Here is a 97,946-nt window from a genome sequence, read left to right on the forward strand (position 1 = left end):
TACCGAATATTCTGTAGCAAGCTCATTAATGGTTTTGAACCCTTTAAATGCTTCTAATGCAACTTTTGCTTTGAACTCCGACGAGTGTCTTTTTCTTTTTGTGGACATAACTTTTCCTCTTTAATATTAAGTTCTTATTTTAAACTGAGGGAAAGTTTTTTACTTAAATTTTGTCCAAAAAAGCGGAGCCACTATAGATTGATGCCATAGAATTTGACGTTATATGATGTAAAATCAATTCCTTCTTTTAAGAAAAAGGTAACAATGACAATAAAAAGGACTACTGGTAAAACTTTGCTGAGTTACAAGAAGGAATTAATTTAAAGAAAGCATAAAATCTAACTTAGCAGATATTAGACCCTCAAAGAGGTAAGCGATGCGTCTATCCTTTTATGGCATTTATTTTTTTGATTATACTTTTTGGAGAGGTAGTAGGAGGCAACATTACGGCTGCTATTGCTTATTTTATAGAAATAAGATCATGTGGGCTTGCTGATTTAAGAAGACAAAAGGTAGTTGCGCTCTTTGATGATACCTTTCGGGAATTTTTTTGCTAGGGTCACTCCCTAGCCTTTTAAGGAATTAATTAATCGCTTACCGTAAGGCTTACCCCAAGAGATGAAAAATAAGCTATGAGTTGGTGGTGGAAATTGGCTGAAGAGAATCAGCTTGGAAACGGGGTTAATTGCTTTTTTGGTTATACAGACATAATTTCTTTAGAAGGTAGAATATATTGGACATGGTAATCTTTATATATTCTAGCTACTCTTACGAAAAATTATTACAATCCCCTTCCCTTATTTTTCATCTCCCACGTTTAAAGCTTTTTTGCAAAATACTTTTAGCCATGTGACGATCTTTTTTCAGCTATTTCCTTATCCTCTAACTTGCGTTATTTTAGACAGTAATCCGCTGCGAGGTTTTTTTTAAAGCATAAGCCAGCTTATCAATCTTTCTGCCGAGATAAGATAAGTAGAGTAAGTTAAATTATATTTTCCTAAGCAGCATTACAGAAGCAAGTATACATAGATCCTTGTTTAAGAGCTTTTTGTTAAGCGAGCCTTAAGTTTACAAAGTTTCTTAAAAAGCTGGCTTGTCTTTCCAGGTAGCTCCTCGGCAATCAAATAAGCAATGGGCACAATAATCAGGGTGAGTAGCATAGAGGTTGAAAGGCCTCCGATAATAGCCATAGCCATAGGGGCTTGGGATTCAGAGCCAGGCCCATGGCCTAGGGCAATAGGTAGCATTCCAAAAATCATGGCTAATGTGGTCATTAGAATAGGACGTAGCCGGGTAGGACCTGCTAGCATTATAGCCTCTTTTCTATCCATTCCCTCTTGTGTTCTTAAGGTGTTGATGTAGTCAACAAGTAAAATGGCATTTTTTGTTACCAATCCTAGCAACATAATAATGCCTATAATTGTAAAAATGCTTAGTGTCATATCCGTTATGATCAGTATTCCTAAGGCTCCTATGATAGAGAAGGGAAGCGATAGCATAATAACTAAAGGTTGTACAAAACTCTCAAATTGAGAAGCGAGAACCATATAGATAATGACTACGGCCAGCAGTAAAGCAAAAATTAAATGCTGAAAAGATTCTTTCATCGATTCTGCAGCGCCTGAAAAACTTGTACGGTAACCTAGAGGCATTTTTATTTGGGATATAAAGCTATTTATTTCGTTAATAGCGTCGCCAAGAACTTTTTTTCCTTCTTGTAGATTACTGAAAACAGAAATAAATCTTGCCCGATTATAGCGATCAATTTGAACAGGTCCCTGCTTTTCTTTAATATTGACTAGGTTACTTAGTTTGATTAATTTTCCTTTATTATTTTTTACAGAAAGTTGAAGAATATCTTGGGGCTTGTTACGAAATTCTTCACTTAGTCGCAGGCTGATATTATAACGTTCTCCATTGCTACGGAATTTACTGACATCTAAGCCGCCCACGAGAGCTTTAATTTCCTGGGCGATAAAGATAGGTAAGACCCCTAAAGCAGTTGCTTCATCACGTTTAATAGAAATTTCGATTTCAGGTTTACCTTTTTCATAGGATGTGTCTACATCTACATAACCAGAAGTTTCTTCTAAATGATTTTTGATCTGATTAGCAATCTGGTCAATCTTTTCAAGGTTTGCACCCTTGATATCTAGTTGAATGGCAGCATTTCTTCGCCCACCGCCCCCTATAGCAGGAACTGGCTCTATACTTGTTATAATATGGGGTAAAGAAGATAATTTTTCACGAGCAAACTTCATCGCTTCTGCTTGACTTAAAGAGCGGCTTTCTTTATCGGTCATTTTGACATATACAGTGCCTTCATTTACTCTATTGAAACTATCGCTTCCTATAGTAGTGAAAGTATACTTAACCCAGGGTTGGGGAGAAATATCTTGAAGGATTTTTCGTATGGCCTCATCAGTCACAACTAATGAGGAACCTAAAGGGACTTTAACTTTGATAAAAAACTCGCTGCGATCTTCTAAAGGAATAAATTCAGAGCGAATGTATTTTCCTAAAAATAAAGTGCCTATAAGTAAGCTAATGGCTAGCAGGAGAGTGGTCTTGCTGTAGTTAAGAGCTTTTGATAAAAGTTTTGTGTAAACTCTGTCTAAGCTATCGAGTATTCTTTCCATGCTTAATGCTAGCTTGCCTGTGGACATGTGCAAGGTAAGGAAACGAGAAGCAAGCATGGGGGTGAGTGTGAAGGCAACGAAAAGACTAATTAAAACAGCAAAGGTTACTGTAATACCGAACTGGTAGAAAAAGCGGCCAATAATACCTTTCATAAAGGCGACAGGCAAAAACACAGCAACGATAGACATTGTAATAGCAAAAGCAGCTAATCCAATCTCTTGAGTACCTATCGCTGCAGCTTCTTTAGCAGATTTACCCCTTTTTAAATGGCGATAGATGTTTTCTACGACTACGATAGCATCATCTATTAAAATTCCAATAGATAAAGATAGGGCTAGCATGGTCATATTGTTTAGTGTGAAGCCTACTATACGTAAAAGAATAAAAGTTGAAATAACGCTTATAGGAATTGCTAAAGCGCTAATCATTGTAATCTTTAAGTCTCCTAAGAATAAGAAAACGATGATGACCGCTAATAGGCCCCCAAACATTAGGTGAAAATTAATGTCTTTCATAGAATGTTCAATGAAGAGGGACAGATCTTGCGCAATCTCTATATTAATGCCTTGGGGTCTTAGCTCTTGCTGAATCTCTCCAATAGTTTTTTTAAGAGCTTGAGCTACATTCACTGTATTTGTGCCAGACTGCCTTGTAATAAGAAGAGCAATAGCTTGTTGATGATTTAATCTAGCTAAAGTTCTTGGCTCTTCCCACCCATCTTCAATATGTCCTATATCAGTAAGTGTCACAGGATAACCATGGCGGTAAGCGACAACAATATCCTTCAAATTTTTTATCTCTTCCCACTCAGCTTTTGTCTTAACGGCCAATTCGTGCGTAGAAGAAGATATACGCCCGCCTGGCAGCTCAATATGTTGGGCTTTAAGAGCAGTGGAAATATCTTGCACGGTGACAGAAAATCCTTCCATTTTATAAGGGTCTAAGGAGATCCAAATGGTACGTTCTTGTTTACCAATTAGTTTAATTTGGCCTACTCCTGAGACTTGTTGAAGTTTATCTTTTATGCTCTTATCTGCAAGGTAAGATAATTGCTGAATAGGTAAATCTCCAGAAATAAGGAGAGCCATAATAGGAGCTGAGTCAATATCAAATTTTCCTATCACTATCTCTTGAAGATCGCTTGGTAGCTCTTTTCTAATTGTCCCTAACTTAGCTTGTATTTCTTGATAGGCAATATCAATGTTTTTTTCTAAATCGAATTCTACCACTACTTGAGATATCCCTTCCGCGCTAGTCGAGCGAAGATGCTTAATAGAGTTAAGGGTAGCAACGGCTTCTTCGATAACCTCGGTAACTGTTTTTTCTATGCTTTCGGGGTCAGCACCGGGAAGAGATGAAATAATGGTGATGATGGGAAAGTCGATTTTAGGGTAAAGATCTACGCCAAGCTCTTTATAGGCAAGTAACCCAAAAATTGCTAAGCCAAAGGTAATCATAGAAATAAAAGTCGGTCGCTTGATCGATAGGTCAGACAAAATCACGGTTTGTTTTCCTCAAATTAAGGGTTATTAGCTACTTGACCTGCTTTAATGATTACTCGGGCAAGAGATCCGGGACGAATTTTATAATCGCTGTTATCAAGGATGGCTCGACACCGCAATGAGTGTGTAGTTTCATCTAGAGTTGGATAAAAAAGGTCTATTTGAGCGTGATTGCAATCTAAATGGGTTCCATCAATTTCGAAGCTAAGAGGAGTACCCAATCTTAGGGTAGATGCATACACTTGTGGAATAGAAAATTCAAGATAAAGAGGATTCAAAGCTTGGATTTCAACCATGCTGGTGACAGGTTGCACGGTAATGTATTCCCCCACATCTACCAGTTTTTTTGTAATAATTCCCTCAAAAGGAGCCTTAATAGTAGTTTCTTCCCAATATAACTGAGCACGCTTTAAGTCTTCTTGAAATTGTTTTACATGAATAAGAGAATGATCGTATTTGCTTTTGGCTTCTTCATATTTTTTTAAAGGAATAGAAGGTAATTGTCCATCTGGCCTTTCCCATAGCTTTTGCATGCGGAGAAAATTTTTCTCGGCATCAGACAGCTCCACCCTAGCTCCTTCCAATGCCGCTGTTTTTAGCGCTAATTCTATCTCGTAATAATTTTTATCTAGTTGAACTAGAGGCTGGTTTTTTACTACTTTGTCTCCCACTTCGACTAAAACTTTTTCAACCCTTCCTGATACCTGGGCTCCCATTAAGCTTTTAGAAGAAGGCTGTATATGTCCTATTGCGCAAATTTCTTCTCCTCTTAATGAGCCTTGAATGATTAAGGTCATAAAAAGAAAATGAACAAATTTATTTCTCGTCATGTTTACTTCCTTGCTTATAAAAAATTGAGGCCGGCAGCATAAGCCAGATCGGCTTTAGCTTTATAATATTGGCAGAGCGTTTGATAATAATTATGGCGCGCGTGTAGCAGTTTTTCTTCGTCTATCATAAGATCTTCATTAGTGATAAGACCTTCTGCAAAGTGATTTTTTACCAGAGTCAGATTGTGTTCAGCAACCTGGATAGCTTTTAAAGCAAGAGGAATCTTCTGAATGGTATTTTCAACAGTAGAAAAAGCTGTACGTATATATAGCTCCATATCTTTTTCTGCGGCAATATATTGCTGTTCTAGTTCACACATCTCTTTTCTTAAGCGTCTAAGCTTTGCCCATGTGGAGCCCCCATCGTAGAGAGATAATTGGATGCCTATGCCCGCATCTAGACCATGCCGATAGGGTAGAGCATAGTTATCAGAGGTACTATAATTCGTATAGCCATAAATTGAAGGGTAGAGCTTTCCTTTCTCGGCTGTACGGGTAGAGCGAGCGGCTTTAATATCTGCTTGTAGGGCTTTTAAATGAGGGTGATTGCTTCGTGCTTCTTCTAATAGCTGGTTAAGATTTGCATGATAAGGTATTGGCTCAAGCAGATCTATAACTACAGTCTGCCGATCTAAAGGGTATCCAATTAAGCGATTTAGTTGGGTAGCTGCTATGGATACATTACTCTGAGCTTGCAATAAATCTTGCTGCCTGAGAGCTAATTCTAATTCTACTACTAAAATTTCATTTTCATGAATAAGACCTTGTTCTGCAAAATCTTTGCTGATTCGTAATTGCCCTTTTAAAGAGCGGATGGATTCTTTAATGATTAAGATAATTTTTTGTGCTTCTGCTAAAGTAAAATAAGCATGATTGGTAGCATGTAGAATCTTTTGGCGAGCTGTAGTCATTTTAATAAAAGATGACTCTTCTCTACTTTTTTGGGCGTTAATTGTGTGGGTTGAATGCCCAAAGTTGTAAAGAGGAATAACAAGAGAAACACGAGCATTTTTCGTACGCTCTTGATGCCGCACCCGCTTCAAATTTCCCTTTGTAAGAAAGTCTATTTGTGCGGTTATCTGGGGAAGGTGTAGGCCGTAAACTTCACGCGTACGGTCTTGCTCAATTAGAGCTCTAAGCTCGGCAACCGTTAGCGTCTCGCTATAGTTTAGAGCTAGATCATAACAGCTTTCAAGTGTTAGAGTCCCATATAAAAAAGAAGATGCTGCGAGTAAATAGCATACAAGTATCTTAAAGATAAGCATCATAATATTCCATGTAATTAGAAACGACCTTAAAATATTAGGAAATATTAGAAATAAACTTACATTATTCACAAGAAAAATAATTAAAAAAAGATGAACAGACGAACGTGGGTGAGATTTTTCATGATAATGAGTGAATGATTTTCTAATACATCCATAAAAGATTAAGGACTTTATCGAGTTTACTTTTTCCAATGAGAAGGCTTAAAGGGGTAGATGAGGGTATTAATTTTTAAAGGAAATGACCTATTAGATCGCTTGCTTATCTATAAAATAAATAAGCTATTCCTTTTCTTCTGTTCCAGGCTACTAGAAAATCTTTGAGACTATAACTTACAAGCGTGCTTTGATCAGTAGGAAAAGCTGGATCCATGCATAGTACTTGCTGCTTTTCTGCTTCATACCCTTTGACAACAATTAAATGACCTGAGCTATAGGGGGAGGCACTACCTGTTAAAGGGCCTTTTATACTCACTACTACGGGAAAGCCTCTCCTAAGACTCTCCATAATTTGATTAAAATTATTTAGCCTGGCTACATAGCTATGCCATGAGGGGCCGAGAAGATTAGATGCCTCAGCAGTATTCAACAACCAATTTCCATAAATATCAAACGCTGAATCTTTAACATGATCGGCGAAAGTTAGAGCGGATAGATGGATACCAGGTGATAAATAATTAATCACAGCCGTTGTTGAGGTAGGAGAACAAAGTCGCATGTGGCGTTCATCAGGTAATGTAACTTGAGACAATCCCTTAACATTTAAATTAATAGAATAATGGGGGGCTAAATCAAAGCTAACCTTGTGCTCTTGAATATTAGTGAAGCTGGCATGCAGCGTACGTATGTTTTTCATTAGAGAGCTTTCGCTACAGTCTACTCTAATTTTAAAGCCCGTAGCTTTTTTCCTACCTAATGGCCCAGCCACATCCTGATAGGTTTTACATGAAGAGTTTCTAGGATGACAGTTAAAAGTGTATTGATGGGAGGACCCCCAATAAGCATAGTTGAGCCAGAGAGACCATTTATTATCTGTTAATAAGCTAACCTTAATTAGATAATAGCCATGTTTAGGCCGTTGAGCGTCCCAGGACACGATGAGTTCATTAAAGGGAGTAAGACCTGTTTGTTCCCATTCAATGCTTTTACCATGCAATTCTTTTTGATCAATCTCCTTATGGAGAGTTTGACTAGCTTGCAAAGGCAAAAACAGCAAACTTCCAATAAATAATAAAAGCATGGTAATCATAGAAAAACTAATGTTTTAAAAAAAAATTAATAAAGAATAAGTTTATACGACCTTAAAAAATTATTTGCAAGGGGTTTGCAATCGTAGAGATTACTTTGTTTGAATAAAAAGGGGCATCGCAGCTTTAATGATAAGAAGTGTAGGCAAGAATTGCTTTTAAACCCTTAAGAGCTATAAAGCTTGGTTTGGTTAAATAGAAATTAAAGTAGATGAGGGGAAAAAGCTTTTTAAAAAAGAAAGGGTTACTCTAGGGAACCCTCGCTTTTGGCTTCTTTTAATAGCGCTGAGCACGCTTAAAATGAGGTTTAAAAGGCCTTTTTTGCTTAAAGGATGAAGAAGGCTTGCTAGGCTTTGATTTAGGCTCCATGCCAGCTATCACTGAAGGGGTAATGGTATAGCCAGTAAATTGTTCAATTTGACGAACAAGACGCATGTCCTTAGAGGCTGCAAATGAAAGTGCAATACCTTTGGCCCCTGCTCTTCCTGTCCTCCCTATGCGATGAACATAATCTTCTGCATTTGTAGGAAGATCAAAATTAATGACATGGCTAATTGTTTGTACATCGATACCACGTGCTGCTACATCGGTAGCCACCAACACTCTTATCTCGCCATCACGTAAACGCATGATTGTCTTTGAACGCTGCCTTTGATTCATGTCTCCATGCAAGGCTGCAGCAGGGTGTCCATTCTCATACAGAATATCAACAAGTTGGTCTGCAAAACGCTTAGTTGCCGTAAAAATGATAGCCTGGTTAACGGATGGATCATTTAATAAGTGATCCAAAAGGCGGCTTTTATGATGCATATCGTCTACGAAATGTAGTCTTTGCTCAATGTTTTCGTGTCGGGAATTTTCAGAAATCACGCTGATTTCTATAGGATTATTCATTAAACGATTGGAAAGATTTAATACATTTCCTTTAAGAGTAGCAGAGAAAAGAAGCGTTTGCCTTTGTTTAGGAATAGCTGCCGATATTTTTTCCACAGGTTCGATAAATCCCATATCAAGCATACGATCTGCTTCATCAAGCACAAGCATTTCTATACGATTAAAATTAATACGGCCACGGCTCATATGGTCAATAAGCCTTCCAGGCGTTGCCACTAAAATTTCAAAAGGACGTGAGAGCTCACGGTTTTGTAGAGGATAAGGAGCTCCTCCGTAAATGCATACTGTTTTTACTCTTGATAAATTTGCACTAAAGCGCCTAGCTTCCTCGGCTACTTGCATTGCAAGTTCGCGCGTAGGAACTAAAATTAATATACGCGGTCCTAGCCCAGGAACAGCAGAGGGGGTGGTTAAGCGGTTTAGAGCAGGTAAAAGGAAAGCTGCGGTTTTACCGGTGCCTGTTTGCGCGGATGCGCGCAAGTCGTAGCCCGCTAATACTTTCGGGATAGCTTCTAATTGGATAGGGGTGGGAGTTGTAAGCCCTTCATTTTCAAGAGTTTTTAAAATCCCAGCATGTAAATTTAATTCGCTAAATGTCATGTACTTCAACTTTTGGTTAGGTTTAAACAGATATCGTAGCAGAAGCCTTAAATAATTGATATCTATTTTAACAAAATTTTTAGAAAATTCTTATCTGTTTTCGTTAATAGTATTTTTTTATTTTGGAATATATTTAAGCTGAAATTCAATTATTTGCAGCCGATAGGAGATTAACGAGGAGGATAAAAGAGCCCAAGCCATCTAGGCATTGATAATCTAGTTAGCAATTGTTAAGCAGGCCTATGAAAAAAATGAATATAGTCTAGCGGAAGAAAAAGGATAAAAAAGAATGATTTTAAAATTAAAGGGCATTTTTAAATTTCGGAATTAATGGCCCGAAAACCTTGTTAGATAGGGTCATTAGCTGCATGGTTGCCTACTCACAAGGTTTCATCTGGCTCGAACGGCTGAAGGCTAAATTACCCTAATTCTTCACTGCTACTTTAATAGAAATTTATCTTTCTCTTTTAAATAGTCTCCTTGGCTAGAGCTTTATCTTCAAATGACTAGGGCTTACAAGCTTTTCTTAATTATTAATAAAAATTTGATAATCAAACATTTACTTAATCACGACAAGGGTATCAAGACTAATTGTCTACCGGCAGTAATGTTGCAACTTCTAATAAATTCTATTCTGCGACTATAGCCTGCTTAGCTGCTTATTAAGATTTCCAAAAGTGCTAGATCTCTTACTCCCAATGCCCCTAACGCTATTTTAATTTTTAAAAGATAGATAAAGGGAGTGAAAATAAAAAACTGCTAAATCTCTCCTGGTCAAAGCCAATCATTCAATAGATTATGTTTGAATTAAAATTTAGCTCATCAGCAGCGCTTAATTAGCTGTTGTTACTAAATGGTCCAATCCTTTCCCTGAATTGCTGAAGCTATACAAGTTATCTATTTTCTAAAAAACGTTAACGTTACGTAATCTTCTGAGAATGATACGGCCGCGGAATCAATTGTGTTCTTCAAGCAGCATAAAGGCAACCACATAAATAACTTTTTTTAAATTGTTAAAAAAATATTTACACAAAACTTAAAAAAATGAAAGTGAGGTTTGATAAAACTTTAGCCGCAAAAAGCTGCAAAGTGCAGCCAAAGCGAAAAGATTATTATTCGTTCACAGAAAGGATAAATTCTGTAGACGTAAACATTCAAAAATGTTCGGAGGATTATAATATGAAGAAACTTTTGCTCACAGGCCTGGTAATGTGTGGTCTCTTTGTTGCTTCGCATAGCTATGCACAAGAGACGTCCGGAGCTGCTTCTGCTGGCGCAGCCTTTGCTCAGAGCCAAGCTTCTAGCTCTCAAAAAGGGCAAGAATGGAATCAGAACAATCAGAATACCACCGAAGAGCATTATTGGAGCCATGATGGCCGCCGTTGGCATCCAGGTTCCTGCTCTATTGAGGGAGAGGATCATCCTTGTGCAGATAGAGCAGCAGATGCCCCTACTGGCGAATGCTGGTGTAAATATGTTCATTACGAGCCTTGTTATTATTATACCAAACGTTGTGTAACAGAGAATAAATACCGTACAAAAAAATGTACTCGCCAAGTACCAAAATACACCGAAGTGCAGAAATGTAGAATGGTTCCTCAGTATTATACCGAGACTGTTTGTAAATATGAAACCGAATGCTATGATGTTCAAGAATGTATACCAAGCAAAAAATGGGTTTCCGATCGTCATGTTAAATATGTTCCCAAATATTATTATAAGCATATATGCGGAAAATCAGGCTGCCCCACTCCCTGTCCTCGTTAATTAAGCTTGCTGTTTGATTCTTTTCGTAGCTGTCATTAGATTAATCTGATGACAGCTTTTTAAATATTCTATATGTTAATCGACTAAGTATGATGCTAATGAAATTATAAATGGTAATGGATATGTCTAAAAAACCTAGAATTTTAGCTTTCGCGGGCAGTTTGCGCAAAGACTCTCTAAATAAGAAACTGATTAAAATTGCAGCAGCTGGCGCTCAGCAGGCTGAAGCCGAAGTCACCCTTATAGATTTAAAAGATTACCCCTTACCTCTCTATGACCAGGATATTGAAGATCTACAAGGTCTGCCAGAAAATGCTTTAAAACTTAAAAAGCTAATGGTTCAACATGATGGATTCCTGATTGCTTCCCCGGAATATAATAGCTCAATACCGGCGGTTTTGAAAAATGTCATCGATTGGACTTCCAGAAAAGCGGAAGAAAACGAGCCTTTCCTATCTTGTTTTTTTGAAAAGCCAGTTGCTCTTTTGAGTGCCTCGCCAGGGCAGCTTGGCGGTATGCGAGGACTTGTGCATGTACGTTCCATGTTTTGCAATATTTTTTGTTATATAATTCCTCAGCAGAAATCCATCTCACAAGCACATCTAGCATTTAGTGAAGAAGGAAATTTAAAAAATCTCAAAGATCAAGAAGATGTGCTAAATGTAGGTAGAAAATTAGCACAATTTATTATCAAATTTAATGCAAAATAAACCTTAAAGCAGCTCCTATTGCATGTAAAAAATAACTTAAAAAATGTAAATTAGGTAATACCTAATCTCTCATAAGAAGTTCTAAATCATGTAGTTGAAATTTCTAAGAGCCTATATAACAAAAAAGATAAGCGGCCACGGGGCAAGCCCAGCTTTAGATGCGATTCTGCGGGCATCTGCAAAGCCAAAAATGCTTGTAAATAGCTGGTTTTCCTATTTGCACGACTTTCTGATTTACATTATCTTCTGCAAATCAAAAGATTAAACAGTTTTATCCCTGTGACCGCTTACCAAAAAAGGTCTTGTTGAGCTAAATTTGAGAGCGTGATGATTTTATAATAACTTTTACTTGGCAGAAATCTATAGTCAAATTGAGAAAAATTAAAGCTTGTTTGATTATATGCGGCCTGGAAAATAAAAGCTGTTGCCATGCTAGGTAGTGCATAATAAAGTTGTATGCTTTCTGCAAATCAAGAAAAGCCTTTAAAAAAATGTTTTCAAGCCTCTTTAATCTAAGCTATAAATTCTAATAACCTTTTACTTAAAAATTCTAGGATAGAAAGTTCTCCTTTTACGCTTTTATTCATCATATAAAGTGATTCTTAAGCTAGAGGAGGGGCTGTATTGTGTTAAAATAATAATTTTTAACATGCTTATGATAAAAAAGGCTTCCTAACACCTTTTAAAGAAACTACCTCTGCATATCCCCAAAAGATATTAACCCTTTTCCAAGCTGACTCTCACCATAAAAACAAGCTTTTGATTAAGTATGTGGCTACATAAAGAGCGGTTCAAAAGCGTATAATTATAAATATTTAGGTAAACGTTTTGTTAAGTTTGTTTTGAAAAAGCAAGAGGGCTTACTTGCTTTTAGGTTTTGTAGGCAGAGAGCAGCTGTTTTTTCCTATCAAATGATAAAGTATGCACCAGCTTGCTAATGCTTCATAAAGGGTAAACAGAGCCATGACGCCTAAAAGCCAGCTTTTAAATTGAAAGGCTAATCCGCCCAATAAAAAGGCTAAAGTAAATCTTAAAATTCGATCAGCAGTGCCTATGTTCTTTTTCATAATTCCTTTTAAAACTTAGCCAATGGATTTAGGTTACGCGTTAGAGACCAATTTAGATCTAAAGGATCTCAATTCTCTCCCTATTTTATATCCTCAATTTTATTGATAGCTAGAGAAAGTTTCATAAGCAATAAACTTTTATCCCTGCCAGGAAAAAAAATTATGAGGAGAGAGAGTAGCCAAATAGAGATATTTTATCTCTTTGATTATTAATAAGATTTAAGCCATTTAAAAAAATATTAAATGATATTTACTTTATAAAAAATTAGGTTTTTTTTAAGAAAAGATTGTACTGCAGGAAAAAAAACTAATTTTCTCTATTGAAAAATTTAATAACATAGGGTATGTTCACCAGTTGTTGAGACATCCTTAAAACAACGTAACCAAGGAACTCGTTATGAAAAAATTTGTTCTATTAACAATATTGTTTGCCGCTTTTCTCGTGCCGCAGTGCGTGAAAGCAGTAGACATGGAAGGCTTTTATGTAGGTGCAACTGGAGCAGCAAACTTTCTCCAAAATGCTAAAAAACATAGAGGCAAATTTGATACAGGCTATTTCGGCACTGTAGATCTGGGATACCGCTGGTGCAATCGCTTCCATTTAGAAGCTGAAGTTGCTTACAGATATAACAAGGGCAAAAAACGCCATCATTATCACAATGGTGACCTAGTAACTAACCATCGTCATCGTGGACACCGCGATACATGGGCAGCAATGGTTAATGTCCTCTACGATTTCGACATGCAATGGACTATGGCTCCTTATGTTGGCGTTGGTATTGGTTATGCTCACATTAAAAATGAGCGTCATTATAACTATGCTGGTAATACACACCATAGATACCATAAAAACGATAATCAGTTTGCATGGCAAGCAGTCGCTGGCGTTGCATACCCAATCTACTACAATGTGGATTTAGCTGTTGAATATCGTTTCTTTGATACGACAACTCGTCGTCATGAAAGAAGCAATTACAACCATGACGTTGGTGTAAACTTAAAATATTACTTCTAAGTTTAAACCTCTTAGAGTATTGTGTCTTTAATGTGTCTTAGGTTTTAGCCTAAGACACATTTTTTTTACTTATTAATTAATCTTAATTTGTTATGAGCTAAAGTATGCTGGCAGATAATGTGCCCTCTTCAAATCCTAGGGATGCATAAGAGAGCTATTCATAATAAAATTTACATTTAAATGGCTAGCGGTAGCTTATCTACATCCTCTTTATTATAGGTAATCCTAGCTAACCTTTTTCTCTTTGCATTCGGCCAAGGAAAGAAACGTCCTCTTTTCATATCAGTTGCTCACTCCTAAGCTCTCTGACAGATTGCTTCGAATCGTCCTTCAGATCCTATTATTCTATTTCTTTAAGAAAGACAAATTATCTCTTACCCTGTTAATACCAACCGCTCGTGATCTTAAGTTTTTTGCTGTGCACTTTGTTAACTCTAATTATTATACCCCGCTTTTTTAGGCTAACATATCGATCTCTTTCAAGCGTTTCTTTTTGAGATCCATTTGCTTATCAGATCTTTATTGAAGGCCCTGCCTAATCGATAGGTTTCCATTCTTTACGTTTAAAGATTTAAAAAATATAATTGTGTTCTTTTAAATTTAAATAGCTATTAGTTACTTTATCGTTTTTTTAGCTAGGAGGGTTAATGAATAATATATTTCCAAACTACATCATAGACCGAGAGCCTATGAGATATGGCGGCTATCAAGAAGATTATCAGCTTAAAAGCAAAGAGATAATCCACGAAGGAATAAGAAAAATTAAAATTTCTCCCCAAGATAATAATTCCTTAACTACTCTTTTCTTCAATTTGTTAGAACAGTTTGGCACCCAACGGCGTAAAATAGCAGAGGCCCATGAGACTTTGGAAGCCGCTAAATTCGGGCTCCGAAGAGATACTGATGGATTAAATGATTGGTACCACACAATCTTAGATGGGGTCTATCAAGATTATAATGCTAAAATTTTGAAGGTATTAGCAAATCATTTGCAAGATATGGCTCTTGAAACTAAATCATCTCAAAGACACAAGAAGTTAACCGAGACATGTTTAAATCAAAATTTTTCTTTTGAAATTAAACTACTAGAAAGTGAAGATTACACTGCTTTGAAATGGAACCGGGCAACAAGCTTGGAAGAGCTTAAGCATTATTTTAACGAGTCCCAAATTAGTTTAATGAAAATAAATGAAGAAGATCTATCTTTAAACGAAATTCGAGAACGTAGACAAGCAATGAAAAAATTGAAAGAAAGTAATATCGAGTTATATATTCGTAACAAGATGGTTTCATTTTTTTCTATGATGAACAAACAATTTCCTTCTCCTAAACTTGTTTCCCAAGATGGACAACAGTATTATGAAGGCCATACCAAAAACTTCAAATCATTCTTTCTACTAGGTACAGCTCGTTTGCAAGTAAACAAAAAGTTATTTGCTAGTACCCAATATTTTACTTGGCTTTATCGTGATGCAGAAAATCGTCCTGTCGAACGTATGTTGAAATGCTCCACGGTGATTTTAATCCATCAGGATAATTTGCTTATCAATGAAACCCTTCAGGAGATCGCTTCTATTTTTGCCAAGGCTGTATTAGTGCCTCAAGAAAATCTTAATGAATTAAAAAGCACGATGGCTTTACTAAGATATTATTTGGCCCATGCTATGCCTTTTGAGAGGGGAAGCGCTGCTATTGGTGAGTGGATCGAAGGAGCTGTGTATGGCTCGCATGGTTTGAAAGTAACCTATCAAAAGGAAAAACAGGTGGATTTAGAAGCATTGGCGTCGCCCTTGTTCTCGCAATTTTTAAACGAATATAGCGATATGATTTGTTTGACAGATGCTCATGAAGATTTAAGAGAATAAATGCTTTTAAGAAAAAAAAGTAAAGAAGGCTTAAGCATAAGGTGTTTTTAAACCTCGCTGGGCTTAGGGGATATTCTCAAAGCCTCCGAGCTATTTTAAAGATAAGTAATATTACTAAAATTTTTATACCTCCCTAGATGCAGGATGGTGGGTAGTTGGTATAAATTTTTCTAGGGAAGAAAACCCAGTTTTTACCTTGGAATGGTATATATTAAGACTTTTAAGCAAGGATTGGATAAGAACGGAAGTTTAATTAGTTGAAAGCTTTTTTATTTTATCATGGCTGGGGAGTAAGACGCAAAAGGCTTTGGTATAGGATAGCTTTTAACAAAGCTGGATTCATTTCTTTAAAAAAGAGATGCTTTTTACAAGTTAAATAAAAATTTTTTTCTAGGAATTTCTCTCATCACTTTACCAAGAGATAAAAATTTCATCTTTGAATTTTACGAGAATTTAGATAACCCATCGCTATAAATATTTTTAAAACTTCACTAAATAGAAAAGGATATAATCCCAGGTAAATTGCATTTTTTCCTCCTACAAAAATTGCTAAAATACTAGCCCCTAGGGCTAAAACAAGTAAACATGCAAGAGTAAGAATTACTAAATTATCTTGCATAGATTTTTGTGAAGAGGCTTTGCCTGCTAGATAAGCTTGCAAAGGCATGGCCAAAAGGTAGCCCGCTTTAGGGCCTATCAAAATAAGAGGTTGAGCAATTAAGGGACTAAAAACTGGTAATCCGCATGTGCCTTCTAGTAAGTAAAGAAGAGTGGCAGCAGCAGCTTGCCTAGAGCCTAAAGTTATGCCTAGAAAAAGAACGGCTAAAGTTTGACAGGTAAATGGAACGGGGGAAAAGGGGAGGGTAAGACTAACCTTAGCACCTAGCGCTATTAAAAAAGAGCCTGCTAAACTTATCAAAACCCTGCAGGGCCAGGAGTCTGTAAGTGTAAAACTAGAGGGTATGGCTAGCTGCATCAGTAATTTCTCCTTCACAAAGATAAGAATGCAGTTTATTTATACTTTTTCTCTTTTGCAAGAAAAAAATGTAGGAAATAGGTAGGATAGAGGGAATAAATTTTTTAACTTAATATTTTTTATATATTGATGATGCCCTTAGGCTAGAAGGGGTAAATCAGAATGCTTCTTAATGGTTGATTAATTTTTATGCAAATTAGCATGCGAGGGATGAAATTTACTATTACTAATTTTTTTAGATAGCCTGTTGACTTTTTATTGATGAACTTTTCCTCATGCCTATTGGGAAAAAAAGAAGCTTATCTCTTAATCTGAGCATGTATGGGCTTTTCCTTTATAAAATTAGTGCGGTTTAATCAATAACGAAGAATTAAGCTAGGAGAAGGCTGGTCTATTAGTAGAGCGTGGAAGGAGCTAGAATTCTTCTTGTAAATTTTAATCCATTAAATGAAAATGCTCGGCTATAAAAGCTTATAAGGAATTTCCACATGATGAAAAAATTTTTGTTTATTATTACCTATTATTTATTGAAGTGCATGCTATGGTTTAGATATCGCATCAAAATAGAAGGGCTCGAAAACATCGATTCCCAAACACTAAAAAGGCCAGGAGGAGTTTTATTTCTTCCCAGCCATCCTGCCATTTTTGTTGATCCAATAGCTGTTTCTATGGCTGTAATAAAAAAATTTCCCATTCGCCCCATGATTACAGACTATATGTATTATCATCCGGCGATTAATAGGTTTGCTCGTCTTATAGACGCTTTGCCAGTGCCCAATTTTCATACTACTACTAACAGCTTAAAGCGCAAGAAAAATGAAGAGGTTTTCCAGGCTGTGATAGACGGCCTTAATAACAAGCAAAATTTTCTTGTTTACCCGGCGGGTAAGACCAAGGACACTAATCTCGAGATTATTGGAGGGGCTTCAGGGGCTCATAAAATCATACAAGGAGCTCCTACTCTAAATGTCGTGTTGGTTAGAACAAAAGGATTATGGGGTAGTAGCTTTTCAAGAGCTTTTACACCCGGTTCATCTCCTCTTATGTTTCCTACAATTATAAAGGGAATCAAGCATGTCCTCAAAAATTTAATTTTATTTACACCTCGACGAGAGATAATCATTTCTTTTGAGGTGGCACCTGAAGATTTCCCTTATAAAGGTACACGTATCGAAATAAATAAATATTTAGAATCTTGGTATAATCAGCCGGATGGCCTTTCTAAAGAAAATAATAAAGCTCCTGGTGATACACTAGTGCTTGTTCCTTATAGTATATGGAACAATAAAATTCCTAAAATTGAGGATCTAAAAGCTCCTGCTGAAGACGTTATCTCTTTAGACACTATTCCTAAAGAAGTGCAGGAGCTAATCATCAATAAGTTATCAGAAGTGGCTGATATAGAGGGGAAAGAGATAAAATCTTCCATGATCTTGTCCTCAGATTTAGGATTGGATTCTTTGGATATGGCTGAGTTGGTGGTTTATCTAGATGAAAAGTTTGACGTTAAAGGAGTAACTGTTACGGATTTAACCACTGTCAATAAACTCATGGGATATGCCGCAAAAAAAATCACTACTCGGCTTATAACAGAGACCCATGCAAAAGCCTCTGCTAAATGGGAGGTAAATGGATTTCGTACACGTTGTTACATTGCGCCAGGTCACACTATCCCTGAAGCTTTTTTTAATGTATGTTCAAAAAGGGGTAAGCAACCCGCTTGCAGCGACGACCGTACAGGCATTCTAACATATTCTCAAATGAAGTTACGTGCTATCCTCCTTGCTGAATACATCCGAAAACTACCAGGCGAATATATTGGAATCCTTCTTCCCTCCTCTGCAGGTACGGCTATCCTTATACTGGCTGTACAGCTAGCCGGGAAAGTTCCTTTAATGATTAATTGGACAGTAGGTTCTCGTCATTTGGAATCCGTAGTTTCTCTTTCTAAGATTGAGGTGGTCCTAACTTCATGGACTTTTCTAGATCGTTTAGAGAATGTAGAGTTGAATGGTATTGAAGAAAAACTTTTAATGCTTGAAGACGTACGCCCGCATTTAGGAATTAAGCAAAAGCTCAAGGCCTTATGGCGTTCAAAACAAAGCAATAATAAGATATTTAAAAAGCTAGGTTTTAGTAATAATCCCGAAAATGTAGCCGTTCTCCTATTTACGAGTGGTACGGAAAGCATGCCTAAAGGGGTTCCTTTAAAGCATGCCAATATTCTTTCTAATTTAAGAGCTTCTCTAAATGATGTAGAAATTTTTAGTGATGATGTATTTCTCGCCATGCTCCCTCCTTTTCATTCCTTTGGATTTACTGTGAGTAGTTTATTAGGAGTTCTTTCGGGCTTTAGAACCACCTTTTATCCCAATCCGACCGATGGAAAGGGGCTTACCTCTGCTTTTGAAAGATGGGGAGCTACCCTTATTTGTGGGGCGCCTACTTTTATAAAAGGCATGCTAAAAGTGGCTAAAGCTGAAAACTTGAAGAAAATGCGTTTATGTGTAACGGGGGCAGAGAAAGCTCCTCTTGACTTATTTCAGCAAATAGAAAAAATAGGAAAAAAAAATCATCTTCTGGAAGGTTATGGAATTACGGAATGCTCCCCCGTACTAACTATTAATAGACCTAACCAACCCCATAAAGGCGTAGGCCAGCCCCTAAGTAATGTAGAGCTAATGATTGTTCATCCTGAAACTCTCGAAATTCTTCCTCCCGATACCCAAGGATTAATTCTAGCACGGGGGCCAAATGTTTTTTCTGGGTATCTCAATCCAGGGACGTCTAATCCTTTTGTAATGGTAGATGGTAAAGAGTGGTATAAGACTGGGGATTTAGGGTTTCTGGACGCTAACAATGCTTTAACGATTTCTGGGCGTATGAAGCGTTTTGTGAAGATAGGAGGCGAAATGATAAGCTTAGCTTCAGTTGAAAACGTGCTTTTACATGTGAAAGAGGAAAAGGGCTGGGATGCCGTAGAAAACGAGGGACCCTTACTAGCCATGTGCGCCAACGAAGTGGATGGAGAAAAAACCAAGCTTTATCTATTTACCCGTTTTGAGACTACAGTCGATGAAGTGAACAAGACTTTAAAAGAAGGAGGATTTAGCAATTTAGTCAAAGTAAATGCTGTCTATAAGCTTGATTCTATTCCTATCATGGGTACAGGTAAGGTCAATTATCGGCTGTTAGAGAACCAATATTTGAATAAAGCATAAGGATGTTAATAGTTTGCTAGGATAAAACTTGCAAAAATGATTAGAAACAAGATTTTGAAAAATAGATACTTAAATGAGTATAGCAAATAATGATAGAGCAAGCCGAGAAAAGCAAAAATTCACTCAAATTCTTTAATACTGAAAAACGAACTAAAGAAATATTTAAACCTTTTGACGATCGAATGGTCCGTATGTATACATGCGGCCCGACAGTTTATAATTTTGCTCATATTGGCAATTTTAGAACCTATATTTTTGAGGACGTGTTAAGACGTACTTTAAAATTTTTCGGCTATAAAGTGATGCAAGTCATGAATCTCACAGATGTAGACGATAAAACTATCAAAGGTGCTATTGCTCATAATATAACCTTACAAGAGTACACAAAGCCTTATATTCAAGCATTTTTTGAAGATTTAAAAAGCCTTAATATTGAACCTGCTGAACACTATCCTGCGGCTACCGATTATTTGGAAGACATGATCCAAATGATACAAACTTTATTAGATAAAGGAGTTGCTTATAGAGGAGGCGATGGAAGTATTTATTATGCTATCGGCAAGTTTCCTCGCTATGGATGTTTATCCCATCTCAAATTAGAGGAATTGCAAACAGGAGCTTCAGAGCGCCTCACAGCAGATGAATATGACAAGGAAAGCGCCTCAGATTTTGTTCTCTGGAAGCATTATAATGCCGAGCGAGATGGAAAAATTTTTTGGGAAAGTCCTTTTGGGCCTGGACGTCCAGGTTGGCATCTAGAGTGTTCTGCTATGGCAATAAAAATTTTAGGAGAAAGTATCGATATTCACTGTGGAGGGGTAGACAATATATTTCCTCATCATGAAAATGAAATAGCTCAATCCGAAGCTTATAGCGATAAAATATTTGTTAAATACTGGATGCATGCAGAACATTTAGTGGTAGAGAATAAAAAGATGTCAAAAAGCCTAGGGAATTTTTATACCTTACGAGATCTTTTAGAAAAAGGCTTCACAGGACCACAAGTGCGTTACATGCTTCTGCAAACGCATTATAAGACTCAACTTAATTTTACTTTTTCTGGTTTAGAAAGTGTTAAAGCTGCTTTGCAAAGACTTAATGATTTTATTCAAAGGCTTCTAACTTATAATAAAGGTAACGAAAAGGGTTTAGTTGGACCTCTTGTGCAGAAAGCCTACCATGCATTTAACCATGCTTTAGCCGATGACTTAAATATCTCTGTAGCTTTAGCTGCTGTTTTTGAATTGGTCAGAGAGGTAAATGCCATTAGCGATACCCAAAATATGAGCGTTACCGAAGCTCAGGAGGTCTTACAGGCTATGCGCGAATTTGACTCTGTTTTAGGGGTGCTTAACTTCGAAAAAGTTAATGAAGACATTCCGGATGAGTTACAGCAGGCCCTGCTTAATCGCACAAAAGCGCGAGAAAACAAAGACTGGGCACAAGCAGATGCTTTAAGGGATTTTATTGTAAGCAAAGGTTATCTCATTGAAGATACCCCCGAGGGTGCCCGTTTAAAAAAAACTGAAAATATATGAGGAATACATGCCCCATAAAGCTCACACAGCCGATGAAAGATTTATTATATGCGCCTATCAAGCTCTTGAAGCTTTAAATGATAAAGAAGCCCCTTTAAATTTCTATGAAGTGGGTGAAAAAGCAGGAATTACGCATAAAGGAGTTAAAGCTATTTGCAAATTGCTTATACAAGCAAACTTTATAAAAAAAATCTCTGATGAAGAAATTTATCTTACCCAAAATGGAGAGCAGCTTGCTTTACGGTTGTTAGATGAATAATTTTTTGAGGCCTATATGCCGCTTGCACCAGGCAACCTCTACCTAATGTTTTTTGAAGAACCTTTATATTATGAGAGGGAGAAAGAAAATCTATCGAGCCTATGGCACAAAGGCTTCCTGGGGAAATGAACAAGCTTTCCAACAATTTGTCAATCCAAGTCCCTGAGATTAGGCAGCGCTGCAACAATAATTGGCAGAGCATATGGCTAAAAGCGTGGGTATTAAAAAATGAGTACTTGTTTTAGACGATACTTTTATATTCAAGAAGGGAAATTTCTCAGCAAGTATAGGCCGGCAGTATTGTGGAGCTTTAGGAGAAATTGCCGATTGTCAGTTAATAGGGGCGTGACATCACGTTGAAAAGCGTAAAGAGTGTTTTCGTATTATAGGTGAATTATTTCTTCCCAAGTCGTGAACAAAAAGTAAAAAAAGAATGCAGATAACCAAATTTTCACAAGCAAAGTACATGTTTTTAGCAAAATGAAAGCTTGCTTTATATCTTTTAGATGGCATCCTTAAAAAAATTTATGAAGCGCTTGTTTCTGATGCCAGGTTACGGAGAAATACGAGAGCTATTGAGAGAATTAGATAAAAGACATCTAATCTATGTGGCTCAAATTCCTGAAAATCATAGCTTCTGGCCTATAGATACCCCTTTAAATTTCACCCTAAACATTAGAGGCCAATCGGGAAAACACCCTAGAAGTTGCCGATAGAAACTTTAAGCTTTTGCGTGCAAAAAATGGTTAAAAAAGCCGACACAGCAAGGAAATTAGTAGCTAAAAATAATTTTAAGCTTTAAATCAAAAATAGTATAGAGAAGGGATGGCTATAAGGGTTAAAGAAACGATCACAGAGAGATTTTATCGACCCAGTGCTGATAGAATGGCTAGTGATACTTTTTAAAGAGTCTATGTCTGTATAAACAAAAAGAAATTAACCTTTTTCCAAGCTGACTCTCTTCGTAAAAACAAGCTTTTAATAAAGCATATGATTGCACGAAGAGCTGTTCAAAAGCGCGTGATGGAAAAGTTAGGAAACGATTAATACAAATATTATGTTTCTAATGCCTCAAAAGATGCTCCCCCTCCCACGCATGGTGGAATGGATTCATGAAATATGGGAAATCGAACAAGGCTATCAATAGATGAAAGATAGCCTAGGATTAGATTACTTTGAAGGGCGATCGTGGGTAGGACCCTATCATCGCCTCGGCATTATGCTTTATGGCGCACGGGTTTTTAACCTTATTAAAATATTAAACGAATAGGAAAAAATTCCAACGACTTTGCTTCAAATAAGAAGGTTAATCCACGGCTTATTTTGCATTACCATTAGCACTTTTTGCCAAGCTATAGATGGCACATTTAAAAATGTGTATTTGATTTCTCTTAAGCTTAACGAAGTAGGGCTAGTTAATCCTCTTTTTTTCTCTTTTTCTTTGAAGAAGGTTGATAGTATCCTATTTCGGCTGAAACGTTGTTATCTTCCTCGTTTTTAGCATCTCGTAATTTTCTTTTTTTTAATTCTTCAGTTATCGTTTTTTCTGCTAAATTGTCTATTTCCTCTTCACTTCCTCGATTTTCTGAGATTTCCTCGATTCGAGAATCGTCTTTTCTAGCAGGGGAAAAATCGAAAACTTTTATGCCGATCAATAAATGTCTTTCACTGGGGGAAAAGGATATTCTTTGGAATTCTACAGGGGTGTCCAAAATATGAAGGCATTCTCCTGTTTTAGCATCCCAAAGTTGAGCCATATTTGGGCTGGAGATCGCTATCCATTGGCTGCTTGGAGAAAAGCTTGCCTGGAAGATACCTTGGGGCCCTTCAAAGCTTTTTAGACATTCTCCTGTTTGGGCATCCCAAAGACGAACGCCTTGTTTGCTAGTGATAACTATCCGCTTGCTATCTGGGGAAAAGGTGAATGGTGAGTAGGAGAAGACGTTTTCCTCCAAAGTCGCCAGGCATTCACCCTTATTGGCATTCCACAGGTAAAGCCCTCGGCGGTTCTTAATAACTACCCGCTCGCTACATGGAGAAAAGGTGGCTGCTGAGGAGGAGGCGTTTCCCTCCAAAATCGCTAGGCATTCACCTTTATTGGCGTCCCACAAGCGAATAGCTTGGTAGCTACAGATGGCTATCCATTTGCTATTTGGAGAAAAGATGGCTTTTGAATCGGAGGTGTTTTCTTCCAAAGTCGCTAGGCATTCACCTTTATTGGTGTCCCAAAGACGAACGCTTTCGTCCTTCTTAATAATAACTATTCGCTCACTATTGGGAGAAAAAGATGCTTGTGAGCCTGAAAAAATGCTTTTTTCCAAGATGTGTAGGTCTCCTGTTTGGGCATTCCATAGTTGAACGAAAAACATGTCATAGGTAGCTATCCACTTACTATTTGGAGAAAAGGATACTGCTGTGCACACTGTGCATTCTTTCAAAGTCTGTAGGCATTTACCTGTTTTGGCATCCCAAAGGCGAACAGATTCATCGCTACGGGTAACTATCCTCTCACTGTTCGGAGAAAAGAATACAGCTGCGACTTGAGAGGGGTTTTCCCCAAAAATTTTTAAGCATTTTCCTGTTTTGGCATCCCTCAAGCGAATGTCTTGGCAACTAATGACGGTTATGAACTGGCTGTTGGGAGAAAAAGATGATTGACACCGTTCTCTCAAAGTAAATAGGTATTCACCTGTTTTGGCATTCATAAGGCGAGTACCTTGGCTGCTCATGGTAACTATCCGCTCGCTATCTGGAGAAAAGGACACTTGTGGGTACCATCCTCCCTCTACCGTACCTAGGCATTCACCTGTTTGGGCATCCCAGCGGCTTATAATGTGATCACTAGAAATAATTATCTGCTCCTCATTAGGGGAAAATGACACGTCGATATTTCCCGTATGCCCTTTTTTCAAAGCGTGAGAAGTTAAATCAATAATTTTTGCCTGGTTAGCTTTTATATTGGCTTGAGCTGCTAATAAGTCTTTAGGGTGAATATCCAACTTTGTTGACATAGAGAATAATAAAGGAAGTTTTCTTTCTAAAAGAGGCTTCCAAAGCAATTTATCAGAAGCTGCTAAATTACATCTTTTACTTAGCTGATTAACGCTAGCTAAGTCTGGGATAGGTAGGTAAGTAAAAATATTGATATAAAGCTCAGGAGACAAATTGTCAAACAATCGTTGGCTTTCAGTAAGCTGCTTCCATTCTTTGCATACTAATTCGGTTCGTTTTAAATCTTGCGGTTCCAGTCTTGCAAATATCTTAGCTCCAATCTCTGTGTACACAGACGTATTAGGAAGGTTCCTCTTTTTCTCTATTACTTCAAATATAGGGAATATATAAAGATGAATGCGTGAATTCTCTAGATTCATTTACTTATCCATTTGTTATCACATTATAGTTCTACTTAAATTTCAACCTATCACCAATATTATTTATCGATTTCTTTGGAACGTTTCTAACTTTATGCAAGGTAAGCAGAATACTATTCTTCCATTTAGAATAAATCAACATTTAGGAGTACTTTTTCAAAAGACCTCTAAAAAAGCGGCATTGTTGCGTAAATGATAAGAAGCGTCTGTGATAAGAGGTCTCTTTAACGCTTAAGAGCTATAAACTCAGTTTGCAAAAGCAAAAATATAAGCAAGCTATGGAAAAGAAGCCCACTTATCGCATACAGAATGGGTTCGAGTATAATAAAGATTAAGTGTAAAGAGGAAGCATAACTTTACGGTTTTTAGGTGAGGTCATTAAAGAAGGGAGGGAAAATAAAAGTACAGGGAAGAAGGGGCGCCCAAGAATTTATTATGCTGGCGCTATCCTGTGCATGTTGATGATTAAAGCCGTTTATCATTTGCCCCTAAGAGCCGCGCGAGGATTTCTTTTGTCGCTGATTGTTTTGCTGACCTTCAAAGGCTGCCTGTTTTTTGTTATGCCCGCACTTGCAGGCGCGCTAAAGAGCTTGGACAGGAACTTGAAGAAGTTAAGTCGTAAGCATCCGACAGACATAGCTTTTGATTCCTCCTAGGGCGAAGGAGAGTGAAAAGCGCGCCAGCATAGCAAAGCAAAGCGGAGGATTTGGAGAAAGATTTGCTTAAGCATTTGCCAGACTCGCATGAGATTATTTTAAGTGATTTAACGAAAAGCAATAAAGCCGATTGCGGAATGTAAAAGGGGAAGAAGAAAGTCGCATAATTTTTATTTCTTGAAAGAGAAGTTTTAAACCCCAAACGATTTTATTGAAAAATAAATTTAAGCTTTTAAATGAGTTTTCTCTATTTTGTCAAGAAAATATTTGTTTTTCTAAAGGTTATAGCAAAGTTTATTTTTTACTTTGGTAACATAAATCCTCAAATGCTTAAAGAAGGAGATTTTCTAATTTTTTTGATCAATCGTTGTGCCGGCTTTAAAGGTGCTAGGCAGTAGGAGGGTGGCTTAGAGTTAGGGTTTTTTACGAATAGGGATGCATAGGTTTAGTAGGCAGAAATATAAATAAATGTTTGGAGAAATATTAATATTCTAATGAATTAGGTGAAGTGAGTCTACAACCTATTAAGTAGCTCACTTCTAGAAAGCAAAGGAATTATTCTTGGGGTTTCATCCAGGGGAAAAATAATACATCCCTTATGGAATGAGAATGGGTCATCAGCATGACGAGACGATCTATGCCAATGCCTACACCCCCTGTAGGAGGCATTCCTTGGCAAATAGCTTCAATGAATTCTTCATCTAAAGGAGAAGCTTCTTCATCACCAGCTTCACGACGCTGGGATTGCTGTTCAAGTAAGCTTCTTTGTAATTCTGGATCATTAAGTTCGCTGTAGGCATTGCAAATTTCTTGCCCCAGCACAAAACTTTCAAAACGCTCGACCATACCATTTGCCCGCTCTGTAGCCTCACGATGTAATTTACATAAGGGGGTGGTTTCAATAGGGTGGTCGATGATGTGATGGGGCTGGATCAGATGAGGTTCAACATGTACAGCAAATAGTGCGGCGATAAGCAAACCTTTAGACATATTAGCAAGTTTTTTTGGATCTACATGTCCACTCTCAAGTAGCATGCTCCTCATTTCATTCTCTGAAAGCTTTTCAACATCTATCTGCGCATAATGAGAAAGGCTTTCTTTCATTTTCATTCTCGGCCATGGGGCTTTAAAATCAATCGTTATCTGTTCTTTTGAATCTGGCAGAGTAGCTAGGACTTTTGTAGTTCCATGTAATTCTATAGCTAGTTTTTCAAATAGGTTTTCAACAAGACTCATCATATCTTTATAGTCCCAATAAGTCGCATAAGCTTCTAGTAAAGTAAATTCAGGGTTGTGATTGCGATCAATCCCTTCATTGCGAAAAACTTTTCCTATTTCAAATACACGATCCATTCCCCCGATGATTAATTTCTTAAGAGGGATTTCTAAAGAGATGCGTAAAAACATCTCCTGCTCTAAGGCATTTAAAGTGGTAGTAAAGGGACGAGCTTCTGCCCCACCATATATACTCTGCAATATAGGAGTTTCGACTTCCATAAATTTATGATTTTCAAAATAGTTACGAATAAAACGTAAGATTTTGCTGCGTATGCGAAAGGTTTCTTGCACTTCCATGTTGCTGATCAAATCCAGCCAACGTTTGCGATAGCGAAGCTCTTTGTCGGCAAGCCCTGCATACTTATCAGCTAAGGGTAAAAGGGTTTTACATAGTAAAGTGGCTTTATGGACAAAGATAGTCAATTCACCTTTATTTGTATGGAAAAGAAATCCTTCGATGCCGAGGATATCACCTAAATCTATTTTTTTTTCAATAAGTTTATAGGCAGAAAGATGTTCAGCGCCATCCTCACTTTGTTCGGGATGATAGCCGGACAATTCAGTAAGGTCACGATTAAACATGACTTGTAGACGCCCAGTTTCGTCTTGAATATGAGCAAAGGCATTTTTCCCCATTGCACGAAAAAGTACCAATCTTCCTGCTATACGCACAGAAGGTGTCTTAGCTGCCATCGCATCGTCACTATGTCCAATATTTGCATGCTGATATTGTTCAATAACAGCTTGAGTGGAGTGAGTGGGAGCATAATGATGGGGGTAGGGATCGATTCCAAGGCTTCTAAGCTCGGCAAGCTTGCGCGAACGATTTTTAAATTCTTCGTGATGTTGATAAGCTGGAAGAGAAGGGGTGGTCATGTTATCTTGAGTAGGATTCATATTTTTTCAACGTTAGTTTATATTTTTATTGCTTAGTTATAAAAAAAGAAAGCTGGGCTTTTTATTTCATTGCTTTGTCTTTAAAGAGAAACTCGTACATTTGGGACTGACAAGTAAGCAATATATCTCTTACCTAATTAAAGATAAAGAGGCGAGTAAGATAAGCTAATTTAAGTGGTTTTTGCAGGCTGCAAAGGTTAATTATTAAAGGCATTCTTCTTCTCTTGCACTTAAAGATTTCCCTTTAGCTTAACGATAACAAGGCTGTTTTTTTGCTAATAGCTTGATTACCTATAATAATAGGTCAAACCCGCCTTAGCTGAATAAAGAAAAGCCTGGATCAATCTTACTATTATTGCTTAAAGCTTTTCCTAATCTTTGCTTACTTAATCTTTATCCTCTGAGTTCTTGTAATGTAGTGTCTTATCGTGCTTGATACCGGCTAAAATTTATAATGGCAAGCCTTGCGAATTAAGCTTAATAGCTTTTAAATACCTATAGTACTCTTCCTATTAGATCATAACCGGCAGCTTCCGTGATCTCCACTAAATATAATTCTCCGAATGCTTTAACTTTACGGCTGTCATTGATAATTATTTGGCCATCAATTTCAGGACACTGACCATAGAAGCGACCGACCATTAATAGATTGGTTTCTGGATGATAGCCTTCTACGATGACCATCAATTTTTTTCCTACATACTTGCTATTAGCTTTTTTTAGTACTTTTTGTTGGATTTTCATTAATTTACGATAACGTTTCTCTTTTACCTCTTCCTCTATCTGATTAGGTAGATTAAAAGAGTAAGATCCTGGCTCACGGGAATATTTGAAAATCCCAATATTATCTAGAGGATAATCTTGGATAAACTGAGCCAGCTCTTCAAATTGGTCTGCCGTTTCCCCCGGAAAGCCTACAATTAAGCTTGTACGGATGACGATATGAGGAATTTCATGGCGCAGCTTGGTAATAGTCTTAATAACATCTTCTCTTGAAGTGGCGCGGTGCATAGATTTTAACACCTCGTTATTAATGTGCTGGATAGGCATGTCTAAATAAGGGCAGATGCGAGCATCACTCTTGATAAGGGCAATCAGTTCATCAGTGATTTCATCGGGGTAAAGGTAAAGTAAACGCAGCCAGAACTTTTTATCTATGGCTAGCATGGATTGTAATAAATCGATCAAGGCTGCTTGATTTCTCGACCCCATATCCTTACCATAATCTCCAAGATCTTGAGCAATAAGAATAATTTCATGTACACCCTCGTTAAGCAAATAATTAAATTCTTTTAAAATCTGCTCTTTGCTTTTACTTTTAAGAGGTCCTTTGATAGTAGGGATGACACAATAGGCGCAACGCTTTCGGCAGCCTTCCGCAATTTTAAGATAAGCGTAGTGCTTAGGAGTGGATAATTGGCGAGGAATCTCCCCATTTTCCAAAAAACTGCGTCCATTGGAAACCAGCTTACCTTTTTGTGTAGACTGAACAGCTTGCAATATACCTTGTACGTCTCCTGATCCTAGAAGATAATCAATACCAGGGAATTGCTTTTCCATTTCCTCGTGATGAGTTTGTACCATGCAACCTGTGACCACCAGCTTGGCAGTTTTTTTGCGCTGTTGTAGAGTATGCTTAACTGTATCCATAGATTCTTTACGAGAAGCTTCCAAAAAACCGCAAGTATTGATGACCAAATAATCTGCTTGAGATAATTCCTGGGTAACTTCATAGCCTGCTTTCAACAAAATACCTAACATCACTTCACTATCCACCAAATTTCGAGGGCATCCAAGGCTGATAAAATGAATTTTATTTCCATCGTAATCAAAATGAAAAGTTCCTTCTTGAAGAGCTAAATTATCAATTTTATCATTAGCTAAGAGGGTGTCGGAGGAAGAAGAGGTGGTACAGCATGCCGCTGTATCTGAGCAACAGGATTTGAGGGCTAATGGTTTTTTGTCTTTGGGGATCATCGGTAGCATGAATAAAATTCTCCAGGAATAAATAAGGTTATAAAAACTATAAAGGTTAATTGAATATTTTTAAATCAAAATTTGATAAATGTAAAATTTATCTTTAAAAAAGTAGAGGATTATGTGAGCTAATAATAAGCCGAACCCTTATTATTCATCTCCTCAATTGAAACTAAAGATTGCCTTTTTAATTTATTCTCTATTATATTGCGACTAAGCACCTACTAGGATCGGATTGGTCTATCTGCCTTAATTATAAACGTTTAAGTTGCAAACTTCTATCTACCTGACATAAAAAGAATGGGGCGTTTGATGGCAATACAAATAGATAAGCCACTTAAAATAGGCTATTTCGCTTTTTTTATCCGGGAGTAAAATTTTTATGAATATATTTACTATAGCAACGGTAGAAGATCATTACTCGATTAGCCACCTTCATTTCCCTCCTTTAAGCAGTAAAACACATCGGTTCAGTCAAAAGTTAATGAGTTTTTATCTAAAGTCTCGCAGCTTAAATCTTATTGCTTTAGGATCAATTACTTGTAGTGTGGCAACTAGCCTTTTAGCTGTAGCTGAAACTGTAGCTGCGTTGGCTTATACTGTTTTTCTCACCTCTTTAAATTTCCTATCATTTTGCCGCTCAGAACTGTTGCAAAATCATACCGTGCAGGCTTGGGGATTTTGTATCCAGAGTTTTCTAATGGTCCAAAGTCCTTGGTTACTCATCTCTCAACTTAATCATTTAAGCAAATATGATAGGATAAGGCATGAGCATTTTCATAAAATTAAGAGCGCACAGATAGCGCAGTCACTAAGAGTGGCTTTTGATTTTATAGGCGAAGATTTCAAAATGAGTGAAGATTTTTCACCTTCCGAAGCTTATGGTTTTGCAGTAGCTGTAGAAGCTATGCCAGACTTAATCAATGAGGCTAAAAAATATATGCCTATTCTCCGAGATGCTGATCAAAACGAATTTGATCCTCAAAAGCTTGCTGATATAGATCGTTTCGAATTTATAGAATTTTTGGAAGACAAGAAGGGTCTTATAAACTCTCTGCAGCATTTAAAACTGCTGGCTAACATACCGGAAGACAAGAATGAGCAAAAAGAGCTCTTAGAATTAATTACTTTACAGTTGTGCAAGCATCAGCAATATGCTTCCCTTTTATTAGCTAATCCTATCGCTAAACTAGAACACATGCAAGGGCTAACGTCGCACCTTCCTACTCGACTAAAAGAAAGAGAGATTTTTTTTAAACTTAAAAGTTTTGAAAAAGCAAGCTATAGCCCTGCTTATCAAATGCAGCCCTTGGAAGATGCTAACGATGAAATTTATCAAATTTTTAATTTTAATGAGGTCCCTTTACCCTCTACAGAGAAAAGCGAGGCAGCTTACGAAAAAAACCTAGAAATATATATAAAATACTCTATTAAGTACGTGATGTCTTCTGAAAGATATATAAACATCTTCGGTGTTGAGCAGGAAGATAGCTATTCTAAAAAAGAAGCAGTCAAAGCTTGCATTCAAGATTTAGAGGCGGTTATTCAAATTAATTTACTAGCTATATTGCTAGAGTTGATAACTTTACAAAAGTGTAGATATAAATGTCCTAGCCCAGGACGCCAGCAAATAATTGAGCTGGCATTGATTGCCTATGAGTCTATTAAAGATAATAATAAGGCCAAAAATTTATTAATACGCATGATTTTGCAAGATAAGGAATTTGAGATCGAGAAAGGTTCATTTATTGATAAGTACACGGGCATTAAATATGAAATCGATAGTACCACCAGGCAACAGGTACAAAAAGTTTTTCGCTACATTACAGTGCTTGCAGATCATCTCCAGTATCGAAAAGATTTAAATGAGGTTACTCTAAAAGCTTTAGAAGAAGTGGAAGGTTGTAGCAAAACTTAAGCCTAAGGGGAGTATTTTTTATCATTCTGAGGTCTAGCTCTTTTATTCTAAAGGACGCTACCACTAAAAAATTTTTTTTGAAGAGTACTACCAAGGTTTTAAAAAAATGTAGAGACAGGATTTACATCTACTCGCATTTTTACCGTTTGCAAAGAGTGATGGGTATGACGGAAACTTTCTAAAACGCGATTCAAAGCATACACATTAGCACAACAGATAAGAAATTGATACCGATACTGACCTTTAACTTTTGCGTATCCTGCAGGAATAATTTCATGCCATTTACAAATTTCATTTGAATGATCCATAAGCCACGAGCGCGTATAATGAGCATAATCCGAGGTCTTTTTTTGGTCTGGGCCCGAAAAGGTAATTTTGATTAGATTAGAAAAAGGAGGATAATTAAAAGCTTGCCTTACATTTAGTTCTTCTTCAAAAAAAATTTCATAATTGTTAGCTGCCGCTAAGCAAATCGTTGAATTATCAGGTAAACTTGTTTGTAGAATCACTTCACCTGCTATTTGGCCACGTCCTGCTCGCCCAGAAACTTGTGTAATTAATTGGAAAACTGTCTCTGAAGCACGAAAATCGGGGAGATTAAGAGTAGAATCACAATTTAATATTCCAACAAGGGTAACCGAAGGAAAGTGAAGACCTTTAGCGATCATTTGGGTGCCAATCAATACATCCGCTTTGCCACTGCTGAAAGTTTTTAAAAGCTTCTGATGGCTGCCTTTATGCTTCGTAGTATCTGCATCCATGCGTACTGTACGAATGCCAGGGAATAAAGCATGTATATTTTTTTCAATCAATTCAGTTCCTACCCCTTTATATTTCATGGGATGGTCATGATGACAATTAGGGCACTGCTTTGGGGGAGGAGTGAGTGTGTAGCCACATAGATGGCAAGCTAAAGCGTTGTCGCCTAAATGAAAAGTCATGGTGACATCACAATGTTCACATTTGACTGCTTGCCGACATTGCTGGCAGAGTAGAGTAGTATGGTAGCCACGGCGGTTAAGAAATAAGATGGTTTGCTCCCCTTGTTCAAAACGCTGCTTTATTCCTGCGATAAGCTTTTCTGAAAAATTCGTATATCCTTTAGCTTTTTCAAATTCTTTTGCCATGTCAACAATATGCATGCGAGGCATGTTAGCTGTAGCGGCCCGCATGGTAAGTTTGCTTAAAGTATATTTGCTAATCGAAGCATTATAATAGCTTTCTAAGCTTGGCGTTGCACTCCCAAGAATGACTGTGCTATTACTCATTTTTCCTCGCATGACCGCTACATCGCGGGCATTGTAGCAAGGCTGTTCCTCAGATTGCTTATAGGATTGCTCATGTTCTTCATCTACGATAATGAGCCCTAAATTAGGAACAGGACTAAAGATTGCTGAGCGAGCTCCAATCACAATAGGGGACTCTCCACGGCGAATTTTGTGCCATTCATCAAAGCGTTCTCCCTGGCTTAATTGATGATGAAGAATGGCAATTTTATGATCAAAACGGCTGCGAAAACGTTCGATAGTTTGAGCTGTTAAAGAGATTTCCGGAACTAACATAATTGTTCCTTTATTCTGCATTAAAGCTTGCTCTATAGCCTGTAAATAAATTTCAGTTTTACCACTTCCTGTGACCCCGAAAATCAGGTGGGTTTCAAATTGATTTTCGCTAAGGCTGTGCTTTACTTTTTCAAAAGCTTGAAGTTGTTCTGCATTAAGCTGTTTAGCTTTGGTCTTAAAATATTCTTCATCGATAAGGGGCGAACGATCAATACGCACAATATCCATCTGTAAATAATCTTTATTAATAAGCGTATCTACAGAGCTGCGAGAACATTTGGATATTTCTAGCAATTCACTGAGTAAAATCCCTTTTTTTACTTGAAGCATGATATCGATGACTTCAGCTTGCGCTGGAAATCTGTTACGTATTTTTTCGCAATAAATTTTTAATTCCTCACGCGTTTTTTTACGCAGGACATAAAATTGCTGTTTGTGCTGTATATCTTTGCGTACACTGGCGGGTAGCAAGATTTTGAAAACTTGGTGGAGAGGTGTGCAATAATATTTGGCTAGCCATAAAGCTAGTTCAAATAAGGGAGGAGTGATAAGCTCTCCGTCTGATAAAATTTTAGCGATGGGCTTTACGGAAGGAAAAGTAGCCTGGTTTTGTACCTTCAGGATATATCCTCGTTGAAATTGACGGCGTAAGGGTACTTCAACACGCACACCGGGTTTAGCGTGCAAAGTAAACTCAGGGGGAATGCTGTATTCCAAAGGCTTATCCAGGGCACTATCAAGGATAACAGAGGCATACAGCGACATTTTAACCTACCTGGAAAGTTGAGAAGAAATAAAATTCCAAAGCTCTACTTTGCGGTGTGGCTCTTGGAAATATATATCCAAAGGGGCAAGCTCAATTATAAAATTTTTTTGGCTGGAGTCTAAGCAATTCTTCTCTATAATTTCTGTATGTACATGATAGACTATCTGAATAGCTTTACGTAGGTTAGCTAAAAATAAAGCGTGGCGCGGATCAGAAGATGCACTTATTAAAACTAATAATAGACAATCTCGCTGGTTATCATTTTTCCACATTTGTTTAACATTTTTCGCAGCTTCATCGTTTGGAATCTCAGCTAGAATCATTTGATCAGGGAAGCGCTCGGCAAAAATTTTATGAAAATCTGAAAAATCTGGAGAGGTGAGAGCAGGTGCTGAAAATTCCAAATTAATAGCTTTAGGTACAAATTCTGTGCTGTTTGGCGAGGAGGAAGAAGAAAGAGGTTGTTCGCTTATCAAGTTGCTTTTACTATCAGCAGGTAACACTTCAAGCGTATCTTTCGTATCTTTTGGATGCTTTTCATGGGTAATTACCGTAGAAGAGAGAGGAGCTGCAACTACAGGTGAAGGTTCAACCTTAGACGCTTCCGGAAATTGAGGTGGCAATGCCTTTTTAATGGCTTGGGGTAAGCAAGAAGCTGCAAATAGGCGATAATCCGCGTAGCTAGATCGGCTAACTTCTAAGAATGTTTTTGAAGAAAATTCTTGGATAAGGTAGCTTTGCACCTGAGCGATTAGGGATAAATATTCACTTTTTAAAGACGACATTTTATTTTTTTTGTTGAAGTTCTTTCGCAGCTTCTAAAACTTGAGGCAAAAGATGATAATAGCCTCGCTTACTGTACTGTTTAATTATATATTTTTCTGCTGTTTTCAATCCTTGGGGGAACATTTTAGCAAAAACTTTTTTCACAAATGGTGCTTTATAGACTTCATCCACAGTTTGATGATTCTCTAATAGAAAAAACAGTATGGTTTCATCATCTTCAAATTGCAAGAATAATTTAGCAATTAAACGCCCTATCTTGTTGAGAAAATTTTGAATTTTTGGAATGTAGGGAGACGCTAGCTCAAATAAGGGAGAAGAGGGCGATAAAGGTCTGTTTTCAACTGTCTTCCAAACTTGATAGCAGAGAGAATAAGCTTTTTGAGCATGTAAGTTTAATTTTTGCGCAGGCTGCTTTTTGTCCTCATCATTAAGGTTAAAAGATTGGCAGCTACTTTGCAATTGCTGGAGTAGGCCTTTATCCGCATATCCAAAAAAGGCGGGAAAAAGATTTTTATCTTGATAGCCTAGTAATCTAATGAGTGCCATGTTAGCGGCTTCATAATTGTTATTTTGGACCGCTATCTCAAAGCTTTTAAATGCTTGGCAAATGGCTAAGTATTCACTGACCATGAATTGAAATACAAGGCTATTGTTATTTTGAAGGTGATAAGGAGATCGCATACCTGACTTGCTCTTTAAAGATCTGAGCTTATCAAAAAACTCACAAAAGGCAATAAGAAAATGTGCAAAAATATATTGAAATGCTAGAATTGCACTTATTAATTTCTAACCCATCAGATCTTATGAAAAATAATTTTCTTTGTTTCGTTATTGTTTGCACAGCTTGCATGCTTTGTAAGCAAGGGTATAGTGAACAAGCTTTCGATCATCCACAGACTTTGGCCCACTTTTCTCCTGCCTTGGAGGAAGACCACTCTGATACCCTGGAGAAAAATCAATCTGAAAATTTTGAAACTCCTATTCACTCTGCCCACCCTACTTCAAAAGTCGAATTCTCCCCAAAAATTGACGACAATGAAGGAGCTCGATTTTTTCATGAACTTATCAATATGCTAACCACTTTAGGATTAATTGTGGCAGTAGTTTTGATAGCTTCCTGGATGATTAAAAGACTGCTTAGAGGAAAAATTCATCAATTGAACGCTACCAGTTTAATTAAAGTCATCGAATATCGCTCGTTAACCCCAAAAACGGCAGTTTATCTTTTAGAAATAAAAGGAAAAGGAATTATTATAGCTGAATCTGTTAATGGAGTTACACACCTAGGTGCATTCGAAAATAATGAATCGGAGGAAAGTCTACCTTTATCGTTTAAAGAGAGGATAGAGAACAAAGATATTTCATTATGAGTAATACAAGCTTTAACTTAAACTTTTTTCTTTGAAAATGATCAAAGAACAAGAAATAAACGCTTACATTTTTTAATTTAAACAATTCTACTTTGCCTTTGTATTATTGAAAACTTATTTTCTTTTACACTAAACATTAAGCTTGCCTTTTACCTTATGGAGAGAGGTTTGAACAAAAGGCAGAGGTAAAATGCAAAAAAAATAAGGCTTTAGATTTCCAAAATATTAGCGAATAGGATAGTATCATTGATTTTATCACTGCCTGAAGAAGAGGGGATATGCAAAACAAACAAATTTTTATTTATTCGATGTTTTATTTAATTTGTATTTGCTTCCTTTTTGCTTGTTATCGCTTGCCAAGAGAGGATGAATACTCTGTTGTTCCTTCTACTAACAATCCTGAGGTCATTCGAGAAAAGCAACCAAATAATTTTGCGCCAAATGTAGGTTTTTAAAAGTTTTAGAGAAAAAAATATGATTCCCCTCACTATTGATAGTCTTTACGAATACCTAATCAATAAATCTGTAGATGTAAAACATCAACCAGAGACTAAGCAGATATATACTCTTTTTAAAGTGCAAAATGAAGCTTTTCCTCTTTTTATTGGCTTATTAAATGATGAAGAACTTCTTCAATTATTTGCTCCTATTCCTATTGCTCTTGAGAGCCAAACGATCAGTGAAGTAGCACGCGTTTTACATTTATTCAATAAAGAAATCGATATTCCTGGTTTCGGTTTAGATGAACGGGCTAAAATTGTTTTTTACCGTACCATCTTGCCAGCTAGCGATAAGAAGGTTGCAGGGGAAATTCTTTGTAATTATATCCATACTATTCCTCTTTTGATAGAAACATTCTTCCCTATTATCGCCGCTGTGGTAGCAGGTAAAGCTCGCTTTATAGATGTAGTAAAACAAGGGGAAGCGGCTAAAATAAGAAAATAAAAAAATGTATAAAAGTAGTTAAAGATGGACATAAGTACTTGTGCTCGGTCCAAACAAGCACTTAGCTTTATTTGCTCAAATCTTCTTTTATTTAAGTTATGCTAAGTCCGGCCCTTTAAAAGGGAGTCAAATGTTCTATTCTCTTTCTCTTAAGGCATGTTAAGCTAATTACCATGATCAGCTGATATAGTATCTTTAAATTTTTCATGATATAAAGTAGCTAAGAACAATGTTGAAAGACTTTAATGTAAAATAATAACGTTAAAAGGATGCTGCCTCACTATGCCAAGACGTGCTATTTTTTATGACACTGAAACGACGGGTATTAAAGCTGATAGGGATCGTATTATCGAGATTGCAGCTTTTGATCCAGTAAATAATACTTCTTTTGAGAAGTTGATCAATCCAGGATGTCCTATTCCTGCTGAAGCTACTGCTGTTCACAATATTACCGATGAGATGGTTGCCAAATGCGCCAGCTTTGCGCAGGTGGGACAAGAGTTTATAGACTTTTGTGAAGGCGATGTGATTCTGATTGCCCATAATAATGATGCTTTTGATCTTCATTTTCTTCGTCAAGAGTTTGGGCGTCATCAAATTCAAATGCCCTCATGGTCATTTCTAGATTCTTTAAAATGGGCAAGACGTTATCGTCCCGATCTTCCTAAACATACTTTACAATTTTTAAGAGAGATCTATCAAATAGAAGCAAACAAGGCCCACCGAGCCCTTGATGATGTTATTGTCTTGCATCAAGTCTTCTCTTTAATGACCGATGATTTAGATATGGAAACAATCTTTAAATTGATTAATAAACCTCGCGAACTTCACCATATGCCTTTTGGTAAGCATCAAGGGGTCCCCTTAAAAGATGTGCCGCGTGATTATATCAAATGGCTGGCTAGCTCAGGAGCTTTTGATAAAGCCGAAAATACAGAACTAAAAAATTGCTTTGAAAAGCTTGGCTACCTTTAACCATTCGTTTATGCATGAAGATTTGTATCATAGGATGTGGCTATGTAGGAAGATCGGCAGCTATAAAATGGAAGAATGAGGGGCATGAGGTTACTGTCACAACGCGTTGCTTAAAAAAGGCGTCAGAATTAAGACAGTGGACAGATCAAGTGTATATTTTGGGCGGGGATTGGCAAAAGTTGTTAGAAAAACAAGATGTTGTTATTTTGGCTGTAGCTCCTGACAGCCCGGCAGATTATAGGCCAACTTATTTAGGTACAGCTGAGAAGCTAGTCAAGGCTCTTAAGAATACGCATGTCTCCCAGGTGATCTATACAGGTAGCTCTTCGGTTTACGGTGAGCAGGGAGGGTTATGGGTAGATGAAGAGACTAAACCCCACCCTACTCAAACGAATAGCAAAATTTTGTTGTCTACCGAAGAAATACTATTTCAAGCTGCTACTTCCTATCGCCAAATATGTGTATTCCGCTTAGGGGAGATTTATGGACCAGGACGTTCAATCGTAGAGCGCGTTAAGCGTATGCTAGGCACTGTCTGCGCAGGCACAGGGGATAATTATACCAACCTCATCTATCTTGATGAGATTGTTTCTGCCATGGCTTATGCCCAGCAAAATAAGCTAGCAGGGATCTATAACCTTTGTGATGATTTTCATATTCCTCGTAAAGAGCTGTATAAGAAGATTAGTAAATTCTATGGCTGGCCCGATGTACAATGGAATCCTTCATTGCAAAGTTCTTTCCATGGGAGTAAAAAAGTTTCTAATGAAAAAATAAAGGCTGCAGGCTGGCAAATCAACAAGGAAAATAGCGGTTTGCGCAGCATTCTTTTTTAAGAGTACGTTTTTGAGCCATTCTTTACCCAATTTCATCCTTTGTTTTGTAAACCTTCCCTTAAAATACCGGAAGCAGCTTCTAGAGGATCGGCTATGTAGGCGTAGTTTTTTAAAGAATAAAATTTAAGGCAAAGGCTTAAAAAACTTGAAACATATGTTTGATCCTTAAAAAGACTTCTTGCTTAATTAGATTTTTGCTATATTCTTATCCTTTAAACTAAGGAGAAAGATATGAGGAAATATGAGGAACTTAAAGTGCTGTCTGCCGAACAATTTAAAAGGCTGACGGGAGTAAAGCGTGAAACATTTGAAAGAATGGTCGAGGTTTTAGTAGAAGCACAAAACAGAAGATACAGAAGAGCAGGAAGAAAAGGTGGGCTAACTATCCAAAACAAGCTTTTGATGGCGTTGGAGTATTTAAGAGGGCATCGAACTTATTTTCATTTGGGTAGAAGTTATAGATTGAGCGAAAGTGGTTGTTATCGAGCATGTAGATGGGTGGAAGGCACATTAATTAAAAGTGGAGAATTTTCGCTTCCTGGAAAGAAAGCTCTTCTGGAAAAGGAGAGTGAATACGAAGTAGTGCTTATAGATGCATCAGAATCATCTGTAGAGCGACCTAAGAGGAGAAGAGCTAAGGAAAAAAAAGATAAGAAATCGCAACGACAAGCAGAAGCATCTCTATTCAGGAAAAAAGAAAAGGCATACCCTAAAAAGTCAGGTGGTAGTCGATAAGAAGAGTAGGAAAGTTATTTGTACGGCCTTTAGCAATGGTAAAAAGCATGATTATAAGTGGTTTAAAGAAAGCAAGGTGCGCGTGTGCCACGAGCACATTGTAGATGTGCGTAACTATATGAAAGATGAGGGAAAATGGCTCCTCGAAGTCGCTTTGTAGGAAGAGATTTCAAACCACCTTAAGCTGCTTTGGTCAAAAGCCAAGGTAGTGAGCGTTAAGGAAAAGGTATGATAAACATATCAGGTGAGGACTAAGGAGACGAACGAAAGTGAACTATTGGCTCAAGTGTCGAAAGCTGGCTCAAATGACGTCAAAACTGGGGGCTGCAAACCCTTCCAAGATAAATTTAGGGGAAACCTGTTTACTGCCTAAATGGCGTCCGGCATAAAGATAGCGTGAACTTAGTCCAGGCTTTTATATAGAACGTGGGAACCTCATAGATGATGTTAAGAGAAAACCATATAAATGAAGAACACAAAGTGGGAAATATCGAAGCATGTATGAGGGGCAGATCAAACTCGTAGTAGTGAGGAAGTCTTTGTAATGAAGAGGGAGCGAAGGGGTTGGAATTGTTCAATTCAACTCAATAAGTCAAGTAGAAATACGAGGAACTTATGGGGGTGGAGAAAAGGCTGGAAAGCTTGAAGAACAATAAGAACCGTATGAAGCGAGAGTTTCACGTACGTGTCTGTGGGAGCCTAAGGGAGAAGTCCCCTTGGGCGACCCGATTGGACTGATAGCCGCTGCGCGATAAGCGATAGTGGATATACAGGTATAAAAAAACTTTAAAGAAACTCCAGGCTACCAAAAAAATATAGAAAGAGAAAACTGTTAACTCAGGAAGAAAAAAAGCAAAACCAAGCAATATCTTTGGAAAGAGTGGTAAACGAAAATGTGATTGGGAGTTTGAAAAGATTTAAAATCATAAGCGATAGATACAGAAATCGAAGAAGAAGAAGGCTTGGCTTGCGCTTTAATCTTATGGCGATGATCTACAACTATGAAATTGAAATTTAATTACTCAACAAGTCTAAAGTAAACCCTCAATTCTTTAAGGTAATTAAGAATTATAGAAGACCTAGCAACGATTCTACTTAGCACTCCAATAGCCTTAAAAGCTTAGAGCAGCCACGGGGCAGTAAGTTTTTCTTAATAATTGCGGAGGCCACATCTATTTCTGAGGACATTCACTTGGCTATTTAAGCGATAAATGAACAGAGAGGAAAAAGAGCTAATCAAAAGTAACTAGGCGTTTTTAAAGCTGAAAATAAAATTATTAATAATACTATTAATCAATAATATCGGCGTCTACCATTTTTTGAATAAGTTCTTTAACTTCTTTTTCTGTATACGTACCATTCATACATTCTTGTCCTACTATTTTCATTTCTACTAATAAAGCTTGTTCGAAGTTGTGGACGTTGTAATAGCTGTTGAACTTATTATCTTTGAAAACCTTTTGATACTTAGGCCCCTCAGGCTCGTTCCAAGCTTTATTTATTATTATTCCGTGATCTTTAGCATATTGCCTTGCTTGCAAATCTTCAAAGATTTCAACAAGTTTTTCAATATTTTTTTCCTTAGTGATATGCGGGTCAATTTTCATTATTTCTGCTAGAGGTTCTTCCTCTAGGCAGGCGCTTTGAGATTCCGCGGCTACCCATTTATCGCACAGATATGTATAGCGAGCTTCTAAGCAATAATTATAGGATGAAAATGCTTGGTTGAAGAATTCCTTTAAACGAGCATTAGCCTTGGCTTTTTGATAAGTGTTAAAGAATAATTTAGCAGAAGTTTTAATTAAAAATTTTATTGTATCTTTAGCCTGTTCGGTATGTAGGTAGACGCCTGTTAGATCGTGTATATAGGTTGCAGAATCATAAGAGGAATGTTTAAGATAATAATCCCAAAGTTGAGAGCGATTGGAGTAAATCTTGAAGAAGCCATGAATGGTTTGTTTGATATGATGATAAGTTCTTAGGTTGCTAGCATAATGAAGGAGCTCGAGATCTTTCAGCATTTCTTGATAAACAGTATTTAGCTTATTTGTTTCTATGATCTTTTCCTGCAGAAGGGTAGTAGTTGCTGTAGTTTTATTATCAGCAAGTATAGGTATAAATTTAAGAGGTCTAACAATCGGATTGAAGAGGTTAAAACGATTAAAATTAGGCCTGTTTAGAAGAGGTTTAAGAGGAATATTAGGATTTACTTGCCCCTCCCAAATATTTAGTAGTCCGGCTAAATATTTTTCCAATTTTATCATTTTTTCCTGAGTCATTTTCTTTTTTATATTATTCTTGCTGTACTTTTTGCCTATAAACTGTTCTTCCCTTAAATAATCGTTAAATTTTGCTCGGGTAGCAAATTCAGCGTAAAAATTATTTTCTTTACGATTACTTTTGGTATGCCTTTCCACTTCTTTAATAAACTTTTCAAATGTTTTCCATATAAGTTCCTCTTTTCCCCTTAATTTTTTTTCTTTCTTCACTTTAAAAGCATGAAGGCGGTTTAATTTCGTTTGAAAATTTTTATCTTTTTTGTTGAATGCTTTTTTAAAAAAAAGATCAGTTATTCCCCTCTGATGAGCATAACAATATTTTTTATAAAGGATCTGGGGAGCCTTTGAGATAGCTTCCATTGTTTTTGCATGGAAAGGTTGCTTATTAAGCTTAAGGCCCGTCTTATCATAAATCAAACGGCGTAGTACTTGAGGGGATTCACCTTGCAAAAATGCCTTATTAATATGGGAAGAATAGGCAGATAGTAAGCAAAAAGATTCAATGCTTTTTAAAATTTTATGAGCTTGCAATTCATCTTCATTAGCATCTAATTCAGCTTTTATATGGATAAATTTTTCTAGCAAATGGGGTTCAATTTTCATATAGGTAGAGAAAGTATCTTCCAGTTTGTTTTCTAATCTACTAAGACTTATTCTAAGATGGCACAGATTAGCAATCTTTTTTAAAAAGATAAGAAACACCCTGCATAAGGGATGCATAGTATCACAAGGCTTAGTAGGAAGAGCATCTAAACGTTTTAGTAAATATTTAAGCTGATGGCTTTGTTGAAGGGTAAGTGTGCTTTTCGTAGGGTTTTGCAAGGTAGTACAACATATCCAAAGTAGCTTACGTTCCTGCTGGGTTAAGCTTTTTTTTTGGTTATGATCACAATAGTTTCTTGCTTTATAAACAGCTCTGTAGGCTTCATTAATTTTCATTGTTTACCCCCTTTTTAATAATAGTTATTATCCTAATTTAAATAAATATTAATAAATTGTTAAGAAAACATTTCTATAACCTTATGAATTGCAAAATCTTTACCCCCTTAACTCTTTGCTCCTATCTCTGCGCTAACCAGTTATTTCCAGTAAAAGCATTTATCACTTTAAGAAAATCTTTTTAAAGATTTATAGAATTTATCAAAAATTTAGGATTTTAAGGAGGTCAATCGATAAAAAGCCATACAGAAATGCAATAAAAAATAAAATAAGCTCGAAAAAGTCTGCGTACGAAAATTTTATCACAAAGCACCCTTTAGTTCATGCAAAATTAGGCTATCTAATAAGTTTAAATCTGCTCAAGTGAAGTTCCAAATTTTAAGAGCTTAATTAAAAATGTACCTTTTTGAACTTAGCTTAAGTCATTTAAAAGCAAGGTAAATAGGAGGGTTCGATAGATGGAGTAGAAGGGTGGTTAATCTAAAAAAAATCTCGAGTCTAACGAGGTTTATAAGGGTATTTGATGAACGAGGTAAAGAGAAATTCTATTATAAAAAATCCTTTTTTTAAATAGTGCAAATGGTGCCCTTTTTTGCTTTCCCTTATATTTGCTCAAGCTGTTTGCTGTCTCCATCAAAAAGTTATGCTACCGAACAAACGTCAAGATGGCCGTATTTAAATTAATACGGCCATCTTTCTTGAAAAATGGCCGTATTTGATGTAATATTCCTTTAAGTTAAGAACACAGGGCAAAGTTAAGTCTAATGAAAAACACTAAAGATAAAAAGCTGGCCGTATTCCAGCAGTTAAGCCAGGAGGTAGAGCCTATTAGCCTACCTATTTTGCTTGAGAAATTAGTGTAGAGCAAATTTTAGCTCGCTACTAGGATCTGGGGCACATAGAAGAAGCATTCCGAGTGGCTAAATCTACGCTTAAAACCCGCCCTATTTTTCATTGGACTCCTCTTCGAATAAAAGCCCATCTATTGTTATGTTTTATAAACTTATTTCTCGAAAGATTTTTAGAGTCATTGCTTCGCCAAAATAATGTCTATCTTACTCCCGATCGCATTAGGCATGCATTAGCGCAGGTGCACACAACCATTTTTGAGGATAGATCCACAAAAAGAGAAGGTGCCATGCAATCGCTTCTTTGCCAAGATGCTCAAGCAATTTTCAAAGTGCTGGGAATACCTACTCAAAGAAATACTACGTTTCAATCTCAATCTTGTGCCTGAATTTTTTAATATAAGCCTTTAATAATTATTTAGTTATAAAACAACTGTCAAAGTCGGGATTAAGTGCTAACCATGCTGATATATATAGTCTTTATAAGAAGAAGCCCCTTTCTTTTATAAAGATTATTCTCTTTAAAAAAAAAGTTCACTCTTTGGAGCAAGAAAGAATAAAGCGTTAGCTTAAAGGAGCCTACTAAGTGAAGCTGAGGTTATAAAACACAAGGTGCCTTATTTAGTTTAAAGCCCCATCTTCTCGTTAAAATTTTTTAATTTACTGCGCTTTAAGGCTCCACATTCAGTAAGACGCCTGGATTAGCCTCTTTAAACTCTTGCAGGCCTTTATTGCGGAGCCTACAAGCAGGGCATTGTTGGCAGCCTGCTTGGGAAATCCCTTCATAGCAGGTAATAGTTGTATTTAAGAGGTATTCAAGGATACCTAATCGATGAGCTATTTCCAACGTTTCCTTTTTAGTCAGAGAGACTAAAGGGGTTAAAATTTTAAAGTGTGGATTGGCTAAATCTATACGCAAAATTTTCTGCTTAAGGTCAAAATATTCTCGAGAACAATCTCGATATCCTGAATAGTTACCTTCCACGCCGATCACCCCTAAATAGATAAAGGAAGCTCCAAGATAATCCGCATAAATGGCTCCTAGGCGAGCCATTAATCCATTTCGGCCTACTACTAACGTATTGGGAGTAGTAGGTGGATCTTTCTCGATGGCTACCGCTGGGTTAATTAGTGCATTGGCGGTAACTTGACTTAAGCAGCTTAAGTTAAGCGTGGCATGCGCTATATTCCAATCTTTGCAAATTTTTTCTGCTTGTATAATTTCAGAAGCATGCCGCTGGCCATAGTAAAAAGATAGGCTAGTGACTGCATCTTTTCCAAGCTCTTGCATAGCAAGCGCTAAACAGATAGAAGAATCCATACCCCCTGAATGAATAACAACTGCTTTCTTTTTTCTCATTTCCTCCTTAGGATGTTTGGTTGGCATGATACATATGCTCCCACATTTTTTTAAAGCCTGGGCAATTTTGTAGCAATTCCTCTTTAGTACCTTCGGCTAGTTTTTCTCCTTTTTCTAGATAGATAATCTTATCAGCGTCTTCAATGGTAGAGAGGCGATGAGCAATAATGATCTGGGTGACTTGCCCTCGTAGTTGATGAATTGCATTTTTAATATGTATTTCACTGCTAGCATCTAAAGCGGAGGTGGCTTCGTCCATAATAAGGATAGGAGCATCTTTGGCTAAAGCCCGCGCTATAGCTAAGCGTTGTTGCTGGCCGCCTGATAAATTTTTTCCTGTTTCAGCTAATTCTGTGTCGTATCCTTTAGGTAATTGAAGTATAAATTCTTCAGCATAAGCTTTTCTAGCGGCATTTTCAATTTGCTGGATAGATAAATTTTTTCCATAAGAAATATTTTCAGCTACTGTATCGAGGAAAAGAAAGGGTTTTTGAGGAACAAAAGCAATCAGTTCTCTAAGTGATTTTTGAGTAAAAGTTGTGATTGATTTATTGTTAATACGTATCGTTCCTTGTTGAATGTTATATAAGCGAGGAAGAAGATGAACAATAGTAGATTTGCCTGCTCCGGTGGGCCCTACAATGGCTACCGTAGTACCTTTTTCTACTTTGAAACTCAATCCTTTTAAAACCCAATCCTGGTCGTAACGAAACCACACATTGTCAAATTCAATAGAATCTTCAAATGTAGCCATCGTTTCTGCCCCATCAACATCACGGATGCAGGGAACTAGATCCAACACTTCGCACATCCGTTCAGCAGCGGCGATTCCTCGTTGAATATGGCTATTTTCTTCAGCAAATTTTTTAATGGGCTCATAAAATATGTATAATAAGCCACAATAAAATAACACTTCAGGTATGCTCATGTGTAGCACATATAAACCATACATAAGAGCAGTGGCTAAGAAAAACATTCCGATGGTATGGATAATTGGGCGAGAAGCAAGATCATAACAAGCACTTTTTTTTTCAAGTGCAGCCATTTTCTGATTTTGATCTTTGTATTTTTTTAACGAAAACTCTTCCATCCCAAACAGCTTTACAGTTTGAATACCCGCTAGAAAATCAATTATAACGGAAGCAAAGCGTTCTTGATTTTGTTGGATTTGTCTTGAGATACGTTTAACACGTTTGGCTAGAAAAATAATAGGAAATACAATTAGAGGGAAGCCAATGAATATAATCAAAGATAGTTTCCATGAGGTGAGAAAGCACATCAAGAGGGTAGTTAATACAGTAAAAGGCGTTTGAAGGTAGTTAACGAGACAAGCATTGATAGCTTCAGCGATGGTTGAGGAATCACCCACTACACGTGCGGATAAGCTGCCAATATGATGATCGTGGTAAAATTTTAAAGGTAGAGTTTGAATATGTTCAAAATATTGCTGTCGTAATTTACTACTCACCCGAATAGCTAAGACTCGTGTCGAGAAGCGATGAGCAAACAGTGTAAGGGCTTTAAAAAAAGCAACAAATACTAAAAATAAAGCAAGACTGGATAGATTTTCTTTAATAGGCAATATATGATTGATACGGCGCGTAGCTTCTTCCAGAAGATTTTTATTTTTAAGCTTAGCCATAAAATGGTCGATTTCGGCAGATGTAATATAGCCTTTATGATTGCTATCTAGCTGCTCGAAGCGTTGATGCACCTCTGCTAAGCTTATTTTATCAACTTTTTGCAAAGAGCCCTCTTTTAAGGGGGCGAAAAGCTCAAATATGTCTGGCCCTTTCTTAGTAATTATTCCTAAGGCCAATATTTCTAACTGCGAGGCCACCGTGAGTAATAACATTGCTAATATAATAAACACGATGAGGGTAGTATGCACATGTTTATCAAAAGAAATTTTAAAAATTTTTATCATGTTAATATTAAACCTAAAATCCAAGATATTGTGTTAGGGCTACACGCGATATAAAAAAATGAAAACCAATGAGAGGTTAAAGGCTATAAATTAAGGAATATTTTCTTATTGTTAAGAAATGAGCCCCTAAAAACACTCCTCTTCCTTTCTTTTGCTTCTATCTTTTTATTAGGGGTGTAGGTTGAGGCTAGTCTATCTGTTAGCATGGCTAGTGAACTGGCCCATTTTACGAAATTTAAGATAACGTTGTTCAAGTAAAATGTCTTTGGGAATGTGGCGAAGTGTTTGCCATTGCTCTAAAATGAATTGCTGCATATGCATATAAGCTTTTTGCGGATCGTGATGCGCTCCTCCCAAGGGCTCATTAATGATGGCGTCGATAATATTTAAAGGCAGCATATCTTCAGCATTTAATTTAAGAATACTAGCAGCTTCCGTATTTTTCTTTGCATCTTTCCATAAAATGGAAGCACATGCTTCTGGAGAAATTACAGAATAATAAGCATGTTCCATCATGCCTACCACGTCGCCTACTCCCATGCCTAATGCGCCTCCTGAGCAACCTTCACCTATAATAGTAACAATAATGGGCGTATTTATACGTGCCATCGTGCGTATATTTAAAGCGATTGCCCATCCTTGTCCTCTTTCCTCAGCCTCTAAGCCAGCATAAGCGCCAGGTGTGTCTAAAAATGTTACGATAGGAAGGTTAAATTTTTCAGCTAGTTGCATAAGCCTTAAGGCTTTTCTAAAGCCCTCAGGGTTTAGCATCCCAAAGTTCCTATGGACTCTACTTTCCGTATCGCAGCCTTTTTCCTGGCCCATCACCATACATTTCATAGGGCCGATTTTAGCTAATCCCCCTATAATTGAAGGATCATCTCCATAGGTGCGGTCTCCACAAAGTTCATAAAAATTCTGACATATGTTTTTTATATAGTCGCTAGATTGAGGGCGGGAAGGGTGGCGGCAGATCTGAACGCGCTGCCAGGGAGTTAGCTCGGCATATATTTTCTCTTTAAGCTTTTCTAGTTTCTGCTCAAGTTTTTTAATTTCTGTGTTGAAAATCGGATTATCATTATTTTGCTTTTTAAGATGCTCTATAGTTTTAACATATTCTTGAATCTGTCTTTCGTGTGGTAAAATGTCCAAACAGTCGCTCCCTAGTTACAGGATTTTTTCAAATTTATTCGAACAAAGTATAGAAAAAAGGAACTTAATTTGACACTACTTGTTGGCAATCTCAATGATCGTTTGCATGTTATTTTCGGCCTTAAAAAAATCTTTTGTAAGTTCAATAGTGGCAGGACGAGAAATAATGATGGAATAAAGCTCTTCTATATCTTCAGCAGCCATACGGATACAGCCATCGCTTTCATATTTACCTAGACTATTGGTATCTTCAACTAATGTGCCATTTTTTATTAGCCACGGCATGCCATGGATACCCAAGCCCTTAGCTGGTGCCGTTGTTCCGTGAAGTTCTTTTTCAAAAGGAATCCAGCGTGTCCCAAATATGCGTATCATTTCTACTTTTGCGCCTTGATGGATCCCCATTATCTTAGGGGTATAGACGGCTACTCGCGGACCTAAAGAATATATTCCAATAGGAGTCAATAAGCCGGAGTTTGTGGAAGGATCCAAACGCCCTAATCCTACTCGATATGTTTTAACTAATACTTTTTCCTTAGCATTTATATCATAATAGTAGAACCACATCTGGCAGCGCGATAAGTCAATCAAAAGATGAAAATGAATCATTTTATGAGGATGTAAAATATTGAAGCGTGCACCTTCGCTTATATCTTGTTTAAGATAATCAGGCTTTCCATTGAGACTGCGAGCGATAAAATGACGCGAAGTTTTATAGTAATTCGCATAATCCGATAGCCAGGCAGGCCTGCCTTTTTGCCAATTGACGCGGCTTTTATAAGTGATGGTCTCTACAATAGGAAATTTAGGACTGGTGGTATTAAAAAATTCCAGCACTCTGTTTTCTTCAGGGAGCTGTGCTTTTAATTCTAATACCTTCTCAGAAGAGTTAAGCTGGTCATCAGAATCTTTACCGGATAATTCTTTATCCTTAGCTTTTAGGGAGGGTGTAGGAAGAGGAGAAGATGGTGTTTGAGAAAGAGAGGGAAGAGCAGAGTTGGAAAAAGAATTGCTTTTTATCTCAATTTCAATGGGAGGATGAGAGGTAGCGGGCTCAATAATAAAATTTGCGTGAGGAGACTTATTTTTGAATAAAGCTGCCACGCCAATGATGCTAAACAGAATAATGGCCGAAATGATTAATAATCTGGGTAAGGTCATGATAATGACTGCCTTTGCTTAATTATGGGTAAAGTATAATACAACAAAGCGCAATTTGGCCACTAAAACTTCTTAGGCAGCTGAAAAGTTAAACCCTATTTCCAAAAGATTATACCCTCTACTCAATAAAGAAATAAAAATCTTATGAATTTTTATCCCCTGTTAAAGGGACTGGAAAACAGATGCTTAGCTATCTATATTTTAAAGACTCACCATAAGGGGATAAGGATGGAATTAAGGATGTACAATCCTCTATTCCTTATCCTATATCCTTAAACGATTGGATGATTAGATAGAACGAGGCCGTTCAATGAGTTTACGCATTTTCTTACCAGGAGTAAACTTAACAGCATTGCGTGCAGGAATAACAATAGGTTCCTCGGCTTTTTTAGGATTACGACCGATTTTTTGCTTTCGTTCGACCACTTCAAAGACACCAAAATCACGAAATTCAAGGCGATCCCCATCTGAGAGGCATTCAGTCATTTTATCTAGAAAAGATTGTATGACATGGCGTACATCATTAGGATGTATCCCTTTATCTTGAGAAATCGAATTGATCAATTTCTTTTTTGTCATAGTACTTTTCTTGGTCATAGTTGTCATAATTTTAGAACTCCTTAATTGAATATGCGATGAGTTTATGGGCTATTTTTTGTATTTACTTTATTTACTAGCAAGCTTTTTTATTTTTCCTAACCTTGCTTTCTTGGAAAAACTGTAGAACGCAGCTAAAAATATTTAAACCTTATGATAATCAATCAACTTTTCGTTTCAAGAAGATTCTTTACTTTAGGCATTATATTTTTGAGGATAGAGCTGTTCGTCTAGGAAAATGTTAATTTTCAATACTTATTAATATCTTATTCTTTTTACCAACGGCTAACAACATCAGGTGATTTGCTATTAAGTCATCAGGTTGTATGATATAGTTCTCATCTTCAACTTTATTGTTATTTAAATATATTCCTCCATTTCGAGCCAAGCGCCTTGCTTCACTCTTACTAGGCAAAAGTCCTACTTGGCATATCAGTTCAAGCAATTTAGCATTGATTACCGTCTTGTTATTAAGGATACGAGAGGGCATATTCTGCGCCATTAATTCAAGTGTGGGAGCATCCAAATTAGCTTTTGCTCCTGGGGCTGCCGCTTCGGTAACTCCTAAAGCTATTTTAAGATTTTCTTCTCCATGAACGATACGCGTAACTTCCTTTGCTAAGCGTTTTTGAGCAGTATTGGGTACGTAATCGGGTTGCTGCATTTGCTCTTGATATTTTCTAATTTCCTCCATATCCATAAAGGTCAACATGCGCATCATTTTAATGACATCGACATCAGAAACACGTACTAAATATTGATAAAACTCATAAGGAGAAAGCTTATCTGCTGAAAGCCAGATGGCTCCTTTTTCAGATTTTCCAAATTTTTGTCCATCACTACGGGTTAATAGAGGAAAGGTTAAGCCATAAGAGGATTGACCAAGTGCTTTTCGAATGAGCTCTGTTCCTGCTGTAATATTGCCCCATTGGTCACTTCCACCTATTTGCACTTTTACCCCATAATTCTGAAATAAATGAAGAAAATCGTATCCTTGTAAGGCTTGATAGGCAAATTCTGTAAAGCTCATGCCTTCTTCCGAAGTCATACGTCCTTTAACAGAATCTTTAGAAAGCATGGGGCCCATTCTAAAATACTTACCTATCTGGCGCAAGAAACTTACAAACGAAAAATTTTTGAACCAATCATAATTGTTTAAAAAAACCGTTGCATTAGGACGACCATGAGTATCAAGGATTTTTTCAAAATTTTTACGAATACCTATAAGATTTTTTAGTAATGTCTCTTCATCTAAGATTTGTCGCTCAGAAATTTTACCTGAAGGATCGCCAATCATGCCTGTTGCTCCTCCTAATATAACGAAGGGAGTATGTCCAAAGCGTTGAAACCAGGCAAGCCCCATCATGCAGATCAAGTGGCCTAAATGTAAGCTATCGGCAGTAGGATCAAATCCGCAATAAACTTTTGTAGGCTGTGTTAATATATCTTTCAGCTCATCACTTGTGCAAGCTTCAATAAAGCCACGTTCAGCTAGAGTTTCTATTAAGCTGGGCATGTAAGTCCTTAAAAAGGGTGAGAATGGATGCTATTTTGAATTTTAAGTATTTTTCTGTCAATGAACTAGATGAGTGTATGAAAAAATTTATTCCTGCATAGCAAGATGTTTTATAATGAGGATAATTTTTCTTACTCTCCATTTCCCATTATGTAAAGCTAAATAAATCCTCCTCATAAATTATTTAGCTTAAAAAGAGAAAGGATAGCGAGCAAAGAGCTAGCCAGCTATTTGTAAAAGGGTAGAGGAGAGATATCGACAAAACAGATTAAGATAAAAAGAGATCGGGCCTAAAGGAGAAAGATAAAGATGAAAAGGTGTAAGATTTCCGACCCATCGCTTAAATAGCCGTAAAAGGAGATAAGTAGATAAGAGAAAATTGCTCTGTTAGCTAAAAGCAAATCCAGAATATCTTAATCCTCTCGTGCCGGTTGTGTGAGTTACCTTAAACTCATCAAGTGAGCTTACCCTTAAGAAGCGACTAAAAAATTAAAGCATACGGATGAAGAAAGATAGGACATTTGAAGCTGATAAAGGGCTCTTGTAAATCTCCCTTTAGACACAAATAAAATAGTTTTTTATATTAAGCTTGGTTCTCTTAAAAAGGATTATAGATGTCTATAAACCTGCATTCCATCTGAAACTTTTCGTGCAAATGAGCAGCTAAAGCTCTAGGCCCAATTCTTTCAGTAGCAGAATGTCCCATAGCAAAAAAATTAATCTTTTCCTCATAGGCTTGGCTCCAGGCTGGTTCATCAAAATTGCCTGAGACGAAGGCGTCTAATTTTTCATCCGCAGCGTAGGATAAGAATTTATAACCGCCTCCCGCTACTAGACCTACAGTTTCAATTTCTTCCTTCCCTCCAGGAGCTATATGAGCAACATGGGCATAATAATCTTCCAGCTTTTTTTGAAAATCTAGACGACTCATTTTTTTCAAACGGCCCTTAACTCCTAAATATAGACCGTTAGCTAGACCAAAGGGTTGAAGATTATCCCACCCCATTTCTAATGCAGCCCTCCAGTTGTTGCCCCATTCAGGATGAATGTCTAAGGGGAGGTGATAGGCGATTAGAGAAAGATTATGCTGGCAAAGCAAAGCTAGTTTAGCTTTTTTTATTCCTTGAATTTGATAGCTATCCTGATTCCAAAATAGGCCATGGTGTACAAGTAAAGCATCTGCTTTCCAGTGAACCGCCGCTTGAAGAGTTTCCAAATTTGCCGATACGGCTGTAGCTAATTTTAAAATTTCTTTTTTTCCTTCGACTTGTAAGCCATTCAAGCCATAATCCTTGATGGAGCTGGGCTCTAAAAGTTTATCTAAGTAAACACAAAGTTCTTGTAATGTAATCATAGGCCTACTAATAATGCGAATAAACTTTAAAAGAGATTATAATGTCAGATAATAGTTTTATCGGCCAGCAAATTGCTAAAAAATCGGCCGGCTATGCGGCGGCAAATTTGGTTGAAAACGGAATGACAGTAGGATTAGGTACTGGTTCCACTACAAGTTTTTTTATTGAAAAGCTTGCTCAACGATATAAGGAGGGCCTTAAAATTCAAGCCGTGGCTACTTCCTCTCAATCTCAAAAGTTAGCATTAGAAAAAGGCATTCCTTTAATTGATATCAATACTCTTTTTTCTATTGATCTAACGGTGGATGGAGCTGATGAAATTGATCCTGACAAAACAATGATTAAAGGTGGTGGCGGAGCGCTACTAAGAGAAAAAATTGTAGCTAGCATGAGTAAGGAAGCGATCATTATTGTGGATCAAGCTAAACTTGTTAAAAAGCTCGGGCAAGTTCCTTTACCCGTTGAAATTGTTCCCTTCGCTTATCCTGCAACTATTTATCGTATTGAACAGCTAGGTTATCAAGGTAAACTAAGGACCCATGATGAAAAAAAGTTGTATTGCACGGATAATGGAAATTATATTTACGATATTTATTTCAAAGAAAAGTTAGAAAAAGCTGAGCAATTGCATCAGCGACTGAGCGAAATTGTAGGTGTGGTAGAATCTGGCCTTTTTATTCGCCTAGCGGGAAGGATTATTGTTGGCTATAATGATGGGGAAGTGAAAATTTTTACAGAATTAAAATAGTCGAAATTTTAGGATTTTAAATCCTTTTGTGGAATTTAAATTTTTTTTCCTTGCACCGGTAAATCATTGGAGGAAAGGATAGTAAGCCTTTTTCCAGAAGAAAGGAAAGACAGATAAAAGAGAAAATCTTTAGAATATCAACTAAATAGATTTACAGCTTAAGGTTAATAACGGTTAATTTTTAGATCAACGAGGAGATCTCCTCTTTTACTCAGGATTTATTATTTATGCTTTCCGAACTTATTCAGCTTTCCTTTGATAAAATCATGCAAACTCGCTCTTATACGGTAGTAGTCTTGAAAGGGCAGGGAAAAAAATTTGCTATCTATACTGATCCTGCTATTGGCCGTAATCTCCAAATTTTTTTGACAGGTGCAGAGAAAGCTAGGCCTCTTACTCATGATCTTATTAGTTATATTTTCCGCGGGTATGAAATTAGAATTAAACAAGTTGTTATCAATGACATCCAGGATACCACATATTTTGCACGCCTATTTTTAGAACAAGATGCAGGGGGACGACGTCACATTGTAGAGATTGATGCTAGGCCCAGCGATTGTATAACTCTTGCATTAATGAATAATGCTCCTGTCTTTTGTACGCGCGAAGTCTTGGAAAAGACTTTGGCGATCGAGGAAGAATGAACGTTGGTTCAATCAATATTTAATATTGAAATTGTTTTTAGCTAAGGCAATTAGGCTAGCAACAGCCTCTTCGGCATCTTCGCCTTCGGCTTCTATTTGAATTTTAGAGCCTTTAGTAGCGGCCAACATAAGAATACCTAGTAAAGACTTAGCATTCACATAACTTTTTTGGTAAATGAGATGGACTTCTGATCTAAAGCTTGTAGCGCATTTGACAATTTCCGTTGAAGGTCTCGTATGTAAACCTCGATCGTTTTGTACGACAAAAATTCCTGTATATCTCTTATTATTCGTAAGTTTGGCCATGTCCTTTAACCTTGTTTTACAATTAGCTTGATTGTCATGCCATCACTTTAAGCTTTTCAAGCTACCCTTAATTTAATTAAAAATATTCCCTGCCTCCCAAAAAGGGATACGCCCTAATTTAATATTCTGCAATAAAATTTTTTTCTTAAGGGACTGCTTTATTATAATGCTTTCCTAATTAAGCACTTGAATCAAAAAATTATCGTTTCTTTTTTTGTCTTCATATTCTACGAGAAAGGCAATTAAAAGTTTTAAGAACCTTCATAAAAAAAATTAAAAATTATTTTAGCATATTCGTTTAGCCATGAATATTTTATGTTTAAAAAGAATTTTTAAATAAATTTTTAATAGTATTTTTAGTTGTTAGCCATTAAAAAAGAGATTAAGAACAAGTTTAAAGGAGTAAGGTGATGTTAAAGTCTATATGTTTTTTTCTCGGGATAGCTGGCTTAAGTCTAGCGCCAATGTTAGGTGTAGGATTAAAGATTAGCAATCGCTTACATGCCATCCATTTTGGCCCTGGACCTACAGGCGATCAGGGGCAAGAGGTAGAGGAGGAGAAGCGGCAAAATCTTTATGCCATTAATTTTGGCCCTGGGCCTGATGGAGACCAAGAGGTAGAGGAGGATAAAAATGCGGATGAGACTGTTTAACGAATAGCTTTATTATTTTTCTAAAGATCAATACTAGAATTGAGAAGATAAGAACTTTACTTTGCATCCATTAAAAATAGTTACAACAAATAAAAATTAGGCTGCTAGATTGATGGGCATTATTTCACGGATTGGCAATTATTGTAGTGAGCGATCTTTCGCACGTATAAATGATGATCTTTTATTCGAAGAGGGTAGCGATGAGGATAGTGTCCAACCCTACAGAAGGCTGGAGGCTGGAAGCTTAAATCAGGTTCTTGGCAATCCCTCCCATCAAATTTCTAATGAAGAAAATGAGAGTGAATCTGAAAGGGCAAATGAGGGCATTGCTCCTTTAAGAGAGAATGATTTTGCAAACAGCTGCAAATCGACCTGGACAACAGCCTTACCTTTACTGTATGGATTGTCTGCCGGCATTATAGGTGCAAATGCAGCAAAATGGGATAATCGGCAAGTTGAGATGCTGAGTGCCGCCGGATTAGGAGCTACTTTACGTATCTATTCACACTATTGCTCTTCTGGAAAGATTGCGCAATGGGCCCCTCCTTTTTTCGCCAGTGTAGCGGCAGAAGGTTTATTTGCACTGACCAATTTCTACCTTAATTTGGATGATATGAGCCAAGAGGGAAGATTATTGCCCGGCTATTATGAAAATATCCTTAAAACTCTTGTTCGATCGATCACCTATGCTTCCACTGCTTTTTTTGTCACCCATAATATTTTAGCAAAACCTAAGGAATTACCTTCTCAGGATTCTGATCTACGTACTAGGCTTCTTATTTTAGGAGGATCAGCTAATAAAGTGGCTTTGGCTGTTCATTATTTAGCTTTGCTTTCCTTGGGAGCAACTCTCATCGTGACTAGCCAACAAATGCCTGAGAATTCTAGAAAAATTCTTCATTTAGATTTTGATGCAGGCATTTTAACTTTGAGTTATACGGCAGCCAATTTCATTTTTAGGTGTGGCTTAAAGGCTCATGATTGGTCGTTAGAAAATAATAGGTTCTACCGAGGATATTTTCAAGGTCTTGACAGAGAACCTACAGCACTTAAGAATAGAATTTTGATCCTTGCAAGAAGAACTCTTGAAACTTTTAGTGGAGTTTTGCCAGGATTTTTATTTCCCTTTAATGCCTCTCTTTCTTATGGTGCTCTTGGATGTCTAGGAGCCGCTACACGCGTTCTTCAAGAGAGAAGTTATGAAAGGTTGCATAGTTACACGAGAGTTACACGTTTAGAAATTACAGCTAGAAAGGCTGAATATGTTAAGACAGGCATTTTGTCTATCGCGCTTTTAGCTTTTACAATCGCATGCATGATGACCAATGATTGGCATACGGGTTCAGCAATGCTTACGCTTGGTTTAACTTCTGTGGGAGGATACTTATCAAGTAAGGCTGTTGAACTCTTAATTAGCCAGCGAAATTTGGACAATCGAGTGATCAATCAACTTGATTTTGAATTAAACGTCAATAGCTACGGGATCTTGTTCTTATATCTTTTTCTCCATACCAAGTTTATGCTTCTAAATTCTGATGTAGATGTATCGAGTGGTTTTAAATATGCGCTATTACTTTCTATGTATGGATTGCTAGGATTTAACTTAGGAAATAATCGTGCAAGATTTGGTAGTGTGCACAATTTAAATCCCGAAAATGCTTCAAGCTTTGCACTAGCGCAGGCCGCTAATAATTGCATGGAATATAGGAATTCTCATTGAGAAAATGTTTTTTCGCCAGGGCTTACAAAAATTTGCCACTCTTTTTCTTCGTTTAACCCTAAATAAAAAACAAAAACTCTGTTCTTATCTAATCAATAAATAAATGAGTTAAAGGTTCTTTTACATATTTGTTTAAATCTAAGCTTTTTATATTTAACTAGAGTGTTATGTAACTTTTTTTACTTGTAATTTTTATTTTAAAGCTTTAAGAATACCTGGAGGAATAAGCTTTAAAGCGAGATGGCCGGATGGTATTTTAAGTTTGTAAGTTTTTTTTGCCTGATCTATTTAAAGGTCTTAAGAAGTTTAAACATATATACATCGCTTCTGGCAAGGTGTTGTTTGTTTCTATGCTTTGCAAAGAGGGAAATAGGAATCTTAGCATGTAATAGAGCCAAATTTTTCTCTCTTTCCTGAAGTTCATAAAAAGGGGTGAGAGCAAAAAGCTAGATGTTTAAAAAAACTTGGCTAAAGGTTTTTTAAGGTTAAAAGATAAAGACATTCTGCTAATTATAATCTCTTCTGACAACATGGATAATTTCAATAATATTTAAAAATTAGGTTTATATATTTATGAGCATCAGTTCATTTATTAATCATTATAGGCATAGGTCCCTTGAAAATCATTTTGATTCTGACTTGGAGAGCAATGATGCCGAAAGAGCTACTTATCCTTATACTTCATTGGAAGGAGGGAGTGAGACAGAAGATTTTTTGTCTCCCAATCCTCCTGCTATCAATAGTGAGGTAGAACGTTTTTCTTCTTCGGATGAAGAAATTTCTGTAGGGCGTGCTTCTTCTCGTCCGATAAAGAAAAAAGCCATTAAGCGGCCTAAAGTGACTAAGCTGCCTAGCATGTGTAAATTAACATGGCAGACGACTCTCCCTTTTCTGCTTATCAGCTCCACCACATTGACTGCATTAAATGCTACAACCTGGGGCAACTCCCCTGTAGAAGTCTTAAGTGCTGCTGGATTGGGAGCTACCGTACGTCTTTATTCACATTACTGTACACCCAAGAAAGTCGCTCAATGGGTAAATCCTTTTTTTGCCAGTCTTGCAGCGGAAGGCTTATTTGCCTTTACCAATCTCTACCTTAATTTGGACGACATTTGTGAAGCTTTAGGTATTTCTTCCAATGATGCCTACCACATGAAAACGAGTATACGTGTGATCACCTACGCTTCCATGGCTTTCTTTGTAGCTCATAATATTTTAAACAAGCCCAGAAAGCTTCCTAAAAATGAATACCCTTGGGCAGTAGAAAATCGTAAAAGGCAGCTTATGTTGGGAGGAAAAGCCAATAAATGGGCTTTAACCGTCCACTATTTAGCTCTAGCTTCTTTTGGATCGGCACTTATCATTGCTAGTCAGCAAATGCCAGAAAATTCTAAAAAGATTCTTCACGTGGATTTTCATGCAGGAATTTTAACTTTAAGTTATACAGCAGCTAATTTCATCTGTAGATATGGCTTAAAGGCTCACGATTGGATGATAGAAAACCGCTATAAATATAAAGAGTATTTACGCGAAATTGAGGATCATCCCAAGACACTCAAAAATAGACTTCTGAGTATTGGAAGAAGGACGCTTGATACAGTAGGCAAAGTTTTACCAGGCATTCTATTTCCCTTTAACGCTACTCTTTCCTATAGTACTTTAGGTTGTTTAGGGGCAGTTACCCGCGTTTTGCAAGAAAGAGATTATGAAAGATTAGATAGCAAAACAGGCGCAAGTCGTTTAGAAATCACTGCTCGAAAAACAGAGTATGTTAAAACAGGTGTTCTATCGCTGGCACTTTTAGCTTTTACAATTGCTTGCATCATGACAAATGATTGGCATACAGGTTCAGCCATGCTTACACTTGGTTTAACTTCTGCAGGTGGATATGTAACAAGCAAAGCTGTCGAACTCTTAATTAGCCAGCTAAAGTGGGATAATCGACTCATCAATCAACTTGATTTTGAGTTAAACGTTAATAGTTATGGAATTTTATTCTTGTATCTCTTTCTTCATACAAAATTTATGCTTTTAAATTCTGATGTGGCTGTTTCAAGTGGTGTTGAATATATGCTATTGCTTTCTATGTATGGGCTACTAGGATTCAATCTAGGAAATAATCGTGCTAGATTCGACAGCATACGGAATCTTAATCCAGAAAATGCTTCACCTTTTGCTTTAACGCAGTTAGCTAACAATAGTATGGAATATGCTCTTAAATAAAGCATTTAACCTGGGAAGTGAAAGAGATGTTTTTTAAAGTCTTATTTTACCCCCTTTAAAAGAATAAGGGTTGATAAACACTTTGTCATTTAAATAAATATCTTTTTAAGTGACAAAGTGGCTGACAATTTTTTAAATAATCAGGATTCTTGCGTAGGTAGCAAATGGAATATTTCCTATTATTTTCAATCCTATGCACATGCAGCTTTCATATAAGTAGCTTTACATCCAATGGCTAGCCTTTCCAAATTAATTATTCTTGTCCGCGCATTCCCTTAATGCCGATAGCAAGCTATTTAAAGTTCCATCTTCTTGTCATTTACCTAGACACCGATGAGTAGCAGCTCTTGATCCCCAATTTGGTCCTTTAGGAAAATCACAACAACGTGACCCTTTAATCAAAATCCAAAATAAGCTGTTACAAATTTTTCTGCAGAGAGTATAAGGTTTTCTCTTTTAATTTTTTGGATGATTTTGCGGCAAAAGCAGTTGTAAGATTCTCCATTGGGTGTCTGTAAGTCCTTCAAATCTTCCTGGCATATGTCTTCTCTTTTTTAAAAAAAAGAAATGTATACATCACAAATTTAAAATCTTCAATATTAAAAGGATATGTTTATAGGGTTAATAATTATCTTCGCAAGGTTTAAATTGCTTATTCTCTTAGAGAATGCAAGAATTAGCGCCCTCTTGCCAAAATATGGAGAGGTTTTAATCAATTGATTTAGCTAATAAAGATGAGCGATGAATAGGATCAGCAAACCTTTTGAAAAAAAGCCACCAGGCTTTTTTCTAAGAAGATTGATTTAATTCCTAGAATTATCAATCAGTGATAAGGGTGGCTTTAAAATCCCATTAAGTTAGGTAACGCTGAAGCTTATTTCGTTACTTCTTCTTATATCTACTTTCCTCCTCCTTATGATTGCTTCCCGTCATGCTGTACATACAATTCGTGAATAGGTATATTCAAGCCTTTCATTACAAAAGGTACAATATGCTCAAAAAACGTTCACAAGTAGCTAAAAAGGACTGTTGGAATGTAGAATCTCTTTATCATTCTTTAGCCGATTGGCAAAAAGATTTCATCTCCGTAGCTGAAATGGATAAATCTCCTCATTGGCCTCAGCTAGCTCGCTTTAGAGGCAAGCTGGGAAAAGATGCTAAAACTCTTGAAAAAGCATTGGAAGTGCTCTTTGACATTTCTAGAAAGCTCTCTAAGCTATATACCTATGCCCACTTACGTCATGACGAAGATATTACTAATGATGAATATAAAGCAGCTTTGGCTAAAATTACTCATTTACATCATGCTTTTAACCAGGAAAGCGCCTGGTTTGAGCCTGAACTTCTTGCTTTACCGGGTGCAGAGTTAAAAAAGTTAAGAGCAGCTGAGATTTTAAAAAGCTATCGTTTTTACCTAGAAAAAATTGTTCGACTGAAAAAATATACTTTATCAGCAGAAAAGGAAGAGCTAGTAGCCTTGTCAGGGGAAGCACTGTCTACAGGAGTTAAAGCTTTTTCTGCTATCAATGATGCAGATTTTAAATTTGAAAAAGTGAGCGATAGCCAAGGAAAAAAGCATGAATTGACGCAATCTTCCTATGGAGTATTCATACGGGAGCAAGATCGCACTTTGCGGAAAAATGCTTTTGAGCAGATGCATAGCAAATATATGCAGCATGAGAATACTATGTGTGAATTATTAAATGGAAATGTGCAAGCTCATATTTTTAATGCTCGGGCCCACAATTTCCAATCATGTTTGGAGGCTTCACTTCTGCCGAAAAACATCGACGTAGAGGTTTATCATTCCTTGATCTCTGCCGTCAATGCAAATGTAGATGTTCTTCATCACTACATCCGCTTGCGGGAAGAATTTTTAAACATAGGCCCTCTTCATTTGTATGATATGTATGTTCCTTTAGCTAGCCACGTAGATATAAAGATGAGTTACGAAGAAGCAGAAGAGGCTGTAATAGAATCGGTTGCACCTTTAGGAACAGAATATCAAAATATTTTAAAAAGGGGGCTTATAGAGGAACGATGGGTAGATCGATATGAAAACATAAATAAGCGCTCTGGAGCCTACTCAAGTGGTTGCTACGATAGTATGCCTTATATTTTGATGAATTATAAGGGGCTTGTAAGAGATGTTTTCACGCTTGCGCATGAAGCAGGCCATAGCATGCATAGCTACCTAAGTCGTAAAAATCAGCCTTATCAATATGCCGATTATCCCATTTTCTTAGCAGAGGTAGCTTCTACATTTAATGAAGACTTATTAATGCGTTATCTGCTTAAAAAAGCTCAATCTAAAGAAGAGAAAATATTTTTGCTTAATCAGCAGATTGAAGATATTCGTGCTACATTATTCCGTCAAACCATGTTCGCTGAATTTGAACTTTTTATTCATGAAAGAGCCGAAAAGAATATACCTCTTACCCCAAAAATGCTTAAAGAGCAATTCTTCAAGCTTAATGTGAATTATTTTGGTCCTGCCACAATCGATCGCTTAATAGAGTACGAATGGGCAAGGATTCCTCATTTTTACTATAATTTTTATGTTTATCAATATGCTACAGGCATTAGTGCCGCTTTAGCCCTCTCAGAAAAAGTTTCACAGGGAGGTAAAAAAGAACGTGATGCTTATCTATCTTTTTTAAAGAGCGGCTCTAGTCAGTATCCGATCGAGTTATTAAAAAAAGCTGGAGTAGATATGCGCTCGGCTGCACCTGTTGAATCAGCCATTCATAAATTTCAAGAGCTGGTAAAAGAATTAGCTTCTTTGCTAGGCAAAAAAAAGAGCGTAGCTAAAAAAACTACCAAAAACAAAAGTTAGAGGTTTTTAGCACTTTCTGTTGTTGATTGCTAAATTTAGCTTGCGAAAATTTAATCTCTTAAAATATAGTGAGGCTTCTATCCTCTGGAACATGTATTTAAATCTTGCAAAGTAGGGAGTTTTTATGGAACAGACACAAACAAAAGAAAAACAAAACTTGAACATCAAATTTAAGCCTCTAGGTAACAGAGTGCTTGTTCGTCGTCTTGAGCAGGAAGAAAAGTTGAAAGGTGGCATCATTTTGCCGGACAGCGCAAAGAAAAAGCAAGAGCAAGCCAAGGTTGTAGCCATTGGTACTGGTAAAAAAGATAAAAAGGGGCAGTTGATCCCTATCCCTGTAAATATAGGCGATATCATTATTATGGAGAAATATTCAGGCCAAGATATCAAACTAGAAGATGAAGAGTATGTCATCTTAAAGGCAGATGATATTATTGGTATTGTAGAATAACATAGGTTCAAGGAGAAACAGATTATGACCGCGAAAGATATTAAATTTAAAGAAGATGCTCGTCAAAAGATTCTTAAAGGTGTGCGCATTCTTGCTGATGCCGTAAAAGTTACACTAGGTCCCAAAGGACGCAATGTGATTATTGATAAAGCATATGGAACACCTCACATTACAAAAGATGGTGTAACCGTAGCTAAAGAAATTGAGTTGGAAGACAAGCATGAGAATATGGGCGCCCAAATGGTGAAAGAAGTAGCTAGTAAGACAGCTGATAAAGCTGGAGACGGTACAACTACCGCTACAGTGCTTGCTGAATTTATTTATGCTGAAGGTCTTCGTAATGTGGCTGCAGGAGCAAATCCGCTCAGTTTACGCCGTGGTATTGAAAAAGCTGTCAAAGCAGTTGTTAAAGAATTACAATCCCGCAGTAAAAAAGTTCAAGACTCTAAAGAGATTGTTCAGATAGCCACTATCTCTGCCAATAATGATCAGCAGATTGGAGAAATCATAGCTAAAGCCATGGAAAGGGTGGGGAAAGACGGAACCATCACGGTCGAAGAAGCTAAAGGCTTTGAGATGACTCTTGATGTAGTCGAAGGAATGAATTTTGATCGAGGCTATCTTTCTGCTTATTTTATGACCAATCCAGAAACCCAAGAGTGTGTATTAGAAGATGCTTTTGTGTTAGTCTATGAAAAGAAGATCTCAGTTTTAAAAGAATTTATTCCTATCTTGCAAGCTTGTGCTGAAAGCGGAAGGCCTCTGCTTGTTATTGCTGAAGATGTAGAAGGGGAAGCATTGGCTACCTTAGTAGTAAATCGTCTGCGCACGGGGCTAAAGTTTTGTGCAGTAAAAGCTCCAGGATTTGGCGATCGTCGTAAAGCCATGTTAGAAGATATTGCTATTTTAACCGGTGCTCAAGTGATCAGCGAAGAACTTGGCATGAAGCTCGAAAGTACAACATTAGAGATGCTAGGCCGCGCTAAGAAAATTATCGTTAATAAAGACGAAACAACGGTTGTTGAAGGCATGGGCGATAAGAAAAAGATAGAGGAGCGTGCATCCCTTATCAAACGTCAAATTGAAGAAACGGATTCTGATTATGATCGTGAAAAGCTACAAGAACGATTGGCTAAGATAGCCGGTGGTGTTGCTGTAATCCGTGTGGGTGCAGCTACCGAAGTGGAAATGAAAGAAATGAAAGATCGTGTCGATGATGCGCATCATGCCACTGCCGCTGCAGTAGCGGAAGGGTACTTACCTGGTGGGGGTGTAGCTTATATACGTTGTGTACCTTCCGTTCTAAGCTTAGCAGAAAGCTTAGAGGGTGACGAAAAAACGGGCGCAAAAATTATTGCTAAAGCACTTAGCGCTCCACTTCGTCAGCTAGCAGAGAATGCAGGTCAAGAAGGTTCAATTATTCTTCAGCAAGTAGAAAAATTATCAGATGCTCAAGGATACAACGCTTTAACAGGTGAATTTACCGATATGATCAAAGCGGGAATTTTAGATCCTACAAAAGTTGCTCGATGTGCATTAGAGAATGCAGCCTCAGTAGCTGGTTTGTTAATTACTACAGAAGCACTCATTGCTGATGTTGTAGATGAAAAAGCTGCCCCTGCCATGCCTCCTGGAGGGATGGACTACTAAAATATAAAAGCGGCAATTTATTTTGCCGCTTTTTCTTGCCAAATATTAAGCTTATTATGTAATATACCGCTTTCTGATCCGGAATAGCTCAGCGGTAGAGCAGTGGACTGTTAATCCATTGGTCGTAGGTTCGAATCCTACTTCCGGAGATTTCTTAATAAATGTAACACTGCAAGTGACGCAAAAAAACGGCTCAAGCAGTATTACAGACATCTTTTTACCATCCAATTTCAAGTTCGAAAAGACGAAATTCAACAATTGTTGTTTTTCGCTCATCTTCGAGCTCATGAAAAGTTCCTTTGCTCGTTTTGCCACATCCAATGCTATTTTTGCCTTGATTAAACAGGTTTTACTGGCGTTGGCATGTGCTTCATCCTTGAGGTTATCTCTCCATGTCCCTTCTTATATTTTTCGAGCTTGTAATGATACGTGTCAGAATCAAGCGCTCCATCCAGATGCATATCAATGAGCTTGAATAGAGAGTTTTGAATATGAGGTAGCTCTTTACAAAGTGCGTCTTGGGAATGTTTAAAAAATTTTTGTTCATGTGTATAAGATTTTTTAAGCTAGGTCACAATCTCTTCAATTGCTGCATCGGGTAGCTGAATCTGATCAAGATATCCGCTTAGAGGAGTTAAAAGCTGCTCCTCTCTAACCCAAATCTTTTGGCATGTTCGCTTGGAGTTATTGCAGCTGTAGTAAATATATTTTTGCTTTTTAATATCTCCAGTGACAGTGCAGCCACAGTGTTCGCACATAATCAACCCCCTAAAAAGAATGGGATGACGCGCATAGCGACCAGAAGCTTTATTGTGGCCTGCCATAATATCCTATACTTGGCCAAATAGGCCTTCAGATCGGATATCGATGGCAGATATAGCTCTCCTTTTACGCACATAACGTTGAAGTAAAAAGGATTCTTAAGGGTAATTCCAATTCGACTAGCTCCTAATGGATTTCCTTGAGCGTTTCGCAATCCTAGCTATTCATTTCATCAGCAATTGTTTGAAATAAGTGAATGCCAATGGCATAAAGTTCAAACATTTTAATAACAAAAGTGGCATTCTGAGGATCAACCTCGATCGCCTTCTTGCCGGTAGGCAGGGTAACGTTCTTGTACTCAAAAGTTGCCTTTGCGATCCATTCACCATTTCGTACGCTTTGAACCTCTATATCTAGAATGGATAAGTGAAAAAAGAATATGAAGCTACCGAGAAAAAGACGATTAAAGAAATATTGGATGCTTACTCAAAATTGCATACTCTGCTTGATGAGCAAAATCTAACAGAAGTTCAAGCCATCCAAGAAAGGATCTCATCTATTGGAAGCGTACTCGAATTTCAAGATAGCCATATATTCGCCATGCCGCCTTACTATGAAATAGCCTATGATAGGTTAAAGAATCTTTGCTATCGGCTCCTTGAACGAGGACATAGCAATACCGTAAAGCAATTTGGCGAGCTGATAGTGATCAATAAATTCCTTGTTGATCCTAAACCTCATGAAGTCTTAAGGGTTGCTGAAATCTCATGTACACTATTTCCCTTTCACTCCTTTAAGAAGTAAGCTGTTTGATCTAGGTAAAGCGTTCTCTTGAGACGAAGTCGCTTTTTCATGCGCAATCTGGGAATATTTAGTTCTAGCAGAGTGGTGTTGGGACATGCCATTCATTTTTTAGAGGAAAGAGAGCTTGAATATGTAAATGCTGAAATTTGTGCATAAAGTAGGTTTTTGCTAAATCTTCGCCAGAAACCCTTCTATGTATTGAAGATTTTGCAACAGGTGCAACGATCCCTATATTTTTAGAGAGAACAAAACTTAAAGATATTTTCTTCGATATTTTCTTTAGCCAAAAAAGCACTCATAAACTAGCTAAGCGGTCAAATCGAATCATCTTAGCTGACCAATCAATTGGCACCGTCTTAGAGAAAATATAAATGTTTACCCAAAATTCGGGGCTACCCGTTCCATGTATGAGAAAAAGGAGAACCATTTGAAAAAAGAGATTATTAGCAAATTAAGCAAAAGCTTTGAGGAAAGCAGTCCATATTGAACAAGGCTTTGAATATTGGATGGCTAGGGACATACAGGAGCTTCTAAAATACAATGATTAGATAAAGTTTCTTAAAGTTATCGAGAAAGCAAAAACTGCCTGCCAAAACTCTGGCTAGCCTGCAATCAACCATTTCGGTGACATCACCAAAATGGTCAAGTTAGGAGCAGGAAGCGAAAGAGAAATCCTTGATATTATGTTGTCCCGCTATGCATGTTATTTGGCGGCACAAAACGGCGATCTACGCAAAGACCCTATTGCTTTTGCTCAGAGCTACTTTGCCTTGCAGACAAGAAGACAAGAACTTTTAGAAAAACATATTCAAATGTTAGAGCGGTTAGAAGCAAGATAAAAATTGACTCAAATCGAGAAAGAACTCTCTTTGAGTCTTTATAAGCATGTATTTGATGATCAAGGATTTGCACGCATATCTGGTAAAGGCGATCAAGCACTTTTTGGTGGTAATACAACTATCCAGATGAAACGCAAATTAGAAGTACCAAAATCTTGACCTTTAGCGGATTTCTCGCCGCCGATTACTATTAAAGCAAAGGATTTTGAAATCTTCTTCTCTTAATCTGGTTTTTGTTGTTGTTTTGCCCTTCATGCTTACTCGCATCAGTTTTGCCATCTCTTAAGGTTAGTCGCTGGACGAGAGGAGTTGGCAAATGGAGATCTTATTCCCTTAAGAATATTTTTGCCTTTTGATTATAAATTGAAGTGAAGCTATTTATGGATTAATGAAATTCAGTCAAAAGTTCGTAACATAGCCAGCAACTGAGTTTTCTTTACTAAAAAATCTCTTCAGATTATGAAGCTGTCTTTTAGGTGGCTATAGTGTTCATGTATTTCGAAAGGAATGCATATAGGATCTCTAATAAAAAATTCGTCATCTTCAATGATTAATTTTTCTCTCCAATATTCCAGTAGATTGAAGTTTTGTAAATGAACTTTCAATTTAGCAAGAATCGTTTCTAGTGAATATTTATGATAGATCTCATCTTTTTCTAGGGCGCGAAGAAGAATGATGAGGTAAAGTTTTTTGTCTGGATAGTTTTTGGATAATTGTGAGAATAAATACCGCTGACAAAGGCCTATTCTGAAACGGGGAGACCAATGTGTCAGAAGTTGAGAAAAGAAGTCACAAAAATCATCGATTTCATTAGGATCATTCGGCATAGCTTCGATGTTTTTAGTAAGATTCTTTTCTGTGCTTTCTAAATCAAGGGAGAAAGAATGAAAACTCATAGGAAAGCTCAAAGACATATCATCATAAATACGACAGTATTCAAGAGCATCTGTAGAAAGAGGGATCTTTTTTTCAAAAGCTAAAGCTTGAAGGAAAATATTTTCTATACGGATAGCTTGCTTATGTGCAGGCCAAAATGCTGAAAACCTATCTCGATTAAACGGAACTCCCCTTTCCCATTTCATAGATAGCATTTCAAATACCTCATGGGCTTTAATGCAAGCTTTTTCATCTCCAACGGTATTAAAATATAGTTGGTAACCTAACTTCCCATGATTGAGTCGCTTCATGTGCTGCGTGATCGATTCATCAGAAATTTTTTGACAAAGAGCAAGAACTTTTTCTTTAAATAGCTTGGTCATTTCAGGGGTATTTTCAGCAACGCTAAGACGTTTGATTTCAAAAAATTGGTGATATTCTTCTCGCTGCCTTGCATCCCATAAAAGAGATAAGCGAAAGAAGATCCAAGTAATGAAATCTAAAAATTTCTCCCTTCTTGTTTGGGAAAAAATTAATACATTAAAAGAAGGTGATTTTATTGAATTGATTTCCATAATATAATACTGCTCTTTTTGTTTCGGAAAAAATTGATATATTAAAAAGTTAATTCTAGGATTTGTTTTTATAATATAATTACTATAATGAAATAAACTTAAATTGTAAATAGTATATTTCTGCTAACTCACTCAATAAATATAATATTTTTGGTTCAATAAATTAATTCCTTAGAATCTAAATTAATCTCAAATTAAGCCCCATCGCGACGCAGAGAGAAACAAGTATATGCCACTTTGGGTTGCCTGTGCCTGAAAGAGTCTTATAAAGACTTTCGCGCCCTACGTGTCAAGCGACATGATAAATTGACCCCCTGGCGACATGAACTTTTGACCCCCACCTCTGGCCGGCGACACCAACAATTGACCCCCAGCCATAGCAAAATTTGCCCCTTCCTCCACTAAAATTGGAGAATGTAAAAAATATGCAAGAATACAATTGTTCCCCGGATAATTTAAATCCTCAAGGGGAACTTATGAAACAACAAGAAGATGTGGAGTGTATACTAACCTTGCATACACTGGGATGGGGCCACAAACGTATTGCTAAGGAACTTGGTATCAGTAAAAACCCTGTGAAAAAATACCTGAAACAAAAAGGCTGGGTTCCTTATAAAAGTCCAAAACGGAAAAAAGTTACCTCTGGACTTGAAGATCGAATAAAGGAATACTTTTTTATACATAGAGGAAATGCAGACGTGGTTCGGCAAGAACTTCTAAAAAACCATTCTCGCCATATTTCTCTTCGCACTATTGAACGAGCGGTAAAACCTTTTAGAGATGAGCTACAGGTAAAAGCTCAAGCCACTCTAAGATTTGAAACACCACCAGGAAAACAACTACAAATTGATTTTGGTTCTACTCGCCTATACATTCAAGATAAACTCACTCAAGTCTTCTTGTTTGTTGCCACCCTTGGTTTTTCAAGAAGAATTTACGTTAAGCCTTTTTTACATGAACAACAATCGTCTTGGTTTAAAGGAATAGAGGAAGCCTTTTTCTGGCGGTACTACCGATGAGGTGCTTGTAGATAATGCTAAAAGTTTAATAACCAAACATCATGCGCTTACTAGAGAAGTCCAATTTAATGAGCGTTTTACTGCTTTTGCAAATTACTGGAGATTTTGTCCTACAGCCTGCGTTCCTTATCGTGCCAAAACAAAGGGTAAGGATGAGAGAGCTATAGGGTATGTTAAACGCAATGCTATCGCAGGGCACAAGTTTGCTAGCTGGGAATCTCTCGAAAGTCATTTAGAGCATTGGATGCACAATATTTCTGATCAAAGGCTCCATGGTACTACGCGTAAAATACCCTTGAAAGTATTTGAAGAGATGGAAAAAGATGCTCTTCACCCTTTAAAGGGAAAACCACCCTTCCTGCAGATTCGAGAACTTGACCGAATCGTTCATAAGGATGCTTGTATGGAGATCGATACGAATAGATATAGTGTTCCTTGGAAGATAATTAAGGAACGGGTCTTTGTTCAGCTAATAGAAAATGAGGTTCGCATCTTCTATAAGCAAACTGAAATTGCTCGTCATGTAGAATGCAAAGGAAAATATCAAAATATTCTTAACCTGAGCATTTTAAAGGAATTGTAGGAACCTTTCGGCCAAAAGAGCATGAAGAGATTAAGTGTGTAGAAAATTTAAATTTTATGGATGCGGAGTTATCTAGGCCTCTTGCGGCTACGAAAGGTTAGTAGGAGGTAGCTGGTCATGATAATAGAACAAAACAGGCTTGATTCTATGCTAACTCGGCTAAAGCTTCTAGCGATCAGAGATAGCTTAGATTATTTGCTCGATCAAGCTATTGAGCAAAAATTGACACTCAGAGAAAGTTTACGATTGCTTGTTGAACATGAATTATCCTGTAAAGAGGAACAACGGATTAAAATGGCGATAAAGATTGCAAAATTTCCATGTGTTAGGACATTAGAAAATTTTAAATTTGAGAGCCAGCCAATACTGGATAGTAGGCAAATCAAAGAACTTTCTGCTTGTCGTTGGATTGCCCATGGGGAAGCCGTGTTATTTCTGGGGCCTCCAGGTGTGGGGAAAACCCATCTTGCTATTGCATTAGGTAGAGAGGCCATTCTTAAGGGTTATTCAACATTATTCATTTCAGCAACGGCTCTTCTTACTCGGCTTTCGAATGCTCATAAAAAAGGGCAATTAGAAGAAGAGTTATGCCAGGTAAGTAAGCTTAAGCTCTTAATTGTTGATGAACTTAGCTATTTGCCTTTTGAAGCCGATGCAGCTCATTTGTTTTTTCAGCTTGTTTCCAGACGTTATGAAAAAGGCAGCATGCTCATCACAAGCAATCGATCAGTAGGAGAATGGGGCACAGTTTTTGGAGATAGTGTAGTAGCAACAGCAATATTAGATCGTCTTCTTCATCACAGTCAGGTGGTTACCATTCGTGGAGAAAGTTATAGACTGCGCGAAAAAATGCGTTCGGGACTTGTAAAACGTGGCGAGTCAACGAACGAGAAAAAATAAAACTAGGAGGAGGGGGCAAATTTTGCTATGGCTGGGGGCCAATTTGTCATGTCGCTTGACACCTACGTAAGCCTTTTTAGCGAGAGCACCAATACCACCTTGAGCTTCTGCGACATTGCGGAGAGCAATAAGAAAGAGTTGCTGAGACTCTTCATCACCTTTAAGGCTTTCTTCCAAAGTATCGTTTAGATGCACAACGGCTTCATCCTGATCTTTAAGCTTTTCAAGAAGCCAATCTTGATATTTCGTACTTCTTCTCATAAACTGCTTTTTTAAACGGTTGCATTTACCAGTTTAGCAAGTGTGTGAAGGGTAGGATTTTTGCTTTTAAAGGCATGATATAGGGTCGTTCTAGGTAAATCATGCTCTCTAGCAAGTTGGCTTTTATTCTTGGCACTAATATGAGCTTCCAGAATTTCAATCACACCATCAGGATCATTTTCTTTTAAGCACTCCCAAACAGCTTTTGCAATAAGCTCTTCATCTAAAAGATCTTTCATTGGATTGTATTCACGAGGCGTTCTCTTAAATTTAGTCATAAACCCACTCTTTGTAAATTTTTTCTGCCTGTTTGATGTCTTTAGTTTGGCCATTTTTATTTCCCCCTAGCAATAGTAATACCTGGCTTACTGGGATCAAACAGTAATAGATTCTTCGTCCATTATCCCATCGAAGTTCCCAAACATGGTCTCTTACTTGTTTGTGATCTCCAAAATGCCCTTCTTCTTTGATATTATCGATTCGTTTAGCAATTTGAACTCGAGATTTTGCGGGTTCCCTCTCAAGCCATTCTTCAAACTCATTTGTTACGAGTATTTTGTATTTTCTCTTCATTGTACCATATATTGAACAACTAATCTACCAACAAAAGCTACTTCCAACTCTATCCATTTCCTGATTAAGGAAGCATCCTTTAAGATACATTTGTTTTCAATTAAAATTTAAGCGTTTAAAAATGAACAAGATGTGAGGTTTTTTTTTAAGAGTAATCCAGTCAAAAGTTCGAAGTGCATCCCCAGTAACTGGAGATTTGTTAATTTATGCAATACTGCAAGTGATGCAAAAAAAAGCTTAAGCAGTCTCATAAGCATCTTTCTTTCATCCAATTTTAAATTCAATAAGTCAAAATTTAAGTTCTACCTTTTTTAGGTAATGCCATACAAAAAAGCCATTAAATAATTAGGAGTGACTTGGCAAAATTATGTTTTTTAATTAAAATGCGAAGTTTACTTAAAGATCTAACTTATCATTAGGGCTTCTTTTCTGTTGAAGGCGTGCTAAAGTTTTGCAATAAGTAATATTTGCCATGTTGCCTTGCTGCGAAATAGGCCACAATAGATTGAAGATTCTATGTCGCCAATTCCTCAAGCGAAATCTTTACGAGAGAGCAAAGAAATTTGGAGAAATTAAGGTATTTAACCTATCTTGCATTAGGCCCTACTTTCATATCTGTAGGAGCCTGAGAAGTTCACGTTCCTTATTTCATTTTCAATTTTTTAAAAATTCAATTATTCGCCTTAAGCAAAGCTTTCTGAGGGAATGAAGGTATCTTACTTAAGCATCGTATGAGAGTGCTTAGCCTTAGCAGAATAGTCTTAAAGCAGGTTGCTTACTATTATAAAAAGAGAGAATTGGTATGGGGGAAGCCTGAATCAAAGGCTCGCCATCCTTCACCCTAGTCTATTGAGTTTTCCCTAAATGATAAAAAGTTGGCTCGGATATATAAAATGGTTCCAAAAAAGAGGAATGGATCTTTATCTTCTGTAATCTCTTCTCTGCCATCCGTAGAATGAGGAAAACTATTCAAAAACTTTACCTCAGCTAGCTAAGGGCCTCAAAATATCAGCGTTAACGTCTTTTCGCCCGGTGTTATCTTGACAAATTTTCATCTAGTAAAAATTCAATGAGATCTCTTAAAGACGAATTAAATTATAAGGATTCAATGGAGTAAGAAAGGACTGCATATTCCTTAACGTCAATGCAAACCTTAAGGAAATGGCTCAAAACAGTCATGTTTTTTCATTTCAAAGTTTTAATGATTGAAATCAATTTACTGAAGGGAGGATCTATCTTAAGCTATCGGGAGGGAGAGACTGTTAAAAAAGCGAAAGATAGGGCACTAAGGATTTGAAATATCGGCACTCACACTAGAATAGAATGCTTGGGAAGGACATAATTTTTTGATCATGCTAAGTCAGTATGAGTAAATCTGATAAGCCGGCTTACATTAACAAGCCAAGAGAAGTAAAACTAAAGGAAAGTTTAAAAGAGTTGTTGTTTTCTTCTCTGTAGGGAGGGGCTATCGAGGAGTAAATATGCCAATTAATAGAGGTTTAAGCTTTTTTTTTGAAGCGGCGCAGACTATACTAGGTAAGTCGCCTATTTGTTAAATAGGCTTTCTTTTAAGGCTTGCTAGTAAGATTCTCGGTTAAGCCTTAACTGTTTTACTTTCCAAATAGCAAATAATTTTATAAATAACTATCTTGTTTAGATATGAAATATCCAAATAAACACCAACTTTAAGGAGGATAAAATGTCGCCCTTTCAAAAAGTGTTGCAATTTAGATTTTCTAATTTTATTAAACTTTCTCTATCTTCTCTTTTTACTATAGGAGGAGTATGGTGTCTTTTTATCGCGCTCGCTTATACCGGCTTTCCTTTTGCCGAAATAAAAGTAGAGAAGTTTTTCGATCTTGGCTTTTTTTCAGTCTCAATTTTCGGCCTTATCATATTTTTAACCATGATTCCTTTTCAAGCAGTACAGGAAAGGTTATCGCCCGGTTTTTTCTCGCGCATTTCTAGTAATCCGAGAGCCCATTTCGGCTTATATATCTTAATCACTTCAGCTATTATTTGCTTCCTTGTAATAGCTCTTCAGCAAATACCCATCATAGAAAAATATTTAAGTGAGTTATTTTTGGCGCTGACCGTGTCCATTATTTTTGCCATTATATTTCACCATTGTTGGGTAATTCGCCATCTTTATCAACCTTATGTTGTTTATAATCATATTAAAGAGCTTAAAGGAGAGGAACCGGCAGAAGAAACCTGGCTAGAGCTGTTCGAATGTGTATACAAGGCAATCAAACAAGGGCGAGTCAGCGATGCTAGAAATATTATCAATGTAATTACTCATAATTTTACTCAAGATGTTACTAAAAAAGAAAATAGGATGCTTTATGAGGATCTGATCAACTTGTATACCATGGCTCGTGAATGTCGGCCGATTGCGCGTTTAATGGAAAAGAAATGGCCTTTTCTACTTAATAAATAGAGGCTTCGAGGAGAGGTGTGGCAAAAGCCCCCTATAAAAGGAAGAAATTTTAAAGAATAAATGCCTTTCAAACATGTTATAAAGTGCAAGTTGTAATAAAAGTTTTATTTAATCCTCATCATATTAAACAATTTTCATTCAAGAAATCCTTAAAAGTAACTCTATAAATCGTTAACTGACTTACTATTCTAAAAATTTTGAGGGGGGGAAAAGAAAATATTCTAAAATTAAGCCGTTCATGGGTGCATTAAATGGCTGAGGCTGAGGGAATGATAGGAATCTAAAAGCGCAGCAAATGGAAATAATAGCTATTTCCTCCTGCTTTTGGTTTTGCAGATGCCTGTATAATTGCACCTAATGCTCGGTATCTTTCGTGACCGCTTGAGCTTTAAGAAGGATGAAGAGCACTCGTTAATGATATTTTTAAATATTACCGCTTGGCTAACGGGGAGATAAAATGAGCAATAAAATAAAGTGTGTTAATAAAAGCCAATATTTACAGATTTTACGAGAAATAAAAGAGAGAAGAAAAAATGATGCGACCTGCTCAATCAAATTTACGGATTATCTAAGAAAAGGCAATTATTCTTTAGAAGTAGTCTCTCTGGACTTAAAAGAGATGGGAATGACTGTAAATCCTATAGAGGGAATGGGATTAAAACCTTATTGGGGCACTGATATCCTAACGCACGTACATTTTAACAGTATTACCTTCAAGAATTGTAACTTCAAATACATAAATTTAACAGGCTCTTTATTTAAAGACTGTTGCTTCATAAAGTGCAATCTCAATCATGCTGCGTGGCTTAAAATCAAAATGATAAACACATCTTTTGATGGTTGTGCAATGAGTGAGGTGGGTTTAGCTGGTAGTAGCTTAAACAACATAAAATTTAGTAATTGTGATTTAAAATATGTAGATTTCTATGGAAGCAATCTTAAATCGGTAGATTTCATTTCTTCTATCTTGACCGGTAGCAATTTCCTAGAAGTTGAAATTGACGAGAGTCGTAGCAGTAATTTTATAGATTGCGAGCTAACGGACTGTTTACTATTTGATGCTAAACACAAGTTTAATAGGATGGGAGGAAAAGGATATGCGGTTACTAAACCTACCATTCTCATTCCGTGGAGTTTTTGTCAGCCTGGGTTGACTGCTACTAAAGTAAACTTAGCCATAAAAGAGGTAGAGGGTATCCCTGTAAAGTATAATTACTTGATGGATAATATTAATCTTCTCCTCTTAGACCAGCAGGTAAAAAATCAAATTAGATTAATCCAGAAAAATTCCTCTTTCTGTACAAGCATCCCAGGACAAATTATGAAAGGGATAAGGGATGATCAACTAAAGCAATTAGAAAATTCTGAAATATACAAGATCTATTCTATAGCTGTTAAGCTTTCTTCTTATGTCGATGCTATCATTTTACCTGGAGGAGCTGATCTGGAACCAGAATTTTATGGAGATAAAAAAGACCCTCACACCCATACTGATTCTGATTATAGAAGAAGTTTATTAGAGTTTGGATTGATCCAACAAGCCATAATAAAAGGCATTCCATTAATGGGCATTTGTAGAGGCTCACACGTAGGCAATGTTTTTTATGGAGGCACATTGAAACAACATGTTGAAGGGCAAGTAAGCCGCCAAACATACCATACTGAAGAAGTTTCTGCGGGTCATTCTCGCGGCCTATTAAGAGAAGTAGTCAATGGCAAATTTAGTAGTATTTCTGCCCATCACCAAGCTTTGGATAGGATCGGCGATCACTTAGAAGAAATCATTGTTTATCCAAGCGAAAAAGAAGAAATCCCTAAAGCTTTGGAGAGTGATAGGGGAAGAAGCCCTAAAATTTTTCTTCAATTTCATCCTGAGTATTTCGTTGATGCTGAAGTAAAAACAGGAGCTACTGCTAATGTAAAAATATCTAAAGAAAACAAAAAAATATTTAAAGCTTTCTTAGAAACTGTAAAACTAACCAAGAAGAGAAAAAGATGGCGAAAAGCATTAAAGAAATTGTAACGGAGCGTGTGATGATAAAATAGATTTATGTCCAGGTTAGCATTATTTTTTAAGGCTTGCCTAGATAAATAAAAAAATCAAGGATTTAATAAAAATATTTCTATTTATGTTCTAGGCCGGGTCATGCGTGAAAAGCAGATCGTCAATAAGCTGTTATTACCTCTAACTACATAAGCTTTATAGTCTTATTATTTAAAATTTTTCAATCCATAGGAGGATTAGCATGGACACAAGGAATGATGAGTGAAGGGTCCGGATTGCTAAGGAAAGTTTTAAATTTCATACACTCTTCTTGTTGTACGTATCCTTGCGATGAAGAAGGCTTTTCCCACTCCTTGGCTACCAAGATTCCTTTAGGCGTGTAATGCTCTGTAAATCGAACGTTAAATAAATTAAAAAGCTGGCGCTCATACCCTTCAGCCTCTTCCCATATATCTGTTACTGAAGGGAGTAGAATGTCACTTTCGGTATAGCTGATTATTCGCATACGCTCACAATGAATAGGGTTATATAGCCAGTATGCAATTTTTATTTTTTTGTTAGGCAGCAGAGAGTGGATGGCTGTAAGATCTATTAAGACCTCGTAACCTACCTGCTTTAAGAATATAAGCGCCTTTTTTATATTTTCTTTGCTTACCTCTACGATTACTTCCCCAAGAAAATAAGTTTTTTTGATAATTCCCCCTCCTAATTGAATTTTTAAATTTTCCAATGTTTCAGAAATGTTCATAAGGCTACTCTCCTGCTAAAATGGATTTTTTGTCTAGTGGGTGCGCTCTTTTTTCCTTACAGGCCAAGCTTTTCTTAAATAAGACAATTAGATCTGTTGAGTAAATACTATCTTAAAAAAAAAAAGCTTTGGCTCTAAGCTTAAACCAGGTAAGCCTCTTAAAAACGCTCAACCTGATTATTATACGCTGCTATTCTACTTAAATATTTGTAAATTAACCGGTTACTACTTGATCAGCTGAGTTTTTAAGAAGCTCTTGTAAGCTGCAGCAAGCTTTACTAAGGGAAAACTAAAAAGCCTGTAGCGATATGAAAAGCTAAGTCGTCCTGCGGTTGTGCAACAAATGTTTTATCTAGAGGAAAATTTGATCAATGACCATATTGTGGGGGAGCCGCCTCTTTATAAAAAAGCACCTGTTAAAAAAATAAGCTTTAAATTTAGGACTTTTCGGTAAAATATTAAGTTTAAAAATTCTTTATAGAGATATCCTTAAAACTTTAGATACTGTTTTACAGTCAATAAAAAGAGTATGACTCTAAACACGGCCTAAAAACATCATGCAAACATTAACCTCACCTGAGGGTTTTCATATCAATAATCCCTGCATCTTGTCAATATTTTCGAATGGTAAGATGACTAGGCATTTTCCGAGAGCTAAAATAAAAAGCTAAATAATTTATTAATTACAAAATAATTTTTAATATCTAAGAAAGCTAGATATTTATTGAAAAAAAATCTCATGCAAATAATTATGAGAAGAAAAATAAAGAAGCTATAAAAAAATATTTAACTACTAAATAATATTTTAATTTTAGAGGAAGAAGTATGATGATTATTTTAAAAAAATAATATGAGCAGAATTTAAAAAATGAGAGAAAAATGCAAAATTATTTATGGCATGATAAAGCAAGCAATTTTTTAGGTTAAAACAATAATTTTTTTAAGCAATATTGGATTTATCCTCTAGGATAAAAGTTTAAAGCGGGATTAAATGGAAGTTTTGAATTTGCTTATTTATATAAATTGGAAACTTCTAAACTCTATTTTTTATCGCTTAGCTAGGGCTACATGTTAACTCCTTATGCTCTAATTTTTTTCTTTATAAATGGTGCTTTATTAATGTCAAAGATCATGGTATCTTTAAAGGGAGAGAGTACGGAAATTTAAGAGAATATAGGCATAGGTTAATGTGGTTAATATGCAACGCACTGAATTATATTAGCTCTCTACAAGACCTTTTCCATTTTATCAAACTTAATTTTTAAATTTTTTCACCCCTCTTCATCGGTAAAAGAAAGCGTTTATTAATTTTTGCTTTAATTAATGCATGATTAATACTTTAATACATTTGCTATTGATGGCTTGATAATTTATTCTGAGGTTTTTTTATGCAATATGCATATGTATATAGGCAATCTAGAGCTAATTTTGAAATATTTGGGTATAAATTTCGTTTAAATCTGATAGATACCCTTCAACAAAAGCTTAAAATTGTTGTAGATCGACCGGTAGCGAAGTCGCTTGCAGTAAGAACATTAAAAAATATTGAAAGAGAGTCAAGCATCAAAGCTTTCCTAACCAAACGAGTAGTAGTAATCACAGCGACAAGTGCTGTAGTAGTGAGTGGTTTATTTCTTCCTCATGCTGTGGCTTCCCTCGCTGTGCTTACTTCTGCCTATGTTAGGAGTGTGATAGCTGCTGTAGGGACTATTTTCATCGCTTATGTTATGGCTAATAATAATCTTCCTAAATTATCACAAGCCTATCAAGATCAAGCTAGGCAAGCGCGTTACTTAATGGAAGAAATTAGAAACAAAGAAGATAATGTGGCTTTCATTTTCCCTAATAATGAAAGAATTTCTTAATAAAACTGGGGACTCACCCTTTAGCAAAAATATTCTTTAAATTTATTCTTTTTATCTACCCTCTACTTCAAAGCTGCCGAGTGGACGATAGTATACTGCTTTGAAGTGTAAATCTGTTGACGGCGTTGCGATTGCGCTAGCTTTTCAGGATGAGTTTGATCATACAGCTCATAAACAACATTAAAGTGCTCTGCAATAGGGCTTACTTCTGCACACAGATTTATCAAAACAAGAGCCTGATTTAAATTTTGAGCCACAGAAGTGATGACCACTTTTTCTGATGAAGGAGTATTTGAAGCTATATGAGGAAGAAAGCTCTCGGGGGAAAATTTCCACAGCAATTCATCGATATAGCGAGTAGCTTGTTCATTAGGAGCGACAACTAAAACGTTATCCCCTACTTCAAAATGATGCTGGATATAATGGCAGATAGATCCTAGTTTTTGCTGGTTAGAGAATACAGGAATGAAGATGATATTAGGTTTTTGCATGATCAGAGCTCCCTGGCATGGAAGGAAGCATAATACCACAAGACACTAAAAGCTTGAAAGCGTCCTCAACTTTCATATCAATTAACCTGACTTTATCTTGGGGAAACATCAGAATGAAACCGAAAGTAGGATTGGGTGTACCGGGCACAAAAACTGCCATTTTATCTTTTAATCTGATCTCGCCGGTCTCTTTTAGCGTATTTGAGGTTAAAAAGCCAATAGATAAAGAGCTTTCATGAGGATAGGGGACAAGCACAACTTGCTTGAAAGATGAACTGGTGGAAGAAAAAAGAGGATGAATAACATCTTGGAGGGACTTATACACCTTATTAATGATAGGAATATGACGAATCAAATTGTCAGTAAAGCTAAGCAGAGAATACATGAAAAATGTACGCGTTAAGAATCCTATAAAAATAATAAATATAACGACCATGATTAAAATAAATAGACGAATAATGAGGAGTAGCCCTAAAGTTTGATCTAAATTCCATGGGTAATCATTAGCAGGGTGATAGTAATGAAAAGCTGCTTTGAGAAGATGAATGAATGGATCTGTCAATAAATTTACTATAAAAGCTACGATAGCTAGTGTAAGGATAACAGGCAAAAGGAGTGCCAATCCCGTTAAAAAGTATTTTTTCATAAGGGTACGCTCGGGGATGCATATAACATATTTGCAGAGGGTAATAAAGGATTAAACGAGACAGAAATTACTCCGCAAGAAATAATATATTTAAAAGCTTCTTCCACACTCATATCCAAATAAATCAGTTCATTTTTTCTAAACATCATTAAAAAGCCAGAAGTTGGGTTGGGGGTGCAGGGAACAAAAATAGCCACTAGCTCTTCATCTGAATGGCTGCCTAAACCTACCATATTCTCTCGTGTAATCAAACCTATACAATAAGTGGTAGCATTGGGATAGGGTACCATGACAACTTGCTTAAAAGATTTGCCCTCTGAAATAAATAATGTTTTGATTACATCTTTACAGGTATTGTAGACTGAGCGAATAAAAGGAATGCGTCGTAGAATTTTCTCTGTAAATCGGAGAATATATCTAACTATAAGCCAACGTCCAATCATTCCCACAAAAACAGTAGAGAAAAAGATCAAGGTCACAATAATAACTTGGCTGATTAAATGTTGCAGCTGAGGAGGGGTCTTTTCAAGAAAATGATTTTGCTTAAGAATTTCTTTAGTAATACCTGCAAAAGGGTCAGTGAGTCTATTAAAAACAAAAACTACGATAAAGAGAGTCAAAGTTAAAGGTAAAAGAACGGCAAGACCTGTAATGAAGTATTTTTTCATAAAACTACTATAACAGAAAAGAATTAATTATTCAAAAGATGTAAAGATAGGGCCATCTTAAAAATAGGAAAAGAAAGTCAGAAGCTTACAAGTATTAAAATTTTATCCTAATTACATTTCTAACGCATAGATGAAACGCCAGGGGAGTTGAGCATGCTCACCTGCGTAGTCGATGCCTACACGCGGTCCTATGACTAAATTCTTTTTTTCGCAACAAATGTGATGATCTTCTAGCCAGATAAGGGGTCCTGTCAATAGTAAGCCATTATGAATAGTATCAATGCCTAAAGCTTGTGCTAATGTCCCTGGTCCACCCGTAAGGCTTGCTTTATTTTTAGTTTTATTGCGCCGTTTAATCATTTGTTCAACGCCAATAATAGGTTTAATAGCGCGAATCAAAATAGCATGGGGAATTTCAATACTGTTAGTAACAATGTTAAACATGGCGTGAATTCCATAGATGCGATACACGTAAGCATGTCCACCTGCATGATACATCACCTCATTCCGTTTGGTACGACGGCCGCCATACGCATGGGAAGCTCGATCTTCAGGACCCCTGTAAGCTTCCGTTTCAGTAATAATTCCTCCCGTATACACTCCATTGATGCAGGTCATCAATACTTTACCTAATAGCTCTTGGCTAATCTGTAGGACATCGTCTCTTAAATAAAAATCTAAAGGAAGTTTTTCCATTATTTTCTTGGCTTTTTCTTGCCTGGGGAAATTTTTGAGCTTTTTCTTTTTGAGGCGGTATATAGAAAATCTTTTAGCCTAGGCTTAGAAGCAGGACGAGAAGGTAGGGGTTTCATCATTTTCTTTGATTTTAGTGGATTAGATTTTGCCTCAGGGACAAGTGTCCAGGAGCTTTCTAAGGTAATAAAATCAACTTTTTTGAGCATGATAGTGATTTTGTCCCCTGCTACAAAAGTTTGATGGGTATGGCGTCCTTTTAAAGCTAAATTGCCTTCATCATAGACATAGTAATCTCCATTAAGCTCGGATACATGTAAAGAGCTTTCAAGCATTACATCTAGAACTTCAAAGATTATTCCAAAACTTTTTACACGGGTGACAACAGCTTCATACTGTTTGTAGGGCTCCATTTGCTGGCGAGAATATAGCAAACGCAATTTTTTGAGAGTTTTTACACTAGCCTCTGCTCGAGCACTTTGCCTTTCTTTTTCTGAGCAATTATTGGCTACTATTTCTAAAGCTTCATAGGTTTCTTCTTCATGGAAAAGCGAGCGATGAATCACTAGGTCAATATAACGGCGTATAGGGCTTGTAAAATGACAATAATGGGTTAGGCCTAAACCAAAGTGACCTATATTGTCAGGCGAATAAATAGCTAAACGCATGCGACGTATATAACTGGTAGCCAGATATTGTCCATAGGAAGAATGCATAGCTTCTTCAAAAAGTTTTTGAATTTCTGCATTGCTAGGCGTATCAGATAAATTATAGCCAAAAGCTCTTGCTAACGCGGCAAATTCTTTCATGCTTTCTTCAGCAGGCTCATCGTGAACACGATAGGTCAGATTTTTACCTAGCGAGGTCAAATGCCTGGCGACTGTTTCATTGGCTTTCAGCATAAACTCTTCAACCAATTGATGAGTGATATCGTAGGTAATATAATCTGTACCCTGAGGAACCCCTTTTTCATCCACTAAAATGATCAGTTCAGGCAAAGCAAACTCAATACTTCCTCTTTCAAAGCGTTTTTTCTTCAATAAGTTGCATAATTCTACCATAAGATGGAGAGTAGGAGCATGAGGAGAGGGCTTTTTACCTTCTAAAATTTGCTTAGCTTCTTTGTAGGTAAAACGTTTCTTGCTTTTGATCACACTCCGGGTAATACGATAATCGATTTCGTTTCCACTACGATCAAAAGTAATTAAAACAGAAACGGTAAGTCTGTTTACTTGAGGCTTAAGGCTGCATAAATTATCAGATAAAATGGAAGGAAGCATAGGGAGGCAGGCTCCAGGAAAATAAGTAGAGTTGCAACGCATAGCCGCCTCTTTATCTAAAGCTGTCCCAGGCGTTACATAATAAGACACATCGGCAATATGAACTCCTAGATGATAATGCCCTTGTTGATCTTTGGAAAGATGGATGGCATCGTCAAAATCTTTAGCTGTATCCGGGTCAATGGTAAAGCATTCAATCTCACGAAAATCCTCTCTTCCTAGAAGATCTTTTGCGGTCACTCGTGTTCCTATCCTTTCAGCCTCGTCAATAGCCTGCTCAGAAAAATTAGAGTGTAAGCCAAATTCTTCGATTGCTGCTTTAACATCACAGGAAGGATCGGAGATATGCCCGAGGTAGTGAGAATATTTACAGCTTGTTTCTGTATCTTTACGGCCCCAATCTGTGACTTGCATAACTATTCTGTCGCCTTCTTGAAGTTTCCTTTCTTTTGAAGGCTCAACAATCACCCTTTGAGAAAGGCCCAGCAAAGGAACATAGGCTAGAATTTCGCCATAGCGATCTACTTTTCTTATTATCCCGGCTACATGAGTGCGTGCTCGTTCTAGAATGGCCACTACTTTACCTTCCGGCCCCTTTTCTTTAAAAGGGGGAGGCTCCACACACACTTCAACTATATCCCCCTCTACCGCATTCTGAATCGAATGCTTGGGGATAAAAATGTCCTCTGAATAAATAGAGGGATTTTCAACTTTTAGAAATCCAAATCCTCTTGGATGGACACTTAAAATGCCTTTAACAATTTCGGCTGACGAGCTTTTCAAAGCATAACGCTTATGCTCCTGGCTAGCTAAGCCTGACTGATGTAAATGAGTGAGGACTCTACCGAAAATTTCGCGGTACTGCTCGGGCAGGTGCAAGCGTTCAAAAAGCTCGGATTCACTCATCGCTAAGTACCCTTTACCGCCCATAAATTCTTGGGTAACTTTCAGCAAATTTTCATACAGACGATCTTCTTTACTTTTTTGGATGGAGCCGAGCTCCTTTTTTTTTGACTTTTTGTTGTTCTTTCGCATAAAGTTCTAACGGTTCTTTCTCATAAATTTATATGTATACTACTTTGGATAAAAGAATGAAATATGATCATAAAAAAATTGAAGCAAAATGGCAAAAATTTTGGTCTGATAATAAAATTTTTAAAGCAGAAATTGATCCCTCAAAGCCTAAGTATTATATTTTGGACATGTTTCCTTACCCCTCGGGAGCAGGTTTACATGTAGGACATCTTATAGGATACACAGCTACAGATATTTTGGCACGTTATAAAAGGCAAAAGGGATTTAATGTATTACATCCTATGGGGTGGGATAGTTTTGGATTGCCTGCAGAACAATATGCTATCCGTACTGGCACACATCCAGCCGAGACCACAAAAAATAATGTGCTTAATTTTAAGCGCCAGCTTTCACGTGTAGGTTATTCCTACGATTGGGATCGGGAGATTTCTACTAGCGATCCTTCTTATTTTAAATGGACGCAATGGATTTTCACACTTTTATATAAAAGAGGATTAGCTTACGAAGCAGAAATGATGGTGAACTATTGCCCTGTCTTAGGAACAGTGTTAGCCAATGAAGAGATTGAAAATGGTTTTAGCAAGGAAGGGGGGCATCCTGTTGAACGCAGGCCTTTACGCCAATGGATACTAAAAATCACTGCCTATGCTGAGCGCTTAATTAAAGACTTAGAATTAGTGGATTGGCCAGAAAGCTTAAAAAAATTACAAATTAATTGGATTGGAAAAAGTGAGGGAGCTTCTATACGCTTTCCGATAAAAAATAGCGATTGTTGCCTAGAAGTTTATACTACTCGTCCTGATACACTTTTTGGTGTAACTTATCTGGTTTTAGCTCCTGAGCATCCTTTAGTGGCACAGATTGCTTCAAAAACCCAAAAGGCTTACATAGCAGAGTATCAAAAAACAGCGGCTTCTAAGACAGATTTGGAAAGAACAGATTTAAATAAGAATAAAAGTGGCGTTTTTACAGGTGCTTATGCCATTAACCCTGCCAATGGCAAAGACATTCCCCTCTGGATTTCGGATTATGTGATCCCGGGATATGGTACCGGCGCTATTATGTCTGTTCCTGCCCATGACGAGCGCGATTTTGAGTTTGCTAAAAAATTTGATCTTCCACTGGTATATGTCTACAACGTTCATCCAGAAGATTCGATGGTCTATCAAGCTGTAACGGAGGAGAGCGTATGTATCCAGAGTGAAAATGAGGAAATTTCCTTAAATGGCTTAAAGCAAGCTGAGGCCACAGAAAAGATCATTGAATGGCTAGAAAGAAAAGGGATAGGTAAAAGTACGGTTACTTATAAATTGCGCGATTGGTTATTTTCGCGCCAAAGGTACTGGGGGGAACCTTTCCCTATTTTGCATTTTGAAGACGGTACGAAACGCGTTCTTGAAATAGACGAACTTCCTTTAATGTTGCCAGCCGTGTCTAACTATAAACCCTTAGGCGATGGCCAAAGCCCCTTGGGTAAAGTAGAAGAGTGGATAAATATCTTTGATAGTAGAACGGGTAAGAAGGCTCGACGAGAGACAAATACGATGCCTAATTGGGCAGGATCTTGCTGGTATTATCTGCGATTTTGTGATCCTCATAATGATCAACAAGCCTGGAGCCAAGAAGCAGAAAAATATTGGGGCCCTGTGGATATGTATGTGGGAGGAGTAGAGCATGCTGTCTTGCATCTTTTGTATGCTCGCTTTTGGCACAAAGTGCTTTTCGATTGCGGATATGTCAGCTTTTGTGAACCTTTTAGGACTTTACGCAATCAAGGTTTAATGGTAGCACGTTCCTACCAAGATAGCTTAGGAGCCTATGTGTCACCTGAAGAGGTGATTGAAAGAGAAGGCCATTACTTTCATCGGCAATCAGGAGAAGAGCTTAAAAGCCAGATTGATAAAATGTCTAAATCTAAGCTTAATGGTGTCTCGCCGGATGAAGTGATTGAAGAATATGGTACCGATGCATTGCGGTTATACGAAATGTTTTTAGGGCCCTTAGATAAAGAGAAAGTATGGAGTTCAGAAGCGGTGAGTGGTTGCCGACGTTTTCTTGTTCGTTTCTATGAAATGGCTACCTCAGATAAGCTAACGTACGAAGATTCTGAAGAAGCTTTTAAATTAGGCCATCGCCTAATTTATGGAGTAGAGAAAGATATTGAAGCTTTGCAATTCAATACCGCTATTGCTAAAATGATGGAATTTATAAATGACTTTACAAAACTGCCTTTATATCCTCGTTCAGTCGTTAAGATGGCTACACAAGCTTTAATGCCTTTTGCTCCCCATCTTGCCGAGGAAATTTGGGAGTTACTAGATTGTAAGGAAGCTTTATCCTTTGTCGCATTTCCCCAAATTGATGAAAATTTTTTAGTGGATTCGCATGTCACTTACATCGTCCAGATCAACGGTAAGCTTAGGGGTAGATTAACCTTACCTATTGATTTATCCCAAGAAGCCATCCTTAAAGCCGCAGAAAAAAACCCTTTGGTTACTAAACATTTAGAAGGCCAAATGGTACAAAAAGTTATTTTTGTGCCTAATAAATTATTAAACATTGTGATAGGTTGAAAATTTAAAGAGAGTCTAAAAGAGAGTCTATTTGATAATTTATTTTAAATAGATGAAGTTTATAAAGTTAAGTTTTTTTGCATGTTTAACAGTTACCTTTCATGGATAGGTAAATATTGGAAAACTTGCAATTAATGAGTTTTGACCATTGCTTAAGCCTTTAAGAGGGTAGGGGATGTGTAAGCATCCCTCCCATCTTATGGGCTAGGCTTATTGGTTTTAAGAGTTTAACCGTAAGGTTTTAAATTTATTAAAATTTTTATTTATAGCATGGCTGCATTGCTTACCAAATATCTTCCTTTTCAAGAAGCCTTTCACCCCTAATAGGATATTTATCGATATAATAAAATTCCTATTATTTTGCAGCAGCTCTTTAGGCCTTGCTCTACTTAATAAAAGCCATCTCTTTAAGGAGCAAGCAAGCTTCTAAAGGATGAAATCTTTTTAGATGATACGCCTATAATTTTTAAAAAATGCCATTAAAGTTTTACAAACGCCTTTTTTTTATCCTCAGCTTAGCTAAATCATTTGTCGAAGTTTGTTTAATCTTCCCTTTTTTCATGGGGCAGAGCTTCAATTTGCCATTCCTCTTTATTGTAAATGAAAGGAAACTCAGCACCCCTAACCCCCATTAGCTCTTTTGCATGGCGGAGTCTTTCTCTAACTCCAGGCTTATCAAAAATTTCGAATGCTTGCATTAATCCTAAAACATTTTTATGAAGCTGGCGCGGGGCCGTTACCAAGGTAGAAGCCTCAAAAATTGCCACTATTTCTTTCCATAAAGGAGATTCTTTCTCTTCTTGATAAATCGGTTTATCTTCTAAATCGCACATGATTAATACCATTTTTAGCAAGAGGCTCACTACGATATCTGTTCGATCTGTGGAATCAGATGAGAAGCAAGCAAAAGCATCTGCTTTCATAAAGGGCAGGAGGGCTAATATAAGGCGAGCATTAAACAATTTAATGAAAATACGTCGATGGCTTTGCATCAAGGGATCCACATCTTTAAAAAAAATTTCCTTTACTTCATACATACATTTAGTGACTAATTCCTTGAATTCCAGGCTAATCTTCCACGCTTTAGGAAATACATAGTCAGCCCGATTACTTGATTCTTCTGCTATTCCTGGAGAAATAATTTTCTCCATAAGTGCTGCCATAAAGGCTTGCGTAGTTTTATAGCGAGGAATATGAGGGGCCGGATCTATGTGTGCCTCGTTAGGGTAGAATAGGGCCGAATGATTTAAGGGGAAAATAGCGGCAAAAGTTGATAGCCATTTTTCATGGTTAAGGCTAATCAATGCATCGGTTTTAGCTCTTTCTGATTCATACTTTTTAAGAGCTTTACTTTGCAAATTAATCAATAATATGCGACGCGAACCAGCTGCAAAAGTATCAAATTCAGCATTTAAGCCAGCTTTCGAGGTAGGTCTAGCAAAGCGATGAAAATTTACTATTTTTTCTGAGCCATCTTTTTGACTAATTGTGAAGTTTAAAACCTTGTAGGGAATCTTACACTGCTGATGATGCTCCTTATATTTCAGGGTTTTCCACCCTAATAAATCAAGCAAGGGAAGCTTGTAGCTTGGTGGTAAAGCTACTATAGCGGCGTGTTGCACTTCTTTAGGTAATAATAAAAGATTGCTTTGCCTATAAGCTATAAAGCGCGTCTCCTTTTTAATTAACTCTTCTAATCCTATAGGCATTGTTTCTTGCAATGCCTTTCTCATTAATGCCACGCCGTTAATGTCTGTAAACATGTGATCACACAAATGCTTTAACACTAATGCATAGCCGCTAGCTGACTCTTCACCTAACGATTTATATAATTCAAAATCTTCTTTAGCATCTTTTAATATCTCTCGAAGTTTAGATAAATAGGCTATATGAGACTCTTTCATCTTCTGATTATAGACAGGAGATTTACAAATCTTAGAACCAGTATCATTTGAAAGCGAGAGTTGCAAGTCCCTTAAAAATTTTATCAATTCTTCTACTTTTTCTTTCACAAGAGGGGAGTGATTAGGCCTGGTAGAAAGCCTATCATGGATGAAAGCTTCGTTATTTACTACCCACTCGTGCACAGAGTTTAAAAGAGTAAAAATTTTTTCGTCCTTCCAAATGACTTTTTCCTCGTCTTTTTCATCTTTCCAATAGCTTGCTAAATAATTAGGAATATGCCAGAGAGTAGATAACCATGAGTCTGAAGGAGTCTTCCACGTTCTTAAAAATACTTCAATTAATTCTTGCTTTTGTCCTAGCGGTAAAAAGCTTTCTTGAACTATTTTTTCGCATAACGAATCCCATTTAGCTTTTCCTAGAGTTCCTTGAGCATAGCAATTAGAAAGATCTTCAAGTGTAAAAAGTAAGGTCTCAAATTTTTCTTTTCTAAAACATTTACCCTCAGAATAAACATTATATTGCCACAGATAACGTTGATACCTTATTTCGGCAACATTCACCTTCAATTGCTCGGAGATAAATTCCCACAGCTCTTTTTCATCCTGGTATTTAAAAGGAATTTTACAGATTTCGCTACAAAATAAGCCCCATTCCTCATCTCTCAAACTTTTTTGCTTATGTCTTAAGGTTAGCTGTTGGCAAGTTAAAATGATCTTATCATAGAGAGTTTTATAAGTAGGTGTTTCTTCACTTTTTTGTTCTTCTACTGACAAAGAAGATAAGGTATTGATATAACCTTCAAGGGCTGCCATTTGAATGCGTAATTGGTATATTAGGGGGGAATCTCCTTCTCTATTAGACCAGATATTAAAGATAAGCCTTAGAAGCTCTTTTTGATGTTCATGGCTGCAATGAATTTTAGTGATCCTTTGATATAACCATTCGGTATTGAAGGGTTGTTCCTGCTCTTTAGGCGAAGAGTAGTAATGGGTAAAAAATTTTAACCTTTTAAAAGCTATCTTAAAGCTATTCTCAGCGCTGTGTGGCTTAAACCTAAATTTCCATTCCAAGTCTGAGAAATGTACTTCTAAGCGCTCCTTTCTTAATTCAAACTCGGCGTGTAACGATAAACCCTCTTTAAACAATTCATAAATTTTATTTTCATTTTTAACCGACAACTTTAAATGAATGATCTGCCCGCGAATGGCATCCCATGCTTCTACTACATCTAAATCCAAATTATTAAACCTCTCAATAATAGCAGAGAGCTCTTCTATCTTTCTTAAAAAAAGCCGTTGATACTGAATAGGAGTTTTATCAGCATCTTGTAAGTCTTCGAAGTTAATGTAAGAAGAAGCAAGGGCTCCTTCCTGCGCTGCTTTAAAATAGGTAGTTAACATATAGGATGGCCTTATAAATTAAAGTATATAGTAATTTTTCCTTATATAGAGTCGCCCTGCGCAAATAAAGAAAATATTATAGGCAAAAGGCTCATGTTGAGATAAAAAGATAGAAAAACAAGGACTTAAGAATGATATTTTTTGCACTAAGCATCTTTAGAATCGATTTAATAGTTTACAGATTTTCTCTCTAATATTTCTCTTTGATAAAAAATAGAGCGGTTTTTGAATTTAAAAGGCAATGCTTATAAAAAAGCTTAATTATTTATTTTTTCTCTATCATTGAAAAGAAAAATTAGAAGTGAATTTTTCGCTCTTTTGCTAGGAAAAGGTAGGCTTTAGTAGGAGAGCGTTTGCTAGTAAGTTGCCATAGGAATATACCAAGCGATAGAGGGGGGATTTTACAGGCCTCTAGGCAGCCAAATATGCTTACACTCAACCATTTTTTACTATAGTTTTTTTGTTAACATTATCTTTTTAGCAGTAATAACTTAAGTAGCGCCCTACCTCTGGCTGCCTCCCCATTTAGGACGATTCTATAGATTAAATGACCTCTCAGTAAAAAGTTTTAAGGATTTATCTACCCACCACTCTAGAAATAAAAAAGTTTTATAGCATACTTAAAAAAAATGCTTAGTTGGTATTTAAGTCGGCCTAAATTTATAAGACCTTAATCTTCCATTAATTTACTTTAAAGGTTAGATCTAATATACTTGAAAGATCAAATAATAATTTAAATTTAAGTGAATTTATGCATGCTTTTCCTTCTATTAAACCTGCTAAGCTAACTGTACCTGCGTCAAGTTCTACTCCTCAAAAAAATGATCCTTACCCTTCTTTTTCTCAGAAGATTGCTAGAATATGGCGCCACACTCTACGTTTTATAAGTTGCGGAAAGTTATATAATGTTCCTTTAAATAAAAGAAATTTAAGAGTAATTGAAAAATTTAAACATACTCAACTTTATAAATTTCCCCACAAGCTTAGAATTGTAACCTCTTCTGATCAGGAAACCTCCTCACACTTTAATGAGTCATTAGAGGGTATGAGAGAGTTTTCCCGCCAACTAGCTCAACTAGCGATGGAATGCATACATAAACAGTACATCGCTTCCCCTGTGAAATGGGTAAATGAGAAATCGGAAGAAATTCCTCATATTGTCAGTGATCTAGCTCAACAAGCTATTAAGATCGGTAGTCTTTCCGTAAAACCTATTTTTGAATTAATTCAAAAATTTGAAGTTAATCAAAAAGCTATAGAACAAATTGATAAATTGCTGGGCTGGGCAGTGCAAGATATTCAGCCTAAAGAGCCTGAAAAGCGTAAAGAGTTTCATCTGGCCTTTAAGGCAGAATTGTTAAGAAAGATGGATGGCAAAGTTGATTTTGTGCTTCCACGTGCTCCTAAAAGTTTACCTTCCAAGAATATTAAAGAGCACCTGGAGGCTTGTAGTACTAAAATTGTAGATTGGCTTTTTGAGTCTAATCATACCCAATCACTTCTTAGCTTGTTTGATGATGAGCCTTACAAGCCTTCCGAAGAAATGATTAATCATGTTTTCCAACAAGCTTTACATTTGCTAGTGGAAAAGAAAATTATTTTTTACAAAAATAAAGCTAATCATATCCTCCAAAATAGACTCCCTCTCATTGTTGAAACTTCTTTACAAGAGAATGCTAAAAATATAACTGATTTAGTTTCAGGACGTCTAGCTGAGATCTTAGACAATATGGGAGATGAGCAATTTACCGTGCTATTTGATAAAATAGTAGAGGTCATAAGCAATCACCTTACAAATGTTGCGGATAGCTATGAAGAAGCAGAAAAAGCCGTTAGCGAGCATACAAAACTTGAAAAGTATGCTCAAGAGGTTATTAAATGCAAGCCTGAAACTCAAAAAGAGATTAGAGACTATAATCTTTGCAAAAAATACTTACAAAAGCTCCAAGAAATGGGAGGAGTACCAGCAATTGAGGAAGATATTTTATTTAAAACTTTCCTCGCGCTTAATGGCAGCAAAGAGTTTGTGATAGAAAATAACACGGCAGAAGAAATCTCTAAGCTTTTCTTAAACACTCTTTTACCCGATGTGATCAAAGATGGCAAAAAAATCAAGGGATTAGAAAACCTATTATCGACCATAAAACTTCCTGAAGAATTTACTGAACTGTTCAACGAAGCTAAAGAAATAGCTCAAATGATTTTAACTCCTGAGCAATACAATGAATTGGTTGAACTAGGTAAAACCGCAAGTGATTTTAAAGAGCTAGCCTTAGATGGATGCTCTGAATTAATCAAAATAGGCTTTAACGAAGCATTAGAGCTTCTTATTAAACAAATGTCAAAGCCGGAAGAGCTTAATCTTGTAATAGCAAGTAATATACTACCGTCTACTGTAGAGATAATGATTCAAGCTTTTGCAGATGATCTCATTTACTATAATCTTAATAAGTTGGCTCCTTATTTCCACAAGCTTCCTCATGAAGCAGCAGAAAAAAAACTGCTACAGCTTTTATTCCAATTAGCTAACGAAGAAGGAAAGCTCTACGGATTTTCTAAAGAAAAAGAAGCGATCTTTTTTGATATTGTTAAAATACGTATAGATGAAATCGTTAACCTGATCCAAGAAGTAAAAAAAAGAGATCCTAAGAAAGATGGGGTAAAATCAGTCATTGCAATTATCAAAGCCTACTACAAAGAAGAAAATGCAAAAGACAATAACCCTCATTTTGCCCATTTTATTGACGTAGGTTTGCGTGCAGGCCAATTTGGCAGTTTTCTTCCACGTTTGTTTAACCTAAAAACCCTACGCAATATGTCCAGCAAGCTGATTACTAACTCTTTGCATAATCTTCGTCAGTCCTATAGGCCTGGCCTTAATCGCCTAATTCCTTTGATGGAAGATAAATATCTTGATCGAGAGGTTATGAAGAAATTGATCAAGCAATATCCTTCCTTGGAAGAGCTTGAAATAGATATACAGGCTATAGAAGAACGAATAAAGCAAATAGAAGAAAAAGTTGGCCTTAATGGTAATGATGACAGATTGCTTAATCAGTTGCTATCAGCAAAAAAACTTTTGCAAAATAAACTGAAGTTAAAAGAGGAAATAGGAGTAGAAGATAATAAGCATCAAAAAGAAGTAATCCAAGCTCAGAAAAATCTTCCTGTTGAAGTAGATAAAGTTGCAAGACTTGGTTACGATATAATGCTTTACAAAGCAAAGAAAAAAATGCCTCTGATCGGCAAATTTATTTTTCGTCAATTGGTAGGCAATACTGCTGATAAGATTGGGCAAACAGCTCTCAGAGTCATTACTAGGACTATTGGCCGCCAGTCATTCAATGAGCATTTGCTCAATAAAATTCTTTTAACCTCATTATCAGCTATCCATATGAGCACGGCCCTCAATCGCGAAGTAAAGCCTTTATTGCATCCAAACAATCAGCTGAAAATTGATCATATTACTGTGCCTGTAACCGCACAATCTCGCCAAACTCCAACCCTAAAGATTGAAATTCCCCTGACAGTGGAAAGATTGTCTACATGGGGAAAAATCCGCCGTTTTATAGTTGGAATATTTGCACGTTTATTTAGCTTATTTAAAACAAAGAAAATAAGTTTAAGCAGTAAACAAATTAGACTGATGGAATACGTAAATAAGGACAAAGAAGCAGCTCCTGACTCAGCTCTATTAACTACTCCCTCCATGCCTTCTGTGGAAATAGCCAGTGCCATCCGAGAGATAAAAATAGTGGAGAATAAACCAGAGACAGCACAACCTAGCCATAATTTCTTTTTTGAGGAAGACATTCATGATTTAAATCCTTCTTTACAAAAAGTGGGCAAGTTTGTTGCTGATTTTATGGCACGAATTAGCCAAGAAATCTTCCAGGAGAAAATACGACCCCTCACCCAAACCGTAGAAAGGAATGCTCAAAATCTTCCGGAGAGCATTCCTCAAGTATTAGATTGGATAACCAAAATCATTTCTCCTTGGGTCAATACTATTCTTAAAAAAGTTATTAAGCATGGTTATAAATTTGAGCTTGATACCTCCACCAAGAGCTTTTTTTAATATTTTACTTAAAGAGCTAAAAGATAAAGATGGGGTTCTCAAAGAAGGCGTGTTCGAGAAGATGGAAACCTATTTGCGAAAAATGAATCTCGTAACAACAAATGAAGATTTACAACTTTATTTGGATCCCATTCGCCAATGGGCAAGCCAAAAGTACAACCATCCGGAAGAAATTCATTCTTTAGCAGAATATACAGGTCCTCGTGATGTAAAATATGATATTATGATTTCTAAATTTTATGTTGCAGCCGTTCAGTGGCTTATTAGATATAAATTGGAAAGTCACATGGATGAATTTCAATACTTTTTGGAGAATAAGCTCTCCGGTATGGTAGAGCGTCACTTAACTAACAATATGCAACGCTTATCTGCGCTGCTTTTTAATCGTATAGCTACTTTAATAAATCTCATTACTGACGAAGATTACAAAAACCTTTTTGATAATTCTGCGCAAATGCTTAATAATCAGCTAGTTAATTTAATTAAAGCAGAAAAAATTGTTAGCGGCAACCTCTCTCAGGTTAAAGGAAAAGAAAACGAAACTGTTTGGCGCGAGCATATAGCGCAGGAGCTGATAGCTAAGGATACGAAGGGAGAGCCTCTATACAATCTACCTGATTTAGCACGCGCTTTAATTGATATTCCTTCTTATATCAAAAAAGAAGATATAGAAGGGTATAAGGCTGTAGAAGAAAATAAATTTTTCTTACCCCTCCTTGAAAAGCTTTTAAATTATGCTTTGCCAACGGGCCATCAAGAACTTGTTCAAGGGAAGGTTGTAGTATTAGATGCTTTTGAAGAGCTATTAGACAACATCATTATCGAACCTGAGATTCAAAATATGGTGGGAGAACTTCACCAATTTTTTAAATCTTTGCTTCCTCCAAAATTTGCTAGCAAAATTGATACTATAAACAACACTGTTGTTAGGATAAGCAAAAAATTTATTCTCAATGTAGTTAGACAAAATGCCACTAAAGTTTTAGCTCAACAATTAAAAGGAATCTTTACAATTTTATCTGAAGAAAAAAACGGATGGAGTTCCTGGCAGAAACTTTTCCTCTTATTCATAAGGAAATAATAAGATCTTTTGTTTCCTATACCATGACTATCGATGTGCAACACTCCACCTACTTTTTCGCCAGGATGCTTGAGAGTCATTTGCAGCCTCGACTTAAAGGAAAGCTTGTTGAGGAATTATGGGAATCGTGCTCAAGTAGACTTAAATGTTCTTGGAAGGAACTTAAAATTAGCAAGGTGAATTTTCTAGAAAACCATCTACCTGATATTTTAATAGATTTTACCTTAACATTTTTAGCAAAGTATCATATTGGTGATATTTCTCACACCCAGCTAAGGCTTTTAATTGAGGATCCAACCAACGGAGCAGCTGTAAAAAGGATTGCTGATATTCTGTTGCAGAAAATCTGCGAAAAACATTCAGAAATGGAATTAGATCCCGCAAGCCAGGAATATTTCGTTATTTATCTTAATCCTCTATTAGAAATAATAGTTATAGAACTTAGAGAAAAGCAAAAAGTGCTGCATAAAATCTCTCCCGATGCGACCTTGGAAGCTGCCGATATTGATACTACTTTAAACAACTTCTTTATAGGAGCCAATGATAAACAAACGGTTTACGTAGACATGATTGCTAATATTATCAAAATGGGTAAGTTAGGAGGCGATCCCACAGCATCTAAGACTACGTTCCTAGAGACGTTTATACAGCACATTACAAAGACTTTTCGAGTTAGAAATGCGTTAACAGCTGTTTTAGTACCAGCCATGCACCCTGTTCGAGCTTCTATTTTAGGAATCACTGATTTAACGGCTCAAGCTCTTAATAAAAAGTATCTAAATGATCAATTTATAAAAAATTTATTAAATCCTGAGACTTTAAATACCTTAAAGGCTAAAGAACAACAATTAAAGCGTAAGATTGAAGATAAAAGAAATCTATTAAAGGCGGCAGAGGATAATCATACAGCTGAGCAGCACAACAAAAAAATTATAAGGCTGAAAGAAGAATTAGAAGAAATTCGACGAGCAATAAAGGTTAAAAAAATGGAGACCTCAGCGGTAAAAATAAAAGAGAAGGAAGCAAAGATGGAAAGGCAATTCCAGCAGGGTTTATCACTGACTGCCACCATCTTGTACGATTTAATTAATTTCTTTGTTAATGAAAACCAAAGTTTTTGGGCTAATCAATTAGGTAAATGGGGTTTATGGATGGCAAGCGTGGATGAAATTCACCTGCAAGAAGTACTTAAAACTTTTTATGATAAATTTTTTCATAATGATGACTTAAATGAAGGATTATTTTTAGAGATTATGCAAATGCTTCTAAAGCGGGTACAAGAAAAAAGCGCCCTCGTGCTAGAGAGGTAATTCGTACTGAAGGAAAAATAAACCTATACCCCTTGGATTGAAAAGTAATAAGATTCTATACCAAATAATCTTGCTCATGAAAGTACTAGAGAAAGTATTAGAAAAAAAGCTTTAGAGGTTAAAATTTTTCATTTAGTACAATTAATTTTGATCAATTTTTATTTTTAATGGAAAAAGAAAAAGCTAGGCTGTATTTGTACAAGCTTTAGAAGCTTTCCTTCTTTTTTTTTCAGTTTTTTCACATCTTTAGATTAGCCCTCAGTTTTTTTGTTCTTTTGTATTTGCCTCTACTACCTACTCCACCTGCTAAAAACGTTAAAACGAAATTTTTTGTAAGCTAACGCGAGTTATCGGATAAGGAAATAGTTGAAAAAGACCTTCACATGTTTCAAAATTATTTTGCACTAAAAAAACTTAAAGCTAGAAGGCTGAAATGATCGAAAAAGTTATCCACTGATCAATCTCCATTTTTTGCGGTATAGATGATTTTTGTAAGCAATTAGAGGTTGAATGGCACATAATATGGGTTGAAAGCCATTTAAGAATCGCTACTTGGAAAAGCAATAAAAGAAATAGAGGGCCAAAATTATCATTAAGTGAAGCAATAAGTAGTGTCATCGTTTCATAAAAGTGGCTAAAGTGGCTATAATACATTTAAAGATTACTATAGGCGACAAGCCATTCTCTCGCTGAAGAAATATTTTCCTCCTGTTCTTTCTATAATAAGTTCATCACTTTAATGAAAACATGCTTATTTTCTCTTTTTGTTTATTCACAAGCTTGTTTAGGGGAGTGTACAGGCATTTCGTTCATTAATTCGGCTATATTGGCAGTATGTCATACCCATCGTATCCATTCCCCTCCTAGTTTTAAAAAAATAGCAAAAAGGGGAAAAACTTCTATAGGGTACTTCTATGGATTCAAATTACACTTAGCTATTAATGATAGAGGAGAAATGCTTGCTTATATGTTAGCACCAGGAAAAGTGGAGACCCAAGTCCTTGTCTCTGATCTATCTAAAAACATTTTTGGCGCAATGTTTTAATTCTTCTAGTGAATGATGGAATACAATAGGCCTAGTTTCTTCCTGTCAAGAAAGGTTGTTCTCCCAGCTATAAAACAATCTGCAGAAAAAGAGAAAAACTTCTTGTAAATGTGTAAGTAGGTTTAAGCTTACTTAGTTGCTGGAAGGAAAGCGGATTACTCGTTTAAAGATAAGGCGGCTAACAGTTTTTTATTTCACTTCAGCTTACTCCAATTTAAAAAGCACTTACAACCATTTTACAATTGAAAACACTGCCTTATTTTTTCGGGGATATCTTTCAAAGGATTTTCTGCTAATTTAAGCGTTTGCAGCTTAGACAGCTGTCCGATTTCTGCAGGCAGGCTAGTGAGCTGGTTTTGATTTAAGTCAAGGCGTTCCAGCTCAGACAATTGCCCAATTTCTCCAGGCAGACTGGTGAGCTGGTTTTGATTTAAGTAGACCCATTGCAGCTGAGACAGTTGCCCGATTTCTGCAGGCAGACTGGTGAGCTGGTTTTGATTTAAGTCAAGCCATTGCAGCTCAGACAATTGCCCGATTTCTACAGGAAGGCTGGTGAGCTGGTTGTGAATTAAGGAAAGCGTTCGCAGCTGAGACAATTGCCCGATTTCTGCTGGCAGAATGGTGAGCTGGTTTTGGCCTAAATCAAGCCCTTGCAGTTGAGACAGCTGGCCGATTTCTGCGGGCAGGCTGGTGAGCTGGTTGAAGCTTAACCTAAGCCCTTGCAGCTGAGACAATTGGCCTATCTCCGGGGGTAAATAAGTCAAGCCTACCCCGGATAAATCTATACCCATGGTATTTTTACAATTTTCTTCAATCCAACCTCTAAGAAGCTCCCCTTGTTTTTCTAAAGGTAAATACTTGATTTTTTCTTGACTTAAGTATTCCGCTCCACCAGGCAGTGCTTTCCACATTAACAGACGATTAATATTTATAAGATAAGAGGCATAGTTAGCCAGAGTAAAACACCTTTTTTCCTGGGTTTTCCATTTAAATTCTAGCTCCGCAGGAGCAAGGGATTTAGCTAGAGTAAAGGCTTCCTTGAAGATTGCCTTAGCTTTTTCTCCTTCAGAAAGCCTATCATCCAGCTTATAAATCCTATCTAAAATAAAAGCCTGCTTGTTAATATCCCCTTGGGAAACATGTACTTTACCTATTTGTTTATAAAGAGAAGGCATCACTTCAGAAGCCAGCAGATGATGCCATCTTTTACAGACGCTAAATAAGGAAGGAGCTGCACAAGCCTCTAAGATAGGAAGCAGCAATTCATTGGGCAAGCTTTCAATAGAGGCCGAAGAGATAGGATGCATTTTATTTCCTTGGGTAGTGATGACTTTTCAGCATTCTTATTTTTTAAAGGCAATATTAAAAAAATTAAAAAAGCAAGTCAAACGAATTCGTATCCTTATCAATGAAAAACAATTCAAAGATAATTTACCGGCGCTTTTTTTCAGATAGACCTAAGGAAAAAGGGGGGGGGGACCTTCCAAGCATTCAGGAGCAGCTACAGGTTTTGGCGATTAAGTGACGCAGCAATTTTAATTTGGCTAAAAGAATAAAATTAATTCTTAGCTTTATTTGAGAAAAACGGCTCTTTTTGGCGCAATTTTTTAATTCTTCTATCGAATGATGGAATACAATAGGCCTAGTTTCTTCCTGTC

Annotated in this window: 73 protein-coding genes, 1 tRNA gene and 2 pseudogenes; 41 read left to right on the top strand and 35 right to left on the bottom strand. The window is 36.8% G+C overall.

The window, feature by feature from the left end; translation table 11 throughout:
- Positions 1 to 1,037 precede the first annotated feature (1,037 nt).
- The 5 genes from DB42_RS06260 to DB42_RS06280 form a co-directional block, all read right to left on the bottom strand.
- Positions 1,038 to 4,142, bottom strand: a complete 3,105-nt coding sequence (locus DB42_RS06260) for an efflux RND transporter permease subunit (protein ID WP_155117449.1) — start codon at positions 4,140 to 4,142, stop codon at positions 1,038 to 1,040.
- Positions 4,143 to 4,159: 17 nt separating this feature from the next.
- Positions 4,160 to 4,972 (bottom strand): efflux RND transporter periplasmic adaptor subunit, encoded by an 813-nt coding sequence (locus tag DB42_RS06265; protein WP_044882215.1) that lies wholly within the window; start codon positions 4,970 to 4,972, stop codon positions 4,160 to 4,162.
- A gap of 14 nt (positions 4,973 to 4,986) precedes the next feature.
- A complete protein-coding gene (locus DB42_RS06270) occupies positions 4,987 to 6,240 on the bottom strand; it encodes a TolC family protein (RefSeq protein WP_044882216.1) in 1,254 nt (417 codons plus the stop codon).
- A gap of 259 nt (positions 6,241 to 6,499) precedes the next feature.
- Positions 6,500 to 7,477, bottom strand: coding sequence for a C39 family peptidase (locus tag DB42_RS06275; RefSeq protein ID WP_044882263.1), 978 nt, complete (start codon positions 7,475 to 7,477; stop codon positions 6,500 to 6,502).
- Between the two features lie 283 nt (positions 7,478 to 7,760).
- A complete protein-coding gene (locus DB42_RS06280; RefSeq protein ID WP_080502761.1) occupies positions 7,761 to 8,978 on the bottom strand; it encodes a DEAD/DEAH box helicase in 1,218 nt (405 codons plus the stop codon).
- Between the two features lie 1,179 nt (positions 8,979 to 10,157).
- On the opposite strand from DB42_RS06280, the gene DB42_RS06285 reads away from it, so the two are divergent.
- Positions 10,158 to 10,745 (top strand): hypothetical protein, encoded by a 588-nt coding sequence (locus tag DB42_RS06285; RefSeq protein ID WP_039384953.1) that lies wholly within the window; start codon positions 10,158 to 10,160, stop codon positions 10,743 to 10,745.
- Positions 10,746 to 10,867: 122 nt separating this feature from the next.
- On the top strand, positions 10,868 to 11,455 hold the full coding sequence (locus tag DB42_RS06290; RefSeq protein ID WP_044882217.1) for an NADPH-dependent FMN reductase: 588 nt from the start codon (positions 10,868 to 10,870) through the stop codon (positions 11,453 to 11,455).
- A gap of 860 nt (positions 11,456 to 12,315) precedes the next feature.
- Here DB42_RS06290 and DB42_RS06295 read toward each other — a convergent pair.
- A complete protein-coding gene (locus tag DB42_RS06295) occupies positions 12,316 to 12,522 on the bottom strand; it encodes a DUF2892 domain-containing protein (RefSeq protein ID WP_039384949.1) in 207 nt (68 codons plus the stop codon).
- A 397-nt stretch (positions 12,523 to 12,919) separates the two neighbouring features.
- Here DB42_RS06295 and DB42_RS06300 point away from each other — a divergent pair, with 397 nt between their 5' ends.
- Together DB42_RS06300 and DB42_RS06305 are read left to right on the top strand one after the other, a co-directional pair.
- Positions 12,920 to 13,537 carry an outer membrane protein gene (locus DB42_RS06300; RefSeq protein WP_044882218.1) on the top strand — a complete coding sequence of 206 codons (618 nt, stop codon included), beginning with the start codon at positions 12,920 to 12,922 and terminating at the stop codon, positions 13,535 to 13,537.
- A gap of 647 nt (positions 13,538 to 14,184) precedes the next feature.
- Positions 14,185 to 15,402: a hypothetical protein gene (locus DB42_RS06305; protein ID WP_044882219.1), complete on the top strand. Its 1,218-nt coding sequence runs from the start codon at positions 14,185 to 14,187 to the stop codon at positions 15,400 to 15,402.
- A gap of 430 nt (positions 15,403 to 15,832) precedes the next feature.
- Here the strand turns inward: DB42_RS06305 and DB42_RS06310 are convergent, their stop codons facing one another.
- Positions 15,833 to 16,378: a biotin transporter BioY gene (locus tag DB42_RS06310; RefSeq protein ID WP_044882220.1), complete on the bottom strand. Its 546-nt coding sequence runs from the start codon at positions 16,376 to 16,378 to the stop codon at positions 15,833 to 15,835.
- Between the two features lie 488 nt (positions 16,379 to 16,866).
- On the opposite strand from DB42_RS06310, the gene DB42_RS06315 reads away from it, so the two are divergent.
- The 4 genes from DB42_RS06315 (at position 16,867) to DB42_RS11690 (ending at position 22,666) form a co-directional block, all read left to right on the top strand.
- Complete coding sequence (locus DB42_RS06315) at positions 16,867 to 19,599, top strand: AMP-binding protein (protein WP_238579008.1); 2,733 nt, start codon at positions 16,867 to 16,869, stop codon at positions 19,597 to 19,599.
- Between the two features lie 92 nt (positions 19,600 to 19,691).
- Positions 19,692 to 21,137: a cysteine--tRNA ligase gene (gene cysS, locus DB42_RS06320; protein ID WP_044882266.1), complete on the top strand. Its 1,446-nt coding sequence runs from the start codon at positions 19,692 to 19,694 to the stop codon at positions 21,135 to 21,137.
- A gap of 7 nt (positions 21,138 to 21,144) precedes the next feature.
- The gene (locus DB42_RS06325; RefSeq protein ID WP_044882221.1) at positions 21,145 to 21,396 is read left to right on the top strand and encodes a MarR family transcriptional regulator; all 252 of its coding nucleotides are present in this window, start codon (positions 21,145 to 21,147) and stop codon (positions 21,394 to 21,396) included.
- 1,147 nt (positions 21,397 to 22,543) lie between these two features.
- Entirely contained in the window at positions 22,544 to 22,666 is a 123-nt protein-coding gene (locus tag DB42_RS11690) for a hypothetical protein (protein WP_255359358.1), read from the top strand.
- 145 nt (positions 22,667 to 22,811) lie between these two features.
- Here DB42_RS11690 and DB42_RS06335 read toward each other — a convergent pair whose 3' ends face one another.
- The gene (locus DB42_RS06335) at positions 22,812 to 24,767 is read right to left on the bottom strand and encodes an F-box-like domain-containing protein (RefSeq protein WP_044882223.1); all 1,956 of its coding nucleotides are present in this window, start codon (positions 24,765 to 24,767) and stop codon (positions 22,812 to 22,814) included.
- A gap of 350 nt (positions 24,768 to 25,117) precedes the next feature.
- On the opposite strand from DB42_RS06335, the gene DB42_RS11865 reads away from it, so the two are divergent.
- Entirely contained in the window at positions 25,118 to 25,423 is a 306-nt protein-coding gene (locus DB42_RS11865) for a transposase (RefSeq protein WP_080502763.1), read from the top strand.
- A gap of 555 nt (positions 25,424 to 25,978) precedes the next feature.
- Here the strand turns inward: DB42_RS11865 and lysS are convergent.
- On the bottom strand, positions 25,979 to 27,577 hold the full coding sequence (gene lysS, locus DB42_RS06340; RefSeq protein WP_044882267.1) for a lysine--tRNA ligase: 1,599 nt from the start codon (positions 27,575 to 27,577) through the stop codon (positions 25,979 to 25,981).
- Between the two features lie 516 nt (positions 27,578 to 28,093).
- Entirely contained in the window at positions 28,094 to 29,584 is a 1,491-nt protein-coding gene (gene rimO, locus DB42_RS06345) for a 30S ribosomal protein S12 methylthiotransferase RimO (protein ID WP_238579010.1), read from the bottom strand.
- Between the two features lie 373 nt (positions 29,585 to 29,957).
- Between rimO and DB42_RS06350 the strand changes: the two genes are divergently transcribed.
- On the top strand, positions 29,958 to 31,493 hold the full coding sequence (locus tag DB42_RS06350; protein ID WP_155117450.1) for a hypothetical protein: 1,536 nt from the start codon (positions 29,958 to 29,960) through the stop codon (positions 31,491 to 31,493).
- A 98-nt stretch (positions 31,494 to 31,591) separates the two neighbouring features.
- Here the strand turns inward: DB42_RS06350 and priA are convergent, their stop codons facing one another.
- From priA to DB42_RS06365, 3 genes are read right to left on the bottom strand one after another with little or no spacing between them, the layout of a single operon-like run.
- Positions 31,592 to 33,820 carry a primosomal protein N' gene (gene priA, locus DB42_RS06355; RefSeq protein ID WP_044882225.1) on the bottom strand — a complete coding sequence of 743 codons (2,229 nt, stop codon included), beginning with the start codon at positions 33,818 to 33,820 and terminating at the stop codon, positions 31,592 to 31,594.
- A gap of 6 nt (positions 33,821 to 33,826) precedes the next feature.
- On the bottom strand, positions 33,827 to 34,606 hold the full coding sequence (locus DB42_RS06360; protein ID WP_044882226.1) for a hypothetical protein: 780 nt from the start codon (positions 34,604 to 34,606) through the stop codon (positions 33,827 to 33,829).
- A gap of 1 nt (position 34,607) precedes the next feature.
- Complete coding sequence (locus DB42_RS06365) at positions 34,608 to 35,288, bottom strand: hypothetical protein (protein ID WP_044882227.1); 681 nt, start codon at positions 35,286 to 35,288, stop codon at positions 34,608 to 34,610.
- Positions 35,289 to 35,350: 62 nt separating this feature from the next.
- On the opposite strand from DB42_RS06365, the gene DB42_RS06370 reads away from it, so the two are divergent.
- The 7 genes and pseudogenes from DB42_RS06370 to DB42_RS10910 form a co-directional block, all read left to right on the top strand.
- Positions 35,351 to 35,977, top strand: coding sequence for a flagellar biosynthetic protein FliO (locus tag DB42_RS06370; protein WP_044882228.1), 627 nt, complete (start codon positions 35,351 to 35,353; stop codon positions 35,975 to 35,977).
- A 278-nt stretch (positions 35,978 to 36,255) separates the two neighbouring features.
- Positions 36,256 to 36,432, top strand: coding sequence for a hypothetical protein (locus DB42_RS11255; protein WP_155117451.1), 177 nt, complete (start codon positions 36,256 to 36,258; stop codon positions 36,430 to 36,432).
- Between the two features lie 19 nt (positions 36,433 to 36,451).
- Positions 36,452 to 36,922 (top strand): YbjN domain-containing protein, encoded by a 471-nt coding sequence (locus tag DB42_RS06375; RefSeq protein ID WP_052243914.1) that lies wholly within the window; start codon positions 36,452 to 36,454, stop codon positions 36,920 to 36,922.
- A gap of 282 nt (positions 36,923 to 37,204) precedes the next feature.
- Positions 37,205 to 37,897, top strand: coding sequence for a DUF3820 family protein (locus tag DB42_RS06380; protein WP_044882229.1), 693 nt, complete (start codon positions 37,205 to 37,207; stop codon positions 37,895 to 37,897).
- A gap of 14 nt (positions 37,898 to 37,911) precedes the next feature.
- Positions 37,912 to 38,733, top strand: coding sequence for an SDR family oxidoreductase (locus DB42_RS06385; RefSeq protein WP_044882230.1), 822 nt, complete (start codon positions 37,912 to 37,914; stop codon positions 38,731 to 38,733).
- Positions 38,734 to 38,964: 231 nt separating this feature from the next.
- Positions 38,965 to 39,544 (top strand): annotated as a pseudogene (locus DB42_RS06390) (transposase family protein); the annotation flags it as partial.
- A 675-nt stretch (positions 39,545 to 40,219) separates the two neighbouring features.
- A pseudogene (locus DB42_RS10910) lies at positions 40,220 to 40,486 on the top strand (transposase family protein); the annotation flags it as partial.
- Between the two features lie 271 nt (positions 40,487 to 40,757).
- Here the strand turns inward: DB42_RS10910 and DB42_RS06395 are convergent.
- Positions 40,758 to 42,686, bottom strand: coding sequence for a hypothetical protein (locus DB42_RS06395; RefSeq protein WP_044882232.1), 1,929 nt, complete (start codon positions 42,684 to 42,686; stop codon positions 40,758 to 40,760).
- A gap of 916 nt (positions 42,687 to 43,602) precedes the next feature.
- Here DB42_RS06395 and DB42_RS06400 point away from each other — a divergent pair.
- Positions 43,603 to 43,923, top strand: a complete 321-nt coding sequence (locus DB42_RS06400) for a hypothetical protein (RefSeq protein ID WP_044882233.1) — start codon at positions 43,603 to 43,605, stop codon at positions 43,921 to 43,923.
- Between the two features lie 281 nt (positions 43,924 to 44,204).
- Here DB42_RS06400 and queC read toward each other — a convergent pair whose 3' ends face one another.
- From queC to DB42_RS06435, 7 genes are all read right to left on the bottom strand, one after another.
- Positions 44,205 to 44,894 carry a 7-cyano-7-deazaguanine synthase QueC gene (queC, locus tag DB42_RS06405; RefSeq protein ID WP_044882234.1) on the bottom strand — a complete coding sequence of 230 codons (690 nt, stop codon included), beginning with the start codon at positions 44,892 to 44,894 and terminating at the stop codon, positions 44,205 to 44,207.
- Positions 44,895 to 44,901: 7 nt separating this feature from the next.
- Positions 44,902 to 46,821, bottom strand: a complete 1,920-nt coding sequence (locus tag DB42_RS06410; protein WP_044882235.1) for an ABC transporter ATP-binding protein — start codon at positions 46,819 to 46,821, stop codon at positions 44,902 to 44,904.
- A gap of 192 nt (positions 46,822 to 47,013) precedes the next feature.
- On the bottom strand, positions 47,014 to 47,973 hold the full coding sequence (locus tag DB42_RS06415) for an acetyl-CoA carboxylase carboxyltransferase subunit alpha (protein WP_044882236.1): 960 nt from the start codon (positions 47,971 to 47,973) through the stop codon (positions 47,014 to 47,016).
- Positions 47,974 to 48,048: 75 nt separating this feature from the next.
- Positions 48,049 to 49,134, bottom strand: a complete 1,086-nt coding sequence (locus DB42_RS06420; protein WP_044882237.1) for a L,D-transpeptidase — start codon at positions 49,132 to 49,134, stop codon at positions 48,049 to 48,051.
- 288 nt (positions 49,135 to 49,422) lie between these two features.
- Positions 49,423 to 49,740, bottom strand: coding sequence for an HU family DNA-binding protein (locus DB42_RS06425; protein WP_197725083.1), 318 nt, complete (start codon positions 49,738 to 49,740; stop codon positions 49,423 to 49,425).
- A gap of 232 nt (positions 49,741 to 49,972) precedes the next feature.
- Positions 49,973 to 51,247, bottom strand: coding sequence for a tyrosine--tRNA ligase (gene tyrS, locus DB42_RS06430; protein WP_044882238.1), 1,275 nt, complete (start codon positions 51,245 to 51,247; stop codon positions 49,973 to 49,975).
- Positions 51,248 to 51,845: 598 nt separating this feature from the next.
- Complete coding sequence (locus tag DB42_RS06435; protein ID WP_052436031.1) at positions 51,846 to 52,601, bottom strand: Nif3-like dinuclear metal center hexameric protein; 756 nt, start codon at positions 52,599 to 52,601, stop codon at positions 51,846 to 51,848.
- A gap of 41 nt (positions 52,602 to 52,642) precedes the next feature.
- Between DB42_RS06435 and rpiA the strand changes: the two genes are divergently transcribed.
- The gene (gene rpiA, locus DB42_RS06440; RefSeq protein WP_044882239.1) at positions 52,643 to 53,350 is read left to right on the top strand and encodes a ribose 5-phosphate isomerase A; all 708 of its coding nucleotides are present in this window, start codon (positions 52,643 to 52,645) and stop codon (positions 53,348 to 53,350) included.
- Between the two features lie 227 nt (positions 53,351 to 53,577).
- A complete protein-coding gene (locus DB42_RS06445) occupies positions 53,578 to 53,994 on the top strand; it encodes a bifunctional nuclease family protein (protein WP_042240881.1) in 417 nt (138 codons plus the stop codon).
- Positions 53,995 to 54,006: 12 nt separating this feature from the next.
- Here the strand turns inward: DB42_RS06445 and DB42_RS06450 are convergent, their stop codons facing one another.
- A complete protein-coding gene (locus tag DB42_RS06450) occupies positions 54,007 to 54,300 on the bottom strand; it encodes an HPr family phosphocarrier protein (protein WP_044882240.1) in 294 nt (97 codons plus the stop codon).
- Between the two features lie 410 nt (positions 54,301 to 54,710).
- Here DB42_RS06450 and DB42_RS06455 point away from each other — a divergent pair, with 410 nt between their 5' ends.
- From DB42_RS06455 to DB42_RS06485, 7 genes are all read left to right on the top strand, one after another.
- A complete protein-coding gene (locus tag DB42_RS06455; RefSeq protein ID WP_044882241.1) occupies positions 54,711 to 54,953 on the top strand; it encodes a hypothetical protein in 243 nt (80 codons plus the stop codon).
- A 112-nt stretch (positions 54,954 to 55,065) separates the two neighbouring features.
- The gene (locus tag DB42_RS06460) at positions 55,066 to 56,673 is read left to right on the top strand and encodes a hypothetical protein (RefSeq protein ID WP_044882242.1); all 1,608 of its coding nucleotides are present in this window, start codon (positions 55,066 to 55,068) and stop codon (positions 56,671 to 56,673) included.
- A gap of 573 nt (positions 56,674 to 57,246) precedes the next feature.
- Positions 57,247 to 58,896, top strand: coding sequence for a hypothetical protein (locus DB42_RS06465; RefSeq protein WP_044882243.1), 1,650 nt, complete (start codon positions 57,247 to 57,249; stop codon positions 58,894 to 58,896).
- Positions 58,897 to 59,887: 991 nt separating this feature from the next.
- Entirely contained in the window at positions 59,888 to 61,732 is a 1,845-nt protein-coding gene (gene pepF / locus DB42_RS06470; RefSeq protein WP_044882244.1) for an oligoendopeptidase F, read from the top strand.
- A gap of 124 nt (positions 61,733 to 61,856) precedes the next feature.
- Entirely contained in the window at positions 61,857 to 62,183 is a 327-nt protein-coding gene (gene groES / locus DB42_RS06475) for a co-chaperone GroES (RefSeq protein ID WP_042240868.1), read from the top strand.
- Between the two features lie 24 nt (positions 62,184 to 62,207).
- Positions 62,208 to 63,833: a chaperonin GroEL gene (gene groL / locus DB42_RS06480; RefSeq protein ID WP_044882245.1), complete on the top strand. Its 1,626-nt coding sequence runs from the start codon at positions 62,208 to 62,210 to the stop codon at positions 63,831 to 63,833.
- Between the two features lie 77 nt (positions 63,834 to 63,910).
- A tRNA-Asn gene (locus tag DB42_RS06485) sits at positions 63,911 to 63,982 on the top strand.
- 417 nt (positions 63,983 to 64,399) lie between these two features.
- On the opposite strand, the gene DB42_RS06490 is transcribed toward DB42_RS06485, so the two are convergent.
- On the bottom strand, positions 64,400 to 64,657 hold the full coding sequence (locus DB42_RS06490; protein ID WP_044882246.1) for a zinc ribbon domain-containing protein: 258 nt from the start codon (positions 64,655 to 64,657) through the stop codon (positions 64,400 to 64,402).
- A 364-nt stretch (positions 64,658 to 65,021) separates the two neighbouring features.
- On the opposite strand from DB42_RS06490, the gene DB42_RS06495 reads away from it, so the two are divergent.
- The 3 genes from DB42_RS06495 to DB42_RS11260 all read left to right on the top strand — a co-directional run bounded on the left by DB42_RS06495 (position 65,022) and on the right by DB42_RS11260 (position 66,397).
- Positions 65,022 to 65,399, top strand: a complete 378-nt coding sequence (locus DB42_RS06495) for a hypothetical protein (RefSeq protein WP_044882247.1) — start codon at positions 65,022 to 65,024, stop codon at positions 65,397 to 65,399.
- A gap of 638 nt (positions 65,400 to 66,037) precedes the next feature.
- Complete coding sequence (locus DB42_RS10480) at positions 66,038 to 66,238, top strand: hypothetical protein (protein WP_052436032.1); 201 nt, start codon at positions 66,038 to 66,040, stop codon at positions 66,236 to 66,238.
- A 3-nt stretch (positions 66,239 to 66,241) separates the two neighbouring features.
- Complete coding sequence (locus DB42_RS11260) at positions 66,242 to 66,397, top strand: hypothetical protein (RefSeq protein ID WP_155117452.1); 156 nt, start codon at positions 66,242 to 66,244, stop codon at positions 66,395 to 66,397.
- A gap of 293 nt (positions 66,398 to 66,690) precedes the next feature.
- Here the strand turns inward: DB42_RS11260 and DB42_RS06505 are convergent, their stop codons facing one another.
- Positions 66,691 to 67,689: a hypothetical protein gene (locus DB42_RS06505; protein WP_044882248.1), complete on the bottom strand. Its 999-nt coding sequence runs from the start codon at positions 67,687 to 67,689 to the stop codon at positions 66,691 to 66,693.
- 476 nt (positions 67,690 to 68,165) lie between these two features.
- Between DB42_RS06505 and DB42_RS10485 the strand changes: the two genes are divergently transcribed.
- The 3 genes from DB42_RS10485 (at position 68,166) to istB (ending at position 70,191) form a co-directional block, all read left to right on the top strand.
- Entirely contained in the window at positions 68,166 to 68,708 is a 543-nt protein-coding gene (locus tag DB42_RS10485) for a transposase (RefSeq protein WP_052436033.1), read from the top strand.
- 1 nt (position 68,709) lies between these two features.
- On the top strand, positions 68,710 to 69,291 hold the full coding sequence (locus DB42_RS10490) for a transposase (RefSeq protein WP_052436034.1): 582 nt from the start codon (positions 68,710 to 68,712) through the stop codon (positions 69,289 to 69,291).
- Between the two features lie 117 nt (positions 69,292 to 69,408).
- Complete coding sequence (istB, locus tag DB42_RS06515) at positions 69,409 to 70,191, top strand: IS21-like element helper ATPase IstB (protein ID WP_193365282.1); 783 nt, start codon at positions 69,409 to 69,411, stop codon at positions 70,189 to 70,191.
- Here istB and DB42_RS06520 read toward each other — a convergent pair.
- The 3 genes from DB42_RS06520 to DB42_RS06530 are packed head-to-tail and all read right to left on the bottom strand — an operon-like array spanning position 70,171 to position 71,025.
- A complete protein-coding gene (locus DB42_RS06520; RefSeq protein ID WP_238579011.1) occupies positions 70,171 to 70,452 on the bottom strand; it encodes a DNA-binding protein in 282 nt (93 codons plus the stop codon). The two genes, istB and DB42_RS06520, sit on opposite strands and share 21 nt — an antisense overlap.
- An 11-nt stretch (positions 70,453 to 70,463) precedes the next feature.
- Positions 70,464 to 70,730: a DNA-binding protein gene (locus DB42_RS06525; protein ID WP_039384863.1), complete on the bottom strand. Its 267-nt coding sequence runs from the start codon at positions 70,728 to 70,730 to the stop codon at positions 70,464 to 70,466.
- Entirely contained in the window at positions 70,723 to 71,025 is a 303-nt protein-coding gene (locus DB42_RS06530; RefSeq protein WP_044882249.1) for a type II toxin-antitoxin system RelE/ParE family toxin, read from the bottom strand. Before DB42_RS06530 ends, DB42_RS06525 begins: the two co-directional genes overlap by 8 nt.
- A 1,699-nt stretch (positions 71,026 to 72,724) precedes the next feature.
- Here DB42_RS06530 and DB42_RS06535 point away from each other — a divergent pair.
- Both DB42_RS06535 and DB42_RS06540 read left to right on the top strand, forming a co-directional pair.
- Positions 72,725 to 73,465 carry a hypothetical protein gene (locus tag DB42_RS06535; protein WP_044882250.1) on the top strand — a complete coding sequence of 247 codons (741 nt, stop codon included), beginning with the start codon at positions 72,725 to 72,727 and terminating at the stop codon, positions 73,463 to 73,465.
- Positions 73,466 to 73,922: 457 nt separating this feature from the next.
- Positions 73,923 to 75,488 (top strand): gamma-glutamyl-gamma-aminobutyrate hydrolase family protein, encoded by a 1,566-nt coding sequence (locus DB42_RS06540; RefSeq protein ID WP_044882251.1) that lies wholly within the window; start codon positions 73,923 to 73,925, stop codon positions 75,486 to 75,488.
- A 202-nt stretch (positions 75,489 to 75,690) separates the two neighbouring features.
- On the opposite strand, the gene DB42_RS06545 is transcribed toward DB42_RS06540, so the two are convergent.
- Entirely contained in the window at positions 75,691 to 76,218 is a 528-nt protein-coding gene (locus DB42_RS06545) for an NADH-quinone oxidoreductase subunit C (RefSeq protein WP_044882252.1), read from the bottom strand.
- Positions 76,219 to 77,606: 1,388 nt separating this feature from the next.
- Between DB42_RS06545 and DB42_RS06550 the strand changes: the two genes are divergently transcribed.
- Complete coding sequence (locus DB42_RS06550) at positions 77,607 to 78,083, top strand: hypothetical protein (RefSeq protein WP_042240851.1); 477 nt, start codon at positions 77,607 to 77,609, stop codon at positions 78,081 to 78,083.
- Between the two features lie 62 nt (positions 78,084 to 78,145).
- Here DB42_RS06550 and DB42_RS06555 read toward each other — a convergent pair whose 3' ends face one another.
- The 5 genes from DB42_RS06555 to rnr all read right to left on the bottom strand — a co-directional run bounded on the left by DB42_RS06555 (position 78,146) and on the right by rnr (position 82,896).
- Positions 78,146 to 78,574 (bottom strand): DNA polymerase III subunit chi, encoded by a 429-nt coding sequence (locus DB42_RS06555; protein ID WP_044882253.1) that lies wholly within the window; start codon positions 78,572 to 78,574, stop codon positions 78,146 to 78,148.
- Entirely contained in the window at positions 78,561 to 79,220 is a 660-nt protein-coding gene (locus tag DB42_RS06560) for a DUF502 domain-containing protein (RefSeq protein ID WP_044882254.1), read from the bottom strand. Before DB42_RS06560 ends, DB42_RS06555 begins: the two co-directional genes overlap by 14 nt.
- A complete protein-coding gene (locus tag DB42_RS06565; RefSeq protein WP_044882255.1) occupies positions 79,217 to 79,888 on the bottom strand; it encodes a DUF502 domain-containing protein in 672 nt (223 codons plus the stop codon). The genes DB42_RS06560 and DB42_RS06565 overlap by 4 nt, the downstream gene beginning before the upstream one ends.
- A 111-nt stretch (positions 79,889 to 79,999) precedes the next feature.
- Positions 80,000 to 80,584, bottom strand: coding sequence for a DNA-3-methyladenine glycosylase (locus DB42_RS06570; protein ID WP_044882256.1), 585 nt, complete (start codon positions 80,582 to 80,584; stop codon positions 80,000 to 80,002).
- Positions 80,584 to 82,896, bottom strand: a complete 2,313-nt coding sequence (gene rnr / locus DB42_RS06575; protein ID WP_044882257.1) for a ribonuclease R — start codon at positions 82,894 to 82,896, stop codon at positions 80,584 to 80,586. Before rnr ends, DB42_RS06570 begins: the two co-directional genes overlap by 1 nt.
- A 56-nt stretch (positions 82,897 to 82,952) precedes the next feature.
- On the opposite strand from rnr, the gene leuS reads away from it, so the two are divergent.
- Entirely contained in the window at positions 82,953 to 85,469 is a 2,517-nt protein-coding gene (leuS, locus tag DB42_RS06580; protein WP_044882258.1) for a leucine--tRNA ligase, read from the top strand.
- Between the two features lie 542 nt (positions 85,470 to 86,011).
- On the opposite strand, the gene DB42_RS06585 is transcribed toward leuS, so the two are convergent.
- Entirely contained in the window at positions 86,012 to 88,774 is a 2,763-nt protein-coding gene (locus DB42_RS06585) for a hypothetical protein (RefSeq protein ID WP_044882259.1), read from the bottom strand.
- Positions 88,775 to 89,525: 751 nt separating this feature from the next.
- Here DB42_RS06585 and DB42_RS06590 point away from each other — a divergent pair.
- The 4 genes from DB42_RS06590 to DB42_RS10500 all read left to right on the top strand — a co-directional run bounded on the left by DB42_RS06590 (position 89,526) and on the right by DB42_RS10500 (position 96,288).
- Positions 89,526 to 92,852, top strand: coding sequence for a hypothetical protein (locus DB42_RS06590; RefSeq protein WP_044882260.1), 3,327 nt, complete (start codon positions 89,526 to 89,528; stop codon positions 92,850 to 92,852).
- Positions 92,853 to 92,913: 61 nt separating this feature from the next.
- On the top strand, positions 92,914 to 93,933 hold the full coding sequence (locus DB42_RS06595; RefSeq protein WP_162180764.1) for a hypothetical protein: 1,020 nt from the start codon (positions 92,914 to 92,916) through the stop codon (positions 93,931 to 93,933).
- Between the two features lie 176 nt (positions 93,934 to 94,109).
- A complete protein-coding gene (locus tag DB42_RS06600; RefSeq protein ID WP_155117453.1) occupies positions 94,110 to 95,243 on the top strand; it encodes a hypothetical protein in 1,134 nt (377 codons plus the stop codon).
- Between the two features lie 739 nt (positions 95,244 to 95,982).
- A complete protein-coding gene (locus tag DB42_RS10500) occupies positions 95,983 to 96,288 on the top strand; it encodes a transposase (RefSeq protein ID WP_080502768.1) in 306 nt (101 codons plus the stop codon).
- A 236-nt stretch (positions 96,289 to 96,524) separates the two neighbouring features.
- On the opposite strand, the gene DB42_RS10505 is transcribed toward DB42_RS10500, so the two are convergent.
- Entirely contained in the window at positions 96,525 to 97,595 is a 1,071-nt protein-coding gene (locus DB42_RS10505; protein WP_052436037.1) for an F-box protein, read from the bottom strand.
- Positions 97,596 to 97,946: the final 351 nt, after the last annotated feature.

Source organism: Neochlamydia sp. EPS4, assembly GCF_000813665.1.
GTDB lineage: Bacteria > Chlamydiota > Chlamydiia > Chlamydiales > Parachlamydiaceae > Neochlamydia.

What these genes read in the sequence shown, in the direction of transcription:
- DB42_RS06265 (WP_044882215.1), bottom strand. Translation starts at nt 4,972, where the DNA reads ATGACGAGAAATAAATTTGTTCATTTTCTTTTTATGACCTTAATCATT.
- DB42_RS06270 (WP_044882216.1), bottom strand. Translation starts at nt 6,240, where the DNA reads ATGATGCTTATCTTTAAGATACTTGTATGCTATTTACTCGCAGCATCT.
- DB42_RS06275 (WP_044882263.1), bottom strand. Translation starts at nt 7,477, where the DNA reads ATGCTTTTATTATTTATTGGAAGTTTGCTGTTTTTGCCTTTGCAAGCT.
- DB42_RS06280 (WP_080502761.1), bottom strand. Translation starts at nt 8,978, where the DNA reads ATGACATTTAGCGAATTAAATTTACATGCTGGGATTTTAAAAACTCTT.
- DB42_RS06285 (WP_039384953.1), top strand. Translation starts at nt 10,158, where the DNA reads ATGAAGAAACTTTTGCTCACAGGCCTGGTAATGTGTGGTCTCTTTGTT.
- DB42_RS06290 (WP_044882217.1), top strand. Translation starts at nt 10,868, where the DNA reads ATGTCTAAAAAACCTAGAATTTTAGCTTTCGCGGGCAGTTTGCGCAAA.
- DB42_RS06295 (WP_039384949.1), bottom strand. Translation starts at nt 12,522, where the DNA reads ATGAAAAAGAACATAGGCACTGCTGATCGAATTTTAAGATTTACTTTA.
- DB42_RS06300 (WP_044882218.1), top strand. Translation starts at nt 12,920, where the DNA reads ATGAAAAAATTTGTTCTATTAACAATATTGTTTGCCGCTTTTCTCGTG.
- DB42_RS06305 (WP_044882219.1), top strand. Translation starts at nt 14,185, where the DNA reads ATGAATAATATATTTCCAAACTACATCATAGACCGAGAGCCTATGAGA.
- DB42_RS06310 (WP_044882220.1), bottom strand. Translation starts at nt 16,378, where the DNA reads ATGCAGCTAGCCATACCCTCTAGTTTTACACTTACAGACTCCTGGCCC.
- DB42_RS06315 (WP_238579008.1), top strand. Translation starts at nt 16,867, where the DNA reads ATGATGAAAAAATTTTTGTTTATTATTACCTATTATTTATTGAAGTGC.
- DB42_RS06325 (WP_044882221.1), top strand. Translation starts at nt 21,145, where the DNA reads ATGCCCCATAAAGCTCACACAGCCGATGAAAGATTTATTATATGCGCC.
- DB42_RS11690 (WP_255359358.1), top strand. Translation starts at nt 22,544, where the DNA reads ATGAAAGATAGCCTAGGATTAGATTACTTTGAAGGGCGATCGTGGGTA.
- DB42_RS06335 (WP_044882223.1), bottom strand. Translation starts at nt 24,767, where the DNA reads ATGAATCTAGAGAATTCACGCATTCATCTTTATATATTCCCTATATTT.
- lysS (WP_044882267.1), bottom strand. Translation starts at nt 27,577, where the DNA reads ATGACCACCCCTTCTCTTCCAGCTTATCAACATCACGAAGAATTTAAA.
- rimO (WP_238579010.1), bottom strand. Translation starts at nt 29,584, where the DNA reads ATGCTACCGATGATCCCCAAAGACAAAAAACCATTAGCCCTCAAATCC.
- DB42_RS06350 (WP_155117450.1), top strand. Translation starts at nt 29,958, where the DNA reads ATGAATATATTTACTATAGCAACGGTAGAAGATCATTACTCGATTAGC.
- priA (WP_044882225.1), bottom strand. Translation starts at nt 33,820, where the DNA reads ATGTCGCTGTATGCCTCTGTTATCCTTGATAGTGCCCTGGATAAGCCT.
- DB42_RS06360 (WP_044882226.1), bottom strand. Translation starts at nt 34,606, where the DNA reads ATGTCGTCTTTAAAAAGTGAATATTTATCCCTAATCGCTCAGGTGCAA.
- DB42_RS06365 (WP_044882227.1), bottom strand. Translation starts at nt 35,288, where the DNA reads ATGCGATCTCCTTATCACCTTCAAAATAACAATAGCCTTGTATTTCAA.
- DB42_RS11255 (WP_155117451.1), top strand. Translation starts at nt 36,256, where the DNA reads ATGCAAAACAAACAAATTTTTATTTATTCGATGTTTTATTTAATTTGT.
- DB42_RS06375 (WP_052243914.1), top strand. Translation starts at nt 36,452, where the DNA reads ATGATTCCCCTCACTATTGATAGTCTTTACGAATACCTAATCAATAAA.
- DB42_RS06380 (WP_044882229.1), top strand. Translation starts at nt 37,205, where the DNA reads ATGCCAAGACGTGCTATTTTTTATGACACTGAAACGACGGGTATTAAA.
- DB42_RS06385 (WP_044882230.1), top strand. Translation starts at nt 37,912, where the DNA reads ATGAAGATTTGTATCATAGGATGTGGCTATGTAGGAAGATCGGCAGCT.
- DB42_RS06395 (WP_044882232.1), bottom strand. Translation starts at nt 42,686, where the DNA reads ATGAAAATTAATGAAGCCTACAGAGCTGTTTATAAAGCAAGAAACTAT.
- queC (WP_044882234.1), bottom strand. Translation starts at nt 44,894, where the DNA reads ATGAGAAAAAAGAAAGCAGTTGTTATTCATTCAGGGGGTATGGATTCT.
- DB42_RS06410 (WP_044882235.1), bottom strand. Translation starts at nt 46,821, where the DNA reads ATGATAAAAATTTTTAAAATTTCTTTTGATAAACATGTGCATACTACC.
- DB42_RS06420 (WP_044882237.1), bottom strand. Translation starts at nt 49,134, where the DNA reads ATGACCTTACCCAGATTATTAATCATTTCGGCCATTATTCTGTTTAGC.
- DB42_RS06425 (WP_197725083.1), bottom strand. Translation starts at nt 49,740, where the DNA reads ATGACAACTATGACCAAGAAAAGTACTATGACAAAAAAGAAATTGATC.
- tyrS (WP_044882238.1), bottom strand. Translation starts at nt 51,247, where the DNA reads ATGCCCAGCTTAATAGAAACTCTAGCTGAACGTGGCTTTATTGAAGCT.
- DB42_RS06435 (WP_052436031.1), bottom strand. Translation starts at nt 52,601, where the DNA reads ATGATTACATTACAAGAACTTTGTGTTTACTTAGATAAACTTTTAGAG.
- rpiA (WP_044882239.1), top strand. Translation starts at nt 52,643, where the DNA reads ATGTCAGATAATAGTTTTATCGGCCAGCAAATTGCTAAAAAATCGGCC.
- DB42_RS06445 (WP_042240881.1), top strand. Translation starts at nt 53,578, where the DNA reads ATGCTTTCCGAACTTATTCAGCTTTCCTTTGATAAAATCATGCAAACT.
- DB42_RS06450 (WP_044882240.1), bottom strand. Translation starts at nt 54,300, where the DNA reads ATGGCCAAACTTACGAATAATAAGAGATATACAGGAATTTTTGTCGTA.
- DB42_RS06455 (WP_044882241.1), top strand. Translation starts at nt 54,711, where the DNA reads ATGTTAAAGTCTATATGTTTTTTTCTCGGGATAGCTGGCTTAAGTCTA.
- DB42_RS06460 (WP_044882242.1), top strand. Translation starts at nt 55,066, where the DNA reads ATGGGCATTATTTCACGGATTGGCAATTATTGTAGTGAGCGATCTTTC.
- DB42_RS06465 (WP_044882243.1), top strand. Translation starts at nt 57,247, where the DNA reads ATGAGCATCAGTTCATTTATTAATCATTATAGGCATAGGTCCCTTGAA.
- pepF (WP_044882244.1), top strand. Translation starts at nt 59,888, where the DNA reads ATGCTCAAAAAACGTTCACAAGTAGCTAAAAAGGACTGTTGGAATGTA.
- groES (WP_042240868.1), top strand. Translation starts at nt 61,857, where the DNA reads ATGGAACAGACACAAACAAAAGAAAAACAAAACTTGAACATCAAATTT.
- groL (WP_044882245.1), top strand. Translation starts at nt 62,208, where the DNA reads ATGACCGCGAAAGATATTAAATTTAAAGAAGATGCTCGTCAAAAGATT.
- DB42_RS06490 (WP_044882246.1), bottom strand. Translation starts at nt 64,657, where the DNA reads ATGGCAGGCCACAATAAAGCTTCTGGTCGCTATGCGCGTCATCCCATT.
- DB42_RS10480 (WP_052436032.1), top strand. Translation starts at nt 66,038, where the DNA reads ATGGTCAAGTTAGGAGCAGGAAGCGAAAGAGAAATCCTTGATATTATG.
- DB42_RS06505 (WP_044882248.1), bottom strand. Translation starts at nt 67,689, where the DNA reads ATGGAAATCAATTCAATAAAATCACCTTCTTTTAATGTATTAATTTTT.
- DB42_RS10485 (WP_052436033.1), top strand. Translation starts at nt 68,166, where the DNA reads ATGAAACAACAAGAAGATGTGGAGTGTATACTAACCTTGCATACACTG.
- istB (WP_193365282.1), top strand. Translation starts at nt 69,409, where the DNA reads ATGATAATAGAACAAAACAGGCTTGATTCTATGCTAACTCGGCTAAAG.
- DB42_RS06520 (WP_238579011.1), bottom strand. Translation starts at nt 70,452, where the DNA reads ATGAGAAGAAGTACGAAATATCAAGATTGGCTTCTTGAAAAGCTTAAA.
- DB42_RS06525 (WP_039384863.1), bottom strand. Translation starts at nt 70,730, where the DNA reads ATGACTAAATTTAAGAGAACGCCTCGTGAATACAATCCAATGAAAGAT.
- DB42_RS06530 (WP_044882249.1), bottom strand. Translation starts at nt 71,025, where the DNA reads ATGAAGAGAAAATACAAAATACTCGTAACAAATGAGTTTGAAGAATGG.
- DB42_RS06535 (WP_044882250.1), top strand. Translation starts at nt 72,725, where the DNA reads ATGTCGCCCTTTCAAAAAGTGTTGCAATTTAGATTTTCTAATTTTATT.
- DB42_RS06540 (WP_044882251.1), top strand. Translation starts at nt 73,923, where the DNA reads ATGAGCAATAAAATAAAGTGTGTTAATAAAAGCCAATATTTACAGATT.
- DB42_RS06545 (WP_044882252.1), bottom strand. Translation starts at nt 76,218, where the DNA reads ATGAACATTTCTGAAACATTGGAAAATTTAAAAATTCAATTAGGAGGG.
- DB42_RS06550 (WP_042240851.1), top strand. Translation starts at nt 77,607, where the DNA reads ATGCAATATGCATATGTATATAGGCAATCTAGAGCTAATTTTGAAATA.
- DB42_RS06555 (WP_044882253.1), bottom strand. Translation starts at nt 78,574, where the DNA reads ATGCAAAAACCTAATATCATCTTCATTCCTGTATTCTCTAACCAGCAA.
- DB42_RS06560 (WP_044882254.1), bottom strand. Translation starts at nt 79,220, where the DNA reads ATGAAAAAATACTTTTTAACGGGATTGGCACTCCTTTTGCCTGTTATC.
- DB42_RS06565 (WP_044882255.1), bottom strand. Translation starts at nt 79,888, where the DNA reads ATGAAAAAATACTTCATTACAGGTCTTGCCGTTCTTTTACCTTTAACT.
- DB42_RS06570 (WP_044882256.1), bottom strand. Translation starts at nt 80,584, where the DNA reads ATGGAAAAACTTCCTTTAGATTTTTATTTAAGAGACGATGTCCTACAG.
- rnr (WP_044882257.1), bottom strand. Translation starts at nt 82,896, where the DNA reads ATGCGAAAGAACAACAAAAAGTCAAAAAAAAAGGAGCTCGGCTCCATC.
- leuS (WP_044882258.1), top strand. Translation starts at nt 82,953, where the DNA reads ATGAAATATGATCATAAAAAAATTGAAGCAAAATGGCAAAAATTTTGG.
- DB42_RS06585 (WP_044882259.1), bottom strand. Translation starts at nt 88,774, where the DNA reads ATGTTAACTACCTATTTTAAAGCAGCGCAGGAAGGAGCCCTTGCTTCT.
- DB42_RS06590 (WP_044882260.1), top strand. Translation starts at nt 89,526, where the DNA reads ATGCATGCTTTTCCTTCTATTAAACCTGCTAAGCTAACTGTACCTGCG.
- DB42_RS06595 (WP_162180764.1), top strand. Translation starts at nt 92,914, where the DNA reads ATGGAAACCTATTTGCGAAAAATGAATCTCGTAACAACAAATGAAGAT.
- DB42_RS10500 (WP_080502768.1), top strand. Translation starts at nt 95,983, where the DNA reads ATGAAAACATGCTTATTTTCTCTTTTTGTTTATTCACAAGCTTGTTTA.
- DB42_RS10505 (WP_052436037.1), bottom strand. Translation starts at nt 97,595, where the DNA reads ATGCATCCTATCTCTTCGGCCTCTATTGAAAGCTTGCCCAATGAATTG.